Source organism: Alteromonas mediterranea DE (assembly GCF_000020585.3).
GTDB lineage: Bacteria > Pseudomonadota > Gammaproteobacteria > Enterobacterales > Alteromonadaceae > Alteromonas > Alteromonas mediterranea.
Window position 1 is genome coordinate 2,015,685 of the sequence record NC_011138.3, and the last position, 115,343, is coordinate 2,131,027.

At 44.4% G+C, this 115,343-nt stretch carries 105 protein-coding genes, 1 tRNA gene and 5 pseudogenes (2 of these 111 cut by a window edge); 60 read left to right on the top strand and 51 right to left on the bottom strand.

Going from position 1 to position 115,343, the window contains the following annotated elements; genetic code table 11:
- A protein-coding gene (locus MADE_RS08980; RefSeq protein ID WP_012518857.1) for an IS110 family RNA-guided transposase crosses the window boundary here: on the top strand, positions 1–821 show its 3' portion. Its footprint begins 217 nt before the window's first position; 821 of the gene's 1,038 nt are visible here — the last part of the coding sequence; the start codon falls outside the window, past its left edge; the stop codon is at positions 819–821.
- Between the two features lie 362 nt (positions 822–1,183).
- Here MADE_RS08980 and MADE_RS08985 read toward each other — a convergent pair whose 3' ends face one another.
- The 3 genes from MADE_RS08985 to MADE_RS09000 form a co-directional block, all read right to left on the bottom strand.
- On the bottom strand, positions 1,184–3,445 hold the full coding sequence (locus tag MADE_RS08985; RefSeq protein WP_023559663.1) for a molybdopterin cofactor-binding domain-containing protein: 2,262 nt from the start codon (positions 3,443–3,445) through the stop codon (positions 1,184–1,186).
- Positions 3,442–3,948, bottom strand: a complete 507-nt coding sequence (locus tag MADE_RS08990; RefSeq protein ID WP_015067090.1) for a (2Fe-2S)-binding protein — start codon at positions 3,946–3,948, stop codon at positions 3,442–3,444. Before MADE_RS08990 ends, MADE_RS08985 begins: the two co-directional genes overlap by 4 nt.
- Before the next feature lie 364 nt (positions 3,949–4,312).
- Positions 4,313–4,528, bottom strand: coding sequence for a PGPGW domain-containing protein (locus MADE_RS09000; RefSeq protein WP_015067092.1), 216 nt, complete (start codon positions 4,526–4,528; stop codon positions 4,313–4,315).
- A 157-nt stretch (positions 4,529–4,685) separates the two neighbouring features.
- Between MADE_RS09000 and MADE_RS20580 the strand changes: the two genes are divergently transcribed.
- Together MADE_RS20580 and MADE_RS09005 are read left to right on the top strand one after the other, a co-directional pair.
- Positions 4,686–4,826, top strand: a complete 141-nt coding sequence (locus MADE_RS20580) for a hypothetical protein (protein ID WP_023559664.1) — start codon at positions 4,686–4,688, stop codon at positions 4,824–4,826.
- Between the two features lie 20 nt (positions 4,827–4,846).
- A complete protein-coding gene (locus tag MADE_RS09005; RefSeq protein WP_015067093.1) occupies positions 4,847–5,263 on the top strand; it encodes a DUF4826 family protein in 417 nt (138 codons plus the stop codon).
- A 16-nt stretch (positions 5,264–5,279) separates the two neighbouring features.
- On the opposite strand, the gene MADE_RS09010 is transcribed toward MADE_RS09005, so the two are convergent.
- From MADE_RS09010 to MADE_RS09040, 7 genes are all read right to left on the bottom strand, one after another.
- Positions 5,280–5,738 carry a GNAT family N-acetyltransferase gene (locus MADE_RS09010; protein ID WP_020743472.1) on the bottom strand — a complete coding sequence of 153 codons (459 nt, stop codon included), beginning with the start codon at positions 5,736–5,738 and terminating at the stop codon, positions 5,280–5,282.
- Positions 5,739–5,747: 9 nt separating this feature from the next.
- The gene (locus MADE_RS09015; RefSeq protein ID WP_020743473.1) at positions 5,748–6,914 is read right to left on the bottom strand and encodes a cupin domain-containing protein; all 1,167 of its coding nucleotides are present in this window, start codon (positions 6,912–6,914) and stop codon (positions 5,748–5,750) included.
- 172 nt (positions 6,915–7,086) lie between these two features.
- Positions 7,087–7,782, bottom strand: a complete 696-nt coding sequence (locus MADE_RS09020; protein WP_023559665.1) for an adenylate/guanylate cyclase domain-containing protein — start codon at positions 7,780–7,782, stop codon at positions 7,087–7,089.
- A gap of 99 nt (positions 7,783–7,881) precedes the next feature.
- Positions 7,882–9,249 carry an adenylosuccinate lyase gene (gene purB / locus MADE_RS09025; RefSeq protein WP_015067097.1) on the bottom strand — a complete coding sequence of 456 codons (1,368 nt, stop codon included), beginning with the start codon at positions 9,247–9,249 and terminating at the stop codon, positions 7,882–7,884.
- Between the two features lie 13 nt (positions 9,250–9,262).
- Positions 9,263–9,889 carry a high frequency lysogenization protein HflD gene (gene hflD, locus MADE_RS09030; RefSeq protein ID WP_015067098.1) on the bottom strand — a complete coding sequence of 209 codons (627 nt, stop codon included), beginning with the start codon at positions 9,887–9,889 and terminating at the stop codon, positions 9,263–9,265.
- Positions 9,889–11,016 carry a tRNA 2-thiouridine(34) synthase MnmA gene (gene mnmA, locus MADE_RS09035; protein ID WP_015067099.1) on the bottom strand — a complete coding sequence of 376 codons (1,128 nt, stop codon included), beginning with the start codon at positions 11,014–11,016 and terminating at the stop codon, positions 9,889–9,891. The genes hflD and mnmA overlap by 1 nt, the downstream gene beginning before the upstream one ends.
- 385 nt (positions 11,017–11,401) lie before the next feature.
- The gene (locus MADE_RS09040) at positions 11,402–11,944 is read right to left on the bottom strand and encodes an rRNA large subunit pseudouridine synthase E (protein ID WP_023559666.1); all 543 of its coding nucleotides are present in this window, start codon (positions 11,942–11,944) and stop codon (positions 11,402–11,404) included.
- Between the two features lie 511 nt (positions 11,945–12,455).
- Between MADE_RS09040 and MADE_RS09045 the strand changes: the two genes are divergently transcribed.
- Positions 12,456–14,675 carry an NADP-dependent isocitrate dehydrogenase gene (locus MADE_RS09045; RefSeq protein WP_023559668.1) on the top strand — a complete coding sequence of 740 codons (2,220 nt, stop codon included), beginning with the start codon at positions 12,456–12,458 and terminating at the stop codon, positions 14,673–14,675.
- A 536-nt stretch (positions 14,676–15,211) separates the two neighbouring features.
- Here MADE_RS09045 and cspD read toward each other — a convergent pair.
- Positions 15,212–15,430 carry a cold shock domain-containing protein CspD gene (gene cspD / locus MADE_RS09050; RefSeq protein WP_014949330.1) on the bottom strand — a complete coding sequence of 73 codons (219 nt, stop codon included), beginning with the start codon at positions 15,428–15,430 and terminating at the stop codon, positions 15,212–15,214.
- A 241-nt stretch (positions 15,431–15,671) separates the two neighbouring features.
- On the opposite strand from cspD, the gene clpS reads away from it, so the two are divergent.
- Together clpS and clpA are read left to right on the top strand one after the other, a co-directional pair.
- Entirely contained in the window at positions 15,672–15,992 is a 321-nt protein-coding gene (gene clpS, locus MADE_RS09055; RefSeq protein ID WP_014949331.1) for an ATP-dependent Clp protease adapter ClpS, read from the top strand.
- Between the two features lie 24 nt (positions 15,993–16,016).
- Positions 16,017–18,293, top strand: a pseudogene (clpA, locus tag MADE_RS09060) (ATP-dependent Clp protease ATP-binding subunit ClpA).
- 180 nt (positions 18,294–18,473) lie between these two features.
- Here the strand turns inward: clpA and infA are convergent.
- The 4 genes from infA to trxB all read right to left on the bottom strand — a co-directional run bounded on the left by infA (position 18,474) and on the right by trxB (position 21,244).
- Positions 18,474–18,692 carry a translation initiation factor IF-1 gene (infA, locus tag MADE_RS09065; protein ID WP_008844395.1) on the bottom strand — a complete coding sequence of 73 codons (219 nt, stop codon included), beginning with the start codon at positions 18,690–18,692 and terminating at the stop codon, positions 18,474–18,476.
- Positions 18,693–18,767: 75 nt separating this feature from the next.
- A complete protein-coding gene (locus MADE_RS09070) occupies positions 18,768–19,490 on the bottom strand; it encodes an arginyltransferase (RefSeq protein ID WP_023559669.1) in 723 nt (240 codons plus the stop codon).
- Positions 19,487–20,233: a leucyl/phenylalanyl-tRNA--protein transferase gene (gene aat, locus MADE_RS09075; RefSeq protein ID WP_012519572.1), complete on the bottom strand. Its 747-nt coding sequence runs from the start codon at positions 20,231–20,233 to the stop codon at positions 19,487–19,489. The genes MADE_RS09070 and aat overlap by 4 nt, the downstream gene beginning before the upstream one ends.
- Before the next feature lie 45 nt (positions 20,234–20,278).
- Positions 20,279–21,244, bottom strand: a complete 966-nt coding sequence (gene trxB, locus MADE_RS09080) for a thioredoxin-disulfide reductase (RefSeq protein WP_020743481.1) — start codon at positions 21,242–21,244, stop codon at positions 20,279–20,281.
- 578 nt (positions 21,245–21,822) lie between these two features.
- On the opposite strand from trxB, the gene yfbV reads away from it, so the two are divergent.
- A complete protein-coding gene (gene yfbV / locus MADE_RS09085; protein WP_020743482.1) occupies positions 21,823–22,272 on the top strand; it encodes a terminus macrodomain insulation protein YfbV in 450 nt (149 codons plus the stop codon).
- Positions 22,273–22,331: 59 nt separating this feature from the next.
- Here the strand turns inward: yfbV and MADE_RS09090 are convergent, their stop codons facing one another.
- The 3 genes from MADE_RS09090 to MADE_RS09100 all read right to left on the bottom strand — a co-directional run bounded on the left by MADE_RS09090 (position 22,332) and on the right by MADE_RS09100 (position 25,118).
- Positions 22,332–22,787, bottom strand: coding sequence for a SprT family zinc-dependent metalloprotease (locus MADE_RS09090; RefSeq protein ID WP_023559671.1), 456 nt, complete (start codon positions 22,785–22,787; stop codon positions 22,332–22,334).
- 77 nt (positions 22,788–22,864) lie between these two features.
- On the bottom strand, positions 22,865–24,730 hold the full coding sequence (gene sppA / locus MADE_RS09095) for a signal peptide peptidase SppA (RefSeq protein WP_023559672.1): 1,866 nt from the start codon (positions 24,728–24,730) through the stop codon (positions 22,865–22,867).
- Between the two features lie 202 nt (positions 24,731–24,932).
- On the bottom strand, positions 24,933–25,118 hold the full coding sequence (locus MADE_RS09100) for a hypothetical protein (protein WP_015067109.1): 186 nt from the start codon (positions 25,116–25,118) through the stop codon (positions 24,933–24,935).
- A 42-nt stretch (positions 25,119–25,160) separates the two neighbouring features.
- Between MADE_RS09100 and MADE_RS09105 the strand changes: the two genes are divergently transcribed.
- Positions 25,161–25,775: an HvfX family Cu-binding RiPP maturation protein gene (locus MADE_RS09105; protein WP_020743484.1), complete on the top strand. Its 615-nt coding sequence runs from the start codon at positions 25,161–25,163 to the stop codon at positions 25,773–25,775.
- 179 nt (positions 25,776–25,954) lie between these two features.
- A complete protein-coding gene (locus tag MADE_RS09110) occupies positions 25,955–26,506 on the top strand; it encodes an NAD(P)H nitroreductase (protein WP_015067111.1) in 552 nt (183 codons plus the stop codon).
- 91 nt (positions 26,507–26,597) lie between these two features.
- Here MADE_RS09110 and MADE_RS09115 read toward each other — a convergent pair whose 3' ends face one another.
- From MADE_RS09115 to MADE_RS09190, 16 genes are all read right to left on the bottom strand, one after another.
- The gene (locus MADE_RS09115; RefSeq protein WP_020744731.1) at positions 26,598–27,437 is read right to left on the bottom strand and encodes a DUF2797 domain-containing protein; all 840 of its coding nucleotides are present in this window, start codon (positions 27,435–27,437) and stop codon (positions 26,598–26,600) included.
- Positions 27,438–27,507: 70 nt separating this feature from the next.
- On the bottom strand, positions 27,508–28,515 hold the full coding sequence (gene ansA / locus MADE_RS09120; protein ID WP_023559673.1) for an asparaginase: 1,008 nt from the start codon (positions 28,513–28,515) through the stop codon (positions 27,508–27,510).
- A 297-nt stretch (positions 28,516–28,812) separates the two neighbouring features.
- Positions 28,813–29,775 carry a lipoyl synthase gene (gene lipA, locus MADE_RS09125; protein WP_015067114.1) on the bottom strand — a complete coding sequence of 321 codons (963 nt, stop codon included), beginning with the start codon at positions 29,773–29,775 and terminating at the stop codon, positions 28,813–28,815.
- The gene (gene lipB, locus MADE_RS09130) at positions 29,768–30,352 is read right to left on the bottom strand and encodes a lipoyl(octanoyl) transferase LipB (protein ID WP_408607843.1); all 585 of its coding nucleotides are present in this window, start codon (positions 30,350–30,352) and stop codon (positions 29,768–29,770) included. The genes lipA and lipB overlap by 8 nt, the downstream gene beginning before the upstream one ends.
- 87 nt (positions 30,353–30,439) lie before the next feature.
- Complete coding sequence (ybeD, locus tag MADE_RS09135; RefSeq protein WP_015067116.1) at positions 30,440–30,703, bottom strand: DUF493 family protein YbeD; 264 nt, start codon at positions 30,701–30,703, stop codon at positions 30,440–30,442.
- A gap of 119 nt (positions 30,704–30,822) precedes the next feature.
- On the bottom strand, positions 30,823–32,007 hold the full coding sequence (locus tag MADE_RS09140; protein ID WP_015067117.1) for a D-alanyl-D-alanine carboxypeptidase family protein: 1,185 nt from the start codon (positions 32,005–32,007) through the stop codon (positions 30,823–30,825).
- A 459-nt stretch (positions 32,008–32,466) separates the two neighbouring features.
- Complete coding sequence (locus tag MADE_RS09145; RefSeq protein WP_023559674.1) at positions 32,467–33,435, bottom strand: septal ring lytic transglycosylase RlpA family protein; 969 nt, start codon at positions 33,433–33,435, stop codon at positions 32,467–32,469.
- A 5-nt stretch (positions 33,436–33,440) separates the two neighbouring features.
- The gene (rodA, locus tag MADE_RS09150) at positions 33,441–34,556 is read right to left on the bottom strand and encodes a rod shape-determining protein RodA (protein WP_023559675.1); all 1,116 of its coding nucleotides are present in this window, start codon (positions 34,554–34,556) and stop codon (positions 33,441–33,443) included.
- Entirely contained in the window at positions 34,556–36,469 is a 1,914-nt protein-coding gene (gene mrdA, locus MADE_RS09155) for a penicillin-binding protein 2 (RefSeq protein ID WP_023559676.1), read from the bottom strand. Before mrdA ends, rodA begins: the two co-directional genes overlap by 1 nt.
- Before the next feature lie 30 nt (positions 36,470–36,499).
- The gene (rlmH, locus tag MADE_RS09160) at positions 36,500–36,970 is read right to left on the bottom strand and encodes a 23S rRNA (pseudouridine(1915)-N(3))-methyltransferase RlmH (RefSeq protein ID WP_015067121.1); all 471 of its coding nucleotides are present in this window, start codon (positions 36,968–36,970) and stop codon (positions 36,500–36,502) included.
- 115 nt (positions 36,971–37,085) lie between these two features.
- Entirely contained in the window at positions 37,086–37,403 is a 318-nt protein-coding gene (gene rsfS, locus MADE_RS09165) for a ribosome silencing factor (protein WP_015067122.1), read from the bottom strand.
- Between the two features lie 17 nt (positions 37,404–37,420).
- On the bottom strand, positions 37,421–38,113 hold the full coding sequence (nadD, locus tag MADE_RS09170) for a nicotinate (nicotinamide) nucleotide adenylyltransferase (RefSeq protein WP_023559677.1): 693 nt from the start codon (positions 38,111–38,113) through the stop codon (positions 37,421–37,423).
- Between the two features lie 13 nt (positions 38,114–38,126).
- Positions 38,127–39,152 carry a DNA polymerase III subunit delta gene (holA, locus tag MADE_RS09175; RefSeq protein ID WP_023559678.1) on the bottom strand — a complete coding sequence of 342 codons (1,026 nt, stop codon included), beginning with the start codon at positions 39,150–39,152 and terminating at the stop codon, positions 38,127–38,129.
- Positions 39,153–39,162: 10 nt separating this feature from the next.
- Entirely contained in the window at positions 39,163–39,678 is a 516-nt protein-coding gene (locus MADE_RS09180) for an LPS-assembly lipoprotein LptE (protein WP_015067125.1), read from the bottom strand.
- Positions 39,679–39,691: 13 nt separating this feature from the next.
- The gene (leuS, locus tag MADE_RS09185; RefSeq protein WP_023559679.1) at positions 39,692–42,295 is read right to left on the bottom strand and encodes a leucine--tRNA ligase; all 2,604 of its coding nucleotides are present in this window, start codon (positions 42,293–42,295) and stop codon (positions 39,692–39,694) included.
- A gap of 319 nt (positions 42,296–42,614) precedes the next feature.
- A complete protein-coding gene (locus MADE_RS09190; protein ID WP_023559680.1) occupies positions 42,615–43,250 on the bottom strand; it encodes an SRPBCC family protein in 636 nt (211 codons plus the stop codon).
- A gap of 285 nt (positions 43,251–43,535) precedes the next feature.
- Here MADE_RS09190 and MADE_RS09195 point away from each other — a divergent pair, with 285 nt between their 5' ends.
- The 3 genes from MADE_RS09195 to MADE_RS09205 all read left to right on the top strand — a co-directional run bounded on the left by MADE_RS09195 (position 43,536) and on the right by MADE_RS09205 (position 47,807).
- Complete coding sequence (locus MADE_RS09195; protein WP_023559681.1) at positions 43,536–45,932, top strand: Lon protease family protein; 2,397 nt, start codon at positions 43,536–43,538, stop codon at positions 45,930–45,932.
- Positions 45,933–46,089: 157 nt separating this feature from the next.
- A complete protein-coding gene (locus tag MADE_RS09200; RefSeq protein ID WP_041912763.1) occupies positions 46,090–46,896 on the top strand; it encodes an alpha/beta fold hydrolase in 807 nt (268 codons plus the stop codon).
- Positions 46,893–47,807 carry a GGDEF domain-containing protein gene (locus MADE_RS09205; protein ID WP_023559683.1) on the top strand — a complete coding sequence of 305 codons (915 nt, stop codon included), beginning with the start codon at positions 46,893–46,895 and terminating at the stop codon, positions 47,805–47,807. Before MADE_RS09200 ends, MADE_RS09205 begins: the two co-directional genes overlap by 4 nt.
- 110 nt (positions 47,808–47,917) lie before the next feature.
- Here MADE_RS09205 and MADE_RS09210 read toward each other — a convergent pair whose 3' ends face one another.
- Together MADE_RS09210 and yhbY are read right to left on the bottom strand one after the other, a co-directional pair.
- Positions 47,918–48,694: a 3-hydroxyacyl-CoA dehydrogenase gene (locus MADE_RS09210; RefSeq protein ID WP_023559684.1), complete on the bottom strand. Its 777-nt coding sequence runs from the start codon at positions 48,692–48,694 to the stop codon at positions 47,918–47,920.
- A gap of 101 nt (positions 48,695–48,795) precedes the next feature.
- Positions 48,796–49,089 (bottom strand): ribosome assembly RNA-binding protein YhbY, encoded by a 294-nt coding sequence (gene yhbY, locus MADE_RS09215; RefSeq protein WP_015067133.1) that lies wholly within the window; start codon positions 49,087–49,089, stop codon positions 48,796–48,798.
- A 95-nt stretch (positions 49,090–49,184) separates the two neighbouring features.
- On the opposite strand from yhbY, the pseudogene rlmE reads away from it, so the two are divergent.
- The 9 genes and pseudogenes from rlmE (at position 49,185) to MADE_RS20210 (ending at position 58,519) form a co-directional block, all read left to right on the top strand.
- A pseudogene (gene rlmE / locus MADE_RS09220) lies at positions 49,185–49,803 on the top strand (23S rRNA (uridine(2552)-2'-O)-methyltransferase RlmE).
- 101 nt (positions 49,804–49,904) lie between these two features.
- On the top strand, positions 49,905–51,851 hold the full coding sequence (ftsH, locus tag MADE_RS09225) for an ATP-dependent zinc metalloprotease FtsH (RefSeq protein WP_015067135.1): 1,947 nt from the start codon (positions 49,905–49,907) through the stop codon (positions 51,849–51,851).
- A gap of 184 nt (positions 51,852–52,035) precedes the next feature.
- Positions 52,036–52,861: pseudogene (gene folP / locus MADE_RS09230) on the top strand (dihydropteroate synthase).
- Positions 52,862–52,870: 9 nt separating this feature from the next.
- Positions 52,871–54,214, top strand: coding sequence for a phosphoglucosamine mutase (glmM, locus tag MADE_RS09235; protein ID WP_023559685.1), 1,344 nt, complete (start codon positions 52,871–52,873; stop codon positions 54,212–54,214).
- Positions 54,215–54,310: 96 nt separating this feature from the next.
- Positions 54,311–55,054 (top strand): triose-phosphate isomerase, encoded by a 744-nt coding sequence (gene tpiA / locus MADE_RS09240; protein ID WP_023559686.1) that lies wholly within the window; start codon positions 54,311–54,313, stop codon positions 55,052–55,054.
- A 10-nt stretch (positions 55,055–55,064) separates the two neighbouring features.
- The gene (secG, locus tag MADE_RS09245; RefSeq protein ID WP_020743503.1) at positions 55,065–55,511 is read left to right on the top strand and encodes a preprotein translocase subunit SecG; all 447 of its coding nucleotides are present in this window, start codon (positions 55,065–55,067) and stop codon (positions 55,509–55,511) included.
- A 9-nt stretch (positions 55,512–55,520) separates the two neighbouring features.
- Positions 55,521–55,606 (top strand) — tRNA-Leu (locus MADE_RS09250).
- A gap of 265 nt (positions 55,607–55,871) precedes the next feature.
- Positions 55,872–58,166, top strand: a complete 2,295-nt coding sequence (locus tag MADE_RS09255) for a bifunctional diguanylate cyclase/phosphodiesterase (protein ID WP_023559687.1) — start codon at positions 55,872–55,874, stop codon at positions 58,164–58,166.
- A 194-nt stretch (positions 58,167–58,360) separates the two neighbouring features.
- Positions 58,361–58,519: a YqaE/Pmp3 family membrane protein gene (locus tag MADE_RS20210; RefSeq protein ID WP_015067141.1), complete on the top strand. Its 159-nt coding sequence runs from the start codon at positions 58,361–58,363 to the stop codon at positions 58,517–58,519.
- Positions 58,520–58,675: 156 nt separating this feature from the next.
- Here MADE_RS20210 and MADE_RS09265 read toward each other — a convergent pair whose 3' ends face one another.
- The 3 genes from MADE_RS09265 to MADE_RS09275 all read right to left on the bottom strand — a co-directional run bounded on the left by MADE_RS09265 (position 58,676) and on the right by MADE_RS09275 (position 62,321).
- Complete coding sequence (locus tag MADE_RS09265; protein WP_015067142.1) at positions 58,676–59,131, bottom strand: hemerythrin domain-containing protein; 456 nt, start codon at positions 59,129–59,131, stop codon at positions 58,676–58,678.
- A 210-nt stretch (positions 59,132–59,341) separates the two neighbouring features.
- Positions 59,342–60,685: an NADP-specific glutamate dehydrogenase gene (gdhA, locus tag MADE_RS09270; protein ID WP_023559688.1), complete on the bottom strand. Its 1,344-nt coding sequence runs from the start codon at positions 60,683–60,685 to the stop codon at positions 59,342–59,344.
- Between the two features lie 7 nt (positions 60,686–60,692).
- On the bottom strand, positions 60,693–62,321 hold the full coding sequence (locus MADE_RS09275; RefSeq protein WP_023559689.1) for a diacylglycerol kinase family protein: 1,629 nt from the start codon (positions 62,319–62,321) through the stop codon (positions 60,693–60,695).
- 151 nt (positions 62,322–62,472) lie between these two features.
- On the opposite strand from MADE_RS09275, the gene MADE_RS09280 reads away from it, so the two are divergent.
- Positions 62,473–63,003, top strand: a complete 531-nt coding sequence (locus tag MADE_RS09280) for a DUF2878 domain-containing protein (RefSeq protein WP_023559690.1) — start codon at positions 62,473–62,475, stop codon at positions 63,001–63,003.
- A 20-nt stretch (positions 63,004–63,023) separates the two neighbouring features.
- A complete protein-coding gene (locus MADE_RS09285) occupies positions 63,024–63,728 on the top strand; it encodes an SDR family NAD(P)-dependent oxidoreductase (RefSeq protein ID WP_023559691.1) in 705 nt (234 codons plus the stop codon).
- A gap of 112 nt (positions 63,729–63,840) precedes the next feature.
- Here the strand turns inward: MADE_RS09285 and MADE_RS09290 are convergent, their stop codons facing one another.
- Positions 63,841–64,671 (bottom strand): HAD family hydrolase, encoded by an 831-nt coding sequence (locus MADE_RS09290; protein ID WP_023559692.1) that lies wholly within the window; start codon positions 64,669–64,671, stop codon positions 63,841–63,843.
- Between the two features lie 223 nt (positions 64,672–64,894).
- Positions 64,895–65,452, bottom strand: a complete 558-nt coding sequence (locus MADE_RS09295; RefSeq protein WP_023559693.1) for a hypothetical protein — start codon at positions 65,450–65,452, stop codon at positions 64,895–64,897.
- A 532-nt stretch (positions 65,453–65,984) separates the two neighbouring features.
- On the opposite strand from MADE_RS09295, the gene MADE_RS09300 reads away from it, so the two are divergent.
- The 5 genes from MADE_RS09300 (at position 65,985) to MADE_RS09320 (ending at position 72,441) form a co-directional block, all read left to right on the top strand.
- The gene (locus MADE_RS09300; RefSeq protein WP_023559694.1) at positions 65,985–67,037 is read left to right on the top strand and encodes a DNA topoisomerase IB; all 1,053 of its coding nucleotides are present in this window, start codon (positions 65,985–65,987) and stop codon (positions 67,035–67,037) included.
- Between the two features lie 441 nt (positions 67,038–67,478).
- Entirely contained in the window at positions 67,479–68,993 is a 1,515-nt protein-coding gene (putP, locus tag MADE_RS09305; protein ID WP_041912765.1) for a sodium/proline symporter PutP, read from the top strand.
- A 16-nt stretch (positions 68,994–69,009) separates the two neighbouring features.
- Positions 69,010–70,119: a glutamate 5-kinase gene (gene proB, locus MADE_RS09310; protein WP_023559696.1), complete on the top strand. Its 1,110-nt coding sequence runs from the start codon at positions 69,010–69,012 to the stop codon at positions 70,117–70,119.
- The gene (locus MADE_RS09315; protein ID WP_020743512.1) at positions 70,116–71,363 is read left to right on the top strand and encodes a glutamate-5-semialdehyde dehydrogenase; all 1,248 of its coding nucleotides are present in this window, start codon (positions 70,116–70,118) and stop codon (positions 71,361–71,363) included. The genes proB and MADE_RS09315 overlap by 4 nt, the downstream gene beginning before the upstream one ends.
- Positions 71,364–71,493: 130 nt before the next feature.
- The gene (locus MADE_RS09320; RefSeq protein WP_012518308.1) at positions 71,494–72,441 is read left to right on the top strand and encodes a mechanosensitive ion channel family protein; all 948 of its coding nucleotides are present in this window, start codon (positions 71,494–71,496) and stop codon (positions 72,439–72,441) included.
- Positions 72,442–72,487: 46 nt separating this feature from the next.
- Here MADE_RS09320 and MADE_RS09325 read toward each other — a convergent pair whose 3' ends face one another.
- On the bottom strand, positions 72,488–73,042 hold the full coding sequence (locus tag MADE_RS09325) for an HNH endonuclease (protein WP_012518309.1): 555 nt from the start codon (positions 73,040–73,042) through the stop codon (positions 72,488–72,490).
- A gap of 394 nt (positions 73,043–73,436) precedes the next feature.
- On the opposite strand from MADE_RS09325, the pseudogene pnp reads away from it, so the two are divergent.
- The 8 genes and pseudogenes from pnp to MADE_RS09370 all read left to right on the top strand — a co-directional run bounded on the left by pnp (position 73,437) and on the right by MADE_RS09370 (position 80,471).
- Positions 73,437–75,546, top strand: a pseudogene (pnp, locus tag MADE_RS09330) (polyribonucleotide nucleotidyltransferase).
- A 175-nt stretch (positions 75,547–75,721) separates the two neighbouring features.
- Positions 75,722–76,015 (top strand): DUF1244 domain-containing protein, encoded by a 294-nt coding sequence (locus tag MADE_RS09335; protein ID WP_012518312.1) that lies wholly within the window; start codon positions 75,722–75,724, stop codon positions 76,013–76,015.
- Between the two features lie 769 nt (positions 76,016–76,784).
- On the top strand, positions 76,785–77,744 hold the full coding sequence (locus tag MADE_RS09345) for a hypothetical protein (RefSeq protein ID WP_023559697.1): 960 nt from the start codon (positions 76,785–76,787) through the stop codon (positions 77,742–77,744).
- A gap of 61 nt (positions 77,745–77,805) precedes the next feature.
- Complete coding sequence (locus tag MADE_RS20585) at positions 77,806–78,003, top strand: RHS repeat-associated core domain-containing protein (protein ID WP_020743518.1); 198 nt, start codon at positions 77,806–77,808, stop codon at positions 78,001–78,003.
- 349 nt (positions 78,004–78,352) lie between these two features.
- Complete coding sequence (locus tag MADE_RS20860) at positions 78,353–78,631, top strand: hypothetical protein (protein WP_012518315.1); 279 nt, start codon at positions 78,353–78,355, stop codon at positions 78,629–78,631.
- A gap of 80 nt (positions 78,632–78,711) precedes the next feature.
- Positions 78,712–79,314: a class I SAM-dependent DNA methyltransferase gene (locus MADE_RS09360; protein ID WP_012518316.1), complete on the top strand. Its 603-nt coding sequence runs from the start codon at positions 78,712–78,714 to the stop codon at positions 79,312–79,314.
- A 131-nt stretch (positions 79,315–79,445) separates the two neighbouring features.
- Complete coding sequence (locus MADE_RS09365) at positions 79,446–79,652, top strand: hypothetical protein (RefSeq protein WP_012518317.1); 207 nt, start codon at positions 79,446–79,448, stop codon at positions 79,650–79,652.
- 153 nt (positions 79,653–79,805) lie between these two features.
- Positions 79,806–80,471, top strand: a complete 666-nt coding sequence (locus MADE_RS09370; protein ID WP_012518318.1) for an AbiV family abortive infection protein — start codon at positions 79,806–79,808, stop codon at positions 80,469–80,471.
- Positions 80,472–80,728: 257 nt separating this feature from the next.
- Here the strand turns inward: MADE_RS09370 and MADE_RS09375 are convergent, their stop codons facing one another.
- Positions 80,729–81,766, bottom strand: coding sequence for an IS110 family RNA-guided transposase (locus MADE_RS09375; protein WP_012517136.1), 1,038 nt, complete (start codon positions 81,764–81,766; stop codon positions 80,729–80,731).
- Positions 81,767–81,946: 180 nt separating this feature from the next.
- Here MADE_RS09375 and MADE_RS09380 point away from each other — a divergent pair, with 180 nt between their 5' ends.
- The 3 genes from MADE_RS09380 to MADE_RS09390 all read left to right on the top strand — a co-directional run bounded on the left by MADE_RS09380 (position 81,947) and on the right by MADE_RS09390 (position 83,944).
- A complete protein-coding gene (locus MADE_RS09380) occupies positions 81,947–82,309 on the top strand; it encodes a hypothetical protein (RefSeq protein WP_012518319.1) in 363 nt (120 codons plus the stop codon).
- Positions 82,310–82,435: 126 nt separating this feature from the next.
- Positions 82,436–83,536, top strand: a complete 1,101-nt coding sequence (locus tag MADE_RS09385) for a serine hydrolase domain-containing protein (protein ID WP_012518320.1) — start codon at positions 82,436–82,438, stop codon at positions 83,534–83,536.
- Positions 83,537–83,563: 27 nt separating this feature from the next.
- Positions 83,564–83,944: a VOC family protein gene (locus tag MADE_RS09390; RefSeq protein ID WP_012518321.1), complete on the top strand. Its 381-nt coding sequence runs from the start codon at positions 83,564–83,566 to the stop codon at positions 83,942–83,944.
- Positions 83,945–84,545: 601 nt separating this feature from the next.
- Here MADE_RS09390 and MADE_RS09395 read toward each other — a convergent pair.
- The 3 genes from MADE_RS09395 to MADE_RS20450 form a co-directional block, all read right to left on the bottom strand.
- Complete coding sequence (locus MADE_RS09395; RefSeq protein ID WP_012518322.1) at positions 84,546–84,863, bottom strand: CcdB family protein; 318 nt, start codon at positions 84,861–84,863, stop codon at positions 84,546–84,548.
- Complete coding sequence (locus MADE_RS09400; protein ID WP_012518323.1) at positions 84,863–85,108, bottom strand: type II toxin-antitoxin system CcdA family antitoxin; 246 nt, start codon at positions 85,106–85,108, stop codon at positions 84,863–84,865. Before MADE_RS09400 ends, MADE_RS09395 begins: the two co-directional genes overlap by 1 nt.
- A gap of 141 nt (positions 85,109–85,249) precedes the next feature.
- Positions 85,250–86,032: a transposase gene (locus MADE_RS20450; RefSeq protein ID WP_232363113.1), complete on the bottom strand. Its 783-nt coding sequence runs from the start codon at positions 86,030–86,032 to the stop codon at positions 85,250–85,252.
- A gap of 197 nt (positions 86,033–86,229) precedes the next feature.
- On the opposite strand from MADE_RS20450, the gene MADE_RS20225 reads away from it, so the two are divergent.
- From MADE_RS20225 to MADE_RS09460, 9 genes are all read left to right on the top strand, one after another.
- Positions 86,230–87,761 (top strand): IS3 family transposase gene (locus tag MADE_RS20225; RefSeq protein WP_414631214.1). Its coding sequence is split into 2 segments (ribosomal slippage): positions 86,230–86,692 and positions 86,692–87,761, totalling 1,533 coding nucleotides; the frame shifts between segments, so codons are not numbered across the junction.
- A gap of 347 nt (positions 87,762–88,108) precedes the next feature.
- Positions 88,109–89,640 (top strand): IS3 family transposase gene (locus tag MADE_RS20230; protein ID WP_414631214.1). Its coding sequence is split into 2 segments (ribosomal slippage): positions 88,109–88,571 and positions 88,571–89,640, totalling 1,533 coding nucleotides; the frame shifts between segments, so codons are not numbered across the junction.
- Positions 89,641–89,676: 36 nt separating this feature from the next.
- Complete coding sequence (locus MADE_RS09430) at positions 89,677–89,895, top strand: hypothetical protein (RefSeq protein ID WP_012518325.1); 219 nt, start codon at positions 89,677–89,679, stop codon at positions 89,893–89,895.
- Between the two features lie 33 nt (positions 89,896–89,928).
- Positions 89,929–90,333: an MAPEG family protein gene (locus MADE_RS09435; RefSeq protein ID WP_023559699.1), complete on the top strand. Its 405-nt coding sequence runs from the start codon at positions 89,929–89,931 to the stop codon at positions 90,331–90,333.
- A 102-nt stretch (positions 90,334–90,435) separates the two neighbouring features.
- Positions 90,436–90,666 (top strand): hypothetical protein, encoded by a 231-nt coding sequence (locus tag MADE_RS09440; protein WP_012518327.1) that lies wholly within the window; start codon positions 90,436–90,438, stop codon positions 90,664–90,666.
- A 14-nt stretch (positions 90,667–90,680) separates the two neighbouring features.
- A complete protein-coding gene (locus MADE_RS09445; RefSeq protein ID WP_012518328.1) occupies positions 90,681–90,932 on the top strand; it encodes a hypothetical protein in 252 nt (83 codons plus the stop codon).
- 45 nt (positions 90,933–90,977) lie between these two features.
- Positions 90,978–91,514 (top strand): hypothetical protein, encoded by a 537-nt coding sequence (locus MADE_RS09450; RefSeq protein ID WP_012518329.1) that lies wholly within the window; start codon positions 90,978–90,980, stop codon positions 91,512–91,514.
- A gap of 60 nt (positions 91,515–91,574) precedes the next feature.
- Entirely contained in the window at positions 91,575–91,880 is a 306-nt protein-coding gene (locus MADE_RS09455; RefSeq protein ID WP_041912766.1) for a DUF2118 domain-containing protein, read from the top strand.
- A gap of 368 nt (positions 91,881–92,248) precedes the next feature.
- Complete coding sequence (locus MADE_RS09460) at positions 92,249–92,560, top strand: hypothetical protein (protein ID WP_012518332.1); 312 nt, start codon at positions 92,249–92,251, stop codon at positions 92,558–92,560.
- A 129-nt stretch (positions 92,561–92,689) separates the two neighbouring features.
- Here the strand turns inward: MADE_RS09460 and cdd are convergent, their stop codons facing one another.
- Positions 92,690–93,097, bottom strand: a complete 408-nt coding sequence (cdd, locus tag MADE_RS09465; RefSeq protein WP_012518333.1) for a cytidine deaminase — start codon at positions 93,095–93,097, stop codon at positions 92,690–92,692.
- Positions 93,098–93,232: 135 nt separating this feature from the next.
- Between cdd and nlpI the strand changes: the two genes are divergently transcribed.
- Entirely contained in the window at positions 93,233–94,135 is a 903-nt protein-coding gene (gene nlpI, locus MADE_RS09470) for a lipoprotein NlpI (protein WP_012518334.1), read from the top strand.
- 12 nt (positions 94,136–94,147) lie between these two features.
- Positions 94,148–95,737 carry an SEL1-like repeat protein gene (locus MADE_RS09475; RefSeq protein WP_012518335.1) on the top strand — a complete coding sequence of 530 codons (1,590 nt, stop codon included), beginning with the start codon at positions 94,148–94,150 and terminating at the stop codon, positions 95,735–95,737.
- A gap of 86 nt (positions 95,738–95,823) precedes the next feature.
- Here the strand turns inward: MADE_RS09475 and cysZ are convergent, their stop codons facing one another.
- The gene (gene cysZ, locus MADE_RS09480; protein ID WP_012518336.1) at positions 95,824–96,561 is read right to left on the bottom strand and encodes a sulfate transporter CysZ; all 738 of its coding nucleotides are present in this window, start codon (positions 96,559–96,561) and stop codon (positions 95,824–95,826) included.
- Positions 96,562–96,791: 230 nt separating this feature from the next.
- Here cysZ and MADE_RS09485 point away from each other — a divergent pair, with 230 nt between their 5' ends.
- From MADE_RS09485 to ligA, 3 genes and pseudogenes are all read left to right on the top strand, one after another.
- Positions 96,792–100,379 (top strand): chromosome segregation protein SMC, encoded by a 3,588-nt coding sequence (locus MADE_RS09485; protein WP_012518337.1) that lies wholly within the window; start codon positions 96,792–96,794, stop codon positions 100,377–100,379.
- 20 nt (positions 100,380–100,399) lie between these two features.
- Positions 100,400–101,998: a cell division protein ZipA gene (gene zipA, locus MADE_RS09490; protein WP_012518338.1), complete on the top strand. Its 1,599-nt coding sequence runs from the start codon at positions 100,400–100,402 to the stop codon at positions 101,996–101,998.
- A gap of 244 nt (positions 101,999–102,242) precedes the next feature.
- Positions 102,243–104,278: pseudogene (gene ligA / locus MADE_RS09495) on the top strand (NAD-dependent DNA ligase LigA).
- A gap of 169 nt (positions 104,279–104,447) precedes the next feature.
- On the opposite strand, the gene MADE_RS09500 reads toward ligA, so the two are convergent.
- Positions 104,448–104,972 carry a DUF2062 domain-containing protein gene (locus MADE_RS09500; protein WP_012518341.1) on the bottom strand — a complete coding sequence of 175 codons (525 nt, stop codon included), beginning with the start codon at positions 104,970–104,972 and terminating at the stop codon, positions 104,448–104,450.
- 109 nt (positions 104,973–105,081) lie between these two features.
- Between MADE_RS09500 and MADE_RS09505 the strand changes: the two genes are divergently transcribed.
- From MADE_RS09505 to MADE_RS09530, 6 genes are all read left to right on the top strand, one after another.
- Positions 105,082–107,784 (top strand): DNA internalization-related competence protein ComEC/Rec2, encoded by a 2,703-nt coding sequence (locus MADE_RS09505; protein WP_023559701.1) that lies wholly within the window; start codon positions 105,082–105,084, stop codon positions 107,782–107,784.
- A 252-nt stretch (positions 107,785–108,036) separates the two neighbouring features.
- A complete protein-coding gene (gene msbA, locus MADE_RS09510) occupies positions 108,037–109,785 on the top strand; it encodes a lipid A export permease/ATP-binding protein MsbA (protein WP_015067198.1) in 1,749 nt (582 codons plus the stop codon).
- Positions 109,782–110,831, top strand: coding sequence for a tetraacyldisaccharide 4'-kinase (lpxK, locus tag MADE_RS09515; protein ID WP_012518346.1), 1,050 nt, complete (start codon positions 109,782–109,784; stop codon positions 110,829–110,831). Before msbA ends, lpxK begins: the two co-directional genes overlap by 4 nt.
- Positions 110,821–111,015 (top strand): Trm112 family protein, encoded by a 195-nt coding sequence (locus tag MADE_RS09520; protein WP_012518347.1) that lies wholly within the window; start codon positions 110,821–110,823, stop codon positions 111,013–111,015. Before lpxK ends, MADE_RS09520 begins: the two co-directional genes overlap by 11 nt.
- 53 nt (positions 111,016–111,068) lie before the next feature.
- Positions 111,069–111,815, top strand: coding sequence for a 3-deoxy-manno-octulosonate cytidylyltransferase (gene kdsB / locus MADE_RS09525; RefSeq protein ID WP_012518348.1), 747 nt, complete (start codon positions 111,069–111,071; stop codon positions 111,813–111,815).
- A gap of 147 nt (positions 111,816–111,962) precedes the next feature.
- Positions 111,963–112,622, top strand: a complete 660-nt coding sequence (locus tag MADE_RS09530) for an SDR family oxidoreductase (RefSeq protein WP_012518349.1) — start codon at positions 111,963–111,965, stop codon at positions 112,620–112,622.
- 147 nt (positions 112,623–112,769) lie between these two features.
- On the opposite strand, the gene rimO is transcribed toward MADE_RS09530, so the two are convergent.
- On the bottom strand, positions 112,770–114,227 hold the full coding sequence (gene rimO / locus MADE_RS09535) for a 30S ribosomal protein S12 methylthiotransferase RimO (protein ID WP_012518350.1): 1,458 nt from the start codon (positions 114,225–114,227) through the stop codon (positions 112,770–112,772).
- A 389-nt stretch (positions 114,228–114,616) separates the two neighbouring features.
- On the opposite strand from rimO, the gene MADE_RS09540 reads away from it, so the two are divergent.
- Positions 114,617–115,087: a DUF2919 family protein gene (locus MADE_RS09540; protein WP_012518351.1), complete on the top strand. Its 471-nt coding sequence runs from the start codon at positions 114,617–114,619 to the stop codon at positions 115,085–115,087.
- A 37-nt stretch (positions 115,088–115,124) separates the two neighbouring features.
- Here the strand turns inward: MADE_RS09540 and MADE_RS09545 are convergent, their stop codons facing one another.
- On the bottom strand, positions 115,125–115,343 hold the 3' portion of the coding sequence (locus MADE_RS09545) for a hypothetical protein (RefSeq protein WP_012518352.1). It continues 195 nt past the right edge of the window; 219 of the gene's 414 nt are visible here — the last part of the coding sequence; its start codon lies off the right edge, out of view; its stop codon occupies positions 115,125–115,127.

Below are 115,343 nucleotides of genomic sequence, written 5' to 3' on the forward strand. Positions count from 1 at the left end.
TTTCAGCAAAATTGGTTGCTAGTGTTAGGCAAAATCAGAAAACAGATAAAAACGACGCCTTAGCGGTTGCGCAAGCTGCTCAACTCACCGATGTTTCGTTTATTAACGGCAAATCAAAAGAGCAGCAAGAGCTACAAACCTTGGTTCGTCTGCGAGAGTTGGCCGTTAAGCATAAAGTCGCAATGCAGCAACAAATTAAATCTTTATTGCTAGAGTTTAATATCCGAATCTCGCCTAGTCAGGGAGGGTTAAGTGGCGTTGTTGAAGGCGTACTGGAAGATGCTGAAAATGGCTTTTCCATGGTTTTTAGGCAAGCTCTCAGTACTAGCTGGCAACAACTCCAGCGTGGTATTGAGTCGATAAAGCAGTACGATTTATATTTAGAAAAAGCAGCAAACGGCCACGAAATATGTAAATCGCTACAGGCCCTAGAAGGTGTAGGTCCGTTAAACGCTGTGAATCTTTATATGGCACTGGGCTGTGGAGAGATGGGGCAATTTGAAAAAGGTCGCGATGCATCTGCCTGTATTGGTTTAACGCCTATTCAACATTCGTCGGGCGGTAAAGTAAAATTGGGCTCGGTGGGCAAGTACGTTAAAAATAATATGCTACGAAGTTGCTTAGTTAGCGGTGCAATGTCAGCAGTTAATCAGGCGATGAGACGACCAGCAAAAACCAAAAAAGAGATGTGGATCCAGCAGATGGTTGAACGCAGAGGTAAGCGCTGTACAGCGGTCGCGCTAGCAAATAAAACAGTAAGAACGGCATTCGCGATGCTTACAAATGGCACAGAATACAAAGCAGAACTACTCGCTGCTTAATAGAGGTTTTGCCCAACAACAAAAATGCTCAAAAAAGATGAAAATCAGCTTGTTTAGTCAGTGCTTCGCTCAGAGCTTCGAGCTCGTTATCGAGATTTGACAACAAGTTCGCGTAAATATCATAGAGCCTGGGATAGCTTCCCTATTAGAGCTCGTACATAAGCACGCATTTATTCTTTAACTGGCTAATACTGTTGTTGACAAAGGGGGAGTCCACATAAGCGGAGCCAAGGCACAATAGCAAGGGAAAATTAGCTATTAAACGTAGGCAGTTATAAAAAAGGGTAATCACTTCAGTGATTACCCTTTTTTCTGTCTGCATCAATACCGAAATAAATTTTATTTGCGGTAATGGTAAGTTTCTAAGCTTTAAGTTGGTCACCTATAGGTACCTGTCGAATACGCTTACCGCAAGCAGCGAAAATGGCATTACATAGCGCAGGCGCGTATACCGGCGTTGCCGGTTCACCCACACCTGCTGGAGGTGCGTCGCTTTCAATTACCTCAACTTCTACCTCTAGCGGCGAGTCGCTCATTCGCGGCACACGGTAGTTATGGAAGTTACTTTGCTGTACGCGGCCTTTATCAAACGTGATACCGTCGCTAATGGCCGTGGTGATACCAAATACAGAACCACCCTGGGTTTGGTTTTTAACGGTATCAGTATTTACTACCGTTCCTGCATCAATAGCCACCCAAGATTTGATCACGTTTAAGTCGCCTTTGTCAGAGACTTCTACTTCCACCACTGTGGCAACATAAGTTAGAAAGCTTCGGTGCGCTGCAATGCCTAAACCTCGTCCTTTTGGCATTTCCCGGCCCCAGTCAGCCATGTCAGACACTTTCTCTATCACGTTTTTGAGGCGAGACGTATCAAGTGGGTATACCGATTTGTCGCCCCAGTAATTGTTGTACTCGGCTTTTTGCTCGGTAACATCTAAAATTCTGTCAGGACCGATAACTTCCAGTAAGTAATCTTTTGTATCTTTCCCCGCTTTGTACGCTGCTTCATTGATAAATGATTGCACTGCAAAAGCGTGAAAGATGTTCGATACCGAGCGCATCCAACCAATTCGCGCTTTAGCCGGTGCTTCACCACGCTCTAACTTCATGTTTGGTGTCAGGATTGGGTTATCAGTAAAGCCCAAATCTAACTCAAAACTGAAGGGGGCGTTGGCACCTTCTTGAAAGGTCGAAGCAATAGGCGAGAACGCGGTTCTATGCAGGTACGCGTCAATCTTACCGTTTTCGTCAAGCGCCGCTTCAACGTGTTGGGCTGATACCGCGTGGTAAAAACCGTGCTGAATATCGTCTTCACGGGTCCACTGTACGCGAATTGGTTTGCCCGTTTTCATTGAAAGGTAAGCGGCTTCAGCGGAAAAGTCAGGCTTAGATTTACGGCCAAATGCCCCGCCTAGCATGGTCACGTGAACATTGATTTTCTCTTTGTCCATGCCAACCATAGCGCCAACGGTTTCCATATCAGCTTGTGGATTTTGTGTTGCAGCCCATATATCTACGCGATCTTTGTAATACATTGCCGTTGCACATGGTGGCTCCATAGGGGCCTGTGCAAGATGTGGAACGTAATAATCGGCAATGAGCTTGTCGCTGGCGTTTTCTAAAACGCTTAGCGCATCGCCTTTCTCCCTAACAAGGGTTTGCGGTGCGTTTACTGTACTAAGCAACTGCGCTTTAAAACTTTCTGAGTTATAGTCGCCGTTAGCACCGTCATCCCATTCTACATCAAGGGCTTTTCGCCCCTGCCAAGCGGCCCACGTATTGTTAGCAATAATGGCAATACCGCCTTTGGGTTGAAATTGCGGTGCGCCTTTAGGTGCAGGAATTTCGATGATATCTACAACACCGGAAACCGCTTTTGCTTTACTGACATCAAAGCTTTTCACTTTACCGCCCACCACTGGAGGACGCTCGATAATAGCAACCAGTGCCTTGGGCTCACGCACATCGGCGGCAAATGTTGCCTTACCGGTTACAATGTCCTGAAGGTCAATATGCGCCATGCCTGTATTGATGTAACGCCATTCTTTTCTTTCTTTAAGCTGAAGCTTGTCTGCTTCTGGCGGCGTAATGGTTAATGCGTCGTCGATAAGGTCTTTATAAGCGATAGACTTGCCAGAGTTATGGCTAACCATGTGTTGTTCGGCAACACAGCTACTAGGCTCAACCCCCCAACGCTTGGCTGCGGCGTGTTGCATCATGTAGCGTACGCTTGCGCCCATCTCGCGAAGGCGCTGCATGTTGAAACGAATGCTGCGTGAACCGTCTGTGTTTTGGTCGCCGTATTTAGGGTCGCCCTTACCCTGAATAACAATCACTTTATCCCATGCCGCTTCCATTTCATCCGCAACAATTTGCGCAATAGCGGTGCGGATCTGCTGGCCCATTTCACTGCGGTGGCAGGTTACTTCAACCATGCCGTCAGGGCGCAGTGCAATGAATAAGTTTGCGCGCTTTGCATTTTCTGCTGGCTTAGCCAAAACGCCAGCCATAGCACGTGGCGCACTGCCCATAAAATATGTGCCTAACACCAAGGCACCTGCGGCAGCGGTAGACTTCAAGAAACTGCGGCGGTTCATGTCGAAGTATCTATTTTCGCTCATGCTTCTTCTCCCTCGGTTGCTGGGTCGAAGTAATTCACACCAGCGGTGGCGCTGATGGATTTAGAAGCAGACTTTATTGCTTTGTGAATACGAGGGTAGGTGCCACACCGGCAAATGTTGCCTGACATGTTCTGTACAATCTCTTCGTCGCTAGGCGTTGGGTTCGTTGAGAGTAAGCTAGCTGCCTGCATAATCTGTCCACATTGACAAAAACCGCACTGAGGCACTTTATGTTCAACCCAGGCTTTTTGAACCGGATGGTCGCCGTTTTCGCTTAAGCCTTCAATCGTAGTGATCTTTTTACCCTGAACCGCCGAAACCGGCAGAACACAGGAGCGTTGCGCCATACCATCAATATGAACGGTACATGCGCCGCATTGCGCCATACCACAGCCAAATTTAGGCCCTGTAAGATTTAATTCATCACGAAGGTACCACAACACTGGGGTTGAAGGATCACCTGCAAATTCGTGTTTGTTACCATTTACGGTAAACGTGATCATGGTCTTGTCTCCATAGGTAAACGATAGATATACGCTAGCCCAATATTAATAGGGCCTCTCACCCAAGCGGCATACTGTGCAATAAGCGCATTACACGTGTTATATCTATACGGTTCCGTTGCCTGATAATGCGAACTATCCAAGACGCTGCGCATACTAGGATATTTGCCACTGTTTTTATTATTAAAGGCTTCGCTATTTATAATTAAGATTACGTTAACACGCATTATACGAATACGCATATACATAAGTTTAACTGCTAGCAGGCTGCGACTAAATGGTGTCAGAGGTTATGGAAAAATGCGAAAGAAGCAGCCCGTTGAATAGGGGTAAGACTGGTTTACGAAAAGTAAGAGATTCGAATTTAACGAAGTCTTCTCATTAGCAAGAAGCGATCGATTTTTCGCGCCCCCGTGGTCATGGTTTTTTGACTGTATTTTAGCCAGCCTCTAGCGCGGGGCCAGTCATAGCTTAACAGCATTAGCCCACCGACAACGAGTAAGATTGAGCCAGGAAGAAGCGTTAGAACGATCCCGCCAATAAACAAGATAGCCCCTAATGTAAGTCTAACTATTCGCATGAAAGTGAACGCTCGTTCTTAAATGCAAGAACAACAGTGTGAGTGAAATTGGCGTATTTGCCAATAAAATAATTGTAAATGTTTGTATGGTGCCGTTGTTACATCACGTTGCGTACAGCAGCGCAGTGAGCTATTGATGAATAAGTAGCCACTTGATATGAAAAGCGAAGATAACCGCTTAATTACGGTGGATCGCTACCCAGAAATAAAGTACAAAGAAAGACATGCAAGGGCATTAGAAGCTTGCGTAATGCCTATGAGAAAAAGCGCTTCGCATATTTGTGCAGGCGATTTATAACGATAAGAAAGAGAGCAGTTATGGCAGAACAACAAGAAAACCAACCAGTCAGCGAAGAACAGCGCGCAGAATGGGTAAGAGAACAGTTTCAGAAAGCCAATAAGTTTCTCGCAGAAAATGGCGTACTGTTTGACTCAGTCACAACAGAAGAAAGTCGCTATTTAATGCCTTACCTTGCGGTGTGGAAGATAAGAGCAATGGACGGCAAACAATACTGGGTAATTAGCGGAGATTTACCTACCGATTACACGTCAGTCGACAATGCTGCAGATGCGAAAGATGTGCTGCGTCATTTCGCTATGCATTGGCAGTTAAAAGCTGAGAATTTGATTAATGCAGAAGGGGCAGACGATAGTCAAAAAGCGTTTGGCGCATTACTCATTAACCGCGCTGAAAGCTTGTTCGCTATGCAAAATACACCCGATTTGTGGGCTTAATAACGTTTTACTCGCCTTAATGCAATTGGGTTACGTCTGGCAGAGGGAATCGCTCTGCCGGGCATTTTAAACGCTGTCGAGGCACCCCAGCATCCATAAATACCTGACCATCAGGAATAAAACCAAGAGACTTGTGGTAAGAGACACTTTCTAAGTTACACACTACCTTGATAATGGGAAGGTTGTTTTGCTTTGCAGCTTTCAACAACGCTTTAAATAGCACGCGGTATACGTGTAAAGTTCGGTAAGAGCGCTTAACGGCTATGCGGCCAAGTTCCCCTTTTGTTGTTAGGCGCCCGGTAGCGATGGGGTCGTTATTAGCATCAACAATTAACACGTGACACGCTGAACTGTCGTGTTCATCGAATTCACTGGCCTGGGGAACGCGCCATTCCAAAACGAATACGTGTTCCCTTAGTGCTTTTAGTCGATGTTTATCCTTCTCCCAATCGACGTTCTTTACGGTAAACGTCATACGTGACTGTTATCCCTCGAACCATTCCCAGTAACCATTATTGATAAGTGTAGTTAAGGTTTCTAAAAATGTAAAAGACGGTGCATCCTGACAACATGTTGCGTTCAAAATTGACCCTGATGCCAGCACTTCAAACCATTCTTGGTCATTTTTAGCGAAAGTAAATTGGCTACCGTTTACATAGAGCGCACGAGGTAGGCCTCGCTTACCGTCGCAAAGTAACGCTCTAACCCCAGGGGCAGGTGCAAAGCTCATACCCGCGGCTAGGTCGTTTGAAACCTGCTCTAGGTTAACTTCGTTATCTAACGGGTACTCTGGAATACCTTGTTCGCTCATCGCTTCTAATAGAGCAAGGGTAAAATCTTCACCGTTAATTGCGTCAATGAGCTGTTGTTTGAGGGCTGCGATATCGCTTGTGCTCACCAACGCCGGGTTATTTTGGTGTGTACGCCCAATATCAGTAAAACGATAGTTGTGCGCGCCTTTATCTAGCATCATCGCTAAACTCTCTGCTAGCTGAAGGTTGTCCGGAGCGCGATAGCCTACTGAGTAGGTCAAACTATCTTCCACTGTTTCGCCGTCGTGAGGCCAACCTGGCGGCACGTAGATCACATCGCCGGGTTCGACTACAACGTCAATAACTGGGGTAAAACGTTCAATCTGTCGAAGTTTAGGGTGAGGAAAGACCTCTTTATAATCACCAGGTTGACCGACACGCCAACGACGCTTTCCTTTTCCCTGAACAAGAAATACATCGTACTGGTCGATGTGGGCACCAACCCCAGCGCCGTTCGTTGCAAAGCTCACCATTAAATCGTCTAAACGCCAGTGAGGAACGAATGAAAAGGGCGATAAAATGGGCGCAACATCTGGCACGTACTTGTCTACACCTTGAACCAACAGTGTCCACTTGCCCTGACAGGCATGGTCAAAGTCAGTAATGGGCCCTTGTTCAACATGCCAGTTTCCCTGTACGTTGCTGATCACTCTTGCATCCACCTCAGATTCCTGTGCGAGCCCGGCAAGGTCGTTTTCATCGATAGGGTCGTCAAAATCTGTGAAAAATTGCTTAATAACCACCGGCTTTTGCTGCCAATAGTGCTTAAGGAAAGTATCGGCATCAAACCCTTTTCCGGTTTGTGCATCAATAAAGTACGAAGTGTCGTTGGTGCGCATGGCGTCTCATTATTTTAGTGTCAGTGTACAGTTTAACGCGAAAAGCGCTAAACATTGCTATTGCCGGCATTATCAAATATTGGTGAACGTATTACCACCTTACACCTTAAAACGGCGCGTATGGTGTGAAAAAATTACGCGCGAGGTCTGGTGTGAAAAATCGTGCGATTGATTAACAAATATGCGCAAGAATACCTTCGGCTTTAGTTTTTAAGTACTTTGGGTAAAGCAATAGGTGGTTGCCATGGAGTAGCGGCCTATTGTGTTCAGGACTTATTAATAATGAGCCGCTTCTATCACACATTGCAATTGTGTTTGGCGCCGTAAACTGCTCTAACATGGCTGCACGGTTAACGGTCGCTCCCCAAATATCGAAATTTCCAAAGCGGCGAGATGATCGCCCTGCAATGACGGAACCTGTCGCTATACCTACACGTAAATAACATGAAGAAGATACCAAAAGTGGATGGCTATTCACTTCGTCTCTGGCTTTACACGCAAAGTGAAATGCCGCGGAAACAGCATCGCGAACAGACCGGCAAAGTGATTCTTTGAGTGAAGCGCGCTGATGAATATTCGTGTTAAAGCTGCTAGGAAGAATGTGCTTCGGATGAGCCGAAAACCCAACGGCGATATATTGATCGCCATTAGTTTTTAGTGGGGTTAATTGATGTAGGCGGGCAAACTCGTCGAACTTTTCAAATAGGCCTTCAATAACTCCCATACATGTCATATCGCCATAGTCAGCGGCGAACTGCTGAAAGCCAGAAAGATCGGCAAAAATCACAACCGTATTTTCTACACGCTGTTTGGTAACCCAATTGTTTGTGGGTGGTAACGGTATATCGATAGGTTTGTGCAACGCCATTCGCTCGCCCTGTATTGTTCGATTGGGTATTTTATTTACTGGCATAAAAAAACGCGGTGTTTTACGACCGCGTTTTAGTGTAATGGAAAAGCGTTATGCTTATAACTGATCTACAAGCCTGATTGCATCGCCAATATAGGTCGCCGGAGACAGTGCTTTAAGCTCTGTTTTCGCGGCCTCAGGCATGTCTAGGTTGTCGATAAACTCAGCAATAACGTCTGCATTAACTTTCTTACCGCGGGTAAGCTCTTTAAGCTTCTCATACGGCTTTTCTATGCCGTAACGACGCATTACTGTTTGAATGGGCTCGGCCAGTAGTTCCCAGTTGTTATCGAGTTCGTTAAGCAAGCTTTGCTCGTTAACTTCTAGTTTGCTGATGCCTTTAAGGGTTGCTTGGTAAGCAATTACCGCATAGCCCACACCCACACCTAGATTACGAAGCACTGTGGAATCAGTCAGGTCGCGCTGCCAGCGTGAAATGGGAAGCTTGGCGGCAAGATGGTCAAAGATTGCGTTCGCTAAACCTAAGTTACCTTCTGAGTTTTCAAAGTCGATAGGGTTAACTTTATGCGGCATGGTAGAAGAACCAATTTCACCCGCTACGGTTTTTTGCTTAAAGTGACCCAGTGCAATGTAGCCCCAAACATCACGATCGAAATCGATAAGAATGGTGTTAAAACGAGCGATAGCATCGAACATTTCTGCGATGTAGTCGTGTGGTTCAATTTGCGTAGTAAACGGGTTCCAGGTCAGGCCTAGTGATGTAACGAAGCTTTCTGATACGCCGTGCCAATCAACGTCTTTATACGCTGACAGGTGCGCGTTGTAATTACCCACCGCGCCGTTGATTTTACCAAGCAGCTCAACCTTTGCGATTTGGCTGCGCTGGCGTTTTAAGCGAATGGCTACGTTTGCCATTTCTTTACCCATAGTGGTGGGCGAAGCAGGCTGACCGTGGGTACGTGCCATCATTGGTACGTTTTGATAGCGCTTAGCAAGTTCTACAAGCGCATCAATAAGCTTATCACAGTAAGGAAGAATAACGGTCTCGCGAGCTTCGCGGAGCATTAAACCGTGAGAAAGGTTGTTAATGTCTTCAGACGTGCAAGCAAAGTGGATGAACTCGTTTACCGCTGAAAGCTCACTGTTGTCGGCGACTTTCTCTTTAAGGAAGTATTCAACCGCTTTTACATCGTGGTTGGTAGTGCGCTCAATTTCCTTGATGCGCATAGCATCTTCAACACTAAATTCAGCCACAATGTTGTCAAGTAGTGCATTTGACTTGTCGCTAAAGGCAGGAACTTCTTTAATTTGTGGGTGAGTAGATAGCATTTGTAACCAACGTACTTCTACTTCCACACGGTATTTTAATAAGCCGTATTCACTGAAAATACTGCGTAATTCTACGCTTTTGCCAGCATATCGACCATCGACAGGGGAAATTGCAGTTAACTGACTCAGTTCCACCTTAAGCTCCTCACTAGTTTATTAATCGTAGTGCTTTTACAGCACTGTTAAGAATGTGTTTGCGTTTAAATAATATGTTTCTTCGTTTGCCGCCCATTTGACGCCACATTACAGCAGCGCGTACGCCAGCAAGAAGAAGTGCTCGTACTTTATGCTGTGTAGCGGGTTGGCCTAGATAATCTGGATTGCCTGCCACCTGAATACGGGGGGCTAGTGGGCTGATAATATCGCTGTAAATACTCGCAAGAGAGGCAACAATTTGCGGGTTTTGAAAGTCGACATGGGCAAGCTGGCGCTGGACGTGTGAAATGCGCTCACCCAGTTCATTCATGGCCTTTGGTTTTCGCGCTAATTTACGCTCTAACCCTAGAATACTGGCAATGTAGCGGGTTAGCTCGGTATCTTTGGTGGCTTGTTTATCTGACAGTTGTGCAGCAAGCGTCGTATATCCGGTTTTTAGGTTATTAAGCTGGCCGAAAACCTGCTGGGGAGTATCGGGGTCGGTAACCAATATACTCGACAAGCTTGCTTCTAGTGCTTCGTTATCGGCTGAGCCTCGTCGTGCAAGCTGCTGAACAAGTGCAGCTGCTTGACACACCCCGGCGAGGGCAAGGTTATTTTCTATATCGGTATCTAACATCAGCGAATATAACTCTCAATAATACCGCCACCAAGGCATACTTCATCAATATAAAATACCGCAGATTGCCCCGGCGTTACCGCCTTTTGTGGCTCATCAAACATCACTTCAATGGTGTCGTCTTGAGTCGGCGTTATTGTACAAGGGATATCGGCCTGACGATAACGGGTTTTAACTACAGCGCGCATAGGCTCTGTAATCGTTTTTCTATCTACCCAGTGCAGCTGTTTTGCTACCAAGCCTTTAGAGTAAAGGCGAGGGTGGTCGGCACCTTGGCCCACAATAAGCACGTTGCGAGCAACATCTTTATCAACTACATACCAAGGGTCGTCACCGTATTTCGCCAAACCACCAATGTGTAGCCCTTTACGCTGACCTAGTGTGTGGTACATCAAGCCTTCGTGCTGGCCAATTTCTTCACCCTCTGCGGTTTCAATAACCCCAGGTTGAGCGGGAAGGTACCGCGCTAGAAAATCTTTAAACTTGCGCTCGCCGATAAAACAAATCCCTGTAGAGTCTTTCTTATCATGGGTGATAAGACCTTGCTCTTCAGCAATTTTGCGAACTAATGGCTTTTCGATATCGCCAACCGGGAAAAGGGTTTTAGCAACGTGCTCTTCGCCAAGCGTGTAAAGAAAATAACTTTGGTCTTTGTTGTTATCTAAACCGCGAAGCATCTGCCATTTGCCGTCTACCTCTCTGCGGCGCACGTAGTGACCGGTAGCAATGTAGTCAGCGCCAAGGTCTTCGGCTGCAAATTCTAGAAACGCTTTAAACTTGATTTCTTTGTTACACATGATGTCTGGGTTTGGCGTACGGCCGGCTTTGTATTCCTCTAAGAAATACTCAAACACGTTATCCCAGTATTCAGCAGCAAAATTAATAGTGTGTAGCTCAATACCTAGTTTATCAGCTACCGCCTGCGCATCTTTTAAATCTTCCGCTGCAGCGCAGTATTCATCGTTGTCATCCTCTTCCCAGTTTTTCATGAAAAGGCCTTCAACCTGGTAACCCTGTTGTTGAAGCAGGTAGGCTGAAACAGAAGAATCGACTCCGCCGGACATGCCGACGATTACTTTTTTGCTGGCGTTAGATTCAATATCACTCACTATGGATTGCACACTCATTTGATTAATAAAAAAGAAGCCTTATTTGCTAATGGGGTCATGCATTAACATACTTATGAATTTGCCAATACAGTTACTTATTTGGTGGGCTATTCCACCAAGCTGCTATGTGAGCTTTAACGTAAGTTACCAAGAACAAATAGGCCTGTTTTCGAGGTCGCGGATTTTATCAGATTCCGATCGGTAATTCACACTTAATCCTTATCTGATTAAGTAATTAAATTTGTACGTGGACATGCTTGGTTCTTAACGCATAAATGTTTCTATGCGTAAATAAGCACCACAAGGTACAGCTATGCCTATCGGTTGATATATTTCCAGCTTCTCGGTGCCACATTAGTGTGGTCGACAAAAGTGAATTCAAGTATTGGGCTAGGTTTAGTCATCAAAAACTCACGTACTTGCCATTTTCAATGCCATCTATGGTCCAGTTGCCAACTCTATACCTAATAAGGCGAAGGGTAGGGAAACCTACGTGCGCTGTCATACGTCTTACTTGTCTGTTTCTGCCTTCTGTAATGGTAATCGACACCCAGCTAGTTGGAATAGATTGTCTGAAACGCACAGGCGGGTTTCTTGGCCATACGTCAGGCTCCTTCATCGCTTTTACTTTAGCTGGGCGAGTCATGCCGTCTTTTAATTCAACACCATCGCGTAGCGCCTGCATGGCTTTTTCGTCCATTACACCTTCAACCTGTACCCAATAGGTTTTGCTGGTCTTGGCTTTGGGGTTTGCCAGTTTGTGTTGAAGCTTACCATCATTAGTGAGTACTAAGAGGCCTTCAGAATCTCGGTCTAGGCGACCTGCAGCGTAAACATCGGGAATATCAATATAATCTTTTAGCGTCTCTCTACCGTCCGCGTCGGTAAATTGAGAAAGAACTTGAAAGGGCTTATTAAACAGCACCACTTTGGCGTTTGAAGACATGTTACTTCCGCTTGTTGATTGTCGAGATTTCGGTGGGGATTTTACTTCAAATCAAATTAACGCGCTTGAGAAAATTCAGCACAAATAGACGTTTCTGCACAGTAGTTTGTCGATAAATTCGGTGATCTTATGTGCTAAGACAATGGTATGACTTGTAACTCAAACTTTCGACCCTATACTAATGGTCGCTCCCATTTTTATAAGAGAGCGCATCTGCATAATTATTGGACAGTTTTAGCAGTGACAAGCGGGCTTGCTTGTACATCAGACCTTGCCGCTTTGCGTAACTATTAAGTTAAGCGTATGGCAACGAGGGGCTTATTGCTAACATAGGGAATTGAATAATATGCAGGGAAGAAAACAGCAAGTGACCTAATGCTTAATAAAAGCAAAAGGTGGAAAACATCAAATACGTATCGCATTGACTGTGGGCGCAATACAAATATTGCGGGTTAGTGCGACCTAATGGACTAAAGACGACAGTACCCTGTCGAGAAAATTGAGGTATATAATGACCAAGTCTAAGATCATCTACACGAAGACTGATGAAGCGCCAATGCTGGCGACTTACTCACTTCTTCCAATTATCCAGAAGTTTGCTGCGGCTGCAGATATCGACGTTGAGCTAAGCGATATTTCACTTGCTGCACGTGTTTTGGCAAATTTCCCTGAGTATCTTTCTGAAGAACAAAAAGTGCCAGACGCGCTAGCTGAACTGGGTGAGATGACCCAAGACCCGAACGCTAACATCATCAAGCTTCCAAACATCAGTGCCTCAATTCCACAGCTTCGTGCAACTATCAAAGAATTAAACGCAAAAGGCTTTAATGTACCAGCGTTCCCTGATTCACCAAAAACTGCTGAAGAAGAAGACATTCGCGAACGTTACGGTAAGGTGCTAGGTAGTGCAGTAAACCCTGTATTACGTGAAGGTAACTCAGATCGCCGTGCCCCAACTGCAGTTAAAAATTATGCACGCAAGCACCCGCATTCAATGGGTGAGTGGTCTCAAGCATCACGTTCTCACGTAGCCCACATGCGCGGTGGCGATTTCTACTCTGGTGAGAAATCAATGACGGTTGAGAAAGACGGTCACGTAAGTATCGAATTTACGGGTAAAGATGGTAGTAAGAAAACCCTTAAACCGCGTGTGGACTTGCTAGCTGGCGAAGTTATCGACGGCATGTTTATGAGCAAGAAAGCGCTGTGTGAATTCTTCGAAGAGCAAATTGAAGATGCGAAAAACACGGGCGTTCTTTTCTCACTACACGTAAAAGCGACCATGATGAAGGTGTCTCACCCAATCGTATTCGGTCACTGTGTAAAAGTATTTTACAAAGATCTATTCAACAAATGGGGTGACCTGTTTGAAGAGCTAGGTGTTAACCCTAACAACGGTCTTGGTAGCGTTTACGACAAAATTGCAAGTCTACCAGAAAGCCAGCGCTCAGAAATTCAAAAAGATATCAACGCATGTTATGCCGACCGCCCTCCAATGGCGATGGTGAACTCTGACAAAGGTATCTCGAACCTTCACGTGCCAAGTGATGTAATCGTTGATGCTTCTATGCCAGCCATGATTCGTAACTCTGGTCAAATGTGGGGACCAGATGGAAAGGCGCACGACACGAAAGCGGTGATTCCAGAAAGTACTTATGCAACCATTTACCAGGAAGTTATCAACTTCTGTAAAACGCATGGTGCATTCGACCCGACAACGATGGGTACAGTGCCTAACGTTGGTCTAATGGCGCAAAAAGCAGAAGAGTACGGTTCACACGACAAAACGTTTGAACTAGAAGCAGACGGTACTGTGTCGATTATTGACCAAGACGGCAATGTTCTTATTTCTCACGATGTTGAAGAAGGTGATATCTGGCGTATGTGTCAGGTGAAAGACGCACCTATTCAAGATTGGGTTAAGCTAGCGGTGACTCGTTCACGTCAATCGGGTATGCCTGCAGTATTCTGGCTAGATGACGAGCGTGCTCACGATGCGCAACTTATCAAGAAAGTTGAAAAGTACCTTCAAGACCATGATACGAACGGTTTAGACATTCAAATTATGTCTCCTGTACGCGCTATTCGCTACAGCATGGAACGTGCGCTTCGCGGTTTAGACACTATTTCAGTAACAGGTAACGTACTTCGTGATTACCTAACTGACCTATTCCCAATTCTCGAGCTTGGTACTAGTGCAAAAATGCTATCAATTGTTCCATTGATGGCGGGCGGCGGTCTTTACGAAACTGGTGCGGGTGGTAGTGCGCCTAACCACGTTCAGCAGGTTGTTGAAGAATGTCACTTGCGCTCGGACTCGCTAGGTGAATTTCTGGCACTAGCGGTATCGCTAGAAGATGTTGCTATCAAGCACAGTAACACCAAAGCAAAAGTTATTGCTACAGCCCTTGATAAAGCGACGGAGAAGTTGCTTAACAATGGTAAGTCTCCGCTACGTAAAGCGGGCCAGCTAGACAACCGTGGTAGCCATGTTTACCTGGGTCTATACTGGGCTGAAGAAGTAGCGAACCAAACTGAAGATGCAGATCTTGCAGCGCAGTTTAAGCCAGTTTATGAAGAGCTATCAGCGAAAATTGATGATATCTTGGCTGAGATTGATGCGACTCAAGGCAGTGCACAAGAAATTGGCGGTTACTACTACCCAGACGAAGATAAGCTTTTTGCAACGATGTCTCCAAGTAAGACACTTAAAACTATTCTTGGCGCTTAATTACAATTTTCTCAGTTGATCGTATGACGTCTTAACGTTCAACTGTGATGACGTAATAAGTAGCGTTATATGAACATTAAAAAGCCCGTTCACTGAAGTGAGCGGGCTTTTTTTTAACCTTCAAAGGCACGTTAACGTGCTTACGTGTTTAGCATACAAATGGTAAAACTTGGCGTTGCTTACATGTATCGAAAAGGGAAGGCTATTTTTTAAAGGAATTGTTTTTAAGAAGTTGATTTTAAAGGAGTTGTTTTTAAAGGGCTGGGTTTAAGGAATTGGGCTTGAGTGCTTGTACTAAGCAGGGTATTACTTTGAAGGTATCGTTTGGGTAAGCGTGCAGATAACGTAGCGCGCCGCTAATTACTCAAATGCTAACGCAAAAATTGAAAAACGTGCTCACATAGAAGTTAACACAAAAGCTCAGATAATAATCGACACAATTATCCACACAGGCGCGAATGTACGCCTTTGCGTTTTATAAATGGCATAAAAAGCAAAAGCCTGACGGCAAGGTCAGGCTTTATAAATTCTTTTTACTAACGCTCTGGTTCTTCTTTGAAGCCAATGTTCTCAGCGTGTAGCCCTTTAGGGCCTTGCTGTACTTCGAACGTCACTTCTTGTCCCGCTTTTAGCGAACGGTAGCCTTCCATTTGAATCGTAGAGTAATGCGCGAAAATATCTTCGCCGCCGTCCTCAGGAACGATAAATCCAAAACCCTTTGCGTTGTTAAACCATTTAACTTTGCCAACCGCCATACTTCGACTTCCTCTTAATCCTTGAACTCACGAGTATATGCCCCCATTATAGATCCGGAGACAGGGTGGAAAGAGTATTGAATGTAACTAATATGAAGTTATAAATAGTTATCACTGTGCAATACCCAACACCACAATACAAAATGTAGATTTTTTAACCATATTATGTCAAGGGATAATGTGAATAAATTTATCCAAAAGTTTGTACACATATATCCCAGATAACCACTATTATTAAGTTATGAGTAAAGACAACGCTATTAGTATCGAAAAGGAAAAACAAAAAGACGCGCAGCGACAAAAGCCGCAGCCGCCTCCCATGTATAAAGTGTTGTTGAACAATGACGACTACACGCCAATGGATTTTGTCATTGAAGTACTCATGCAGTTTTTCAATATGGACGCTGAGAAAGCCAACCAACTTATGCTAACCGTTCATTATCAAGGAAAAGCCGTGTGTGGCATTTTTACTGCTGAGATAGCAGAGACAAAAGTGATGCAGGTTAATCAGTACGCACGCAAGCATCAACACCCGTTGATGTGCACGATGGAGCAAGCATAAGGTTTTTTGTAGAGGGCGAGCGATATGTTAAATAAAGAATTAGAACAAACGTTGAATGACGCGTTTGTATTTGCCAGAGAGCACCGTCATGAGTTTATGACGGTTGAGCACTTGTTGTTGGCATTGCTTGATAACTCAGCTGCTCGCGATGCGCTCAAGGCATGTGGTGCCGATATAGAGGCAATTAAAAGCGAATTATTGTCTTTCGTGAAAGATACCACACCACTCATTTTAGACGACCAGTTGAACGAGCGGGAAACCCAGCCTACGTTAGGTTTTCAACGTGTGTTACAACGGGCGGTCTTCCACGTACAGTCGTCGGGTAAAGACGAAGTAACGGGCGCAAATGTGTTGGTTGCAATCTTCAGTGAGCAAGAGTCTCAGGCGGTATATATCCTCAAAAAAGCGGATGTTACCCGGTTAGACGTAGTGAACTTTATTAGTCATGGCGTGAGTAAAGCCGATGACGATGATCCAGTTAACCCGGAAACTGCAGAAGAGAGCGAGTCGGGAGAAGAGGGCGGTTCGGCGTTAAGTAAGTACGCGACTGACCTGAACAAACATGCCAAAGATGGAAAAATTGACCCACTCATTGGCCGCGATTCTGAAGTAGAGCGAACTATTCAAATCCTATGCCGTCGTCGTAAGAACAACCCGTTACTTGTGGGTGAGGCCGGCGTGGGTAAAACCGCTATTGCCGAAGGGTTAGCTTATCGCATCGGAACGTAGACGTGCCTTATGTTATTGCGGAAAGTCCTGTGCATTCACTGGACTTAGGTGGGCTGCTGGCGGGGACTAAGTACCGCGGTGACTTCGAAAAGCGTTTAAAATCGATTATAAAAGAATTAGGCAAAGACAAGCACGCGATTTTATTTATTGATGAAATCCCCACTATTATTGGCGCAGGTGCTGCATCTGGCGGTGTAATGGACGCGTCTAACTTGCTTAAGCCTAAGCTTTCTAGCGGTGAACTTCGCTGTATAGGGTCTACCACATATCAAGAATACCAAGGTATTTTCGAAAAAGACCGTGCGCTGGCCCGTCGCTTCCAAAAAGTTCATATCACAGAACCGAGTGTAAGCGATACGACCAAGATATTGCTTGGGCTCAAGAGTCGCTATGAAGAGCACCACAACGTGCGCTTTACGCAAAAAGCGATTCAGGCGGCAGTTGAACTGTCGGCCCAAATACATTAATGAGCGTCACCTTCCAGATAAGGCCATTGACGTGATGGACGAAGCCGGTGCAAGTCAACGCTTGCTACCGCCTTCAAAACGCAAAAAGACTATCAATGTAGGAGACATAGAGCAAATCATTGCAAAAATGGCGCGTATTCCTGAGAAGTCTGTGTCAGCCTCTGACAAAGAAGTGCTTAAGAACCTAGGTCGCAACCTTAAAATGGTTGTTTTTGGCCAAGACAAAGCGATAGAGACGCTTAACGACGCTATTTTGCTGTCGCGTTCAGGCCTAGGGGCCGAAGCCAAACCAATTGGTAGTTTCTTGTTTGCTGGCCCTACGGGTGTCGGTAAAACTGAAGTAACTCAGCAACTGGCGAAGATTATGGGCGTTGAATTAGTGCGCTTCGACATGTCTGAATACATGGAACGTCATGCGGTAAGCCGCTTAATTGGTGCTCCTCCTGGTTATGTGGGCTTCGACCAAGGCGGTTTATTAACAGACGCGGTGATTAAAAACCCATACTCTGTGGTGCTTCTAGATGAAATTGAGAAGGCGCATAGCGACATCTACAATATTCTTCTTCAAGTGATGGATCATGGTACGTTAACTGATAACAACGGCCGCAAAGTGGACTTTAGAAATGTTGTACTTGTAATGACCACCAACGCTGGTGTGCAGGAAACGGTGCGCAAGTCTATTGGCTTTAAGCAGCAAGACCACAGCCATGATGCATTGTCGGAAATTAATAAGGTATTTACCCCTGAATTCAGAAACCGTTTAGATGGCATTATTTGGTTTAATCATCTGGACCCTGAAATCATCTTGCAAGTGGTAGATAAGTTTATCATTGAGCTTCAAGCGCAGCTTGACGTGAAAGGTGTTTCACTTGAGGTAACCAGTGATGCTCGTGCTTACATGGCCGACAAGGGTTATGACAAAGCGATGGGGGCACGACCAATGGCACGTGTCATCAAAGACGATCTGAAGAAAGAGTTGGCTAATGAGCTGTTATTTGGTGAGTTGTCTAAAGGCGGCAATGTGAAAGTAGACTGTGTAGAAGATAAATTAACCTTCGAATACACAGGTGTAGGCGCCACGTCTGAAGAAGCTGAGCCTAGTTAGCGATAGCTTTAGAAAAGTACCCGAAGGATGGCGGTAGGTCGTCTTCGGAGTGCTTTGGCGTTTATCTACAATAGCGAAGCATTGTAAGTAAATGCGAAACAGCATTGATGAGTCAGCAACAGATATGAAAAAGCCCGATTATATCGGGCTTTTTTTATGCGTTACCGCTTAAATGGCTCATTATCTTGCGCGATAAATGATTCGACCTTTAGTCAAATCGTATGGAGTCATCTCAACGGTGACCTTATCGCCAGTAAGAATACGGATATAGTTCTTGCGCATTTTACCAGAGATGTGTGCAGTCACTACGTGACCGTTTTCTAGTTCAACGCGGAACATAGTGTTAGGTAGTGTGTCTAACACAGTACCTTCCATTTCAATACAATCTTCTTTTGCCATGTAAAGCAGTTACCTCAGTAATTCAAAATTTTTGCCGCGCAGACCTTACCCAATCTTGGGTACGGTGTAAAGCAATTAAGTGTGTATTTTACTACTTTTACTAAATAGATGCCATTCATTGTCACTAAACTGCTGTAACGGCAGGAATTTATGCTTGTAAGACATTTTTTGACAACCATCAACGTAATATCCCAAATACACGTAGCGGTGACCTAAACGCTTAGCCTGTTCAATCTGCATCAAAATCATCCATGTGCCTAAAGACGCTGGACTATAGTCAGGGTCAAAAAATGTATACAGCGCCGAAAGCGCGCTCATGTTTTTATTGGCATCAATAATATCAGTGACAGCCACAGCAATAAGTTTTTCGCCGTGGTAGGCCTCAAGATAATGGGTAGTCATCCATTCGCTTTGTACGAAGTTATCGAACTGGGTTTTCGACGGGGGGTACATGCTGCCATCAGCATGACGCTCAGTAATATAGCGCTCGTACAGCGGATAGTAATCGTCACGGGTTTTATCGACTAGCCTGACGCTAAAGTTCTGATTACTTTTTAGCAGACGCTTTTGACTGCGAGAGGGGGTAAACTCGTAAACGGGGATCCTTACCGATTTGCACGCTTTACAGGCAGGGCAGTGAGGGCGATATATTTGTTCACCACTGCGTCTGAACCCTACTTGAATAAGCTGCGAATAATGCCACTGCTGAGAATTGTTATTTTCAGCATAAACTAACAGTTGCTCCTGCTGTTCAGGCAAATAGCTACATGAAAACGATTGGGTTATACCAAACTTCACGGTGTAATCACTCTTGGCTTCCAACGGGCTAGGTAGTCTTCGTGAAGCCTACCGTCATCTGTTAAAGTGTGGTTGTTGTTTTCCAATTTTTCAATAAAGTCTTCCCTTGAGAGGGTTTTAGCACCTAATGAAGAAAGGTGGTCAGTGGGCAATTGGCAATCGATAAACGCCATATCGTAAGCTTTCATATGCTCAACTAGCGCCAGCATAGCTAGCTTTGACGTGTTACTTTCACGGTGAAACATAGACTCACCGCAATAGACTTTACCAATACCAACGCCGTATAGGCCACCTACTAACTCGTCGTCATGCCATACCTCAACAGAGTGGACAAGACCTAAACCATTAAGCTGCTTGTATGCGGCTATCATATCTTCAGTTATCCAAGTCTCATCTGAAAAATCACCCGTGTTCGGGTTCTTGCGAGGTATTGCGGAGCAAGCGTTTATAACGCGGTCAAATGCGTGATTTATCGTTACCGTGTATTTCTGTTTGCGAGCCAATTTTTTAAGGCTTTTTGACGGAACAAATTCGTTAAGCTCGATGATTGCCCGAGGGTTTGGTGACCACCAAAGGAGCGGTTCATCATCACTAAACCACGGAAATATGCCTTGGGAGTATGCGGAAAATAAGCGAGCAGGGCTTAAATCGCCGCCGAAGGCAAGTAAACCGTTTGGGTCTTCTAATGCGGTATCAACAGGCGGGAAGGGCGCGCCTTCTTCAATATAATGTAACGCTATCATAAGTAAAAAAGCCCCACAGTAACGTAGGGCTTTCAAATAAGGTACTTAACCTTGTTCTGGCATAATACCGTCAAGGTATTTTTCAGCATCAAGGGCGGCCATGCAGCCTGTGCCCGCTGAAGTGATTGCCTGACGGTAGATGTGGTCGCTTACGTCACCCGCTGCGAATACACCTTCAACGCTGGTTTGTGTCGCGTTACCATTCGTACCGCTGTTCACTGTAATGTAGCCATCTTTCATTTCAAGCTGACCATCAAAAATATCGGTATTTGGTTTGTGACCGATAGCAATGAACAGACCCATTACGTCAAGCTCTTCGGTTGCATCACCTTCGGTTTCCTTGATACGTATCTTGGTAACGCCCATTTCGTCGCCTAGCACTTCATCAAGGGTACGATTTAGGTGTAACACAACATTACCGTTCTCTGCTTTTTCACGAAGACGTTGCTCAAGTATTTTTTCACTTCTGAAGCTGTCTCTTCTATGAATAACGTGAACTTCAGAGGCAATATTAGAAAGGTAAAGCGCTTCTTCAACGGCCGTGTTACCGCCGCCAACAACCGCTACTTTTTGATTGCGGTAGAAGAAACCATCACATGTTGCACACGCTGATACGCCTTTACCCATAAACGCTTGCTCTGACTCTAAGCCCAGGTATTTCGCAGAGGCACCTGTTGCAATAATTAGTGCATCGCAAGTGTAGGTGCCGCTATCGCCGTAAAGGGTATAAGGGCGCTTAGTCAGATCTGTTTTGTTGATATGATCAAAAATAATCTCGGTATCAAACTTTTCCGCGTGCTTTTGCATACGAACCATGAGATCTGGGCCAGTAAGACCTTCAGGGTCGCCAGGCCAGTTTTCTACTTCTGTTGTGGTAGTAAGCTGTCCGCCTTGTTGAATACCAGTTAAAAGTACAGGTTCAAGGTTAGCGCGTGCAGCATAAACCGCCGCTGAGTAACCTGCTGGGCCAGAACCCAAGATAAGTAGACGGACGTGTCTGCTTTCTGCCATTTTCCTCTCCAAATATTTCGCCCGAATCGGGCTACTTATACAAATTCTCTTAGAAAGCTAGGTAGGGGCGAAAATTATTAAATCAAGCACAACACCTAGTTACTTTTTATTATGGTTGTTAGCCAGCGGGAAATTGCAGTGAACTATCACATCAAAAGTTTAAAGGCCGTGATAAGAACGTAGTACTGCACATCGCTAGGACTCTAATGCGTATGATGCCCGTAAGCTGAGAAAATGTCACTTAAAGATAGCCAATGCTTATACCATTTAATTATTAAATGAATGAGATAACGCTTGAATCCAAGGCGCTAGCGCCCATATATATTGGGAAATAAGCCACTCAAAAAGGGGTAAACCTTGGTTATTTTTTCTCAGGCTTTTCTATCTTCCATGACGTTAAATTGAGGCAACTAAACTAAAGATGCGACCAAATTTGCTGCTACATCGTATATACTTGACGTAGTATGAAGGCTTAGCGTAACCAAATGCCAATGTATATGAGCAATCAGCTATACGGTGCAGCAAGTTAATATGAAAACGCTAGAGTTGGTCAAATAGTTAGATGAAAGAGGTGGGCCATGTCTCAATCAGTAGTGACAATGTTGAAAAACGGTCAGCAGTACATGAAGACGTGGCCTGTTAGAAAAGAGCTTTACGCTTTTTTCCCAGAGTGCCGTGTGGTTGCTGCAACCAAATTTGCGATTAAGACCATGCCTCCGGTTGCTATGGTTTCCTGTGCGCTTTTATTTCAGAATTTAGGCGCTGACTATTTACCCCAGACCATCGCTATAGGTGCATTTTTTCTAAGTTTACCCATGCAAGGGTTACTTTGGCTTGGTCATCGTTCAGATCAATACCTTCCGCCGCAGCTAAAAAGTTGGTATCAAGAGATTCACGCTAAAATGCGCGCCCAAGGGGTGAATATTGCTAGTGCTAAGGCTAAACCAAAATACAAAGAGCTAGCGCAACTTCTCAAGACAGCGTTTGACGATTTAGACAGCGTATTTACTAAACACTGGTTTAATTAGTCGAAAGCACGTAATGGCAAAGCAATATTAATAGCCTTGTGTTTCCAAATTTACCCCAATTAGGCTGCTCTAAGCAAGGAGCTGCATTTCTTACACTTATACTGGGCACCTTTTAAAATATTATTATGCCTGCGCGTACTTAACGCATAAGTGTCACAATCACATTTATAGCTAAAAGAGCGGCTTACGCGCTTTACATCAAACTGATGCGTTGCACTTGGGGAGCAGTCAAACACCCCCCGCATCACCGATTGCCATTCTTTCCCGTGGGGTTGAACCCTTGCGAACAATATCCATACTAGTAGGTGACTCACTTCGTGTGGCACCACCTCCCGTATAAATACCTCGCTATTTTCTTTGTATAAAATAGGGTGGAAGTTAAGGCGGTTTTGTTGCAAAAATGCGGTACCCGCGTTTTTACCGGAACGTCTGAATGTAATGGCGGGGCGTTCGAAAGAACGAGAAAAATAGTGCTCCGCTTTATCATAGCAACGAAAAACAGCGTCGGTAATCACACGACGCTGTTCTTGGGTTAAGTCATTTGAAGCGATCTTACTGCCTCTTTGTTAAGAAAGTTTTTCTTGCTTGCCCGTTATTCAACGTCGCAGGGTAAGCAAAGAACATAAGTGCCTTTCGGATCGTTAAGTTGGTTTACCAAGTTAAACTCTTTCAGTACACGCTTAAACTCGTTAACCAGTGCAGTATCTGCATTCGCAAACTGCCATTTGCCGACAAATGTCATTGCTTGTCCAAAAAATTCTTTCCAGAATATTTCCTGAGCGGTTAATGTACGCTTTACGTAAAACGTATCGTAATTTTCTAGTTCAGCCATTTCGGCTGCAGCAACAACCGCATCGTCAAGGGTACCTAATTCATCAACTAGCCCCAAGTTAATCGCATCGTCACCAATCCACACGCGACCTTGCGCTACATTGTCTACTTCATCAATTGGCATATCTCGTGCGTTAGAGACAAGCGACAGAAAGTTACCATAGGTGTTTTCCACATTGCGCTGAAGAATCTGACCAAACTCTGGTGCTAACGGGCGAACCGTTGAAAAACCAGCAAGCTCAGTGGATGCGACGCCATCGCTATGAATGCCTAAATAATCCAGTGAATTTTCGTAGGTCATAAACATGCCAAATACACCGATAGAGCCCGTTATTGTGCTCGGGCTTGCGATAATTTTATCTGCGCTTGCCGCAATCCAATAACCACCAGACGCCGCGTAAGTGCTCATTGATGCAATAACCGGCTTGCCCGCCTGTTGAAGCTGGAGTACTTCTTGACGGATAACCTCAGATGCAAATGCACTACCGCCAGGAGAGTCTATCTGTAGTACCACTGCTTTTACGTTGTCATTTAATCGCGCTTTTCTTAACAGACGTGCAGTGCTGTCGCCGCCTATAGTGCCAGCTTTTTGATCGCCGTCTAAAATCGTTCCTTTGGCAACAACAATAGCGACTTTATCCATATCAGATTCAATGGCCGGCATGGGCGGATTAATCACCTTAAGGTAGGTATTAAATGACGTTAAATTCACGCCGAGTTTATTGTCGTCTTCGCCCACTATGTCGATAAGTTCAAGCCTGACTTCTTCTCGTGTTTTTAACGCATCTACCCAATTGTTTTGCAGGGCATATTGAGCAAAGTCGCCGCCGGCGGCTTCAAACTTAGCCAAAAGCTCTTCAAGGGTTTCATCAAAATTAGCTTCATCAATGCCGCGGGCTGCTGAAACGTCAGCCTTGTATTGAGCCCAATAGCCATCTAACCACTGCTTTTCTGCTTCTTTGGCTTCCTGTGACATGTCGTTGCGCATGAGTGGCTCAACCGCTGATTTATAGGTGCCCACACGGAAAATATGTGTGGTAACCTTCAGCTTTTCCAGCATGTCTTTAAAGTACATTCCGAAGCGACCATACCCTTCAAACATCAACCCTCCCATTGGGTTTAGATAAATGTTGTCAGCATGGGCTGCTAAGTAATACTGGTCCTGTGAGAAGTAATCGCCAATAGCGTATACCGGCTTTTCCGATTCTTTAAACCCGTCAATAGCTTTCGCTACGGCGCGAAGTTTATCTAAACCACCGCCTGTAAAGCCTTGCAAATCTAACACCAGAGCTTTAATACGACGGTCTTTTTGGGCGTTCTCTAGCACTTTTACCACGTCGCGAACAAGTACTTCTGGGTTTTCAGGTTCACTGCCTAGCGATTCCTGTAAAAACTGCTCGAAGGGATCAACACTTTCTTTTTCAATGACCAACTTGCCGTTAAGCGTTAGAAAAAGTGCACTGCCTTTATTTACCGTTAGTTGCTCGTTGTCCTGACCAGCTATAGCAACAATCAATCCAACAAAAATAACAATGAAAATAAGATTAAAGAAAAGTTTGCGGGTGAAGTTAAGCACCGTCCACAAGCCAATAAACAAGGATTTGGTCCAATTTCCTTTGGCTGCCATTTGATCACTACCTTTTTTGAATTAACTAATCAGAGCAAGACCAGTCAGGGGTATCTTGCTCAATATACTGCATTACATTATGTTACCTAAAACGTATAAGATCGCGAACTTAATTGTAATTTTTTGTGTGCAGCCATTCGATTTACCTTAATCAATAGGGACAATTAGCCACCAGAACAATAATTTCGCTATTAAACTGCCGTTAACGCGTTTTAGTGTCTTCCTCTAGCCACCTTTTAATAAGATGCGCTATACGCGTGTGATCGTCTTCACTCATACTCATTAAAAACTTGCCGTTGCGCTCCTTGTACCGGGCTTTTTGCTGGCCTTTTTGCATTATTCGTGAGAACGGTGAAGGCGCATTCTTGTGCGATGAAATTTTTTTCATACTGCTCCGTTCTTATTCTGAAATATTGAAAAAGGCAAAACGATGATAAAAATTTACCAACAGTTTGTAGCACGACTACAGTTAGCCAACGGCATTCCGCTATTTTTGTTACGCTTATATTTAGCACCGGTAATGATACAAGCTGGTTGGAATAAAGCATCTAGTTTTGACAGCATAGTAGACTGGTTTGGAAATGAGGATTACGGTTTAGGCTTGCCTATACCATTTGTAATGGCATTTTTGGCCACCGCCGCTGAACTGGTTGGGGGTGTACTGTTATTATTTGGGGCATTAACTCGCCTAGTCAGTATCCCGTTAATGATCACTATGGTCGTTGCTATGGTTAGTGTACATGCTGATAATGGCTGGTTGGCTATTGCTGACGCGTCTTCTTGGCTTGCTGACGGTACTATCGTGCTTAATGAAAGTGTTATGGCTGCGCCCGAAAAACTATCGGCTGCGAAATCACTATTACAAAACCATGGCCATTACGAATGGTTAACGTCAAGCGGCAACTTTGTGGTGCTGAATAACGGTATTGAATTTGCTGCGACGTATTTCGTTATGCTATTGGTTCTGTTTGTATATGGCGGAGGACGGTTTTTAAGCGTCGATTATTACTTTAAACAATTTTTTGCGCCTAAAATGCCTTCATAGTACAAGCAATACAGCGCTTGATTAACGCGCTAAAAGACCGGATATTTCTGGTCTTTTTTGTTTATGGACCGTAGGATCTAGCATACAACCAACCATACCGCTTTTACGGGTATGCTTTTAGGTAACTAGAGACTTTTAACGCTCTAGATTACGCACGAATTTGATATGTAGGGACGTAGATGGACGCTTTAACATTGTTACTTAACAGAAGTTCTCAGCCGCGTTTAGAAGCGCCAGCACCAAGTGGTGATGCACTTGAAAATATTATGCAGGCTGCTCTGCGCGCACCTGATCATGCGTGTCTAACACCATGGCGTTTTATTGTATGTACGGGAAAGGGGTTAGATAAGCTAGGTGCATTGTATGAAAAGTCGGCTATCGAAAACGGTAAGCCACAAAAAGACATAGAAAGGGCAGTGCAGCTTCCGCATCGCGCGCCCATGGTCGTTGTTGCAATTGCAAAGCATATTGAACATGAAAAAGTGCCAAGAGTTGAGCAAATCGCTTCGGCCAGCTGTGGCGTTATGGCCATGCAAATGGCGGCAGTTGCGCAGGGCTTTAACGGTATGTGGCGCACAGGCAATTATGCGCAATGCGAAACGGTAAGGAATGGTTTAGGTCTTAGCGAAGACGATGAGCTGGTTGGATTCTTGTATCTTGGCACGCCGGCCTTCGAACCTGCGCCTAAGCCGCAGAGAAATAGTGGCGACTATTTCGAATTTTGGCAGTAAATTGGCGCGTTCGTGGGTTGCTAAACGCTAAAAGGTCTACAAGCGTTTACGTAAAAGCAAATGCGAGTAGACCTTTAGACGTCACATAATTCTAATATGTGACGTCTACGTTATAGCCTGCGAACTTTCTGATATTGATAACGCGGTCGCCATCTAACATCCAATATTGGCCTTTAATACCTGTTAGTACGCCAGAAAACGACGGTGTCTTATCTAAGTTTAACGACTTAATTTTCACCGGGTAGTCTTCTACAGGGTAATGAATATCGTGAATAGGCGTACTCACTTCCGACACCGCTTGCAGTCCTTTTTCTTGTTTCAACGCCGCTAGGTCGTTTTCAATCTTTTCCATTAGCTCCGTTTTGACTTGCTCAAGGTCCACCTCTTCTGGTTTCCCCTTTAGCATAGTGCGCCAGTTTGTTTTATCGGCAATGTGGTCTTTACACAAGGTTTCAACTTGCCCACTTGTTAGTCTATCTGGCACGCGTAACATAACGGTTGCCTGGGTAGCGCCTTGATCCATCCATCGCGTCGACACGCCATCAGTTACCATTCGGGTAATTCCAACTTTCACCGTACCGGTATTAGCAAGATAAACAAAATGGTCGCTGAAGCAGTGTTCTTCTCCCCACTCGGGTTCTCTACATGTACCTTCGTGATAGTGGCATTTCTCAGGCTTGATAATACAACTGTCGCACTGCGCCAAGGAAATTAAGCAAGGGTAGCAATAACCTTGGTTAAAACTTTTCTTGGTTTTACGATTACAGTGCACACAGTTAATGTCACCCGAGAAGGTTACTGTTACTTCTTTACCTATTAGGCTGTTAATATCTAAAAACTCGTCACCGATAGGGAGTGTATAGCGTACTGTATTGTCTTCATCGGCAGCGGTGCGCATTTTTCGCAGCATACCTGAATATGTTGTTGTCACTTTTAAAACCTTATTTTTAAAACGTTGTCGTTTTATTGCCTGCTAACGCAAACGTTGCAGGTGTTTTATGTTAATCGCTTAACTCGCCGTGCAAGTTTTGTGTAAGCAGTTGACTGATTTTTTCAAACGCAAGCCCTTTGCTTAACAAGTAATGTAATTTAGCGAGGGCGGCCTCTGGCGTCATATCACTACCCGATAATACGCCAACTTCTTGTAGGCCGTGCCCGGTCGCATAGCCGCCCATGTTTACGCGCCCGCGCATGCATTGCGTACAGTTTAAAACAGGGATTTCACGGGCTTTCGCGTATTTAAGTTGCGCGATAAGTTCAGGGTTTTGCGGCGCATTGCCTACACCATAACTTAGCAATATTAGTGCGTTAACGGGTTGCTGAAGCGTGTTTTTAATTACCTCAGGGGCAATACCTGGGTATAAGCTTACCATGCCAATAGGCTGGGCCTTTACGCTAGATACCGTTAAGGTATTGTTAGGTGTTTCTGCCAAGGTACCTGCTTTAATGCGAATATTGATCCCCGCTTCAAGTAACGGAGGGAAGTTAGGGGAATCAAAAGCACTAAATCCGTCGGCATCAACTTTTCGGCTGCGATTACCTCGAAGCAAACGGTTATTAAAAAACAGTCCTACTTCTGCAATCGGGTAGTTTGCCGCCACAAATAAGGCATTTAACAGGTTTACCTGACCATCTGAACGCAGTTCTGCTAACGGAATTTGTGAACCGGTAACAATCACAGGCTTCGTTAAGTCTTCTAACATAAAACTTAGCGCTGAAGCCGTGTATGCCATGGTATCTGTACCGTGCAAAATAATGAAGCCATCATACTTATCGTAGTTATCGGCAATGTCATCGGCGATACGCTGCCAATCTGACGGATCCATATCTGAGGAATCGATTAAATTATCATATTCATGCAAGGTAAAAAGGGGCATTTCAGAGCGGTGAAACTCAGGCATCTTTTTTAGTGTTTCAGTTAAGAAGCCAGCAGCGGGTACGTAACCTTGTTTAGAGGGTTTCATACCAATGGTGCCGCCTGTATAGGCAATGTAAATATGTTTGCGCATGAAATGACCTCACCCCTGTTTTTTGGGGGGCGTTTAAGGAGTTAAGCTACAATTCGCGCATTCTAACAATACCTACGGGTTTGTCACCCGTAATTATTTAGCAAGCAAAGGGCATAGCAAGAATTGCTGCTTATAAATATAACGGCTAGCGAATTCTACTGCCGATGTCGTTTTATAAGTGCACGATAAAACGTTAAAAGGCGGAAAATGAGCACAAAAAAAGCGATGAAATCATCGCTTTTTAAAATCTGCAGTGCGTATTGGTTACGTATTTCAATTAATGAAATGGCGTTGACATTATTTAACTTCTTTACCTGCCGCCTGTTGGTCAGCATGGTAACTTGAACGAACCATGGGGCCGCACGCTGCATGAGTAAAGCCAATCTCTTTGGCGTAATCGCCTAGCGCATCAAACTCTTTAGGGTGCACATAGCGTTTTACTGGGTAGTGGTGGCGGCTAGGCTGAAGGTACTGACCGAGTGTCAGCATATCAACATCATGAGCGCGCAGATCATCAAGTACCCCTTGAATCTCTTCGTTCTCTTCACCCATGCCCATCATTAAGCCCGACTTTGTCATTACGTCAGGATGTTGCGCTTTAAACTTCTTAAGCAAGTCTAATGACCACTGGTAATTTGCACCTGGACGACATTCTCGGTATAGGCGAGGAATGGTCTCAAGGTTGTGGTTAAACACATCAGGTACGCCGTTTTTGAAAATCTCCAACGCTCGGTCCATACGGCCACGGAAGTCTGGCACTAATACTTCAATGGTTGTCGTTGGGCTGTGTTCGCGAATAGCATTAATGCAATCTACGAAGTGCTGGGCTCCACCGTCGCGAAGATCATCGCGGTCAACAGACGTAATAACCACGTAGCGCAAGTTCATTTCTGCAATCGTTTTAGCGAGCTTCTCTGGCTCCTCTGCACTTGGAGGCAAAGGCTTACCGTGAGCTACGTCACAGAAAGGACAACGGCGGGTACAAATATCACCTAATATCATAAAGGTGGCGGTACCGTGGTTGAAACACTCGGCTAGGTTAGGGCAACTTGCTTCTTCACATACCGAGTGAAGATTATTTTTGCGAAGTGTTTTCTTGATGTGATCAATTTTCTCGGTAGTACGAGGCAATTTGATTTTTATCCACTCCGGCTTGCGCAGCATTTCTTCCTTTTCTGTAGGAATAATGGTGACGGGAATATGTTTTACTTTTTCATCATCACGGAGTTTTACCCCCGCTTGAGGTCGTGCGTTACTCATCAAAACCTTCTTTATATATTGGCTGTGCAATGGAAAGCGCTTCTAGCAACAAATGCGTTAATTCATTACCAGCGGTTTCAAGCGTATTTGGGCCGTTAAGGCGCGCGGTATCTATCATTTCCATACCGGCATAACCACATGGGTTAATACGCTGAAACGGTGATAGGTCCATACTAACATTTAAAGCCAACCCGTGAAACGAGCAGCCATTACGTATTCTTAAACCAAGAGAGCACACTTTCTTTTCGTCCACGTACACGCCAGGCGCGTCGGGCTTTGGATAGGCTTTTACACCGTACTTTGCGAGAAGTCCGACCACAGATTCTTCCATCGCTGTAACGAGGTGACGAACGCCAAGTTTTCTTCGCTTGATATTAAGCAATAAATAAATGACTTGTTGGCCCGGGCCGTGATAGGTGACTTGGCCGCCACGGTCTACTTGCACAACGGGAATATCGCCGGGCATAAGGATATGCTCAGCTTTCCCCGCTTGTCCTTGGGTAAAAACAGCGTCATGCTCGACTAGCCAAATCTCGTCTTGGGTGTGCTGGTCACGCTCATCGGTAAAGCGTTTCATTGCCTCGAAAACAGGCTCATATGGCTGACGGCCTAGTTGGCGTACTACAACACCATTCGCTTCAGGCTGAATCGGCTGGTCACTCACTTATAGTACAACCCTAACAAGCTCAAGTTTGGCTAATTCTGTGTAGATGGTTTCCATATGCTCTTTACTGGTTACACGTACACTTATTGAAACCGAGTGGTAAGTACCTTTACTACTTGGTTTAACTGCCGGGGAATAATCGCCAGGCGCGTGCTGTTGAAGACAGCTTACTACCTGTTCTGGTAGGTCTTCGTGTGCTACGCCCATTACTTTAAATGTTTGGTTTGTTGGAAAATCTAGTAGTTCGTCGAAACGGGTATCCATGCGATATCCTTGGTACTTAAAATATCATATAAAAAAACGGCCAGATTGTAACAAATCTGGCCGCTTCACAACTAGCTTTTTAATCACTCGCTTTTTAAAGCGTAGTCATCTATTTGCTTTTACTCGTCGTCAAAGCCTAGCTGAAGCATAATGTAGTCTTTGGCGCGGTTGAAGAAGCTACCTTCTTTTACTTCTTGAAGGGTTACCAGTGGGTAACTTGCCACGTCTTCACCTTCTAGCTGTAGGTATAGCTTACCGACTACTTGACCTTTAGCTAGCGGGGCTTCCAGTTTGTCGTCTAACTCAAAGTTAGCTTCCAAATTCGCCGCTTGACCGCGAGGAATAGTAATGGGGGTAGATTGATTAATTCCAAGGTCTACCGTTTCTCTATCACCCATGTAAATGCGGTGGGCGACAAAACTGTGTCCCGCTTGATAAGGGGTAAGCGTTTCGTAAAAGCGGAAGCCGTATTTAAGTAGTTTTTTGTTTTCTACTTTACGTGCACGTTCGCTATCAGTACCCATTACCACAGAAATTAGGCGCATGCCGCCTTGCTCAGCAGATGTAATTAGGCTGTAGCCTGCATCTGAGGTGTGGCCCGTCTTGATACCGTCAACATTTAAGCTTTTATCCCACAGTAAGCTATTGCGGTTGTACTGTTTAATACCGTTGTAGGTAAATTCTTTTTCACTGTAAATTTTATACATTTCAGGTGTCTCGGCAATAAGTGCACGAGAAAGAATAGCCATGTCACGAGGGGTGGTGTAGTGGTCAGGATCATGTAATCCGTGAGCATTTACCCAATGAGAGGCTGTCATACCCAACGAGGCGCTGTGAGCGTTCATCATGCTTGCAAATGCAGATTCCGAACCTGCAACATGTTCAGCCATAGCAACGCAGGCATCGTTACCTGATTGCACTACAATGCCGCGCAGTAGGTCGCTAACGGAAACTTGCGTGCCCACTTCAATAAACATTTTTGAAGAATCTGGGAATTTCTTAGCCCATGCATTTTCAGAAATGGTAACTTCATCATCTAGGCTAATATTGCCCGCTTGAAGTTCTTTACCAATCACATAAATGGTCATGATCTTTGTTAAACTTGCTGGTGCAAGCTGCATATCTGCGTTTTTCGACGCGATGACGTGACCTGTTTCATAGTCGGTAAGTAAGAAACCTTCTGCAGCGACTGATGGAGCAGGCGGAGTGACTACAGCAGCACTGGCTGTATGTAACAATGTCCCTAACACCAAAAAGGCAAATGAAAGTAATGACGGTTTAGCGCGTTGAATTATTCTGAGCATGGTTCTAATTTCTTTGACCGTTATATCCGTGTGAGTTAAAGCTTACCTTATTAACGCGAAGACCGCGAAACAAGACTACCCATTTTTAGCTTTAGTTCAGTTCGAAACTGAATCCTGTCTTTGCAGCCTCATTGTATCGCAGAGGCAACGTGAGATCTTAACGAAAGGCTGCTTATAAGACTAGGTTTTATCAAAAAGTTTACGTCTTAGTAGGTCTAAGGCGAAGAAACCGTGATATTGCCTGTTGAATGACACAATGCTGACACATTCTCGGTGGATTTATGGGCGATGGGGCGTTACGGGTTATGCATCAGCAAAGTAGAAAAGCCCATCTTTGCTCTTTTTTTTACGATAGGCATAGACAGTAAAAGTAGGGTAAATAAAAAGGGCGCTAACACAACAGGTGGATATAAAAGCGGGTCCATATTGCGGTATAGGGTTTGCGTTTTAGAGCCTAGGTTATAAAGTCTGTGTTATAGCATACGCGTTAGGGTAGCCATTTTGTTTTAATTGCTGAAGTACTTCGGCCACAACCGCTTCATCGTGAATCGGGCCAAGTTGAAGTTTATAGATGTTATTATCAACGGGTAGGTGGGCAGGTATTTGGTATAGCGCTGATAGTACGTTAGATATAGATTTTGCCTTTGCTGCGTTAGACAATGCGGCAACTTGAATGTAAATAGCGTCTTTTAATAAGCCATCGCCTTTCTCTGGCGCCGCTTCTTCCTGTGCATTATTTGACGGGGATGCACTGGCTACCTGCGTTGAAGGTTCAACAGCAATACCGAGGTATTCGTCATAAGATACCGTGGGGCCATTACCTACAGTGACATTATTTTGTTCGTCGAAATGGATAACTTCGAGTTTAACTTTCGCTGTGCCTTTACTGTGATAACCTAGTTTAACTGCCGCAGCATAAGATAAGTCTATAATTCGGTTTTCGTGAAATGGCCCTCGGTCATTCACGCGAACAATGGCTTGTTTATTATTCTCTAAATTGGTTACGCGAACGTAAGACGGCAGGGGCAGGGTTTTGTGCGCCGCGCTCATAGCGAACATATTATAGGTTTCACCATTTGACGTTAGATGGCCATGGAATTTTTGCCCATACCAACTTGCAAAACCGACTTCTTCGTAGCCCTTGCCATTTTGCATTGGCGTATAATGTTTTCCGAGCACCTTGTAGGGCCGACTGTTAAACATTCTATAAGCTTCGTACTTAGGAACAGCGTCTAGCGTTTCCGGCGTTTTTGCAACGTACTTTGGCGCAGAGTCTTGGTGCTGGGTGTAGCGTCCAGATTGTTTTGGTGCACTTTGGCAGCCTACCAAAAACGCACCGACAACAAATATAGCCAAATAACGATAGCATCGCTTGTTTACGCGATTTACATTGTGTATCTCAAGTACCGAAATAAGATGTCGCAACATACGGGTTATCTAGACATTAAACGTTTTTGAGTGGCGATTGCCATAAGAATGCCAAATCCCGCCATCAAAGTCACCATGGATGTGCCGCCAAAGCTGACTAAAGGCAAGGGGACGCCAACAACGGGAAGTAACCCCGATACCATGCCCATGTTTACAAACACATAGACAAAAAAGGTGAGGGTGATACTGCCACCAAGCAGCTTAGCGTATGCGTCTTGCGCGCGGCTAGAAATAATAAGGCCCCTTAATATAATAAATATATAAATCGCCATTAAACACATCACCCCAGTGAGGCCAAATTCTTCACTGAACACAGAGAAGATAAAGTCGGTATGGCGCTCGGGCAAGAATTCTAACTGAGACTGAGTACCTTGCAGCCAACCTTTGCCATCTACCCCGCCTGAACCTATGGCAATCTTCGATTGAATGATGTGATAGCCTGACCCTAAGGGATCGCTCTCTGGGTTGAGGAACGTAAGTACGCGTTGCTTTTGATAATCTTTCATAAGAAAGAACCACATGACAGGTGCAAAAGCGCCGATTAACGCGCCCACTAGAGAGATTAAACGCCAGCTCATTCCCGCCAGAAATATGGCAAAGATGCCCGAGCTTGCAATGAGAAGTGACGTGCCTAAGTCAGGCTGTTTTGCTATAAGAATGGTTGGCACCACCACTAAAGCAAACCCAACAACGATATGTGTGGTACGGGGGGGCAGCGTAAACTTACTGATATACCAAGCCACCATCATAGGTACTGCAAGCTTCATTAACTCGGAGGGCTGAAAGCGAATAAAGCCTAGATCTAGCCAGCGCTGAGCACCTTTCCCCATATCGCCGAAAAGCAACACGGCGATAAGCATGAGGAGCCCACCGACAAAAGCGTAAGGCGATAGAAACCGGTAGAACCCAAGAGGCAGTTGCGCTAAGCCGAACATAACAATGAAACTAAATCCAAGTCGAATGAACTGACGCTCCATTTGCCCCATATCTTGACCAGAAGCCGAAAACAACGTGACCAGTCCCACTGCGCTTAGTACGAGTAGGCCAATTAACAACCAGCCGTCGATATGAATTCGCTGCAATAAACTAATTTTGTTAGGGTTTATGGTGGTTCGTTTCACTAATTCGCCCCTAACTTATTGGTATTGTTTGATTGTGCTGTATTGACGGTGTCGAACACCCGATCTTTGAAGTAAAAGTCCATAATTTGACGGGCTACGGGCGCAGCATTTTTACTTCCGCCTCCCACGTTCTCTAGCACTACTGTTACCGAAATTTCCGGGTCATCGAAAGGTGCAAAGCCAACATACATGGCGTTATCGCGAAGGCGCTCATCTATTTTGCTGGCATCATACTTTTCATTTTGTCCTACAGTAAACAGCTGAGCCGTTCCTGTTTTACCCGCTGAATCGTAAGGAGTATCGGCAAAGGCATGCCTAGCGCCGCCTTCTTCACCGCTAACAACATCGCGCATCGCGTTCAATACAACATCTAAGTTGTCGCGATTTTTAATTTCGATAGGACGTAACGATTTAAGGGGAATGAGGTCTACCGAGCTATCCGTTTTCATATAGCCGCGAATAATTTGCGGAATGTAGCGTTCCCCCGCGTTTATCAGCGTATTCACTGAGGTATTGAGCTGCACAGGAGTGGTGGTCCAATAGCTTTGACCAATGCCTACCGGAATGGTATCGCCTATATACCAAGGCTGATTAAATCGAGCGCGCTTCCAGCCACGGCTAGGCATATTGGCATCAGATTCTTCATATAAGTCGATGCCGGTAAAATCACCGAACCCAAATTTATACATGGCGTCGCTTATTTTATCGATACCCAGTTTATAGGCTAACTCGTAATAATAGGTATCGCAGGACACCTCTATCGCTTTAGAAACATCAACTTTGCCATGACCCCAGCGACGCCAATCACGCCACACGTGTGATACGTTTGGCAGTTTATAACGGCCCGTATCAGTAATGGTGTAGTCTTTCGTGATCACACCTTCTTCTAAGCCTACTAAGCCTAGGTGGGGCTTAATCGTCGACGCTGGCGGGTATTGCCCCTGGGTCGCTCGATTAATAAGCGGGCGGTCGGGAGAATTTAACAGTGCTGAATAGTTCTTACTGCTAATGCCGTGAACAAACAAGTTGGGGTCGTAACTGGGGTTTGAATAAAGTGCCAGCACTCCACCGGTTTTCACGTCGGTAACAACAATTGCTCCACGCATGCCATCGATAATGCGCTGGGCTTCTAGCTGAAGTTTTAGATCTAAATTAAGTACGATGTCTTTGCCTGGCGTTGGCGGTTCAACACTAAGAACGCGAATAATTCGGCCTTGATTGTTGACCTCCACCTGTTGGTAACCAACCTTTCCGTGCAGGAGTTCTTCATGATATTTTTCAATACCCAACTTACCAATGTCATGCGTAGCCGCATAGTTATCTTCTTGGCCCGCCTCAACAAGCTTTTGTAAGTCTCGTTTATTAATTCGGGCAACGTAACCAAGGGCATGCGTAAGGGTTTCTTTGTAGGGGTAATGACGGGCCAGACGAGCCTCAATTTGTACGCCGGGAAACTTATGTTTGCTGGCGGAAAATAGCGCAACTTCCTCTTCGCTAAGCTGTGTACGAAGTGCTACCGGTTTAAATCGGCGGGTACCTTTAAGCGTTGACTGAAAGCGTTCAAGTTCATCGTTAGTAATACCCATCAGTTCAGTCAGTTCCAGAAGGGTGGCATCAATATCATCGACCTGTTCCGGAATGACTTCCAAACTAAAAACGGGGCGATTTTCTGCTAAAAGCACACCGTTACGATCGTAGATAAGCCCGCGGTTGGGCGCTATCGGCAGCACTTTAATTCGGTTACCGTTAGAACGGGTCTGATAATCTTCAAACTGAGTAACCTGCAAAGAATAAAGGTTGTTTAGCACAATGCCCAACATGGCTATAACAATGATAAAAGCAATCGTCGCCCGACGAGCGAACAAGTTCGCTTCGGCTGAATGGTCGCGTATCGCTTGACGTTTTCGGTGCATTGACTTCCTTTGCATTAGCGTAAAGCCGCCTTACTCACGATGATAAGGGTGATTCTGCGTTACCGACCACGCGCGGTAGAGGCTTTCGGTAAGAATAATTCTCACCAGAGGGTGGGGTAACGTAAGCGCTGACAATGACCATTTTTGTTCAGAGGCGGCAATACAGTCTGGGGCTAATCCTTCAGGACCGCCGATAAGTAAGCTCACGTCGCGCCCATCCATTTTCCAGTTATCCAACTGCTTGGCTAGGGTTGGCGTGTCCCAAGGTTTGCCCGTTACTTCTAAAGTAACAATGCGGTTTCCTTTAGGAATAGCAGCAAGCATCTGCTCGCCTTCTTTTTCTAAAATACGTTTTATATCGGCGTTTTTTCCGCGCTTTCCGGCAGCAATCTCGGTAAATGAAACGGGCATGTCGCTGGGGAAGCGGCGAATGAATTCGTCAACGCCTGTATTCACCCAGTTTGGCATTTTCGTACCAACCGCAACAATTTGTATACGCACTTTCGACCCTTACCGCAGGTTGTAATAGTTATAGTGGCTATGAAGACCGTACTTTAGCCAGCACGGCCATCCATAAGGCAAGATTGCTTTAAGTTTTAATCGCGTTGTGTAGTGATTACGACCAAAGCTTTTCTAGCTGATAGAAATCACGGGTTTCGTCTTGCATAACATGCAAAATAACATCGCCAAAGTCTACCAGCACCCATTCACCAGATTCCTTGCCTTCAACGCTTCCAGGCGCATGGCCCGCGTTTTTCGCTTCTACCATTACGTTTTCAGCAATAGAAGATACATGACGCTTAGAGTTACCCGAGCAAATGATCATGGTATCTGTAATACTTGATTTGCCGCGAACGTCTAGTTCAATGACATCACGGGCTTTCATATCGTCGATTTTGTCTTTAACAAACTGTTTGAGCTGTTGACTCTCCAAGAGTTTTCCTCACTTACTTAACTTTTATATAACTGATGTTCGTTTATGTACTCAAGTACCGCATTTTCCAACCACAATTCAGCGGGCGAACCCTCTAGTACGTGACCTTTATCAGCTGAAGTAGTACTAGCGAGTACTTCACGAATCTCAGTAGATGAAACATTATAAAGCGGTGTGTTGGTTAACACTACTCTACCTGCAGGTTCTGTGTGAATCACGTTTTTGTCGTCGCTCACATGAGTATCTAACCAGGCTTGTATTGCGCAAGGAGGCGAGAATTCTTCATCGTCTCTACGCATAACCACTAAGTGACAATAATCGAGTAGGTGCTCCCACTCGTACCATTTATCCAGATTATACAGCGAATCTGCACCAATGAAAAAACAGATTGTGTCATCACTGTTTTCTTTTAATGCGCGCAGTGTTTTTACTGTATAAGACGGCGACGGCAACGTAAGTTCAATTAGCTCTGGAATAAGTCTGTCATTGGTTTGTGCGCAAAGCTCAATCATTCTCACGCGATGGGTTTCTGACACGCCGACTGCCTTATGTGGAGCTAATTTGCAGGGCATAAGGTGAACTTCGTGTACGCCTAATTCATCAGCAGCGCTAAGCGCCGCTTCAATATGCCCCTTATGTGGAGGGTTAAAGGTTCCCCCTAAAATGGCTTTAACTGTTGGGCGTGTTGTAAACGTGGGAGGTAAACTCACTACGTGACGTCCTTTATGCTTGTAATAGCGGTGTTTCGCGTAAATCGAACCCCATGAACATCATACAAAGGTGACACATTTCAACATAAGGGCGAGCGATTACGTTTTGCTTAAAGGCATGATCTGATTGGGTAAGGGCGTGTTGAATATCTTCTAATTGAGCGAAGCTAAGGCGACTTAACGCACTCTGGTAGTAACCCTGACGGTTACGCCAAATTCCAAACTTTTGCCACTGAATGGGACCGCTTTGCTCAGCAAGCTTTAACTTCCAAAGTTGCTCCCATTCTCGAATTAATGCCCAAATAATAATATTCGGCTCTAAGCCTTCACTTTCCAGCCGGTAAAGCATCTTAATACAGCGGATGCTATCCCCGCTTAGCATGACATCGACCAGCTGAAACACGTTAAAACGTGACTGGTCTACCATAGCCTGCTCTATTTGCGCTTCTGAAATAGATTGCTGGGGGTAGAGTAGGGCTAGTTTATCAATTTCCTGTTTAGCGGCCAGCATGTTGCCTTCACAAAAATCGGCAATCATTTTAACCCCAGCAGCGGACACAGATAATTGGTGGGCTTTGAGTTGTTGATTTAACCAAGCGCTAAGCTGTTTCCCTTCTAATGGATAGCAAAGCACAGAGGCGCCAATGTCATCTAAAACTTTAAACCACTTTCCGCGCTGTACATCTTTGCCGATTTTGGGGCCGTGAACCAATAACAAGATATCGGGGCTTAGCGACGCTGCGACTTCTTGCAGCATTTTACTGCCCTCAGTACCCGGCTTACCGGTAGGTAACTCAAGTTCAATAAACTGCTGGCTAGAAAACAGCGACATGCTTTGCGTGGCTTCAATCAACTGGTTCCAATTAAAACCTGTTTCAGCCACCAAGACCGTGCGTTCTTCAAAACCATTGGCCTTTGCTTTAGCACGTATTTGCTCAATGACATCAAACTTTTGTTGAGGTTCGTCACCAAACACAAGATAGCATGGGCGCAATGCCTTCGTGATATCTTGACTAAATTGGTTTGGGTATATTTGCATGGACGAAGCGCTATTTATCGGCGCTGACAGGCGCAGCGACAGCTTGACTAGAAAGGCGTCTAATCATGATGTCGGCGGCTTCATCGCGCATTTCGCTTAACATTAATTCGAGTTCACGAGATTTGGCCAACACTTGGTCTGGATCATCTTGATAGTCGCGGACCACTTCAAACTGCGCCATTACCGCTTCTTTGTCGGGAAACTGCACGCGATAGCGAACAACGTAAATAAGCTCGTATTCTGCGACTTGACCTGAAGGATAAACAGATAACAGTTGACGTTCTAGTTTTTCAGGAAGTAAATAAATGCTCACGCTTTGTGCAGAAACCGTGTCTATACTGCTTAAGCCGTAAACATTTAAGCGTTTATCGAGCGCACGCGCAAGGGGCGCGTGTGCTCGAGCACTTTCAATGGCAACTGTATTAATGTTGTCCGGTAGACTAGGGCTACTTCGTAAATGGAAACCACAGCCTGTTACCAGAACCGTAACCAATACAGCGACTGCGAATTGTAAGTGCTTTTTCATAGTATAAGCAGACCTAGTTAGCTACGATATTTACAAGCTTACCAGGTACAACAATTACCTTACGAATGGTTTTACCTTCGATAAATTGCTGTACGTTTGGCTGCTCTTTTGCTGACGCTTCAATTGCCTCTTTGCTCGCGTCTGCGGTAATGGTCATCTTAGCGCGAACCTTACCGTTAACCTGAACAATGATAAGCTTTTCGTCTTCAACCAATGCCGCTTTATCTGCCTGTGGCCATGGCGCTGAATCGATATCTTCACTGTGACCTAGTACTTTCCAAAGCTCGTGAGCGATGTGCGGGGTAATAGGGTTAAGTAGCAACAAGATTGACTCACAGGCTTCGCGCATAATAGCGATGTCCTGGGCGCTTTCTTGCGGCGCCTTTTGAAGGTGATTTAGTAGTTCCATTACCGCAGCAACGGCCGTGTTGAAGGTTTGACGACGGCCTAAGTCATCAGACACTTTTTCAATTGTCTTGTGTACTTCACGGCGAAGTGCCTGTTGGTCTTTCGAAAGTGACTTAACGTCGATGGCTTCTGGCGTACCTTTTTCCACATGCTCAGTAACAAGCTTCCAGATACGACGTAAGAAACGGTTTGCACCTTCAACGCCAGAATCAACCCATTCAAGAGTTTGCTCTGGTGGCGCTGCGAACATAGTAAATAGACGTACTGTATCGGCACCGTACAGGTCGATAACTTCCTGCGGGTCGATACCGTTATTCTTAGACTTAGACATTTTGGTCATGCCGCCATGAATAACTTCTTCGCCATCGGCGGTAAGCCACGCTTTAACAATACGGCCTTTGTCGTCTTTCTCTGTGCTTACTTCAGTAGGCGAGAACCAAGTTTTCTTACCAGCTTTGTCTTCACGGTAGTAAGAATCAGCCAAAACCATACCCTGACACAACAGGCGCTTAAACGGCTCATCAGAGTTTACTAGGCCTTCATCACGAAGCAGCTTGTGGAAGAAACGTGAGTAAAGCAGGTGCAAGATAGCATGCTCAATACCACCAATATATTGATCTACCGGTAGCCAATAGTTGGCAGACGTTGGGTCAAGCATAGCATCGTTGTTTGTGGCACTTGCGTAGCGCGCGTAGTACCACGACGACTCCATAAAGGTATCGAAGGTATCAGTTTCACGCAGCGCAGCTTCGCCGTTATATGTGGTCTTTGCCCACTCAGGGTCAGCTTTAATTGGCGACGTTACACCATTCATTTCTACGTCTTCTGGTAGCACAACAGGTAGCTGGTCTGCCGGAACAGGTACCGACTCGCCATTTTCCAAATTTAGCATTGGAATAGGCGCGCCCCAGTAACGTTGACGGCTTACACCCCAGTCGCGTAAGCGATAGTTAACCTTACGCTTACCGCAGCCTTTGCCCTCAAGTTCATCGGCAATACCGTTAAATGCAGCATCAAACTCAAGACCATTGAATTTATCCGAATTGATCAAGCTGCCTTTCTCGGTATACGCAGAGGCAGAAAGGTCGCACTTATCTTCATCACCGGCATTTGGTGCAATAACTTGCGTAATTGGCAGGTCGTACTTTGTTGCAAACTCCCAGTCGCGCTGGTCGTGACCCGGTACGGCCATAACTGCGCCTGAACCGTAATCCATCAATACGAAGTTAGCCACCCAGATTGGAAGCTTTTCACCCGTTAGTGGGTGGATAACCTCAAAACCTGTGGCAAAGCCTTTCTTCTCCATCGTAGCTAATTCAGCTTCAGCAACTTTGGTGTTTTTGCATTCCTCGATAAATGCCGCTAAATCTGGATTAGACTGTGCTGCAAATTCCGCTAATGGGTGCTGCGCTGCCACTGCAACGTAGGTAACCCCGTAGAAAGTATCCGGACGGGTGGTATATACCGTTAAATCGGCAATGTCGTTAACCGCTGACGCTAGGTCAAACGTAATTTCCACGCCTTCAGAGCGGCCTATCCAGTTTGCCTGCATAGCGCGTACTTGGTCTGGCCACTCTTCAAGCTGTTCTAAATCTTGTAAAAGCTCTTCGGCGTAGTCAGTAATTTTAATAAACCACTGTGGAATTTCTTTTTGTTCAACAAGGGCACCTGAACGCCATCCGCGACCGTCAATTACCTGTTCGTTAGCCAGAACGGTTTGATCTACAGGGTCCCAGTTCACAGTAGAGTTTTTCTTGTACACTAGGCCTTTTTCATAAAGGCGAGTGAAGAACCATTGTTCCCAGCGGTAGTAATCAGATTTACATGTTGTTACTTCGCGATCCCAGTCGTAACCAAAACCCAACGAGCGAAGCTGGTTTTTCATGTAATCGATGTTGGAGTATGTCCATTTCGCCGGTGCGGTATTGTTGTTAATTGCTGCATTTTCCGCCGGTAGACCAAAAGCATCCCAACCCATAGGCTGCAATACATTTTTACCCTGCATGCGCTGGAAACGGCTGATCACGTCACCAATGGTGTAGTTGCGCACGTGACCCATGTGAAGTCGGCCACTAGGGTAGGGGAACATAGACAGGCAGTAGAATTTTTCTTTTTCTACGTCGTCGTTTGCTTTAAAAGATTGGTTCTCTTCCCAGTATTGCTGAACGCGTTGTTCAATGTCTTTCGGATTGTACTGATTATCGGCCATGAAACTTAGGCTTCCGCATTAAAAGTTAAAACGTTTATGGGGCGGCATAAGGCGAACGATTTACAAGAGAATTTGTAACCTCTCCTGCATTATTGCCATTTAACCGCACGTGGGATATTCCCACTTTACATACATATAGCCCAATAGAATAACCCAGCGCTAAGCCATGCCTCAATAGCTTAACACTGAACTAGGCAATATTTATTTCTGCTTGCATGAAAAGTGAGCATTAATGAAACAGTTTGAGCTAGATAACAATGATGAACTGCCTAAACTCTCGCGTAAAATATACATAGTGACCTATATTAGGTCATCTCTATTATCGCTTGGCATTGTCTTTTGCCATGTCGTTAAGCTGTCTGTCACTAAAAGCGGTTAATGCATTTAGCTGCTGTGCCTGCACTTTGTCGACGACCTTAACCAAATTGGCTGCGTCCTCGCTAGATGCTCTTTGACCGCTGAAGTGAATATTGCCAGACGCGTGGTAGGTAAGGGTCACTTTCGTTTTTGGTGAGAATTTGCGCTTTGTTTCTTCGTTCGATGAAGCGCTTTCTTCCATAGTACTGAATTCCCAAGTGAGCGCACCTGATATGCCCATTTCTTGAAGGGGTCCTAATCCGCCTGTCATTACCACTTTTTTGTTAGGCTCCACATAGCTTATTTGCATGTGTGCCGCACTTGCTGTTTGTGTAACTTCGCAAAAGCAACCACCGGCTTGTTCATCAATACTAAGCGTACCCTTCCACCAAGTATGATCTTTTGGCCACCACTTATCCACCTGTTGAATAAAGTGAGAATACACTGCCTCGATAGGTGCAGCACTTTCACTTGTGTTAGTAATAGAAAATCCCGAATTGTCCGCATAGTTTACTTTAGCGAGGCAAGATGGAGAAAATATAACGCCCAGTACACTCGAAAAGAGCATGGCTTTGCTAGCTTTCGTTATTGTCGTCATTGTTCTAACCTTTGTTTTTTATTATTCGTGTCGGCTTCTTGGTAAATAAATTTTCACTTTGTAACGCACTTACCGCCATTAAAAAGCTACACCTTGTTTCCTCATGTATCAATGTGAACAGAAGCCTTTGTGCCTGCCCAATATGTCTTAATCTATTCATTAAGACGCTAAGATGGTTGTTTGTTGTTCAATTAACAACGTAAAGCTGCCTTATTAGAGTTAACCGTTTGACACTACTGTTAATTAGGGTTTCACTTAAGTAAAGAAACGAAAAATAGAACAGACATGTCTGTAGACACTAATTTATATGCGTTAGATGTAGATGCGCTTTCACCTACCATCAATCGCCGAGCGATTAACAGTGCTTTAAAAGATGATGAAGCGCTAAATGCGACCTTTATTGGGCAAGAGCGTGCGCGCGAAGCACTCACATTCGGGTTAGGCATTAGCACCAGAGGTTACAACCTTTACGTGATGGGTGAACCTGCCACAGGCCGTTTTACGCTGGTAAAAGATTACATTGAACGCCAAGTTGCACAGCTTCCCGCACCCGACGATTGGTGTTATATCAATAATTTCGACGATGAACGCCAACCCGTAGCGCTAAAATTTCCGCCAAGTGGCGGCAAGGCATTTCAAAAAGATATGGCTGCACTTATCGATGATGTCTTGGACTCACTGCCTATCGCATTTGATAACCCTGGTTATCAGCGCCGCCGTGCCTCTATCTCTAGAGAGTTTGAGCAAAAGTACGATGCTGCTATTGATGCTGTAGAGCGTTATGCTCAAGCCAACGACGTTGCGCTTTATGAAGAGGGTGGTTCAATTACCTTTTCACCCATTATTAACGGCAAGCCTATCAGAGATACTGATTTTGCATCGCTCACTGACGATCAGCGAGAGGGCTTTTACACGCTAATTGACGATTTAGAAAACAGACTGAGTGAAAGTTTGTTGAGTTTACCTACGTGGAAACGCGAAAACTCAGAACGTCTGCGTGAGCTTGACAAAAAGACCGCAGAGCACGTAATTAAGCCGCTTATTAAGGTGTTTGAACACAAATACGCCTCTGAGCTTGGGGTAATGAAATACCTCAAACAGCTTAAAAACGCTTTGGTTAGTGCTATTTTGGTTATACACGGCGAAGAGCAAAAAGAAGAGAAGAGTGACGACTTTGATAAAAAAGTATTTTTAGAAGAGCAGTTTCTTCCCAATGTATTGGTTTCGAATAAATTAGACGATGCGGCACCTGTTATATACGAGCCAAACCCTACCTACCAGAACTTATTCGGTAAAATAGAGTACACAAATATCCACGGCAGTGTATTTACCAATTACCGAATGATACAGCCTGGTGCACTGCACCGCGCAAATGGTGGCTATCTTTTGTTGGATGTCGACCAAGTCATTGAACAGCCTTTTGTGTGGGATACCCTGAAACTTGCCATTAAGTCCCAGCGCTTGCGCATGGACTTACCCCAGCAAGACGTGGGAATGGTTAACAACATCACGCTTAATCCTCAGCCTATCGATTTAAACGTAAAAATTGTTTTGCTTGGTTCTCGCGACCTTTACTACACGCTACAAGATTACGATGACGAGTTTGACGAATTGTTCCGAGTGCTCGTAGATTTTGACTTGGAAATACCCGTTACGCGACAGGCACTTTTCGATTTTGTAGGCAAAGTACGTGCCCATCTCATTCACCTGGGGCTTAAAGGTATAACGGCTAATGCTATGTGCAGGCTAGTAGAGTATTCGCTACGAATGGCCGAGCACAAAGAGAAACTTTCTGCGCATTTTGCCGAAGTCATTGAACTGGTTAATGAAGCCTATTACTTCTGTCAAAAATCGAATGCCGACACCCTAGAGCTTGATCATTTGAAGACGGCGTTAAGTGCGAAAAAGCGCCGTACCGGCCGCGTTAGTCAAACGCTACTAAACGATATTAAAGAAGGGCATGTACTTATTGCCACTGAAGGTAAAGCGGTAGGTAAGGTAAACGGGCTTACGGTTTTGGATATCGGTGACACGGCGTTTGGTACACCTGCGCGCATTACATCTACCGTGTTTGCTGGGGCAAGTGGTGTAGTTGATATCGAGCGTGAAGTAGAGCTTGGACAGCCTATTCACTCTAAGGGCGTCATGCTCCTTAACGGATATTTAGGTAATAAATATGCTCAGCATTTCCCGTTAACGCTATCTGCAAACATTGCGTTAGAACAGTCATACGGGCATATCGACGGCGACAGTGCATCCCTTGGGGAACTGGTTGCGCTTATCTCAGCGCTTACTAAAATCCCATGTTTACAAACTTTGGCCATAACGGGTTCAATAAACCAGTATGGTGAAGTGCAAGCCGTAGGCGGCGTAAACGAGAAGATCGAAGGCTTTTTCGATTTGTGTCAGCACCGCGGGCTTACCGGTACACAGGGGGTAATTATTCCTAAATCGAATGCCATCAACTTGGTATTAGACACCACCGTTATCGATGCAGTGAAAAAAGGGCTATTCCATATTTACACCGTTGAAACCGTAGACGACGCGTTAACCATTTTGATGGAACAAGAGGCGGGTAAAATTAGCAGTAAAGGCCGCTACCCCAAAAACTCTATTAACTACCATGCAGTAAATCGACTATACAACATTGCGCTTATTGTAAATGGTGGAGATGGAGAGTAGACGAAAAGCTAATCTTTTTTGTGAAATAATAATGGCAATTTGGTGTAAAAGATAAGTAATAAAAAATATATTAGGCAACATTGGCATTCATAACATTATTATCCGCATCAATGTTAGAAATAGTCGTGCTGCCGTTTAAAAAATAAGAAGGTAAACCATGCAACCGAATTGCAGTGTAGTGACGAGGAATAACGTCACCATCCATGGTTCAGGAAGTAACGTAATAATGTTAGCTCACGGTTTCGGCTGTGATCAGCAGATGTGGTGCCACCTGTTACCCTACCTTGTAGAAAAGTACAAAGTAGTGTTATTTGACTATGTAGGATGCGGCGCTTCTGATTATTCAGCCTACGATACTAATCGCTATGCGACACTCGATGGATACGCTCAGGACGTCCTAGATATTTGCGAGGCGTTAAACCTTAAGGATGTAATCTTCGTCGGGCACTCGGTTAGCATTATGATTGGCATGCGCGCGGCTATCCAATTACCTCACATTTTTTCTAAGCTTGTCATGGTATGTCCGTCTCCCTGCTTTCTAAATCTCCCCCCTGACTACATGGGAGGCTTCGACAAAGCAGATTTAGAAGAACTATTAAACCTTATGGACAAGAACTATGTGGGGTGGGCAAATTATTTAGCGCCCTTGGTCATGGGGCAAGACAATAGCGCAGACTTAATTCAAGAACTTGAAACAAGTTTCTGCTCTACGGACCCTAAGTTCGCCAAGCCGTTTGCCAAAACTACGTTTTTTTCTGACGACAGAGCACAGCTTGCAAAGCTCATGCTTCCTACACTTATTTTACAAAGCAAGCACGATAATTTAGCGTCAACAAATGTGGGGGAATACATGAATAACGCTATTCCGGACGCTAAAATGCATATCGTTGATGCCTATGGACATTGTTTACACATGACTAACCCGGCTACTGTGTTTACCTTATTCGAGGATTTCGCAGCTTGAAAGAAGCAGTAGAGGAAGACTTCCCCTGTTTGTTACTTAAATCGGATTTAGAAACGACAGAAATAAAATGGTTTAATCCCTATGCCAAGTCGTTTCTTGGGGTAGAGTGGACTTCTGAGAAGAAAATAATCGACCTCGTCTCTAAGGCAAGTTCGATATTTTACGAAAGTTATATAAAACCTATACTCCTAGCCAATGGTGAATATTTAGAAGTTCAAATCACCTTGTTATCGGGCTCGGGCCAAAGAGTGCCCGCTGTGGCCAATATCACGGTTTCAGGTCACATACTGTACTGGGCGATATACGTTGCAAAAGAACGAGATAAGCTTTATCAGGAGTTGATAGAAGCAAAAGATCAACTTGAAAAGAAGACCGAAGAGCTTACGGCTGTAAGCCGTCGAGATACATTGACGCCTTTACTTAATCGTCGCGCGGCAAATGACGATGTGCTAAAAATGATATCTCAATCGCGTCGCGCCTTTGTCCCCCTATCTTTTCTGCTTTTGGACATCGACTTTTTTAAAAAGATTAACGACGCCTTTGGGCATGAAGAAGGCGATAGAATACTTATAAAGTTATCACACGTGTTGCTGGAGCAAGTGCGCGAGACAGATGTTGTGGCAAGGTGGGGCGGTGAAGAGTTTTTAATGGTGCTTTTTAACACGGATATAAAAGACATAAAGCCCTTTAGCGAACGGCTGCACAATGCCATAAGCGAAATTAGTTTACCCAGCGGTAAGCCTTTAACGGCAAGTATTGGTGGTACTGTGTTAGAAAAAGGTGACCTTGAACAACCAAATCTGATTGCCCAGCAATTGCTAAAAGCGGATAAGGCACTTTATGAAGTAAAAGCCAATCAAAGAGCCCATACTCGAATTTATGATAGTGTTCACGGTATTGTTAAGATTTAAATAATGCCAATTATCACTAGGTATTGATTGGCGTTATTGGTATTAATTACCCTAGGCGTTTAATATTCAACGAGGCGTTGTCGGTTGCCTCGTTGACTAACTTTCTTTGGCTATTTAGGCGGCATGCGCAGCCCGCCATCTAAGCGGATTGTCTCACCATTTAGATAGCTGTTGTTTGCCATATGAATAACTAATTTCGCAAATTCTTCAGGTAGGCCAAGGCGCTTAGGAAACTGCACGTTGGCAGAAAGGGCATCCTGCACTTTTTCAGGCATAGCAAGCAGCATTGGCGTACCCATTACCCCCGGCGCGATAGTGTTAACTCGAATGCCCAGTGGTGCTAAATCTCGAGCCATTGGCAGGGTAAGACCAATAATACCGCCTTTACTTGCTGCATAGGCTGTTTGGCCTATTTGACCTTCGTAACCCGCTACTGAAGCAGTATTAACAATAAGGCCCCGTTCGCCTTCATCGTTAATAGGTGCTTGTTTTGCCATGGCCGCAGCCACCAAGCGAGATACATTAAAGCTGCCAACTAAATTGATATCGATAGTTTTTTGGAAATCACCAAGTGGTGCAGGGTTGCCTTCTTTATCAAGTAAGCGCTTTGCGGGAGCAATACCTGCGCAGTTGACCACTAAAGAGATAGCGCCGAATTTGTGCGTTGTAGCGTCAATAGCGTCTTGAACAGAAGCTTCATCGCGCACATCCACTTTGGTGAAAAGGGTATTGTCACTACCTAGTTCTTCAACGCGTGTTGCGCCAAGTTCCTCGTTTAAATCGAAAAGGCTTACGTTGGCACCTGCTTCACGAAGCGCAATAGCAGTAGCGTGACCAAGACCTGAACAACCGCCTGTGACTATAGCGGTGAGATTTTTTAGCGTCATAGATTTCCTTTAAACCCGTTTTATCACTATTATTAATGTGATGTTAACGAGAAGTAAGAAGAAAAACTACGGTGCCGAGAAGATCGGCACCATTAAAACGCTTATTTTGGCAACTGAATTTTACAGTCTTCGCTTTGACGGTAGATAATAAGTGTGTGACCAATTACCTGAAGCTTTACAGCGTTGGTTTCACGAACAATGGCGTCCATGATAAGCGCTTTTTCTTCACGGTCATCGGTAGGCACCTTAACTTTAATTAATTCGTGGTGGTTAAGAGCGTTGTCAATTTCTGCAACCACCCCTTCGGTTAGGCCGTTGCCGCCTAGCTGCACAACAGGTTTTAGCGGGTGTGCAAGGCCTTTTAGAAATTGTTTCTGTTTATTTGAAAGTTTCATGTATTAATATTTCTTACAATTAATCTGTTAGTTTAAGCTTGAAATAACGTATTCTAACGCCATCTTCTCTACAATCCTAATTACATTGTGATGGAATGACAAAAAAGAAACACTCCGCCAGCAGTAAGCGCTGGCTTCAAGAACACGTTAACGACCATTATGTGCAAAAAGCAAATAAGGAAGGTTGGCGATCGCGAGCTATCTACAAACTGGAAGAAATCCAGAAAAAAGATAAGCTTATAAAGCCCGGAATGACACTTGTAGACCTTGGGGCTGCGCCTGGGGGCTGGTCACAGCTAGCCGCACAGCTCGTTGGTGAAAATGGTCAAGTTATCGCGTGCGATATTTTGCCTATGGATCCCATTGTAGGCGTCGACTTTTTACAAGGTGATTTTCGAGAAGATGCAGTTCTCGACGCACTATTGAACAGAATTGGCGGGAACACCGTAGATATAGTGTTGTCTGATATGGACCGACTGCAGTAATGCTCGTGACATCTCGCTCTATGTATCTTGTGAACTAGCGCTGGATATGTGTCACCAAGTATTAAAGCCCGGTGGTTCATTTGTTATTAAGGTGTTCCAAGGTGAAGGCTTTGTAGAGTTTATGAACGCACTCAAACAATCTTTCACCACCATTAAGACGCGTAAGCGTGACTCGTCCAGATCACGTTCTCGTGAGGTGTATTTGGTGGCTTGTGGCTATAAAGTGTAGTACGCTTTGGGTTAAGCGGTTTTCGTTGCGAGTTGTGTCGCTTATTCAATAATCAACTTGTTGAATATGCAAGCAATTCGGGTTTATAGAGGTTAGTAGCATTGAGCGATATGGCAAAAAATTTAATCTTATGGTTAGTCATCGCCGTTGTTTTAATGTCGGTTTTTCAGAGCTTTTCACCGAGTGAATCGTCTCGTTCACAAACCGACTACACAACGTTTTTGAGAGAAGCAGAACAGGGAAATATTCGTGAAGTTCGCATTAATAATGATGGCGAAATTCGCGGTACAAAGCGTTCAGGCGAAACTTTCCAAACTTTCGTACCTTACTTCGATGACAAGTTAGTATCTGACTTGGTTAAAAACGACGTAAGAGTTTACGGTGAACCACCAGAAGAACAGTCTCTTTTGACGTCTATCTTTATTTCATGGTTCCCCATGTTGTTGCTTATTGGTGTGTGGATATTCTTCATGCGTCAAATGCAAGGTGGCGGTGGCCGTGGCGCTATGTCGTTCGGTAAGAGTAAAGCGCGCTTGCTTGGTGAAGACCAAATTAAGACGACATTTGCTGACGTGGCTGGTTGTGATGAAGCAAAAGAAGATGTTTCTGAGCTGGTTGATTTCCTACGCGACCCATCTAAGTTCCAAAAGCTTGGCGGTAAAATTCCGAAAGGCGTTTTGATGGTAGGTCCTCCTGGTACAGGTAAGACATTACTTGCTAAAGCAATTGCTGGTGAAGCAAAAGTACCATTTTTCACTATCTCAGGTTCTGACTTCGTTGAAATGTTCGTGGGTGTTGGTGCATCTCGTGTGCGCGATATGTTCGAACAAGCTAAAAAAGCAGCACCATGCATTATCTTCATTGATGAGATTGATGCCGTAGGTCGACAACGTGGTGCAGGCTTAGGCGGTGGTCACGATGAGCGTGAGCAGACGCTAAACCAAATGCTTGTTGAAATGGATGGTTTTGAAGGTCACGAGGGTATTATCGTTATTGCGGCAACTAACCGTCCTGACGTACTTGACCCTGCGTTGCTTCGTCCTGGTCGTTTTGACCGTCAAGTGGTTGTAGGTTTACCAGACATCCGCGGTCGTGAGCAGATTCTAAAAGTACATGTACGTAAAGTACCGGTGGCCGACAATGTTGACCCGTCGGTAATTGCCCGCGGTACGCCAGGCTTTTCAGGTGCCGACTTGGCAAACCTAGTAAACGAAGCTGCATTGTTCGCTGCACGCGGTAACAAGCGCCTTGTTTCTATGGAAGAGTTTGAGAAAGCGAAAGACAAAATCATGATGGGCTCTGAACGTAAGTCTATGGTGATGTCTGAGCCTGAAAAAGAGATGACAGCGTACCACGAAGCGGGTCACGCCATCGTTGGTCGCTTAGTGCCAGAGCACGACCCGGTTTACAAAGTGTCAATTATTCCGCGCGGTCGCGCGCTGGGTGTGACTATGTACTTGCCTGAGCAAGACCGTGTGAGTCACTCTAAACAGCACTTAGAAAGCATGATTTCTAGCTTGTTTGGTGGGCGTATTGCTGAAGCCGTTATTTATGGTGACGACAAAGTAACCACGGGGGCGTCGAACGATATCGAGCGCGCAACTGAAATAGCACGTAAGATGGTTACCCAGTGGGGCTTGTCGAGCAAAATGGGCCCAATGCTATACGCTGAAGACGAAGGCGAAGTGTTCCTAGGCAAGTCTATGTCTAAGGCTACTAATATGTCTGACGACACGGCGCGTGCGATTGATGCGGAAATTAAGTCATTAATCGACCGTAACTACGAACGTGCTCAGAAGATCCTTGAAGACAACATTGATATCTTACATTCAATGAAAGACGCACTTATGAAGTACGAAACCATTGATGCTAAGCAAATTGATGACCTAATGAATCGAACTGATGTTCGTCCTCCTGCGGATTGGGATGACAGTAAACCATCGGGTGGCGACAAGCCAAGTGGCGGAGCGCCGGTTCGCGAAGGTGAAATCAAGAATGACGGTGTTGATAAGCCTTCAGTGGGCAAGCCGGGTGACATTCCTAGCTAAGCGCAAACGTTAATATAAAAAAACGCCAGTTCTACTGGCGTTTTTTATTAGAGCGTACTGATTTTCATCGGCACATATTTCACACTCACGTATTATAATTCGCAGGTGCCAACTCTGCGATGTGCCGCTTAAAATTAGTTCGCTTTTCAATTCCATTTTATAAAAACGATAACGCAGGTAAATCATGCAGTTTGGAAATCATTTTATTGGTTTATCACAGCCACAGGTGATGGGTATTTTAAACGTCACGCCTGACTCTTTTTCTGACGGCGGTAAGCACGCTGATGTAAAACAAGCCTTGGAACACGCGCTTCGCATGATTGATGAAGGGGCTAGGTTTATCGACATTGGCGGCGAATCTACACGTCCCGGTGCGCCCGAGGTTTCGCTGCAAGAAGAGCTAGACAGAACCATTCCGGTAATAGAGGCGGTCGCAAAAAATGCACAGTGCGTAATCTCTATCGACACCAGTAAAGCTGAGGTTATGCGCGAGGCGGTGAAAGCAGGCGCAGGGCTTATCAACGACGTTCGTGCGTTACAAGAGCCCGGCGCATTAATCGCGGCAAGCGAAACGGGTGTTCCTGTATGTTTAATGCACATGCAAGGACAGCCTCGCACTATGCAAAATCATCCAACTTATCAAGACGTGGTAGAAGACGTCACTCAGTTTTTGCTTGAACGGGCAGAGGTGTGTGAGAAAGCGGGTATCGCTAAAGAGCAAATTTTGTTTGACCCGGGGTATGGGTTTGGTAAATCGTTAGAGCATAATTATGCATTGGTTAAGCATTTACCTAAGTTGATGGACCTCGGTTATCCAGTGCTTGTTGGTATGTCTAGAAAGTCAATGATTGGTAATTTGCTTAATAGAAAAGTGGATGAGCGCTTGGCGGGAAGCATAAGCCTCGCTACAATTGTTGCCCAAATGGGCGCACAGATTATTCGGGTACACGACGTAAAAAGAAACTGCAGATGCAGTTAATATCGTGAACATGCTGAATAAAATCGAATAAGGAATAATAATGACGCAGCGCAAATATTTCGGTACCGACGGCATTCGCGGCAAGGTTGGTGAAAGTAATATCAACCCAGAGTTTGTAACAAAGCTTGGATGGGCGGCCGGTAAGGTATTAGCTGGACGTGGTACGAATAAGGTTCTTATAGGTAAAGACACCCGCATTTCAGGCTATATGCTTGAATCTTCATTAGAAGCAGGGCTGTCTGCCGCAGGTATTAATATTGGCCTTTTAGGGCCAATGCCAACGCCAGCCATTGCGTACTTAACAAAAACATTTCGCTCTGAAGCGGGCATTGTTATCAGCGCATCGCATAACCCTTTTTATGATAATGGTATTAAGTTTTTCTCTGCCCAAGGGTTTAAACTTGATGATGATATCGAACTTGCCATTGAAGCTATGCTTGAGCAACCGATGACCTGTGTGGCGTCTGATAAGCTAGGTAAGGCTACGCGAATTAATGATGCTGCTGGTCGTTATATCGAATTTTGTAAAGGCACATTTCCCTCTGAGCTGTCACTGACAGGTTTAAAAATCGTCGTTGACTGCGCACATGGGGCTACCTATCACATTGCACCTAATGTATTACGAGAGCTGGGCGCTACGGTTATTGAACTTGGCACAACACCCGATGGTTTAAACATCAACGACGGTGTTGGTGCAACGTCGATGAAAGCGATTGTTGAAAAGGTAAAAGAGAGCGGTGCTGACCTAGGTTTTGCTTTAGACGGTGATGGCGATCGCATTATGATGGTAGACCACCTTGGTAACGTTTTAGACGGAGACCAAATTGTCTACATTATTGCACGAGACGCACTTAAAAATGGTAAAATGCAAGGCGGCGTTGTGGGTACGCTTATGAGCAACCTAGGCCTTGAAAACGCGCTATCTAAATTAGGCGTGCCTTTTGCCAGAAGTAATGTTGGCGACCGTTACGTTATGGAACTCTTACAGCAAAAAGGTTGGTCTATTGGGGGCGAAAATTCAGGTCATGTCCTTAACCTGAATATGAGTTCTACGGGTGACGGTATCGTGGCTGGATTGCAAGTTTTAGCAGCAATGCTTCGCTCGCATATGGACTTGCACGATTTAGCGAGCGGTTTCGACATGTACCCTCAAACGCTAGTCAATGTGCGTTACACAAATCAAGACATAGACTACCTCGCTCATGCTGATGTTCAAAATGCTAAACAAGAAGCCGAATTAGCACTGGGTAAAACGGGTAGGGTATTACTACGTAAAAGTGGTACTGAACCCCTCATTCGTGTGATGGTGGAATCAAATGATGAAGCCCAATCTCACAAATGGGCAGAGCATATTGCTGAAACTGTTCGTAATCTCGCCAATTAGTTGGCGTAGCTGGAAATTTTGCTTTTTGTGCTTGTATATTCTTAATTAAATAGTTAATATCACGCCCGCTTTAAAGACAGGGCTAAGGTCTGCGTTGTGAGTGAAAATCTAAGAAAGCCATTCGTGGCTGGTAATTGGAAAATGAACGGAAATTTGGCACTTGTTGCTGAATTTAATCAAAAGTTAGCGGATGTAAACGCGAGTGCGGAAGTAGTGGTTTGCGCTCCTTCTTTGTTCTTACACGCATTTGATAAAGATTCGTTTTCAGTGGGTACTCAAAACGTTAGTCATTTAGATAACGGTGCTCATACCGGTGAGTTGTCGGTTGATATGCTCAAAGAAGCGGGTTGTAAATACGCTATAGTAGGGCACTCTGAACGACGAGAAGATCAAGGCGAGTCGAGCGAGCTTGTCGCATTAAAAGCTAAAAAATGCGTGGCTGCAGGTGTTACCCCCATTATTTGTGTGGGTGAGTCTCTTGAAATAAGAGAAGCTGACAACGTAGAGTCTTTTGTCGGTGAACAGCTTGACGCTCTTATTAATGCAATGTCTGTGGAAGAGCTAAGCAAAACAGTTATAGCTTACGAGCCAATTTGGGCAATAGGCACGGGTAAGACTGCCAGCCCAGAACAAGCGCAAGAAGTACACGAATTTATACGCGGTTACTTTTTTAAAGTAGATTCGCAATTGGCCCAAGGCCTTCGTATTGTATACGGTGGTAGTGTGAAGCCAGATAATGCTAAAACCCTATTTGCACAAAATGATGTAGATGGTGGGTTAATTGGCGGAGCCAGCTTAAAAGCTGAAGATTTTATTTCAATTTGCCAAGCGGCAAACTGACGAGGTATTTATGATTTACGAAGTGCTATTAGTAGCATACCTAATTGTGGCGCTTTTGCTTATTGGATTTGTTTTAATCCAGCAAGGTAAGGGTGCAGATATGGGCGCTTCATTTGGCTCAGGCGGTTCAAACACAGTGTTTGGCTCATCGGGTTCTGGAAACTTCATGACGCGCACAACGGCAATTTTAGCGGGTCTTTTCTTTTTTATCAGCCTATCGCTAGGCGCTATGACGGCTAACCGTGAAAGTGCTGAAGACGAGTGGGACAATCTAGAAATACCAGCGGCTGTTGAGCAGCAAGTAGAACGACCTGCAGACCAAGACGTACCTGTTATCGAAGGTGCAGCACAGAGCGACGTTCCTGTTGTTGATGGTGCAGCGCAAGGTGACGTACCAGCGGTTGAAGATGACGCGACAGACGTGCCAGCGTCTGACGATACTGAAGGTTCAAACTAAAGTAAATTTGCGGAAGTGGTGGAATTGGTAGACACGCCATCTTGAGGGGGTGGTGAGCATAGCTCGTGCGGGTTCAAGTCCCGCTTTCCGCACCAACTTTGAAGAGAGGCCAGCATGCATGCTGGCCTTTTTTTCTTTAAATGTCCCGTCCTGAAATACGTTGACATAAAGAGGACTTCTTTATGACGACATCAAATATTACCAAGGCTAAGCCCAGCGCTCTTAATTGTAACAAAGCGTTAAATTCCAAAATTAACAGGATGTTATGCCTGTTACTATCTTTGTTATTCAGCTATTCTTCTGTAACTAGCCGTTCTGGCATTCCACAAAATTGAAATATTCACACGACGGGGCACTGTAGTGCAAAAGACACTTAGTCAGAGTTTATTCCAAACCTTATTTATAGGAGTTGTAATAGCATCACTTCTGATAATTGGCGCTGTCTGGCGCTCTGCTAATACACTTGTGGTTAAAAATATCGAACACGATATCCAGTTAGCAGAAAAGGTCTTTGATAAAGTTGTTTCTGACAGGCAAACCGTAATTAAAAGTGTGTCAAAAGTGCTTTCTCGTTCATTTGATTTCAGACGGGCCGTGGGAACAGGTAGCATTCCCTCAATTGAAGCCGCCTTTACCAGTTATGCAGACAGGCTAAATACCGACATTATTGCACTAGTCAGTTTAGACCATCAGGTTGTTGCTTCACACACCGAGCTTTTCAAAGAAGGGCAAAATGTTCAAAGTAGCTTAGCCTTAGTTGCCAAGGGTAAAGATAGCGGTTTATTTGTCGTAGATAATAAATTAGTTCAGCTTAATCTCATTCGTGTAGAAATCCCTACACTTAGATACTACATGCTTATCGGTATTGAATTCGACAGTGTATTGCTACAAGAACTGAAAGAACTCGTCGATGCAGAAATCATAATATCGCAGCTCGATTCAAATCGTATACTTAAAACCACATTAAAGGAACACGAGGCTAAGCGAGTCCTTGCATCACAACGAGATCCTTCTTGGGTCGATGTAACGTTCAAAAATCAACTTACTTACGTAACGCGCCAAGTCTATTTAGGAAGCGAAGAAACCTTACCGGTTAAGATTACTCTAGCCGTTGATACCACTTCCTCTTTTGAGGCCTTTACCGGCGTGCAGCTCACTATCTTCGCCTTCTCTATTTTAGCGATATTGATTGCACTTGGTTTGTCACTATTGCTTGCACGAAGCGTGAGTCAGCCGGTATCTACATTAGTAAAAGCGGTTAATAAGGTGGCCTCGGGTAAATATGGTGCCACACTAAAAACCCCCTCAAAGCTTAAAGAAATTACCGAACTCGCCAATGCAGTAGACAGCATGCAGGCCAGTATTAAGAGCCGAGAAAAGCACATTCGCTATCAGGCTGAACACGATGTATTAACAGGGCTTTTTAACCGTAACTATGTGGAAGGCTATTTTGAGTCTGAGTTAGGAAGTGGGCACTCTGTTCAGGTTGTGGCAATCACGGTTATTGGTTTTAGAACCATTAACGATCTTTATGGCTATTCTAATGGTGATAACACATTAAAAGCCCTTGCTGAAAGGTTACAGCGTTGGCCCGGTACTTCAGCCCGTCTAGCTGGCGGAGAAATTCTTTACATTACACACGACGCACTCAATGATGATCAGCTTGAAACCCTCAAGCACATTTTAGAGCAGCCGGTAGAAAGTAATTTAATCGCTATTCCGGTAAAGGTAGCTATGGCTGTAATTGATTGCCCTAAAGATGCCTCGTCTTCTGAAGAATTGTTTAGAAAAATGAATATCGTGACAGACGAAGCGATACACAGCGACAGTTGGTGTGTTCGTTACAAAGCCGATCTGGAAGATAAATACACCAGAAGGCTGTCTATTACTACTGAGTTAAAGCGCGCGTTAATCAGTCAGCAAAATGAATTATCTATGGTTTATCAGCCTAAAATTGATTTACAAACCATGAAAGTATGCAGTATGGAAGCGCTCATTCGTTGGAACAACAGCGTACTTGGGTTTGTTCCTCCCGATGAGTTTATTACCATTGCTGAACAAGCAGGTTTGATAGAGCAGGTTACATCATGGGTGATGAAGCAAACCATTTCTGACTTGGCTTACTTCAGAGAAAAGGGCTATGGCTTTACGGTAGCCATGAATTTATCTACCCAGGATATTCAAAATAAGGTGCTGTTAACTAAACTTGTCTCGCTACTTACCGAAGAGGGCTTGTCGCCTGAAGCCCTTGAGCTTGAGATAACCGAAAGCGATCTGGTGGCAGACGCATCACTTGCGATTGAGAACTTAAACGAGTTAACCGCCCGTGGTTTTCATTTTGCCATCGATGACTTTGGTACGGGTTACTCTTCACTGGCTTATTTGAAAAACTTGCCAGTAAAAACCATTAAAATAGACAAGAGTTTTATACTGTCGCTTGCCAGTGATGAAAACGACCAGCAAATTGTCCGCACGGTTCTTAGCTTAGCTAATGTCTTTAACTTGAAAGTAGTTGCCGAAGGTGTAGAAGATGCCGCATCGTTAGACATTCTTAAAGAATGGGGATGTGACATAGTACAAGGCTACTACATCAGCCGCCCATTGAGTTGCGCTGACTTAGAAAGTTGGCTTCAAAATACGCCTTTCGGAGAATAGCTATTTTATTAATTAAATTTTATTGTTCTAAACGAAGACTCAATATTTATTGTCGTTAAAAGAAGCGACATGGCATTGTAAATGCAACAAACAATAATGAAGCGTGTATAACGCTCTGCGGGCTCATTCTTCTCTAAACTGTGAGTATTTTGCCCATTGAGTTGTGAAATTAATTCAAAAACAAGGAATTTATTATGGACATCATTCGTATACTACTATCGATTTTACTACCACCGCTGGGCGTGTTTCTTCAAGTTGGGCTAGGCGCTCATTTCTGGATTAATATTCTGCTAACCATCCTGGGCTACTTTCCAGGGGTTATCCACGCCATTTACATTATCGCTAAAAAGTAGCGCTTACTGGCGTAAGAAGAGGGGCGTTAATCTCGCGCCTTTTCTATCAAACGTGGTACAAAGTGAAAAATTAAAAAAGCCAGCTATAAAAGCTGGCTTTTGTTTTTGGTTGCCGTAAAACGATAGCCTCACTTTAGACAGTGAGGCTATCTAGTACTAGGCTGTAACTTTTTCTTCGTCTAGCTCTTTTTTCATTTCTTCGCGATAGGCGTTAGCAAGCTTGGTTTTCTGACTATCGTTTAGTACATTCCCCGCCACTTGAAAGAACTCTTGTTCCTCATCCGCGAGGTGATGTTCAACTTTTTCTTGTAACGTTTTTAAATGACGTAGCCAAGCGGGCGAGCTCATATCAGTTTCGTCGAGTTTACCTAGCAGTTCATCAATTTCATGATGTTCTGCAATGCCATGACGAGTTAAGTCGACAGTAGCATCCTTTTCTAGCAGATGGGTATAAAAATGTCGCTCTTCAGCGATAGCATGACTCTCTAGCTGAGTTTTAAGTGCTTCATAGTACTCGCGACGTGCCGCAGTGTTGCCGCTTGTTTCGGCGAGAATCTTAAGCAGCAAACGTTGCTTTTCATGGTCTTGGCGCAGTGCTTCAAATATTTTCATGGAAGATCCCTCAAATGGTTAAATACTTACTAACCAATGCGATTTTTGTTCCATGCTTTCCGCTATTCTTTGTAATTGATTTAAAACGCTTTTTAATTTTAATGCTGTTGAATAATGCCTAGGCATTAAACAACAGCGCAAGATTTACATAGCGCGTTACCAATATATTCTCAACGGTTTATATTCCGAACCATTTGTTCATAGCGAGACTTAAACACCTTGCGCTAGCATGGCATCGGCGAGCCGCCTGAAAGCCGCAATATTCGCCCCCTTCATATAATCGACATAGCCATCTTCACGCTTACCTTCGATTACACAGCGTTCGTGAATACTGTTCATAATCGAGCAAAGCTGTTCGTCTAACGCGCTGGCGTCACGCTGATTGAACATAGCATTTTGACCCATTTCTAAGCCTGAAAGTGCAACGCCTCCAGCATTAGATGCCTTGCCCGGTACGTAGGTTATTTTGGCGTCAAAAAACTGTTTTTGCGCGTCGGTAGTGCAAGGCATATTGGCACCTTCTAATACCATTTTACATCCGTTGTTAAGCAGTGCGTTGGCATCTTCTTCTTGCAGTTCGTTTTGCGTGGCACAGGGGAGCGCTATGTCGCATTTAAGGTGCCAAGGTTTTTTATCCGCTACCCACGCCCCCATATTTTGTTCAGCCATGTCATAGAGTATGTTTTCACTTGAAGCATGATTTTCAATTGCCCACCTCAGGTTTTTATCACTTAATCCGCTCTCACTATGTAAAAGCCCTCGGCTGTTAGATAGTGAAATTACCTTAGCGCCTTTTTCAACGGCTTTTAAGGCGGCATGAAGGGCGACATTTCCGGCTCCAGATACTGTCACTGTTTTGCCCTTAAGGTCGGTCTTTTTATACTGGCACACCGCATTTAAAAAGTAGATGAGGCCAAAACCTGTTGCTTCGGTTCGAACATAGCTACCACCAAACTCTAAGCCTTTGCCGGTGAGTACGCCTTCAAACTTATTATTTAACCTGCGGTATTCACCATATAAATACCCGATTTCTCTTGCCCCCACATTAATGTCGCCTGCGGGTACATCGGTATTTGCGCCTATATGTCGTTGCAACTCACGCATAAATGCTTGGCAAAACAACATGATGTCACGATCTGAACGCCCCTTAGGGTTAAAATCTGAGCCGCCTTTTCCTCCACCCATTGGCAGCCCGGTCAATGCATTTTTAAAGCACTGTTCAAACGCTAGGAATTTAAGCACGGATAAATTTACGGTAGGGTGAAAGCGTAGACCGCCTTTATATGGCCCCATCGCTGAGTTGTGTTGTACACGCCACCCCTGATTTACTTCAATGTTACCTTCGCTATTCATCCACGAGACAGTAAAGTTAATAATTCGCTCCGCAAGGCAGAGGCGTCTAACAATATCAAACGCTTTGTAGTGCGCATTGGCATTGTATATAGGAACAATATCTTGAAGTACTTCGTGAGTGGCTTGAAGGTATTCAGTTTCGCCAGAAAATTTATCGTTAAGAAACGTGGTTATTTCATCCAAATTACTTTGTTCTGCCATGGACTACTTAATCCTTATTGCTAAAATTTGTCAGCACTGTAAGACTGCGAGGAACGGTTTTTATTGTAAGTGAGTTCCCTTCATAAATTTCGCCGTCTACGGCATAGGCTGTCGGTTTATCAAACGTTAAAGTGATAGTTGCTGCGCGTTCATGACGTATAGAATCTGATTGTTTTTTTGCATCAGCAGGGCTTAACACAAGCTCTGCTAGCGACAAAAATTGTTTGTCGGATGTGGTTTGTGGCTCAAGCCATGTTAAGTCTAACTTGCCATCTGTAATATTAGGTTGCTCTGCACCTTGGGCGAGTGCTGTAGTCATCGGCGCTGCATTAGCAATAACAAAGCTTGGAGTTTCAAAATTCTCGGCTTCGCGACCTTCTATTTCAACGCTAAAAGTCATGTTTTCGTTGTTGGATATGGCGTTCCATAAACCTTTTAAATAGGCGAATTGCCCACCCATATCTTTTTCTTCACGGTCGGCAGATGAAATCATTTTTTCTTCAAAGCCTACCGCTGCTACCAACAGCATTACACGGTCGTTGCATGTGGCGGTATCAATGTTAAGCGTATTCCCTTCGATGATGATGTCGCAAGCGGTACTAACAGGCATTACTTTACTGATATAGCCGTGCAATACCTGGCTTAACGCATTCGCAGTACCAAAAGGGATGATGCCCATGGTAACGTTTGTATTAACTAGCGCCGATGCCACCTCGGTTAAGGTACCGTCTCCACCACACGCTATTACAATGTCAACGCCGTCATCTCTTGCCGCCTCTGCTAGGGCTTTTCCGTCAACGTCCGGTGTGGTTTCTTTTACGGTAACTTCAAACTTTTCGTTAAGCCGAGACAATACATCTTCTTTATACTGCGCCCATTTTCCACCACCTGATACGGGGTTAACGATAAGCGTTAGTTTCTTCTGAAGTGACAACAACCCGCCGTCTCTTACTTTTTGAAGTGATGCCAATTGGCGTTTATTCAACCTTGCTGTTTGACGGATTTGATTTATTTGTGAAAGTGCTTGCTCTACGGTCAAGTCTGGATTCTTCGCAAGCAAATAGGCGGCGACGACTAATACAGAGCGGCCACGACCAAGCGCACAATGAACAACCACATTTTTGTTTGCCGATATTTGTTGGTTTAGCCAGTTAATGGCCAATACTAACTGTTCAGGTGTGGGGCTTGTGTGATCCAGCACGGGAACATTTAAATAGCGATAATCTTCTTGGTAGGCCGTCCAGTCAAGGCCATCAAATTCAGCTGTCACATCTAAAATAGCGTCGATATTATTTTTGTTAAGCAAAGGAACGTGTTTGCTTGACATTCGACAGCCCAAAAACAAATTGGGCTCGATTTTTTGAAGCGGCGGTACTTTATCTGTTCGGCGCGCATACGCATTGTAAAGCCCAGTACCTAACAGAAAAGGAATGAAAACCCAGCGAATATAAAATGGAATAGAGCCGTCTTCGCGTTTACGAAAGAGGCTAGGGTAGTTCAGCAAGTAGGCGCTACTTACTGCTATTAGTGAAAAAGCAACCCATCCAAACAGCAATTTCAATACGATTATCGGTAAGATAAACGTTAATACTAAGGCTGCAATTGCACCTAGTACGTAATACTTCACCATTTTCACGTTAGACACATCCTTTGTAATTGGAAAAAGTAAATAGCCTATGCATCTATACTTGTCCAACTGTGTTTTCGTTTACTTTTTAAGGTAATAGGTTTGAACTAACACGTTCTGGCTAACGTATGCTTTGATAATGAAAATATGAGTGTTTTAAATGAAAGATAGTGCAGTAGTTAAAGTTGTAAACTTCGCCTGGTTTCAGGGGGTTTGGTGGCTCGTTATTCTATTTCAGAACCAAGCCGTGATACCTGTTTTGGGCTTGATTGCGCTTTGGCTCTTTTTGTCTTCAAAACGCATTGAAGATATTAAGCTAATGAGCGCGGTATTTGTGTTAGGCACGCTAGTTGACGCACTACTCACTTACAGTGGTCTTTTCATTTTCAACGAGACAGAGGCGCTGCTTTCTTTTTGGCCCATTCCTATTTGGCTGAGTTTGCTTTGGGTTGCGTTTGCCGGCACCGTATATCACAGTTTGACCGTGTTCAAAGGCCGCCCTGTTCTTGCTTCCATCGCAGGCGCTGTATTTGCTCCACTCAGCTACATTGCCGGCGCTAAATTTGGCGCCGTTGAGCTTGGTGCGAGCATACTGTTTTCTTATATTTTCATCGCCCTAGTGTGGAGCGTGGTGTTCCCACTTTGTTTTTATCTATCCAATCGTTTTGAGGCAAAACTGTCTCAAGCGTGAAAGCAAGGAGTGTATTGGCAATGACGAAGAACGTTTTAGTTACCGGTGGCAATCGCGGAATAGGTTTGGAAATAGTAAAGGGAATGCTCTCGAAAGGCTACAAAGTGCTAATGGGGTGTAGAGACGAAGAATCAGGTCTTGAAGCGAAAAAAGATACCGTTGGCGGAGACCTTCATATTATAGAAATGCCCTTAGACAACGAAACGGCTATTGTAGACGCCCTTGTGCGTGCCGAGGCCGTGTATGGCCCCATAGATATTTTAATCAATAACGCTGGGGTGTTAGATGATACACCCTGGGATGAGGTTAACGCAGAGACGCTTGCCAAGTCTATGCAAGTTAATGTGAATGCGCCGCTTACCCTTATTCAGCAAACCCTTCCCCAAATGATCGACCGTGGGTTTGGTAGAATTATTAACGTGAGTTCAAGCTACGGTAGTTTTGCTGAAGGGTTAAAGGGGCCACTTAGCTATGCGTTGTCGAAAGCCGCGCTGAACGCGTTAACAGTGAAGATGGCAGCAGTGGTAGACGAAGCATCCGATAGCGGCTCGCTCAATGTCAAAGTTAATAGTATGACACCAGGTTGGGTACACACCAGAATGGGTGGCAGCGATGCGCCTAAGACACCTAAGGAAGGGGCTGACACTGCTATTTGGTTAGCGACCATCGAGGAGGGCGGCCCGCACGGTCAATTTCTAAAAGACCGAGAGCCTATCGACTGGTAATTATTCATGCTAGTGGCCCAGTTAGAGAATCTCGACTGGGCCGGTATAACGATAGTTGCGTAGCGTGTTCGTTACTTTACGCCTAAGCGGTGCTTTTACGTTCTATCACTACCTAGAGTGAAAAACGCTCTCTTAAAAAGCGAGCTATGCCGTCTTCATCGTGGTGGCCAATAACGGATGTTGCTGCGTCTTTGATATAAGGTTTAGCATTCGATGGGGCGTAGGCTTCATCCGCAAGTTCAAACATACTTAAGTCGTTGTCACTATCTCCAAAGCAAATCACATTGCTGGCGCCAAGCTGGTTTCTCAAAAGCTCAACGGCACTGCCTTTACTCGCTAACTTGTGGTGCACATCCATCCAACGGTACTCGTCACCCTCTATTGCTGGGCCAGAGTAGGCGATAAGTTCATCATGCATGTTTAATTGTTGATACATATCGTATACAAGCGCTGCATCTCCAATCATGCTGATATTGGTTATATGCGCGGTTGCCGGAAGTGATTCAATAGTGTCAAGTTTCGCCTTAGTTCTAGAAAAATATTTTTCAATTAAATCGCGCTCTACTTGGTATTTAGGTGTCGAATGATAAATCACATGCTCGTGATTAGGGCTGTCCATATTCACCGTATTGATAAATGGCGTAATATTGTTTTTGACCGCATGCTCAATAATAAGGTTAACTTCACTAGGCGCTAAAAGGTTTTCTAACGTAAGGGCATTGCCCGACGGGTCCCAAATTGCGACACCATTATTGTAAATATGAGGCAGCAAAAAAGACTGCCCCTCCAATACGAACTGAGCAGAATGCATAGTGCGCCCTGTCGCGACGGTAAAGGCGATATCTTTTTCACCGAGTAGTGCTAAGGTCTCTTTGGTAAACGATGAGATTTGAGAGGACTTGTTCAATAATGTCCCGTCTAAATCAAAAAATATTAAATCCATACAATTGATGCCCAGTTTCTACAACAGTAATAATAAGGTTTTGAATAACGCGAAAGGCAATATACGCCAATGGTTCGTATATTGCCTCTTAAGATGATTGCTAAGTAGCGTACACTATACCCAACATCTAACACCTAACATCTATCATCCAATACATGATAAGCATGGCTTAGCATACTCGCTCCTTTGCTTTACCAAGGTGAAGCGTGGCTGACAAACCCGACTAGCGAATAGACTCGACAACATTATCTGAATGTTGCTTAAGTAGCTTAGTGACTTGCGAAGCCGATTGCGTTTTCTTTAAGTTAATAACAAGTGCAACCTTACCATATCTAACCGCATGACGAACTGTCTGTATTACCTCATTTCTGTCAGGGCGCAGTCCAATCAAACCTGCCACAAACAAACCGATGAATAAGCCTGGGCTTATTAGTGCGATATAGGTAAACAGCGGGTTTTGCTGCGTTAGAGCAGGGCCAAACTGCGTAAGCAGAAACGCAGCAATTAGCCCGACAACTAAGCCTACAGCACCAAGCAGTAAATGAGACGACCACATACTCTTACCGATAGATGCACTGTTGCGCTCAAGCTTTTCACTCATTTTTGCATCGCCCGGTTCCACCACTTCAATTTGAGAGGTTTCCACTGATGTTTCATCTTGTACAATATTGATAACTTCGTTCACTTTTTGTTTAGAAGTGAACACCGCTGCTACTTGTAGTTCATCGTTAGAAACAACGCTGGCTCTGAAATTTTCATTGTCTGAATTTTGAATACTCATTATTGAATCCTTACTTCAATTTAAACCGTGTGCCTAGCAAACCCTGGTTTCAACGTCTCTTCGCTAAACGTTTCATAGTGGTAAAAAGACTTACGTTACACGGTAACAGCTAAAAGTTTTCTCTAATGCATCTATCTATACAAGTTACATTCCTATGAACGTATTGTACGCTTTATACTTTAGTTTAAATTTTTCGTTTTCATCTTTTAACAGGCTGTTTTATAAAGGCTTTAATCGCATTGTTAAAAGAAGTTAAAGAAGGTTTTCAGGTAGAAATTAAGGTGGGAAGCACAGAGATTTACCCACTAAGTCGAGTGGAAGCTAACGCTAGCATTACCTTATTGAGATAATTTTACACGGGCAGTGAAAAAACGTTACAGCGTATTTAGCGAGTAATAATCAAAAGCAGGCGCACTGTTAAAAGATGATGTGATCAATTCTTCTGTATAACTTGTAATTTGTATTCACAATCATACGGTTCATAAAACCATAAACCTGTATTAATACGGAACGCGCTAAAAGGGAGAATGCTTTGAAGAAACGGATAAAAGGCTATTGTAATGTGCATGAAGATGATAGCCACCTATCAATTAAGCGCATAGCGTGCGGAAATAAACGTTTTTACTATCGGTACACCAGTGGTAAGAAGGTTACCGGTCAACGTGTGATAAGCCGCATAAAGAAACTAGTTATCCCACCGAATTGGCGAGATACCTTTATCAGCCGCGACAGTAAGGCGAGTGTTCAGGCGATTGGATACGATGAAAAAGGCCGTAAGCAATACATTTATCATGAGAAGTGGCATGAGCAACAGCAGGTACAAAAGTTTGAGCGGTTGATTGCTTTTGGCAATGCCCTTCCAGCGTTTCGAGAGCATTGCATTTCTCTCATTTCTCAATCTTCCTGGACGCTAGAGCGCGCATGCGCGCTTGTTTGTCTTTTATTAGACTACACCGGCGCTAGGGTAGGGAATACGCAATACAGTAAAGAGAACAGCACCTATGGGCTTACGACGCTGCGACGCAAACACGTTCAGGCGCAGTGCGACGACAGTGTAGAACTTGCGTACATAGGAAAACATGGGAAACCGCGAACCCTGAAAGTGAATGACCCAGAATTGGCGTCTTTAATATGTGATTGCGCACAACAACAAGGTTATTGCTTATTTCGCTATCAAGATCACCGTAAACAATGGCACGATGTAACGAGCGAAGATGTGAACGCGTTTATACATGAGGAGCTGAGCGAACAATTTAGTTGTAAGGACTTTAGGACTTGGGCGTCGAGCCGTTTTGCCCTAACGGTGATGCCCGACGTATATGAACGTGTAGCAAGTTCAAAAACTAAAAAGTGGGAAAGCACATTAAGTAAAACCGTATCAGCTGAACTAGGCAATACGCCAGCGGTTTGCAGAAAATATTATATTCACCCGAAACTATTTGCTATTAAAAACCAGGGGGAAGCTTTCGAAAACACGCTAAATCGTGTGCGATCGCTGGCTGGCGAAGATTGTACACAGATTGCGCACTTACTGCCTGTAGAAAAGCTTCTTTTGGATGTTATTTCTACTAAGAGCAATGAGTGATGGGTTTACCCTAAAAATGTTTTAGCTGGAAGTAAACTAGGGTGATTTATAACCATTTCGTGCAAAGTTAAAATGTTTCATGCCTTGTGCTGGCTTTGTAATATCTTGAATATTATGGCTTATTTAATTTTCAAAAAACGAAATGTTATGTGAAACATTGTTGGCACAGAAAAGCCTATGAATGTGTTTTAAATCAAGTTGTATAAAAATTAAACTTGAAATATTTTTTCAAATCCTTATATTGTTTGAACTCTAATGATTATTGCTCGATTTAATTTTGCGTTTAGAAATTTCTAAAACGGTTTTTTACTAAAGCGTTTTTGAAAGGCGCCTTTGTTACTTACACAGGCAAACGCACTAATTTCATTTAAAGGTCTTTAGCGACCTCTCGCAATAATCAATATAGAGTTTTCGAGAGCAATAGAGGAAATAACCCACGTTATGCCAATGGAAAGTTACCTGTCACTAGCAGTATATTTTATCGCAATGCTAGGGATAGGGTTGTTTGCTTACCGACAATCTACCAGTGATATTTCTGGTTACATCTTAGGAGGGCGACAAGTAAGCCCTCAAGTTACCGCGCTATCAGCGGGTGCATCTGACATGTCAGGTTGGATGTTAATGGGCCTTCCTGGCGCAATGTATTTAACCGGTTTCGATGCCGTATACATTGCAATAGGGTTAGTAGCGGGTGCATTAGCCAATTATCTTTTAGTCGCGCCTAAACTTCGTGTTTATACCGAAGTAGCTGACGACTCGTTAACCGTGCCTGAGTTTTTTGCAAAACGCTTTAATACGCCCAATGCGAGCTTACGCATTGTGTCTGCGGTAATTATTGTACTGTTTTTTACATTGTACACGTCAGCAGGACTTGTAGCGGGCGGGAAGCTTTTTGAAAGTGCATTTTCAGTAGACTATCAACTTGGCTTGTTTATCACGCTGGGTGTGGTGGTGTCTTACACATTGCTAGGCGGTTTCCTAGCGGTAAGTCTTACTGACTTCGTACAAGGCTGTATCATGTTCGTTGCACTGGTACTGGTGCCAATCGTTGCTTTTACTGAATTCGATAGTGTTTCGCAGATGACAAGTGCAGCTTATCAATCTGTACCGGATTTTTCAGCGTCTCTTGAAACACTGACCATCGTAGGTTTGTTATCAAGTTTAGGGTGGGGCTTAGGTTATTTCGGTCAGCCACACATTATTGTTCGCTTTATGGCTATTCGTTCTGTTAACGCTATTAGCACTGCGCGCAACATTGGCATGTCGTGGATGACAGTGACAATCATAGGCGCTTTAGCGACCGGGTTTGTCGGTATTGCTTATGCCAATCAGTTTGGCTTAGCGGTAGACGACCCTGAAACAATTTTTATTATTTTTTCTCAATTGCTGTTTCATCCACTTATTAGTGGTTTTTTGATGGCCGCTATTTTGGCAGCGATTATGAGTACAATTTCGTCACAGTTACTTGTTAGTGCGAGTTCATTGACGGAAGACATTTATCGCGTATTGGTGAATAAAAAATCACCACAAAAAACACTTAGCGAAAAGCAAACGGTAACAATCGGGCGTTATGGTGTAGCGGGGGTTGCAGTTGTTGCGCTACTGCTAGCTATGGACGCGTCAAATACAATTTTATCTTTAGTAAGTAACGCTTGGGCCGGTTTTGGTGCTGCATTTGGTCCATTAGTCCTGTTTTGTCTGTATAAAAAGGACCTAACAGCGAAAGCGGCCATGGCAGGTATGGTGAGCGGTGCGGTAACCGTGCTGTTTTGGATTTATGCCCCGGTTTTAGCTGACGGTAAAACGTTAAGCAGCGTTATTTATGAAATTATTCCAGGGTTTGCGGTAAGTACGTTAACACTTTATGGGGTAAGCTGTTTCGGCGAGAACCCATCGAAAAACGTACAGGCAACGTTTGCGCAAGCCAGTGAAGAATTAGCGAATCAACAATCTTAAGGTTAAAAAGTTTATTATGAGTCATCCTAATTGGAAACGCGTAGTCATCAAAGTAGGTAGTGCATTAATATCGCCCAACCAGCAAGGTTGTAGCAGTCACTATTTGCTGAGTATTGCACAGTTTATCGTGCGATGCAGAGCCAACGGCACACAGGTAGTATTGGTGTCTTCTGGCTCAGTCGCAGCTGGCGCGCATTTGTTTCCAGAGCAAGAAAAATCTGATATTGCGGTTAAAAAGGCAATGGCAGCAGCAGGCCAAACCGAAATGATTGCCACATGGGACAGACTGTTTGACTTCCCTTCGGCACAGATGCTTCTAACTCACGCCGACTTGCGCGACAGAGAGCGGTACGTGAGTATTCGTGAAACGATATTTAGCTTATTGGATAACAATATTCTACCTATCGTGAACGAGAACGACACGGTCACTACCGATAAATTGAAAGTAGGTGACAACGATAACTTGTCAGCCATGGTAGCGTCGGCAGCTGAAGCAGACGCACTGATTATCTGTTCAGACATCGATGGGTTGTACGATAAGAACCCCCACGAACATGACGACGCAAAAATGCTCAAGTCGGTTGATACCATCGACCAAAGCATTTATGACATGGCTGGTGGTGCGGTTAAAGGCGGTGTTGGCACCGGCGGTATGCGCACAAAAATTGAAGCGGCGGAGAAAGCTGTTTCGCATGGTATAGATACATATATTATTAACGGCTTTACTGAGCTGTCGTTTAATATGCTGCTAGCAGGTGAAAACCCAGGCACGCATTTCAAACCTCACGCTAAGCCAATGCAAGAGAATGTGCATTGGATGCGTCATACGTCAAACGCGCAAGGCGAGGTTATAGTAGAGGGAGATTTCGATGACTCTCTACACAGCGACGCAGAGCAACTAACAAGTAGCGAAATTATAGACGTGAAAGGTGAGTTCTCGGTTGGCGACACCATATTGGTACGTAAAGAAGACGGCACTAAATTGGTAAAAGCGAAATCGAACTACAGTAGCTGTTTATTGAATTTCATTGCGAATCAGGAAAACGACGAATTTGCCCACGAGTTTGAAGAAAAAACGGGGCCAATTATTTCTGATCAGCACATAGCAAATCTGGAGAAAGAATGAGTATTATTACAGAGTTAGCACAACAGGCGAAAAAAGCTGCACGTACACTGGCGATTTTAAGTGAGAGCCAGAAAAACGCGGTGTTAACTGATATGGCCGCGGCTATTCGTGAAAATAAAAGCAAAATAATTGAAGTAAACGAAAAAGAAGTAGCGCGAGCGAAAGACAACAATTTAGACGCTGCAATGATCGACCGCTTAATTCTTAATGAAGAGCGTATCGAATCTATGGCAGAAGGGATTGAAGTTATTGTAGAGCTTGACGATCCGGTAGGTAAAGAGCGCGTTATCGGTACACGTCCAAACGGTATCGAAATCAAAAAGATGCGTATTCCTCTTGGCGTTGTGTGCATGATTTACGAAGCACGACCTAATGTTACTGCCGATGCAGGTGCGCTGTGCTTCAAATCGGGTAATGCAGTTATATTACGTGGTGGTAAAGAAGCGCTTGATACCAGCTTAGCCATTGCTGAGTTAATGCAAGACGTACTCGAAAAGCACAACTTGCCGAAAGCTTTGGTAACAGTGGTTCCAAATCCAGATCGTGCGCTTATGCAAGAGTTGATGGAGCAGCGTGATTACATCGACGTAATTATCCCTCGTGGTGGTGAAGGTCTTATTAATTACGTTACTGATAACGCAAAAGTACCAGTAATTCAGCACTTTAAAGGCGTGTGTCATCTATACGTGGATAAAGACGCTGATTTAGAAAAGGCGTTAGCCATTCTTCTAAACGGTAAAACACAGCGTACTGGTGTGTGTAATGCTCTAGAAGGTTTAGTCGTTCACCAAGCGGTAGCGGGTGATTTCTTACCTAAAGTGGCCGATGCCTTCAAAGAAAAAGGCGTGAAGGTTCACGTTAACCAAAAAGGTAGCCAATATTTCGATGGCGCTGACGTAATTGCAGAAGACGCATACGGTGAAGAGTACCTAGGTTTAGAAATCGCAATTCGCGTTGTTGATGACTTCGAAGGGGCAGTAGACCATATTGCTCAGTTCGGTAGTAACCACACCGAAGTTATCATTACCGAAGATGCCGAGAAAGGTAAGCTGTTCCAGCGCGCGGTAGACGCGAGTGTGGTAATGGTAAACGCTTCTTCTCGTTTCTCTGACGGTAGCCAGCTTGGTTTAGGTGCGGAAATTGGTATCGCTACAACCAAACTGCATGCTTACGGCCCAATGGGCTTAGAGTCACTGACTTCAGAGAAGTACCTTGTGAACGGTGAAGGACAAATTCGTGACTAAATGACCGCAGTTATAACTGGTCGGCATTGTGCCACGAGTTTACATGCTTCATAATAAAAAGCGCTGACATTCGTCGGCGCTTTTTTTCGCCTATTCAAATATTTACCCTCGGAGCATTAACGGAGCTTACATGGAGATTGTGATAGACCCAACGCAGCTGTGGGAACAACTTATCGCCTTTGCGAATGAGTACAAACTGCTGACATCTCTGGTGCTTTTAATTGTGCTGCACTTTACTAAAAAGGGTGTATTGCTGCTTATTAGGCGCATAAGCTCCCAGCGGGGAGAAGACCGTCGAAACCAAATAAACATTTTAGAGCAGCTAGGGAATGCGTTTATCATCATAGTGTTAATGATGGTGTGGAGCTCTGAAATTCAGACCCTGGCAATTTCTATTGCAGCCTTCATGGTTGCAATTGTGCTTGCTACCCGCGAGTTTATTCAGTGCTTCATGGGTTTCATTTATTACCTTGGCGCTCGGCCCTTTAGAGTAGGGGACTGGATCCAAATGAATAATATTATTGGTGAAGTGGTGGAAATGGACTGGGCTAAAACGGCGTTGTTAGAAGTTGATCCCGAGACCTTCAACTACACAGGAAAGCACGTGTATGTGCCTAATAGCCAGCTCGTAACCCAAACCGTACGCAACCTTAACTTTATGCGTCGTTATCGTCTGCACTCTTTTGAAATAGTGAATGAGCCTACAGTCAATGCCTATAGCTTGTTACCGGCGTTTCACGCTCGCGCACAAGCTCATTGCGAATACTTTCGCGACGTAGCAGAGCGCTATAAAGGCCTGATTGAACGTCATTTAGAACAAGAGTTTATTCGTATTGACCCAGAAGTGGAAATCAAAACGAACGAACTAGCCAAAGTAGTGGTAAAGGTGAGTTTGTTTTGCCCAACTGCGGAAGCTCATGAACTTGAACACAAGATGTGTTCAGATTGGCTAAGCCTGTGGTTTAGAGCGCAAAAGGAAGAACAAGCGATGTTAATGCAACAACAAAGCGAATTTACACCACATTTCCCCGTCTGCGACGACAACAGACGACAAACGACGTCAAGTACAGGCTTATAAAAACGCATTTGAGGGCGGTCGGTTGATCAACTCCGGCCGCTGCCTGTTATTCGTGGCACGTCCAATTTCGTTGATGAGAAAAGTGCCCTTCTAAAAATGCCATTTGGTCGGCTAATATGCGCCTGTTCATCAAATAGAAACGCTCGTAAACGTTAGGTCTAAATGGCACGGCTAAAAGCGGCATATTGGCCTCTTCAGGCGTTTTAGCCCCTTTGGCATGGTTACAGCGCTGGCAAGCGGTAGCTACATTTGTCCACACGTCTTTCCCGCCGCGAGAGCGGGGGATAATATGGTCGCGAGTTAGCTGTTTGGGCGTGAATGTTTGGCCACAGTACATACATAGATAACTGTCACGGCGGAACAAATACCGATTAGTGAGCGCCACTTTACCCGACAGGTCAGTAACTTTTCCATCACAGGCAATTATGCTTGAAAGGGTTAGTTGACTTTGCAACCCTTGGTGATTCCACCCCCCTTTAAGCGTTATCCCATCACTACCTAGTTCAAACAACACCTTATCTTGACTGTAAAGCTTTGCGGCTTGTTCAACATCTATCCACTCTAGGGGCATGCCTGCTTTGTTAAGTCGAAGTACCAACATGGTTATCTCCTTTAGCACACTTGAGGCTGGTGACCATTAATCTAGTGCAAGGGTCAACAAGCCTTAATATTAGACGTTCTTATTGTGATAAATACGCTTACTGTAACCTTTATGTAAGATGACATGTGCGTTCTTGTTTAGCTTACGTTTTCTTCTAGCATACGCTGTTTTATGTCAGTATGATGAAAATATAGTCAATATTTGAAATTTCACAGATATTTCATATAGTCATGGTGCTATAGGTGGTAGCGGTAAATTACCGAGTTGATTACAAAATAATGCGACAAATTCCACGTGGGGCTGCATTTGGGAATGGCATTAACGCCACTTCAAAGTTATACTATGCGCCGCGTTTAAAAGCGATAAAATAAAGATTGAAATTAAAGGACAAATAGTGACTCCTATTACTAAATCATTTCAGTATGGACAGCATACTGTAACTCTAGAGACGGGTGTAATTGCTCGTCAGGCGACAGCTGCGGTTCTTGCGAGCATGGACGACACGTCTGTACTGGTAACAGTAGTTGGTAAAAAAGAAGCCAAGCCAGATCAAGACTTCTTCCCTCTAACAGTTAACTACCAAGAAAAAGCATACGCTGCGGGTAAAATCCCAGGTGGTTTCTTCAAGCGTGAAGGTCGTCCATCTGAAGGCGAAACATTGACTGCGCGTCTTATCGACCGCCCAATTCGCCCATTATTCCCAGAAGGCTTCAAAAACGAAGTACAAGTTGTTGTTACTGTAATGTCTGCTAACCCAGATATCCCTACAGACATCATCTCTATGATTGGTACTTCTGCAGCCCTCGCTATCTCTGGTATTCCATTCAACGGCCCAATTGGTGCGGCACGTGTTGGTTTCAGCAACGGCGAATACATTCTAAATACACGCGCAGAAGAGCAAGCTGAAAGCGAGCTTGACCTTGTTGTTGCGGGTACTGAAGGTGCAGTACTTATGGTTGAATCAGAAGCTGACGTGCTTTCTGAAGAAACTATGCTAGGTGCGGTAATGTTCGGTCACGAGCAACTTCAAACCGTGGTTAGCGCGGTTAACGAATTTGCTGCTGAAGTTGGCACTGAGAAGTGGGACTGGGCACCAGAAGCAGAAAACACTGCGCTTAAAGATAAAGTTAAAGCACTAGCTGAAGCTGAAATGACAGCGGCTTACCAGATTTCTGACAAGTTAGAGCGTAAAGACGGCGTAACGGCAGTAACTGAGAAAGCACTTGAAGCTATCCTTGCTGAAGACGAAGAACAAGACAAGAAAGAAGTACTAGATCTTCTTCACGATCTTGAATCTGACGTTGTACGTTCACGCATCCTTTCTGGCGCGCACGTATCGACGGTCGTGAGCTGCAATGATTCGTGCACTAGACGTAGCAACAGGTATTCTTCCTCGTACTCACGGCTCTGCACTATTTACTCGTGGTGAGACTCAGGCAATTGTGGCTGCTACTCTAGGTACAGAGCGTGACGCACAGATGATTGACGAGCTTCAAGGTAAGCGCGACAGCCGTTTCATGCTTCACTACAACTTCCCTCCATACTGTGTTGGTGAAACCGGTATGATTGGTTCGCCTAAGCGTCGTGAAATTGGTCACGGTCGTCTAGCGAAGCGTGGTATTCAAGCAGTAATGCCAAGTGAAGAAGAATTCCCGTACGTAGTACGTGTGGTTTCTGAAATCACAGAATCAAACGGTTCATCTTCAATGGCGTCGGTATGTGGTACTTCACTAGCGCTTATGGATGCGGGTGTTCCAATTAAAGCGTCTGTTGCGGGTATCGCAATGGGCCTAGTTAAGAGTGACGACAACTTTGTTGTACTTTCAGACATCCTTGGTGACGAAGATCACCTTGGCGACATGGACTTTAAAGTAGCGGGTACTACCGACGGTATTACTGCACTTCAAATGGACATTAAGATTGAAGGTATTACTAAAGAAATCATGCAAATTGCGCTTAAACAAGCAAAAGAAGCACGTTTGCACATTCTTAACGTAATGGACGAAGCAATTGGCGGTCACCGTGAAGAGCTAAGTGAATTTGCTCCACGCATTTACACAATGAAGATTGACCAAGACAAGATTCGTGACGTTATCGGTAAAGGCGGCGCAATGATCCGTCAAATTACTGAAGAGTCTGACACTAACATCGAGATTGAAGACGACGGTACTATCAAAATTTTCGCTACAGAGCGTGCGAAAGCAGACATCGCTATTGGCAAGATTGAGCAAGTAACGGCTGAAATTGAAGTTGGTAAGACTTACAACGGTAAGATTACACGTATTGTAGACTTCGGTGCGTTCGTAGAAGTACTTCCAGGTAAAGAAGGTCTTGTTCACATTTCACAAATCGCTCACGAGCGTGTGAACAAGGTTACTGACTACCTTAAAGAAGGTGAAATGGTTGACGTTAAGGTTATGGAAATCGACCGCCAAAACCGTGTACGTTTAAGCATTAAAGAGCTTCTAGAAAAGCCTGCGCCTAAGTCTGACGACGCAGAGTAATATCAATTAGGTTTAAACCTAGTTAGTTATGTTTAAGTAAAAAGGGAGCTTGGCTCCCTTTTTTCGTTTTAGGTTTTAAAAGTAATAACGGGTTGGGTTTTACCCGCCAACCCATACATTTTAGCCACACATTCAAACCATAACGAAAAGCGCTTTTTTTTAGAGGTATTTGATAATGGATAAGCAAACGCAAACCGAAGTAGAAGCAGCGGTATTCCGCCGCTTAGTAGAACACCTAGACGCGAATAAAGACGTTCAGAACATCGACCTGATGATTTTGGCGGATTTCTGCCGTAACTGTTTGGCCAAATGGTATTCAGCAGCTGCAAGCGAGCAGGGCGCTGATATCGACTACGAAGCCGCACGTGAAGTGGTATACAAAATGCCGTATTCTGAGTGGAAAGAGAAGCACCAGCTTCCTGCTACTGATGAGCAGTTGGAGAAATTAGCTGCTAGGCAGGGGAAGTAAGAGTTGTAATTTGTATATGAAGCCAGCGAAAGCTGGCTTTTTTGTGCTTGGCTTGTGTGAAATACACCAAATGCACCTGCATGTCGATTTGGTGTTTTTAATAAATGAGCGAAAAACGACGTTAAGCTTTTTTCTTTATTTCTCTGTTGGTTGTGGTTAAAGTAGTTTTAAATACAAGGAGAAATTGTCCCAAAGTGATGTGGAAAAGCATGTCGGTTCGGGGATGAGTAAGCTGTTATAAGGCTAGAAGGATGTTCAGACACATACTAATCTGTAGTTTCCAGTCTTCTCTATTTGTCACATTAAGTTTGACTATTTTAAGCTTGCCATATGGCAGTGCCGCCTTCATCTTTGGAGCTTTAGCATTTCCCATTGCATTTGTTATGGGCTCAATATTAGCTTATCCACTCATAAAGCTATGGCTTAAAAACGCTTGGTCAAGTAAGTTTAGTTTTCTAGTATTTTTATGTATTGGATTCATTCTTGGTTGCGCAACACCAATCGTATTGTTTAGCAAAAACTTGGCATCAATAGACATTCAATCATTTTTGTTTTTAAGTATTTATGGTGGGCTAGGTGTGGTCGGTTCTTTGTGGTCTTGGCATTATGTTCGTAGAAACATCGCCTTATAACAAAACGCTCAAGCCACTCCCTTCGGTCGCTGGGACGCATACACGCAGGGCGGCTTCGCCATTATGCCCCACATGCCTGCGCCCCTTATTTAAAAGTTATGTGAAAAGTAACCATCAAGAATGGAAAAATAATTAGAATGCCTAAAGATATGGACGACTTCTTAGATTTCATACTTAATGAATTGGGTGAGGGCACTTGGGTTCCGCTTTATAAGAACCTAAATAAAGAAGATAAATCTGAGGATGGCTCGCTATACTCCTGCTTAGTTTCACCAGGTAATACCCAAAAAGCAATGGAAGGCTATGGGTGGGATTTGCTTCCTGGTAGTGGAGGCCCGTCAATAGTATCGAGTGGCAAAGATAATATCTGGTATGAGCCAAATAGTTCCGAATATCTACCGCTTGTTATCTATAGAGATTTTCATGGCACAAGAAAGCCGTACAGAGAAATATTACAAGAATTAGTATTATACCTCGAGCTTTACCATGACACGGTTAATCATAAATATGTTGTTTATGATGACAATGGAACTGAAATTCAGGTTGTAAGGTATTCAGATGATGAAATTCTTATAAGAAAATCATTCTTGAAAGCATTTATGTCTGCTAGGCAAATGAACCTGTTGTTATTTTTTGAGAATTCGCGCCACAAAGTTACAAGTGAACGGTTGCCGGATGAGCATGTGAATGATCCTTTCGTTTCATACACTAGGTTTTGGGATAGCTCGTACGTAGAGGGCTATAGCACTTTCACTAGAGTGCTAGGAAAAAAACTTTTTTATTGCTCTCCAAGAAAAGAAGAGTACTACAGCCCATTCGATGTAGAGAAGAGCTATGAATCATTCATTATCGAAGGTGATGCTCATGATCATCATCTCCACTCCTGTGATCCTTCTTTGTTAGCCGACTATTTCGGAAAAAATAAAGGTGCGCCTCATTATTTAACTCCGGTTTACTTCGATAAAGCAGTGCTTCAAAAGTATTTTGGGTCTTCATCAGAGTATGAGGTACAAGATAGTGCAATCCATAAGCATGGGTATTGGAGATTGCGCTTTGACAATAACTCGCCGGGACACGTGTTTTGTTTTAGGAGGTAATCTTGGCCGAGATATACCTCACTCCGAGCAGATTTACAATACTAAACAAGACAGGCATGTTTTGGTAACAGGTACTAATAGCAATGGAGCAATAGCCTGGCGAGAGCGTTATACGCCCTTTGGTATTACGCTTGATAATGAGTCTGCAAATGATGATCAAGCAGGCTATACGGGTTATATTGAAGCCAGTAATACTGGCTTAGTTTATATGCAGGCACGATACTATGATCCAGTTATAGGGCGGTTTTATTCTGACTAAACAAGACAGGCATATTTCAGTTCGAATACACGCCTTTTCGTCACGAGCAAACAGTCTAAAATGAAACAAGGAAGTCAGATGAAGAAATTACTATCCATAGCCATATAATATATTCTTTTGAATGGGGGCAGCCAACAGACTTACGCAGACTAATCGCAAATTTGTGTTTATACAACAGACCAAGATGCGAAAGAATGCAGTAACGGAGAGCTCGCATATTTTAGGCTCCAAACGTACTAAACAAGACAGTCATTATTACGTTTGCAAATGAGGGTATGTGTTTTTTTGTTTGTCTTAGTTTCTACTTTTATTGATATTTAAAAAAGATGCGCTTTATGGCCTGGGTTAAATGACGAATAACCGAAGAACAACAATTATCAGGCTTTTTCTGCTAGTCAGTACTATTATTTCTCTGTTTTTCGTTCCTTGGATATTGGTTAAAGCTTGGATTTTACCTTTACCTCAAACGGTGCAAGTGACTAAACAAGACAGGCATATCTCTTTTCTGGGCTTGCGTGAAATACACCAAAAGCACCTGATCGCCGATTTGGTGTTTTTAATAAATGAGCTAAAAACGACATTACGGATTTTTCTTTATTTCTCTGTTGGTTATGGTTTAGAGTTGTAAGAAGAAAAAAGGAGAAGTGCCCCAAAATGGTGTGGATTAGCATGACGGTTTGGGGACGAGTAAACTGTTAGGCACTAAATATGAATCCCATACAGCAAGCATCCAATTACGATAAGATTGCAGAGCATTGGAATAGCGATCGCTTCAATAGAGAAAATGGTATTTCTCAGCATAAGAGAGCGCTTAACTTTGCCCCGAAGACGGGAAAAGCTATTGATGTAGGTTGCGGTAGCAGCGGACGTATAATCGATTTATTATTAAAGTATGGATATGATGTTGAGGGGCTGGACCTTTCAGCCGAGATGCTAAGGCTTGCTAAAATAAGGCATCCTAAAGTCATATTCCATCATGCAGATATTTGCAACTGGGTTCCAAGTAACAAATTTGCGTTCATATCGGCGTGGGATAGTATTTGGCATGTGCCCCTAGAAAACCAAGAAAGTGTAATTAGTAAACTCCTTGAGCATCTGGAAGTGGATGGCGTAATAATTTTTACAAGTGGGGCGGTTGATGAAAAAGGTGATGGTAGCAATCCATTTTTAGGTCAAGACTTATATCATGCAGCTCTTGGCATTCCAGCACTTTTAAAGTTATTGGAAAGTCACAATTGCGTATGTCGGCACTTGGAAAATGATGACTTTCCAAACAAACATTTATACGTGGTCGCACAAAAACGTGCCTAACAAAACGCTGTTGGCACTCCCTTCGGTCGTTGGGACGCTAACACGGGGCCGCTTCGCGATTATAGCCCCATGTTAGCGCCCCAAAGCTTAGCGTTAGAGCTTACGGGATTACTTTAACAAAGGAGAATTAAATGGCAGTTTATAGCCAAGAGGCCACAGAATTAATGTCAAAGTATAGGGAAGCGGACGAAGCAGAATCCGTTGCTATTAAAGCGCTTGACGAATACATGAAAGCTGGAGGCGGTGAACTAATACGAGACTTGTCTGAGAAAATGGAAAGTGCACACGCAAAGAAACTGTCAATTTATAACGAGATGCAAAAATACAGGCTCGACTAACTGGTTGTTTTCAAAGCAGCTCTAACAAAACGCTGTTGGCACTCCCTCCGGTCGCTGGGACGCTAACACGTGGGCTGACTCACTTCGTTCGGATTATAGCCCCATGTTAGCGCCCCAAAGCTTAGCGTTATAACCCTTTCATGTGAGGTACCTGTGTCTAAAGGATTAGGACAATGGAAAAATACACTCCAACCTGCTCAAATTGCAGACGGGATGAATGCAGCCAATGACAATGCTCGTCGGTTAGCCGAAGATGCCGAAGTATTATTTAATCTAAATCGATTTCCTTCTGCGTTGTCCTTGGCAATCTTATCAATAGAAGAGTCTGGTAAAATAAGTATTTTGCGTGAATTAGCTTTAGCTCAAAATGGCAATCAAGTTAAAGAGTCATGGAAGGCTTACCGTTCTCATACAAAAAAGAATGTTATGTGGTTATTTCCTCACTTAGCGTCAAGCGGTGCAAATAAACTCGAAGAGTTTAAATCATTATTTTGGGAAAAAGCTGAACATCCGTTGCTCTTAGATAACCTTAAACAAATAGGCTTCTACACAGATTGTCTTGGCAAAGCTCATTGGTCAATTCCTGTAGAAGTCGTTGATAAAGAAAATACAGAAAACATACTCAATATTGCAAAGTTAATGTGCAAGGAAACTACCTATTCTACAAAGGAAATAGAGCTTTGGGTAAAACACATTAAACCTGTATGGAGAGGCCCCATGGATGCCATGAAAATAGCTTTGAATAACTGGTTTAACGAAATGGTAAAAGAAGGCATCATCTCTGAAGGACAGTATAGCTTCAAAGATTTCGTCGATTAAACAGCGGGTTATAACAAACGCATTAACACTCGCTGCGCTTATGTGGACTCCCCATAGTCAACAACTATTTTTACCGTTCAAGATGTAATGCGTGCTTATGTACGAGCTCATAATGGGAAGCTATCCCGGCTCTATGATATTTACGCGAACTTGATGCCACATCTCGCTGGCGGGCTTTTATGCCCTGAGCGCAGCACTGGCTTACCAAGCTGATTTTTATCTTGTATGGCGCATTTAGTTGTTAACTTAAAACTAAACTAAGCAGATAATAGCTCTGCTTTGTAATCAGTTCCGTTGCGTAGCAACGAAAATGCTGTTCTAACTGTTTTGTTGGCCAGCGCTACAGCTGCACAACGTTTACCTCTCCGCTCTACTAGCCCTTTAATCCATTCATCTTTCTTCGTTCGCGAATCACGTTTAACCGCCTGGTTTATTGCTGACATCGCACCTGCGACCAAGTTAGCGCGCAATGACGAGTTCCGTATATTTTTACCTATAGACCCCAAACGCACTTTACCACCTGAAGAATGTTGTATTGGCGTTAAACCGATACACGCAGCAGCGTCTCGGGCTTTTTTGAAAACGCCTAACTCACAACAACCTAGCGCTATGTACAGGTTAACCGCATTTGTCGGGCCAACACCTTCTATCTTCATGAGATTTTTGCAAGCTTCTGATGCTCTGCTGGCTCTAGCTACACTCTTTTCGTAGTGTTTTACGAGCTCTATACTCTTGAGATATTGATGCCATGCCGTGTGTAATGCCTCTCTGAATATCGCGCTAAATCCATTTTCTGCATCTTCCAATATCGACTGTATTGCACTGTTCAAACCCGCATCTGTTGGTGACAACTTAATGTTGAACTCTAAAAGTAACGAACAGAGTTGATTCCCGTAAGCAACTTTATGCTTTACTGATAGTTGATGCATACGGACAAGTGATTGAAGCTCCTGCTGCTCCTTAGACTTCCCGCTAATAAAATTCACGTTACTAAGTTGTGATGCCTGTAAAACCGCTTCAGCATCGTTCTTATCAGTCTTTTGGTTTTGACGAATATTCGATACAAGCTTAGCTGATATTAAACGGGCATCATGCCCGTATTCACGCGCACATTGATACCAATAATTTGACGTCGCACACGCTTCAAAAACAACTGTCATTGGTTTTTGAGTGGCTAGCCAATTAGAAAAAGCAGTGGGCGTCATCGGCATATTACGAACTATCTTATTCGATTTGGCGACACAAACCTGGATCTCTTTTTTTGCTAAATCTACACCAGTGAGCATATTATACATAGATGGACTCCTATCTAACCTTTGTGTGTGACAACGTAAATGTTAGACCAACCTATTAGGTTGGGGAGTCCAATTATCTCGCTGGGGACAAAAATACGTAGGCTCCCTGCGCTTCGCTTGGTATTGTAGCCTACGTATTTTTGCCCGTTATGCGGGCGTTAGGTGCTAAAAGGAAAAATTATGAAATCATGGAATGAATTAACTAATCTACAACGCGCAGTTATCGGTATCGCAATGATTGTTGCGGCGGCAGTTTTGCCAGAGATAGCCTTCTTAGTTCAATTAGGTGGTATGGAAGTCGCATTTGCTCTCGTTTTTGCTAGCCTAGCTCCCATCATTTCTTGGTTCTCAACAAAATACCAAGCAATTAAAGAATGTTTACAAACCTCAATAGTGGCTTTTAGGCATAGTGCATCTGCTAAACCTTCCGTTTTCTTCGTACAAGCTTCTTTTTGTGCAGCCGCACTTCTATTTACAAGTTCGGGCTTATTGGCTTTTTACTTTTTTATGCCTAGTATGCTGCTAAATGGGGTCTTGGCGTGAGCGCACCTAACAAGCCAATAAACGCACTCACTTCGTTCGCTGGGACGCATACACGCGGGGCGGCTTCGCCATTATGCCCCACATGTCTGCGCCCGTTATTGGAAAGTTAGGTAACTTATAAATACTATGAATCGTCTAGCCATTTTTATATTTGCTTTAGCACTTTCAAGTTGTAGTGCGGGTTCTGACCATCGTAATGTATCTTCACTTATTCAGTCAGATAAAGCCTCAATGGCTAGTTTGGCTTATGAACTTCAGCACGAACATAATGCCGGGACTTTTGATGGGCTTGTTCTGGTTGCTCAAAAGGACGTTGTTTTATTCAAGAGTGCCTATGGCTATGCTGACAGGGAAGATTCTGTAAGAAATAGCTCTGCAGCAATCATTGATATGGGGTCAATTGCAAAAACATTTACCGCAGCGGCCGTGCTACAACTTGCCCAGAAAGAAAAACTACAGCTTTCTGACAAGATTGGAGATTTTTATCCAACGGCCCCTGATGAAATAAAGCCTATAACAATTGCGCAGCTTTTAGGGCATTCAAGCGGATTGGATAATTTCCATAATGAGTCTGACTTTGAGTTGATGGATAAAGCTCAGGCTGAACGCAGAATCTTAGAAATGCCGTTAATTGCAAAGCCGGGTGAGAAAATCGCATATTCCAACGCGGCTTATACGTTGTTGGCGGCTATCGTCGAGAAAGTGAGCGATAAACCTTTTCAAGATTACGTCCACGATAATTTATTGACCCCGTTAAACTTGAAGAGCACCGGTTTCTACCAAGATCAACGAGTATCATTAAATAACCTAGCTCGTGGCTACGGAGGAGATGACCAAGGCCGTACCACTTTTGAAAAAGGCTTAACCTGGGCGCTAATTGGTGCTGGTGGTATGGTTACGTCAATTGATGATTTAGCTATTTGGTCTGCTGCACTTAAAAACGGAGCCATGTTCCCCGCAGGGGCGTCAAACTTAGCTTTTTCTAAAGCAAATGCACGGTGGTTGCTGGGGAGTTTAGCGCAGGTCGAAATTAGTGGTGAATCCATCATTCAGATGGGAGGCAGCACTGACTATGGCTACACCGCTCTGATTCAGTTTGTTCCACTAAACAAGACAGGCATGTTTGCGGTACTTTGGGTTGGGGAGTCCAATTATCTCACTGGGACGCTAACACATGGGCTGCGTCACTTCGTTCCTAATTTTAGCCCATGTATTCTCGCCCCTTAGTGGGGGGTTAGCCACTTGGAGGTTTAAATGGAAATGAACCAAGTCACTCTTCCAGTAAAAAATATGGAAGAAGCCGTAAAGTTTTATCTGGTTCTTGGTTTTATTCAAATCGTAGATACACCGCACTATGCGAGGTTTTCCTGCCCTAAAGGTAACTCGACTTTTTCTCTTTCTCTGGAATTAGAAGAGTTTAAAAATGGTGCTATCATCTACTTCGAGACCGAAAAACTAGATATGCTCGCAGAATCATTAGTTGCAAAGGGAGTTATTTTCGAGCAACTACCTACAGAACAGCGGTATTTATGGAAAGAGGCTGTGTTAAAAGACCCTTCAGGCAACAAAATTAAACTGTTCTGGGCTGGCGAGAACCGCTTGTCGCCGCCGTGGAAAGTCGAAAAACGTGGCTAACAAAGCGCTAAACTCGCTCCCTTCGATAGATTAAACAAGACAGTCATCTTTTTTACAACTGACAATACTAAACAAGACAGGCATGTTTGTGTAGAGATGTCTATATTTTGTGCCTGTCTTGCAAGCTATAAAGCTACCCGAGTAATCGCATCGCACTTTGTCGGCCTTGAACCCGTTGCTGGTGTTGATTGTGTGCGTATTGCTCTAGGTGAATCACTTTGCCGGCGGCGTGCTTAAAGCAGGTTTCAAACTGCGTGGTTAATGTTATCCAATGTTCTTGTTCAATATTGAGGCGCTCTAAAATAGAGGATAGGTTATGCTCAACCTTGCCACGCTTGTTTGGGCAGACTAAACAAGACAGGCACGTTTATGTCCATTGCACGCGTGTCTGCGCCCCCATATCTTAGAGTTACGCACAGGACTAAATATGAATCCCATACAGCAAGCATCTAATTACGATAAGACTAAATAAGACAGGCATCTTTTTTCAGCGTTTGGGAGTATTTATACGAATCGGTACTAAACAAGGCAGGCTCATTTGTTCACTTCTCTAGGCACTTTGCGTCGTCATGCCCACCTGTCAGAGTCTCTTATAGAAAGGCTATATTCCAGTAATAGCAAAGTCTATTGCGTCTATTAACAATTCTCTGGATTGCGCTAAAGAACCGATGCAGTCCTTGAGCACATCGTCGGGTATGGAACTCAGTTGTTGAGTCAGGAATAAGTATGTCTCGCCTTCAAATTCTATCTCCGGCGTAAGGTTTTTCATATAAAGACTATTTTTAGTCTTATTCTTTGTCAGCGGTACAACTAGCCTTGTTGCTAATTGGTCAATTACAGAGTTCTGAACATCTACAAGAAAAGGGTAAGCTTTATTTGTTTTTGAGCTTGGGTTTCTGTAAACATCAAACTGTGCCATTAGAAGTTCCTGTACTCATCACCTATACAGCCGTTCTCAGCAATGAACTCGTTGTACGCAGCTATGGCAGCTTTGTTTTCTTTTTTCCAGCTTTCTTCTTCAACACTTTTCAACTTGTCTTTAAGTGCCTGTTCTAAGGTTGCAGACAGGTTAACTTTCAAGTCTCTAGCTTTTTGCAATAAGTCACTGTTTAAGCTCAAATTAGTCGCTTTTTTTGGGGCATGGATATCATATAAGTCTTGCATGCTATCACTCCAAATTGTTCTAGATATCAAGTATACGCATAGGGATGCGCATTGCAAAAAATTAGGTTCTTAACAAACCCGGAATTGTTATGTAGAGATGTATACATAAGTGCCTGTGTTTCTCTCTATTAAACTGCAAAGTTAACCGAGTAATCGCATCGCACTGTGTCGGCCTTGAACCCGTTGCTGGTGTTGATTGTGTGCGTATTGCTCTAGTTGAATCACTTTGCCGGCGGCGTGCTTAAAGCAGGTTTCAAACTGCGTGGTTAATGTTATCCAATGTTCTTGTTCAATATTGAGGCGCTCTAAAATAGAGGGTAGGTTATGCTCAACCTTGCCACGCTTGTTTGGGTGAATATATCGGCTGGTTATATCTACAAGCTGTAAGTAGTCTGGAAGAGTAAAAGGTAAACCGTGTGGCATCTCTAGTCTTGGGTTGCCTGCAAAAGGCATAAGTCGTTTAGGTGTTTTGCCGACCCTAGCTGCGTTAATTCGGTATTTAATACTGGTATGGTCTGATGTTTCAGGTGTTTTGGCCATCTTTGCTCGTACTGGGTTTAAATCAACATAAGCCATACAGGCGGCAAGGGCTGACTCATCCAATAGCGCTTGAGATTTAAACCGTCCTTCCCAAAAATGGCCCGTGCAGTCGTCTTCTTTATTAGCTGCCCTAGCAATATATTCATTCAGTGCACGCATAAACCAGCTGATATCAAATAGCCTTTTACGCCATACTTCAGCCGTTAACTCCACCGCTTTAATTTGAATTTCATGTAAATCTTTACGTGAATCTGGTGACATGTAGCGCTGCGAGAGTAATGTGCCTTTGTATAGTTTATGCCAACGTTGAATCACATTTTCAGTACTCAGTGCGTCTGCTTTCTCTTTGTCTACGTGTAATACCAGATGCGTATGATTACTCATTACCGCATAAGCACATACATCAATGGCGAACACCTCACTTAAAACATGAATACGGTCTTCTACCCATTGGCGACGATGTTCAAAACTTCTACCGTTTTCCTCGCCACATAAAAAGGCACGACGAACACCCCCTGTGTCAGGATAGTTGTCGCCTCAGTTTTTCATAGTATTAGACAGGGTGCGGAAGTTAGGCATGAGTGAGACATTATCCAGAAGAACATAAAAAGGCAGTGGTTAGTAAGTTGATTGAAAGCGGTTTATCATTACGCCAGTTTGCGCAAAGAGAAGGTATTAGCCTGTCTACGTTGTATGGTTGGCGGGACAAGTATACAGAGGCCGATTTCAGTTTGACTAAAAGTAATACGCCAGAGAATTGGACCGCAGAGCAGAAGTTTTCTGCGGTGATAGAGACTGCTGCCATGTCGGAAGTTGAGGTAAGTGAATACTGCCGGAAAAAGGGCCTTTTCCCGGAGCAAATCCAGCAATGGAAACATAGCTGTATCTCCGGTAATCAATCCGAGGCGGATAAGCGTAAACAGCAGGCCCAGGAACGTAAAGCGGATAAGAAACGCATTAAAGAGCTGGAAAGAGAGTTAAAACGCAAAGACGCAGCGTTAGCCGAAACTGCTGCGCTTCTGGTGCTTAGAAAAAAGTTAAATGCCTACTGGGGGGAAGACGAGGACAACTAACCACGTTCTCAGATAGGCAATACTATATTTCACTGATTGATGAAGCCGTTAGTGCGGGGGCCAGAAAGCACAAAGCCTGTGGCATCATCGGCTTATCCCTGCGCACGTTACAACGATGGCGGGACGCGGATGGAATTTGTGCAGATAAGCGCCCGGAGGCGAGCAGGCCGACGCCTGCAAATAAGCTAACTGAGATAGAACAACAAGCCATTTTGGATATCTGCAATGAAGAGCGGTTTGCCAGTCTGCCGCCCAGTCAGATTGTGCCCATGTTGGCCGATGAGGGAGTTTATCTGGGTTCGGAATCCAGCTTTTACCGTATATTGAAAGCCAATAATCAGCTTAGCCACAGAGGCAAAGCAAAACCCAAAGGTACACAGGCAAAACCTGATGGATTTACGGCTACGGGACCCTGTGAAGTGTGGACCTGGGATATATCGTACTGCCCCTCTACGGTCATTGGTCGGTTCTTTTATCTGTACATGATAATGGATATTTTTAGCCGTAAAGTTGTGGGATGGGAAGTGTATGATTGCGAGTCTGGTGATCATGCCGCTAACCTCTTGGAACGCACGCTATGGTCTGAGAAATGCGTGAATGACGAGATAATCTTACATTCTGATAATGGCAGTCCGATGAAGAGCCTGACCATGCAAGCTAAGATGATTGAAATGGGCGTTATCGGCTCACGTAGCCGTCCCGGTGTCAGTAATGACAACCCTTACTCAGAATCTCTGTTCCGCACAGTCAAATACTGCCATAGATGGCCGAGTGAAGGCTTTAAGTCGCTGGAGGAAGCGCGAGCCTGGGTGCGAGATTTTGTCCGCTGGTATAACACCGAACATCGCCATAGCCGCATAAGATTCGTTACCCCAGAGCAGCGACACAAAGGTGAAGACCAACAGATACTGGCAAAGCGCACTGAGTTATATGCCGAGGCAAAAGTGAGAAATCCAAGTCGTTGGTCTGGTGAAACCAGAAACTGGGATAAGATCGGAAGCGTAGAGCTAAATCCGGAGAATAAAAAAGAAGCAGCTTAACAGCTCAGGCGACAACTACCTTGAAAAACGCCGATATCGGTTCTCTTTCTCGCCATGGCAGCTCGTTCCTTCAATAAAGTGATGAAGTTGAGCTTACCAATTGATTTAGTGAGAAAAAGAAGAAGATTTCGGGATTCCGAACAGTGATTTCGGAAAAACGTCATTTTTGATCGAATAACGCCGAAATAAGCGATCGGATTAGACCGAAATCACTGATCGGATTGAACCGAAATGGGTGATCGGAATGGGCCGGAACATGCAAAAGGCATGTTGTTAACCCCCTGTGTCAGGATAGTTGTCGCCTCAGTTTTTCATAGTATTAGACAGGGTGCGGAAGTTAGGCATGAGTGAGACATTATCCAGAAGAACATAAAAAGGCAGTGGTTAGTAAGTTGATTGAAAGCGGTTTATCATTACGCCAGTTTGCGCAAAGAGAAGGTATTAGCCTGTCTACGTTGTATGGTTGGCGGGACAAGTATACAGAGGCCGATTTCAGTTTGACTAAAAGTAATACGCCAGAGAATTGGACCGCAGAGCAGAAGTTTTCTGCGGTGATAGAGACTGCTGCCATGTCGGAAGTTGAGGTAAGTGAATACTGCCGGAAAAAGGGCCTTTTCCCGGAGCAAATCCAGCAATGGAAACATAGCTGTATCTCCGGTAATCAATCCGAGGCGGATAAGCGTAAACAGCAGGCCCAGGAACGTAAAGCGGATAAGAAACGCATTAAAGAGCTGGAAAGAGAGTTAAAACGCAAAGACGCAGCGTTAGCCGAAACTGCTGCGCTTCTGGTGCTTAGAAAAAAGTTAAATGCCTACTGGGGGGAAGACGAGGACAACTAACCACGTTCTCAGATAGGCAATACTATATTTCACTGATTGATGAAGCCGTTAGTGCGGGGGCCAGAAAGCACAAAGCCTGTGGCATCATCGGCTTATCCCTGCGCACGTTACAACGATGGCGGGACGCGGATGGAATTTGTGCAGATAAGCGCCCGGAGGCGAGCAGGCCGACGCCTGCAAATAAGCTAACTGAGATAGAACAACAAGCCATTTTGGATATCTGCAATGAAGAGCGGTTTGCCAGTCTGCCGCCCAGTCAGATTGTGCCCATGTTGGCCGATGAGGGAGTTTATCTGGGTTCGGAATCCAGCTTTTACCGTATATTGAAAGCCAATAATCAGCTTAGCCACAGAGGCAAAGCAAAACCCAAAGGTACACAGGCAAAACCTGATGGATTTACGGCTACGGGACCCTGTGAAGTGTGGACCTGGGATATATCGTACTGCCCCTCTACGGTCATTGGTCGGTTCTTTTATCTGTACATGATAATGGATATTTTTAGCCGTAAAGTTGTGGGATGGGAAGTGTATGATTGCGAGTCTGGTGATCATGCCGCTAACCTCTTGGAACGCACGCTATGGTCTGAGAAATGCGTGAATGACGAGATAATCTTACATTCTGATAATGGCAGTCCGATGAAGAGCCTGACCATGCAAGCTAAGATGATTGAAATGGGCGTTATCGGCTCACGTAGCCGTCCCGGTGTCAGTAATGACAACCCTTACTCAGAATCTCTGTTCCGCACAGTCAAATACTGCCATAGATGGCCGAGTGAAGGCTTTAAGTCGCTGGAGGAAGCGCGAGCCTGGGTGCGAGATTTTGTCCGCTGGTATAACACCGAACATCGCCATAGCCGCATAAGATTCGTTACCCCAGAGCAGCGACACAAAGGTGAAGACCAACAGATACTGGCAAAGCGCACTGAGTTATATGCCGAGGCAAAAGTGAGAAATCCAAGTCGTTGGTCTGGTGAAACCAGAAACTGGGATAAGATCGGAAGCGTAGAGCTAAATCCGGAGAATAAAAAAGAAGCAGCTTAACAGCTCAGGCGACAACTACCTTGAAAAACGCCGTTAATGTCTACAGATACTAGCTATATTGTTGACGGTAAGCAGATTGATAAAACCAATGGTGAAGCTTTCCTTTCTGCTTTAGATGCAACAGGTTTTAAAAAACTAATAGTGATTGAAAGAGATATCAAGGAGCTTTTAAGGTTGCGAGAACAATTAAAAGCTAAGGGATACTCACTTTACTACATAGACAGTGAACGGCGTGTTAAAGCAGTTTCTTTATAGAATTATAGAACATACCGGTACTATGCAGCAGTTATGACCACACTTCTCACTCCCGTGTTCTTTCACATTGTTTGGTGTGCCCTGCTTTATGCGTTATTAACCGTAGCTCGCGCACCGGCTGTGTGGGGAGTAGGGCAAAGCAAAAACGGCTCAAATCCTTTTCACACTATTCAGCTTAAAATCAGCGCAAACCTAAGCAACCAATTTGAATGGCCGATATTTTTTCACATTGCCTGCGTGTTGCTTATCGCAACGGATGAAGCAATAGATGGTATGCAAATCTACTTGGCTTGGGTGTTTGTGATTGGCAGAGTGCTGCACAGTATTGTTCAAATATTTACAGATAACATCAGGTTGCGTGGTATGGTGTTTACCGTCAATTTTATTGCAGTGTTGGCTATGTGGACCTTGATTTTTATTGGTGAAATTGGCTTATAGTCCCGCCGTTAGACGAACGAGAATACCGAGTAAAGGGCGTCGTTAGCGACAAAATTAAAAGACAGCCACTATTCAACAAAAGCAACAAAGAGCATTAAAGTTATGGAAGACGTTTTAGAACCTCTGGGCCGGTTTTTACTTCGAATACTCAATTGGATAGTCGTAGAGGCTATCATTGAATTTGTTTTAAAAGGTACAGGTCATGTGGTACTTAAGCTTTTAACCTTTGGCAATTATCCGCGAACGGGAAGAGATGAAGGGAGGACCATAGCTGTTGGTTTTGTTAGCTTAATAGTTGTTTTTGTTTGCCTTGTACTAATTGCTGAATATTAAAAAAGGATATCTACATGAACATGGAAAAGTGGGCCCAAATACGAGAGAAGGGCAAGCAGCGTTTCGTTTTAGTAAACGGTGTTTTAGGGTGGGGCGTCACTACAGCAATCTTTTGGGCCGTGTTAATGGAGTTTATTGAGCCATCGGAAAATATTTGGGTACGCCCAATCATTGCTTTGATCATCTTTCCCATTGCAGGCATCGCTTTTGGCCACTTAATGTGGAACAAATCTGAGAAAACTTACGAAAAAGAAAAAGCTTTGTAAGTCTGACAATGAATATTTTGCTGTTTCCTCAAAGAGTAGCCGTTAGTGTTAAGTATTAAAAAAATAATCATCGTTTCTTTCACATTGTTTGTAGCAGGTTGCGCTAATATCCCTATTTCGACGATGCTTGAGTTTCGTTCTTTTGATGAGGCCAAATTCGTCCAACTCGCCCCTAATCATTTGCTTACCAAAATTCACTTAGACAAACCCGCGGAAATAAAACCTGACAAAACCTGGCTTACTTTGGGCGTCAGTTCAGCGCAAGAGGAAAGAAGTTTTAAGTACAATCTTGAAGTTATATCTGAAAAAACACTACCAGCAGAGTCAGGTTGGTTAAGTGATATTCCCTCGCGAACCGAATATATACTTGGGCTTAGCCCCAAGGCGATAAAGGAATTCACTCAACTTCAAGAATTCATGAAATCTGCGTCACCCACAGGCTTTGATCTTCACGTAAGTACAGGGTTTAAAGAATCTGAGAGTGAATTGAACGCGGTTACTATGTCTATCTTCTTAAAGCTTTACGCAAACGAAGACTACTTTACTTTGTTCGACAGAGCGGCACTCGATATAGAACAATAGATATCGAATAATAGAGATACACATTAGTCTCGATAAAAGCAGATAGATAAGCTTGGTAAAGTGGCAAAAAACGCTATGTATTTTCTAAAGATGTTGCCAGAAAAGCCAAAGCCGCACCCCGAGCCAATTATCTACGAAACCATCAAATACCCTAAAAGCTCAAAAACCGGTTTTTTTAAGGCCTCAGTGGTGATAGGCGAGAAAGTGTCAACAGGGCAGGAGATAGGTACGGTCACCGACTATTTGGGTAATCTTGTTGAAACCCTCAAATCGCCTGTTGATGGCACGGTTATGATGGTTAATCAAATGCCGGCGATTAAAGACGATCAGTCTGTCATGGCTATTGGTGTAGAAAAATCTGAATAACATGGTTTATGAAGTAAATACGCTGGATGATCTAATTCGCCTACACAATCAAATAAGTGTTAAAGTTAAATCATAAAAATGTGATTAGGAAATGATATGGACTTTCTTTTTAACGTATTGATTTGGGTAGGCGTGGTTATCTTCGCCATTTTTATTATTGGCTTTATGGCAGCAGCGAAGCTAAATAAACGCCAAGATGAAAAAAATGATTAGCTTGTCTGCCAAGCTTGTTATAGAAGCTGCAATGCCAATGGTAGAAAAGCGATATTTGTTTTAATTTCCCTCAAACAATAGGGTGAATGAAAAACAAAAAATATTTTCACCCCTTTTATTAAGTTCCTCCGTTTAGTGAAAAAAGGGGGAACCATATGCAAACAACAATTCTACCAAGCGCTAATCCGCAACATCTGGTACAACACAGTGTATTGCCTTTTGCAAAAGCGCCTTTCCACAAACGGGCTATAAGCGCTGCCACTATTGCGCTTGCTGGTGGAGCGGTAACTGCCGGGCTATTCGTTTTAATGGCAGAGCTTATCAGGCAAGATAAGGTGAATATAAGCGAAGCGCCGCCTGTGTTTTTTGAGCCCATTATCTACAAGCCTAAGCTGAACGACGGTAAACTTGTTAGTCAACCAAGTAGCGCTAGGATTCGATGGTCAGGGAAGAATATTGTCTATTAAACAGTCTACTAAGCCGTTAATGTGCTGATATATAAGTGCGTCGTACAGATGTATAGAAACGCAAAAACGAGGCTGGCTGGTTTGGAAGCGGCCTGAGCCTCGTTAAATGCAGAATATGATTATTTAAAATTACTTGTCTAAATCGTGCGCCCTAAAGGCATTGGGAAGCAATTCGCCGATGGTGGTTTCAAACTTCTCTCCACTTTGACTAACCATGGTTACCGGGGTTTCATCTGGCGCGAACTCAGCGATTTTTTGTCTGCAACCGCCGCAGGGAAAACAAAATTCATTGTTAGGGCTGGCAATAACGATGTGTGTTATACGCTTCTGGCCTTGTGTAACCATATTGCCAATGGCGGTGGCCTCGGCGCACTGGCCTAACGGAAAAGCCGCACTTTCTACATTACAGCCCGCGAAGGTTTCTCCACTAGGCGTTAACACTGCTGCACCCACTTTAAAGTTAGAATAAGGAGAGTGAGAGTTTTTCTGTGCGTCAAAAGCAAGTTGTGATAGTTTTTCTATATTATTTTTCTTCATAGCTACCTGTGTTAACCGCCCATTACGCTTTACTTTTATCATCAAATGCGAGAAGGTTGGCGGCATTAGCGCCGCGACAAGCGTATACTTTATACTCAGGCGGTTTTTTCTTTTTTTATAGAATGCTTTTTTACCATGTGCAGAAACGTTAGTCTCATCTTTTTTTCTTTATTCGCTGCTATTTTAACCGGTTGCGCGCAAACACCTCCTGTTTCTGAAAGACCTCAAATGGGAAATCTACTTTTAGCAGAGCCTGCACCCGTTAATCCACGTTCTGAAATGGCCATTGTTCGCTACAACCAAGTGCTTACCAGCCCTGCGCTTTCCGACGAAGATAAAGCAGAATTGCACTTCCAGCGTGGCATGCTTTACGACAGCGTTGGCCTACCGGGTCTCGCTCAGTTCGATTACACCCAGGCCATCAACTTTAAGCCAGACTTGGCCGAAGCCTATAATTCTATGGGTATACACTACATTCAACAAAGTGACTTTATTCAAGCGTACGACGCGTTCGACTCAACCCTTGAAATTAACCCAGAATATGATTTTGCGTTCTTAAATCGCGGGATTGCGTTGTACTACGGGGGCCGTGCTGAGCTTGCAACTAACGACTTAAACCTTTTTTTTGAAAAAGATGATAGTGACCCGTTTCGTGCATTGTGGGCCTATTTCGCTCACCACGATGTGTCTGCGTTAGAAGGGCAGACTTACCTAGCTTCAATTCGACCAACGTTAGATAACGAGCATTGGGCCACGACATTAGTCGACTTGTTTCTAGGTACTGTTACCGAAAATGACGTACTGAATTCTCTGTTAGACGGCGTGAAAAGCCAAAAAGCACTCACAGACAGGCTATGTGAAGCGTATTTTTATCTGGGTAAGTTTCATATGCAACAAGGCAACAGTGGCGTGGCATCTAACTACTTTAAACTTGCGCTAAGCACCAACGTGTTTGATTACGTTGAACACCGATACGCTCGAATGGAGCTAAACCGCTTGCGCGATAGAGCATCGAGCGCGCCGGTAAGCGAAGAGTAATCGACCAAGGTTATGCGAGGCTTATTTTTAGCAGTGTTCGCACTGCTTATTGTTGCGGGCGACAGTGGACGTTACATTCCTCAGTTAATAGCAAACGCCCTGAGCGTGATCCAGCCGATAAACGATAGCGAAGGGCTAACACCTGCCAGCTCATCCAATAACGAAGCCCCAAGTGTATCAACCCCTTTAGCCACTCAGACTGATGAAGCACTAGCGCTACTTTGGCTTGCGGCCAAACAAGGCAGCAAAGACGCTCAGGCTACATTACTCCAGCAGTTTGAAGCAGCATATAATGCCAAATTTTCCTCAACTCGCGGCATCGAGCAAGCTACCGCTACGTATTACTTAGAAAAGTTGGTAAATCTTGAAAATGCAGATGCTGCCTGGCTGCTTTACCAAATACTTGGCGAAGAGGGAGCATCGCAGCGCTTTATGCGTTTGGCGGCGCTAGGTGATGTGGCCGAAGCCCAGCTTGCTTTTGCAATGTCTACTGAGTCGCCAGAAAAGCGCGAGAAGTGGCTGGTTCGAGCGGCGTCGCAGCAATACTTACCTGCGCAAGCTGCATTGGCAGACTGGTACTTGCTACACGGCCAACAACATTTGGCCAAGCCACTTCTAGCGGCCACAGCGACATTAGATATGCAAAGCGCGTTTAAATATGCGCGATTGTTGTGGGATGAAGGTGAACATCAACAAGCGAAAGAACATTTTACGTTTGCTGCTAAACAAGGGCATGCGCAGGCTGAAAAGGCGTTAGAAGCTGTGCAACTTTACACGCCGTACACTTTAGGTCAGTTGGCAAGTCAGCCCACACCGCCAACGTGGTTAGATAACCCTGACTGTCTCCAGCGTATACAGCCATTTGCCACTAGCTTAGCTACCATTATGCGTGCTCACAGCCTTTATAGCTCGTTCAAAGCGGATACACGGCTTCAAGCGCTTTCAATATGTTTAGCTAAGCCTATCTGGCTTCAAGCCGATGCCCTTAACTGCCACCCGAATTACCAAAATACGGGGGCTTTAGGATGCAATATTACTCCTTTATCGAACATTGCTAAAAAGCATAAATTTAGTCACGCTGTTGTGGTTTCAGAGCAGGGGAAAGCCAACGTTCAAAATGGTGTAATGTATTTAGATATTAGCGATGCCTATTCCGTGTTTGTCCATGAGTTGGCACACTTTGCCGGTTTTGCTGATGAATATCCTATTGGGCGCAGTATGGCGAATAAGCTTTGTGACGAGGATGGCATTAGCGATTTTATGCCACCGAACCTGATCGTTGACTCTGAGTATTGGTACGCACCTCATAAAACGGTAGAGGGTTGGTTAGCAATAGACCCTAATACGATCATTGCGCGGGCCAAAACCTGCTCGGTACTGGGGAAAAACAGCTATAAACCCAGTCGCAGAATAACTTTTATGGAGCATCACGATAGCGGTGTCATACCGCCTCTCTATCTAGTGTTGTGGCAGCAGCAATTAGAAAAAGAAAACGCACAGCGACCAATTTCTATGAATTTCTTCCAAGCATTTCATCGCAATGGCAATCAGAAAGAAGCGGCTCATTGGTTGGCGGAATATGAAACCTTTAACGGGCAGTAGCCGTAAATTTGTACCTAACAAAGCTCAAAATTACTCTGCACTTACCTAATACAGGTGAGTGCAGAGCGTTTCAGATACAACGCAGTCTACTTATTGAGCGTGTGTTTAAGTTCTCGAACCCACATAGACGTAGCACCGCAAATCGCAACCGGCATGATAATAAAGTTGACGACAGGAATAAGCGAAAAGACATTCACCATCATACCAAAAGTCAGTGCCTTACCTTTGTGTTCGCCTAGGTGCAATCGCATGCGAGTGAAGTCGACCTTATGATTGTCGTAAGGGTAGTCGCAATACTGTATAGCCATCATCCACGCATTGAACAAAAACCACAGCACTTGCCCAATGATGGGTAAAAAGATGAAAAGCAGAAGGAAACCGATTGCCCGGGGGATGTACCAAATAAGCTTAGTGAGTTCTCTGCCTACGGTACGGGGGATGTCCTTTATAAGCGACATGACACCTTCATCACCTAAATCTTGACCGGTAAGATGGCGCTCAACTTTTTCAGAGAGTACGCCGTTAAACGGCGCGGCAATCCAGTTCGCGAGTGTGCCGAAAATAAGCGCGAATATTAACAAAACACTTATAACCGCCAAAGGCCACAAAAAGAAGCTAATGGCTGTTTTAATCCAACCGAGCCACTCTGGGACAAGGTCGATGACATAGGCAATGCCCATTTCAATTTGACCAAACAGAAAATAAAAGGCCACTGAAAATAGCACTAGATTTATAGTAAGGGGCACAAATACGAAACGCTTTAGCCCTTTCGTTTTGATAAGCGAAAAGCCTTCAAAGAAATAATGTACACCACCTGAACTCATTAGGACTCCTTTTGCGTTTTAAGTATTTACATGCTCTATCATACGCTTACTAGGTTGCGTATGCCTAACTTGCCGAAATGGTAATTGTTACAAGCTGTTAGATTTGGTAGAGTCGATGAATAATAACAAAAGAATCTTCCGTGTGATTGTATCATTTCTAACCCATCAGCTTTTTCGGCAGGTTTTTGTGCGATATCGCCTGCCAGCTCTGTCTCTCAGAGGGTTGATGCGTGCGGCTTAAAAAGATAAAGCTAGCTGGGTTTAAGTCCTTCGTAGAGCCAACCACTATCCCATTTCCAGGTGAAATGACGGCGATTGTAGGTCCCAACGGCTGCGGTAAGTCCAATGTTATAGACGCGGTACGTTGGGTGCTTGGTGAAAGCTCTGCCAAGAACCTTCGTGGTGATGCCATGACAGACGTCATTTTTAACGGTTCTTCTTCGCGTAAACCGGTGGGTCAGTGTAGTGTTGAATTAGTTTTCGACAATAGTGCGGGGCGCATTGCGGGCGAATTCGCCAATTATAACGAGTTGTCGGTGAAGCGCCTCGTGACGCGAGATGCTACCTCTACCTACTTTTTAAATGGCACTAAGTGTCGAAGGCGGGATGTAACTGACTTATTTTTAGGTACAGGACTTGGGCCGCGCTCGTACGCCATTATAGAGCAAGGTATGATCTCGCGGCTCATTGAGTCTAAGCCTCAAGAGCTTCGAGTGTTTATTGAAGAGGCTGCGGGCATATCGAAGTACAAAGAGCGCCGGCGAGAAACCGAAAACCGTATTAGACACACCCAGGATAATCTTGAGCGCTTGAATGATGTGCGCGACGAGTTAGGTAAGCAGTTGGAAAAGCTACAACGCCAAGCTGCCGCCGCAACACGTTATAAAACGCTCCGTGCACAGGCAAGAGAATTAAAAGGTCAGCTTGCTGCTATTCGCTTTCTAAAGAACAGCGAACACATAGAGACCTTGCAAAAACAACAGCAAGCTTTGCAGGTCGAGGTTGATGATTTAACAGCTCGGCTTCAGGGCGATGAAGCAGGGCTAGTGTCATACAAGAATAAGCAAGGCGAAACCAAGCAGGCAATTGACGACTTGCAACAGCAGTTGTTTTCAACAAGCAATGCGATAACTCGGCTAGAACAAAATGCACTTCACGCTAAACAGCGCAAAGCCCAAGTTGAGCAAGAGTTATCTCGTATAAATGAACAGCATGAATTGCTAAATCACTCTATCGCCGAGGCGCAAAAAGCGCTAGCCGTGTCAAATGATGCGCTTGATACTATCGAGCCTGAAATAGCGTTAAAAGAAGCCGAACTTGAACAAGCAAAAGAGCGCTTCGAGGATGCCGAGCAAGCACTTAGAGAGTTTAATATAAAAGCTCGAGAGCAAGAGCAAACCTACAATCAGCTTCGCCAAAACGTGCAGCAATGCCACAGTCAGATTCAGTCAACGATGAGCATGCAGCTTCGCACCTCTCAGCGCATTAGTGAATTAAACGATGAACTAACCCAATTAGATGATGAGGACTACGCGTTTCAGATAGCGCTTGTTGTTGGGCAAAGCGAAGAAATTAGTGCTCAGATTGACGAAGATAGCGACAAAATCATCAGTATTAGCGAATTGGAAAACGAACAAGAAAGCCTTGTTCAAGCACAACAATCAAAACTTCGCACAGTACAAGGTGAACTGCAAACCGCCCAATCAACCAAGTCTGCCTTAGAAGCACTTCAACAAGATGCCATGAGCAGCGAAGATATTGTTTTAGAAGGTGTTGAAAAATTATGGCAGCAATTTAGTTCAGGGGCTGCACTGGCACCGTGCGTTGAGTCTATTTTACAGCACGTAAAAGACCCCGTTGTCGCTAAATCCCACGGTATTTATGACTTGCTATCGCAAATAGAAAGCGTACCAAGTGGTGTGAAAGTGTTTACTGGTGAAGCGTTTGTAACTAACGCCAAGCCCGGCACGCTAGCAGACGCACTGTTGCGTGAAGAAGGTGCGCCCACACCAAATCGTCGCGTTCCTGCTTTTTTCAACGATATTTACCTTTGTGACGATGACAATGAACTTATACAGCTTATTGGTAATTGTACGTTACATAAAGAGGGAGATCAGGCAGGGAAGGCTCATAATGGGCCCGGTGAACTGCGAGGTAAGGAAAGCCAGGGTCGAGATAATTCGCGCATTAATGGTTGCGCCAGCGTCATCTCGCCAACTGGCTTGTGGGCAAGCAGTCAATGGGTGGTAAGACCGGGTAAAGCAAATGACGGTGCACTGCAGCGCGCCAACAAAATTCAGGCATTGAGCGAATCAATATTGGTTAGCGAAAGCGTGCTCGATGAAGTAAACATGTCTCTAAACGCTGCCCAGCATGCGTTAACCGCTACAAAAGCGCAAAAACAGGCGTTACAAAGCGCCTTGAGCGAAGAAGAAAATCAGCTTACACAATTTAAAAACAAGTTATCGCTACTTGAAATGCAGCAAGCGCAGCAGTCCACACGCGCGGAAAAGCTCAATCAAGAACTGAGTAAGCAAAAGCAAATGCTAGCGAAAGAAGAAGAACAACTCTCCCAGCTATCTGAAAAATTAGAGCTTCAAGAAGCGCAGATTTTAGAGCATGAAGTTCATATTGATGAGGTCAACAGTAAGCGAGAGTCTAACGAGCGAAATACCACCGAGTTAAGAGCCCGAGTTGATAACTTAACATCACAAAATCATGAGCTTGCATTAAAGAAGCAACAGCTAGAGAATCATCAGAATTTATACAGCCAACAGGTGTCTCGGAACCTTCAACAGCGTGACGAATACATTGAAAACAAAGACAGGCTAACAAAGGAACTTGCTCAGCTAACGTCGCCTCAAGAAATACAGGAAGCCGAGCTTCAAACACTATTAGAAACTAAAGCAGAGTTAGAGCAATTAAAAGCCTCTAAGCAACGGGCTTTGGAAGATATCGAGCAATGGCTGCGAGAAGCAGAGAAGGGCCACCAGTCCCTTGGCAAGGATATTCAAGCCCGGCAGACCAATATTGATAAACTAGCTATAGATATTGAGGGCTACCGCGTTCGGGCAAATACCATACTCGAGCAGCTTGATGAAACCAAACAGTCTTTAAAAACGATTTTGGAAACCTTGCCAGACGAGGCGAATGAAACGGGATGGCAAGATGAACTTGAGAAAACCCAAGCAAGTTTGCAGCGTCTAGGGGCGGTTAACCTTGCGGCCGTTGAAGAATACGAAACCCAGTCTCAGCGGAAACAGCATTTAGATACACAGCATCAGGACTTAACAGACGCGCTAGAGACACTGCAAAGTGCCATAAGAAAAATTGACAAAGAAACGCGCACGCGATTCTCAAATACCTTCGAGCAAGTTAACGAAGATTTAAAAATGCTATTCCCTAAAGTCTTTGGGGGGGGGGCAGCGTACCTTGCACTTACCGACGATGATTTGTTAGAAACGGGGGTGACGATTATGGCTCGTCCTCCTGGCAAGAAAAATAGTACGATTCACCTCTTAAGCGGTGGAGAAAAAGCATTAACCGCTTTATCATTGGTGTTTGCTATTTTCAGATTGAATCCAGCACCATTTTGTCTGCTGGATGAAGTAGATGCACCATTGGATGATGCAAATGTAGGGCGCTTTTGTAATTTAGTGTCAGAAATGTCACAAACAGTGCAGTTTATTTATATCACCCACAATAAAATAGCGATGGAAATGGCCAGTCACCTTACCGGTGTAACCATGGCGGAACCTGGGGTTTCACGCATGGTAGCGGTAGATGTAGACGAGGCAGTAGCCTTCGCAGAAGCATAACAAAGGGCGAAAGAAATTAAATGGAAGATCAATTACGTCTATTTTTACTCCTTGGGGGCACGGTTTTCATTATTGCCGTGTTAGCACATGGTATTTGGAAAATTCGTAAGAACAGCAAGCCTTCAGAAAAAGCGCGTGTTGAGCCACGGCAGTGGAGCGACATGGACGATGCCAACGACGATGACGTTGAAAATGAATTAAATAACGAACAAGAAGGCTTCGACGAGTTAGGGGTAGGCGCTGTAAGAGTGGTTAGTCATGCTAAAAGCGCTTCCGACGAGCCGGCTACGCCTCGTGACAAGCGCGCTATAGAAGAGACTGATAATGTGTTTGACACTAAGGAAGACGATATTGCTGCTGCTCACCATATAAACGCTAATAGTCAAAACAGTGAAGTAGACACCTCGGGCTTATCTAAAGATAGTAGTAGTGATACCAATGAAGACCTCGATGCGCCAGAAGCGCAACCAGAAGAGCCAAAGCTTTACGGTTCAGTGGTCACCAATCCGAAACCGCATATGTCAGGGCAAGCTCGCGCCCATGAGACGCCTGCACAGAGCGGGTCTAAAAAGGCTGGAGATAATGGCTTCCCTGAACCACCGGGTTTTCTGCTTCGTGAAGGAGAGAGTGATGACGCTGCGGGTGAAGGGCATTCCGAGAATACACAGTCAGCGCACATACATGAAAGTGGTAGAACTGATTCGGTGCACTCTGGGGAAAGCGTGCATTCGGATAATGAACAAGCCGTTCCATCTGAAGCGCAAAACACTACTCGAGTAACGGCTGCCGATGAGCCGCCGCGTACAGAAACAAAACGCGCCGCGCAAAAATTCTACGTAGATCCCACGCTAGAAGAGGAAGAACACCAACCCCACGCTGAATCGAGTAGTCAGCGCGACGTTGCCGACTTTAGTTTAGACGCGCCGCAAGAGTCTTTTGTCTCAAACAACGAGCAAGAAGAAAGCAGACAGCCTAAGCGTTTTTCTCGTTCAAAGCGAAACAAACCAGGTATTAAAAAGCGAGAAGAGCCAAATTTTGGTGATGATCAAATGCGCATTGATTTTGACACCAGTGAGGCAAGTGCATCTGATTATGAACGTGAAAGCTTTAGCGCAGATCATGATGCAAGCCGTTCGCAAAATACTGAGCGATCAAGTGCTAAAGGCGAGGCGAATACACCTCAACCTGAACAGGAAGTGTTAGTGTTGAACGTAAGAACGCCAGAAGGTGAACCAATTTTAGGTGCCGCGCTACTGCCTATGTTGCTTACTCTTGGCTTCAAGTTTGGCGATCAGGATATATTCCATCGACACGTTAACTCTAACGGCAAAGGCCCGGTATTATTCAGCCTTGCTAACATGTTTAAGCCCGGTGTTTTTGATATCGACAACCTTGAGAATTTTGAAACACAAGGTATCTCACTGTTTATGATATTGCCCATAGAGGGTGACCCGCATCAAGTGTTTAACATGATGCACAATGCAGCGCGAAAACTGGCTGATGAATTCGGCGCTCAGGTTTTAGATGGGCGTAGAAGCGTATTAACCAAACAGGGCCTGCAGCAATATGTTGAGAAAATTCGCGAATTTGAACGCAAACGCATGATTGCGCGTAGCTAGCCACCATTAAGCAGCTAAACGCGTTTAGCCTTCTTTGGCTTTAATAGTTGGCAGCGTTGTTAAAAAGGACTTGGCTTATACCCAAGTCCTTTTCTGTTAATAAGCGAAGTTTGGACATGCTTATTAATGGGCATTTTGGCTGAGTACTTTAAAGCCACGTTCAGTATACAGTAACCATTGGTTTGTTGACCTTTGCTATACATTGTTAAACTTTTAATTATTTAAATGGCGTGACCACAATTCCATGTCTGACACTTTAGAACAAGCTCGAAAAAAAGTTGCCGAACTGCGCAACACCTTAAACGAATATAACTACCAGTATTATGTATTGGACGATCCCTCAATACCCGACGCGGTATACGATAGGGATATGCAGTCACTTATTGCGCTTGAAAAACAGTATCCTTCTTTACAAAGCCCTAATTCCCCAAGTCAAAAAGTGGGGGGGGAGGCATTATCGGCATTTGAGCAAGTCACCCACGACGTGCCTATGCTTTCGCTTGATAATGCTTTCGATGAGGAATCTCTTCTTGCTTTTGAAAAGCGTCTCAAGGATAGATTAAAAGACACATCAAGTTTGCATTTCAGTTGCGAGCCTAAGTTAGATGGCCTTGCCGTAAGTATCCTTTATGAGAATGGTGAACTTGTTCGTGCGGCCACACGAGGTGACGGTCAAGTCGGTGAGAATATTACGGCGAATGTACGCACTATTTCTAACGTGCCGTTATGTTGCGCGGAGACGCTCACCCCGATCGCGTAGAAGTTCGCGGTGAAGTATTCATGCCTCGCGAGGGCTTTGCCAAGTTAAACGAACATCAGAAAAACGCCGGTGGTAAGGTGTTTGCCAATCCACGGAATGCCGCAGCGGGAAGTTTACGTCAGCTTGATTCAAAAATAACCGCTAAACGCCCGTTGATGTTTTATGCATACTCGCTAGGCGTAGTACAACCTGATAACTTTACGCTACCTACCACCCATAGCGAACGTCTCTCACAATTAGGTAAATGGGGGCTGCCCTTGTGCCCCGATATTGATACAGCTGAAGGTGGGCGAGGCTGTCTCGATTACTATCATCATATATTAGAAAAGCGTGACAACTTACCTTACGACATAGACGGCGTTGTCTTTAAAGTAAACCGTATTGATTTACAGGCTGCGCTAGGGTTTGTAGCACGTGCGCCAAGGTGGGCAATTGCACAAAAGTTTCCTGCCCAAGAAGAAGTGACTAAACTGCTTGATGTAGAGTTTCAGGTTGGCCGTACCGGTGCAATTACCCCTGTCGCAAGGCTTGAGCCCGTTTTTGTAGGCGGTGTAACTGTGTCAAATGCGACCTTGCACAACCAAGATGAGATTACTCGTTTAGGCGTTAAAGTGGGTGACACTGTGGTTATCCGCCGTGCAGGTGATGTTATTCCGCAGGTGGTATCTGTGGTTGATACAAAACGTACAGGCAGCGAAACCGACATAGCTTTTCCCAGTCAGTGCCCTGTGTGCGGCTCACAAGTAGAAAAGCTTGAAGATGAGGCGGTTGCCCGTTGTACGGGTGGGTTAATCTGTGCAGCGCAGCGCAAACAAGCGCTTAAACATTTTGCTTCTCGAAAGGCATTTGATATTGACGGTTTAGGGGACAAATTGGTCGATCAGCTAGTTGATGCCGATTTAGTTCATAGCCCTGCTGACTTCTTTACTCTATCACTTGGTGATGTAGTTGGTTTAGAACGCATGGCTGAAAAATCAGCGAGTAAGTTGTTATCCTCTCTAGAGGCATCTAAACAAACTACCTTAGCGAAGTTTCTATACGCACTTGGTATTCGAGAAGTAGGGGAAGCGACAGCAGCTAATTTAGCGGCGCACTTTGAAACCCTCGATGCAATTCGCGACGCGTCGATAGAGGCGCTGGTTGAAGTACAGGATGTGGGCGAGATAGTAGCAACACATATATTTAACTTCTTTAATGAGTCACACAATACTGATGTGATTGATGCGTTGTTAAAAGAAGGCATTAACTGGCCTGCGATTGAAAAACCTGACGCGGATAACTTACCGCTTGAGGGTAAAACCTGTGTGATCACCGGAACGCTTAGCGAAATGGGCCGCTCGGATGCTAAAGCGCGCTTACAACTCTTAGGGGCTAAAGTGGCGGGTTCGGTAAGTAAAAATACCGATTTTCTGGTTGCTGGAGAAAAGGCAGGCTCTAAATTGACGAAGGCCCAAGAGTTAGACGTTGAGGTGTGGGATGAAGCCAAACTTATTGCTTTTCTCGCAGAAAATGAGAAATAACGTGTCTTAGCTAACACCGTGAATTAGATAACACCATGAATTAAAAAGCACCGTGAATCAAAAAACGCCACTTCAAAAGTGGCGTTTTTATTTTTACGAATGACATTAAAGAAAAAGCACTCGGTTACATTTAAAAAAGAGCATTCCGCACGCTTGTAACATATCGCCTTTAGGCTTGTTGGTTACGCAACTGACGACGTCTCTCCCACGCTTTTTTGACTTGGAAGCGCCATACCCAATTTAGCGAAAAGTAACCCGCTAAGCCGAAGACCACTGAGCAAATACCACAGCCGACAAGAAACGCTGGGCCTATGGTGTTTATGCTTTCAACCACCCATTGCCAACTAAATTGAAATTCAAAATGCTCAGGTTTGGTCCCAAGTACAGTAGTGCCGACCTTGTACGCCCCATAGAATATAGGAGGAATGGTGAAAGGGTTTGTTACCCAAACGGTGGCCACTGACAAAGGTAAATTAGCCCGAAAGGGAATGGCTAAACCGGCAGATAACCACATTTGAAACGGCACAGGCCAAAAAGCGAAAAATAAGCCAATACCAAAAGCACCAGATGCTGAACGACGGTTTAAATGCCACAAATTTGGTTCGTGCAGAACGCTACCAAATATCTTTAAAGCTTTGTTTTGCTTAATACTTTGGTGGTCTGGCAAAAAACGTCGAATAAATTTCTTAGGCATAAATATCAATGCATCTCGAAAATAAAATCAAAAATGACAAAACGTGGGTTATTGCAACGTGCTTTGTGCACATGTCACGTTCACTAATTGTCAATTGCTACGTGATAACATGGTCAATCGTATCACAATTTGGTTAAGCTGTTTTTGCGCTGGCGCAATAAGTGCGGTTTTTTGGTACCGACTTCCCAGCGCAAACACCATGGCAGTGATGATTGCCATAAACGTTGTAGCAAGCACCATCCCTATGCTTTATCGACGTAAAAGTCGTGCGTGCCAACTCACTGCTTTCGAAGCACTGCTGTGTTGGATTATAAGTGGTCTGCTTACAGGTGTACTATGGGTGGCGAGTGTAGGGCATTTTTACTACGCTTGGCAACTTCCCGAAGGGAAAATTCAACAAGATGTCACAATTTCAGGCCAAGTTGTGTCAGGAGGCTGTGTTTCTTCGAACACAGACGCGGTTCAAGCTCACTATCAATACTTTGTTACCATTGAATTACTTAACAATGAGCGCACCGCTGCGTTTTTAAATAGGGTTCCGTTTTCAGCGTTTTTTAGTCAATACACGAGTTTTAACGCGCGGCTCTCGCATACCGTATATTCAGGCGCGCAAAACCAAAAACCAAGCTACATCTACCCACAGGGAAAAGCGTCGATAAATCTGCGTTCGAATGACCAAGGTAACCGGCAGCACGATATAAAAACGGTTGCCGGTGAAAAGGGCAGGAATAACATTAAGGCGCTAAAAAAACCGGCTACCTGTTTGCACAATGGTGACAGGTTTACTGCGGTAGTTAAGCTTAAGCCCGCTTACGGCACGGCCAACCCGGTTGGGTTTAATAGGCAGCAACAATTCGCGAGTAAATTCATCCATGTTACCGGGTACATCAAATCATTAGATAATAAAAAAACACAGCATAGTCATAATGAGCGATTTGGTTTAGGGAAAACCCTCGTGGGTTTAGGCCTTGATTATCAAAGGTGGTGGCTTGCCCTATTACTTGGCAATAAAACCGAATTAACTGATACCGACTGGGAGCAATTACAACGCACAGGAACTGGGCACTTGTTTAGCATTTCTGGCATGCACTTATCGATTATTGCTGGTGTTTGTCTGCTGATCATTAACCCCATAGTGCTTACCCTAGCAATGGTCGCTAGCGCGTTAGGGAACATTCACGCAATCTTTAAATTGCGTGTTTTAAGCCTGTTTAGCCCGCCACAAAGGGCAGCCTTGCTAAACAATACAGGCAATGATAGCACGCGTATTGGGGGGCAAGTACTCATCGCACCGGTAAGGTTAATAGTATTATCCTGCACTGTCTTTGCGTGTTTGTTGTATGCAGGGTTAAGCGGTAACGCGCTTCCTGTGGTGCGGGCTTTCATATTACTAGCCTTAGGCTGCTTGTTATCTGTTTGCCAATTGGCATGGCGGCCGTTGAACATTGGTGTCGCTATGCTTGCCCTTAGTCTGTTGATATTTCCTTTATCCATGTTAAGCGCTAGCTTTTACCTTAGCGTTGGGGCAGTGGGGTGTATATGGTTTCTTATCACCGTTTTTGGGTTACAGCGTAATGCTTGGTATGTTGTTTTGATAAAACTTCAGCTGGCGCTTACCTTCATTATGATGCCGTTAACGCTCATTTGGTTCGGGAGCGCTAGCTTCATCGCCCTTGTCGCCAACTTAATTGCCCTTCCTCTTGTGACACTTATACTTCCCATAGGCCTCCTGTCGTTATTGGCGATTCACTTTTTTGACAACACTGTTGTGGCGTTCTTAGGATCGCTCATACTTAAACAAAGTGACTATTTGTTTGGCTACTTACTCGAATATTTAGCCTATTTAAGCAAGTATGAACTTAGCCTTGTATACGCGCCTATAGAAAGTGGCTCAGCGCTATGTTTTTTAACGGCTATTGTCGTGACTTTCTTGCCGCCGTGGCGCTACAAAAACGTTTGCGCTGTGTTACTGTCGCTGCCTCTAATTGTTGAAGTCTGTTGGTGGGTATCGCCAAATGATAGTGCCTGGACGTTGCATGTACTCGACGCAGGGCAAGCCACCGCGCTAATGGTGACTAAAGGCAATAGAGCCATAATTATCGATTCAGGTGCGAAGTACAACGGTAAGGCCGTTACCGCCACACATGCTATGCTGCCTTTGCTAGATAAGCTTCACATACGTCATATTGACCATATTATTCATACACACAGTGATAACGACCACGCAGGAGGCGCAGATACTTTTAATACTCATCCTAACGCGCAACACGCTAAATGGTACTCACCTACGCGTGGCTGCGAGCGCGGCAAAACCTTTAACTGGCAGGGTTTGCACGTCGCCTTTCTTTGGCCGCTTAAAGGAAATAAGCAAAATACGAACGCCACTTCTTGCGTAGTGAGAATAGCTAACATTGCAGGAAGTGTGCTTATACCAGGGGATATTGAGAAAGAGAGCGAATATGCGTTGATAACGCGTGAACTAGAGAGTCAAACTAAGGCATTGCACGCAGATGTGCTGGTTGCGCCGCACCACGGAAGTAAAACGTCTTCTACGAACGTTTTTATTGAACAGGTTTCGCCTTCGGCTGTTATTTTTACGCAGGGGTATGAAAACCGCTGGCAGTTTCCGGCTCCAGTGGTGTTCGCACGTTACCAAGAAAACGGCGTAGCAACTTATCTAAGCAGTTTTCATGGATATATCAGCGCTACCTTTAAAGATAAAGGGGTTACAGTTAACACCCAGCGCGGTAATTACAAACGCCGTTGGTATTTAAAGGGCAGACCGCCTCGTCATTTACCCTCGTTCCGCTAGCGTGTTCTAACGCAAACGTATGTTGAGCCGTAATTTTTGTACCGCCGCTCATCCTTAATTGAAACACTTACCAAAGAACAACATTGTGTTGGTTTTATCGTTAGCCTTTAAATAGCAAATGAGTGACCACACATTAATCACTTAGATGGCAGACTAATCAATTTTGCCGCTATATTAGTGAATTAGAGAGAGAACGAGTACAATATCCGTAACGCGTTTTAGTTAACGTTTCAAACAGGTTAAAAAAACTACATGCAACAAGCCGACAACTCGGATTTTCAAATAAAGCGCTTTTTGAATTATCTCAAAGCGTACAAAGTCCCGTTCGTATTTGCCATTATCGGAATGATTGGTTATTCCGCTGTTGATACCTTTGTATTCGCTCAGCTCCAGCCAATGATTGATGAATCGCTAGGCAAGAACGATCACGATTACCTTCGTTTAGCTGCTTACGCCATTGTGCCGCTGTTTTTGCTTCGCGGCACGTTTAATTTTATGGGCAGTTACACGCTTAGCTGGATTGGTGCGCAGGTTGTCATGCGCATGCGACAACAGCTGTTTGACAAATATATTCATTTACCTGTGTCTTTTCACGACAATCATTCCGTGGGTGGGTTAATTAGTAAGGTTACTTACGATACCGAGCAGGTAGCTAATGCGTCGGGCAAAGCATTGCTCACCCTTGTCCGAGAAGGCGCTCTTGTTATCGGTCTGCTTTGCGTAATGTTTTATTACTCATGGCAATTGTCGTTAATTTTTCTTTTAATTGGCCCTGTGGTTGCTGTTATTGTCTCTTTCGTTAGCAAGCGTTTTCGTGTTGTGAGCAAAAACATACAGCACTCTATGGGTAACCTTACCTCGTCGGTCGAGCAGGCGGTGAAAGGGCATAAGGTAGTGATCATGTTTGGCGGTCAGGAAATAGAGCAAAACCGTTTTAAACAGAAAAACAACCACAATCGACAGCAAACCATGAAGCTTTCCGTCACATCAATCCTTAGTGTGTCGTCTATTCAAGTTATTGCGTCGATAGCGCTGGCGGTAGTGTTATACATTGCCAGTACGCCGGGCATGCTCGAAAAATTAACCGCGGGTGTGTTTATCAATGTGGTGTTTTGTATGGTAATGCTGTTGAAACCATTAAAACAGCTCACCACCATTAACAATCAATTTCAAAAGGGCATGGCTGCCTGCGCCAGCATCTTCGAAATACTCGATGAAGCTGATGAAGAAGACAGTGGCCGCACAAAAATAGAGCGTGCAACCGGTAAGATAGAATTTGATGACGTTACCTTTTCATACCCCGGCAAGCATACGCCGGCACTATCTAATGTTAGCTTTACGGCAAACCCAGGACAATCGGTTGCACTGGTTGGGCGTTCAGGAAGCGGAAAATCAACAATTTCATCGCTGCTTACGCGTTTTTATGTGCCGCAAGAGGGGCAGATACGTTTAGACGACATGCCGCTTAACGACGTAGACTTAAAAGCATTGCGCGCTCAATTCGCCGTGGTATCGCAAAATGTCACGCTGTTTAACGATACCATTGCTAATAATATTGCGTACGGTGCACGCCAAAACGTATCTCGCAAAGAAATTGAAAATGCGGCTAGAATGGCCCACGTAGAAGAGTTTCTTGCAAATTTACCGGATGGGTTAGACACGGTGATTGGTGAAAATGGTCTAATGCTTTCCGGCGGTCAGCGCCAGCGTATTGCCATTGCAAGGGCTATTTTGGCAGAAGCGCCCATACTTATTTTAGATGAAGCAACCTCGGCGCTAGACACCGAGTCGGAACGCTTAATTCAAGATGCCTTGGAAAAGCTACAAAAGCGTTGTACTAGTATTGTGGTGGCACACCGGCTTTCAACCATCGAGAATGCAGACTGTATTATGGTAGTTGAGCAGGGGCGTATTATTGAAAAAGGTAAGCATGATGAATTGCTTGAAAAAGGCGGTCATTATGCGCAGCTCCACGCACTTCAATTTGGTGAGACTAAGTGAGCCAACCACAAAGTAAAACCCTGCACGACAATTGGTATTTTGGCCATGGATTAGTATGGCTGCTCGCACCTTTTGCTCTGCTATTTTACTTTGTTTCGGCAATTCGACGTTTACTGTTTAAAGTGGGTGTGAAAAAAGTTTTCAAAGCCGAAGTACCCGTTATTGTAGTGGGTAATATTTCGGTGGGGGGAAACGGCAAGACACCCGTTGTGTTAGCTTTAGCCGATTATTACCAAAGTCACGGCATAAAAGTAGGCATTCTTAGTCGAGGTTATGGCGCTAAATCAGCGGTTTACCCCCGACGAGTAAACGGCGACGACAATGCCGCAGAGGTGGGGGATGAGCCTAGACTACTGGCTATTAGAAGCCAGTGTGATGTGGTTATTGACCCAAATCGCGCTCGCGGCGCCGCCTATTTAACTGAAGAATTACAATGTGAATTGATTATTTGCGACGACGGACTGCAGCACTATGCATTGCATCGTGACATTGAGCTTGTTGTTATGGACGATAGGAAAGTAGGGAGCGGTTATTTGCTTCCTATGGGCCCTTTGCGAGAGGGGCAGTGGCGTTTAAGCACCGTGGATGCGTTAATTCACAATAGCCGCTCCATGCCGACGTTTGACCATGCCGTCGCCCCGCAATTTTTAATGACACTGGTACCTGGCGATTTTACATCGGTATCTAACCGAGCAAAAACTTGTACGGTTGAAGAAATAAGAAATCAGGTACCGTGTAGTGCGATTGCTGGAATTGGCTCTCCCCAACGCTTTTTTAATCAGCTAAGAGATATGCAAATAACGTTATCACATACGCAGCCTTTGGCCGATCATCACGCGATGACACCTTCTGATATTCCACAAGGTACAGTCTTGATGACCGAAAAAGATGCAGTAAAGGCGGCGTCATTCGCTCATGAAGCATGTTGGTTTTTACCCGTCAGCGCTCATCTCGCCCCAGACTTTTTTAATTTAATAGACGTAAAACTTGCAAAAGCGGGTTTAACGTTTAACAAAACGGACAGGAATAATAACAATGGCATTTGATAAAAAGCTTTTAGAAGTCTTGGCTTGCCCCGTATGCAAGGGAAAGTTAGTACTAAACGAAGATATGACGCAATTGGTATGTCGGTTTGACCGCTTAGCCTTTGATATTAAGGACGGCATACCTGTTCTTATTGAGAGTAAAGCAACCGCTTTATCTTTAGATGAAGTCGACGCTACACGTTAATTCAGTTTTGTCTTCAGCGTCAGTTAAAAGCTTTGATTAAGGGCTAGAAAGATATGTCATTCACCGTTGTTATTCCCGCACGTTTCGGTTCAAGCCGCTTTCCAGGTAAGCCATTAGCGCTTATTGATGGAAAGCCCATGATTCAACACGTAGTAGAACGGGCTAAAGAGGCGGGCGCGGAAAGCATAATAGTGGCAACAGACGATGAACGTATTCAAAACGTTGTCGAAGGGTTTGCCCAAGTATGCATGACGTCTGTGGATCACCAGTCGGGCACAGAGCGCATAGCAGAAGTTATTCAAACGCAGAATATCTCTGGTGATACCATTGTAGTGAACGTCCAAGGGGACGAGCCATTTATTCCCGCTGAAAATATAAAACAGGTTGCGACTAATTTAGCTAACGCGCCTCAATGTCAAATGGCCACGCTTTCCACTCCGATTGTGAGTGTCGCGGATGTATTCAACCCAAACATAGTGAAAGTGTTGGTGAATGAAAAAGGGGAGTCTATCTACTTTTCACGCTCGCCCATTCCATTTGAACGAGACTATATGATGGCGAACCCAAACAAAGCGAATACGGCCCTTTATAATCGTCATATTGGGATTTACGCGTATCGCGCCGACTATGTAAACCAGTACGTTAATTACGCGCCCAGTGCTTTAGAACAAATCGAGTCACTCGAGCAACTTCGGGCTATTTGGTACGGTGATAAAATTCATTGTGAGGTAGCCGTAGCGCCACCACCTGTTGGAATTGATACACCGGAAGATCTGGAACGCCTTTTAGAGACTATATAAAAACCAGATGGCTTTTGGAAAATGGTTCACCACGGCGTATTGTCGGTTAAAAGCCATAAAAGGCGTCATAAAAAAGCGCTAGAATCGAGCATGCCGAACAGGCAAGAAATCTAAATAACGCATATACACAGTAACAAGGGAGTCGTAATGAACGTAGTTATTACGGGCGGTAATCGCGGCATAGGGCTTGCGCTTACCAAGCAATTTAAAGCACGTGGCGCAAAAGTCTATGCTACGTGTCGCAATAGTTGTGATGAGTTGAACTCTGCAGGCGTTACTATTATCAAAGGCGTCGATGTCTCTCAACCTGAAATGCTGGCAGAAAAACTCGCACCCCTAATGGATGTGAAAATTGATTTGCTCATTAATAACGCTGGGGTTCTGGGCAAAGAAAGCCTAGATGACTGGGACCCAAACACCATAGATTATCAGTTCCGTGTTAATGCCATGGGGCCGCTTCTTGTTTCCCAGACTCTCTTACCGGTGATGGCAGACAACAGTAAAATTGCGATGATCACAAGTCGTATGGGATCGATGGCTGATAATGGCTCTGGTGGTTATTATGGCTATCGCATGTCTAAAGCTGCGTTGAATGCAGCCTCCGTATCTTTGGCAAACGATCTAAAGCCAAGAGGGATTGCTGTAGGTATTTTTCACCCTGGGTTCGTGCAAACTGAAATGGTTAATGGTGCAGGCGATATTGATGCTGATACGTGTGCCGAACGTTTGTCGCAGCGTATTGATGAGCTTAACGTGGATAATGCAGGGCGCTTTATCCATTCAAATGGTGACGAGCTACCTTGGTAGTTTTCACGTTGATGACCCAGTAACCGAGGTATAAAAACCGAGGTATCAGGTATAAAGAGTAGATAAAATAAAACCCTATCGTGAATACGCCATCGATAGGGTTTCTAGACTAGCTTTAGCTGTTAGGCTCTAGTGCAAAGTGTATGGCTACTCTGCGCCCTCCGTTGCATGCGCTTCTTCATCGTCTTGGTCTTCAGATAGTACAGCCCATACATCGTGTTCGTTAGCGTGAATGACTTCAGCCCATACACGATCGCCTGGTTTTACATCGTAAACCCCGTTTAAATGAACGAGGCCGTCCACTTCAGGTGCATCGGCATACGTTCGACCTACCGCACCTTCGGCGTCAACGCTATCAATAACCACTTGATACTCATTACCAATTCTGGCTTTTAATCGCGCAGCGCTTATTTCACCCTGTACTTCCATGAAGCGCGCAAGGCGTTCTTGTTTTATATCTTCTGGTACTGGGTCGGGTAGGTCATTTGCTCTTGCCCCTTCAACCGGTGAATAAGCGAATGCACCAACGCGATCAAGCTGGGCTTCCCGTAGAAAGTCTAAAAGTTCTTCAAACTCTTCTTCTGTTTCTCCTGGAAATCCAACGATAAACGTAGAGCGAATTACCAATGACGGGCATTGTTCACGCCATTTTTTAACGCGCTCTAGTACTCTTTCTGCACTACCTGGGCGCTTCATAAGTCTAAGAATGCGCTTATTGGCGTGCTGGAATGGAATATCAAGATAAGGCAGAATTTTACCATCATTCATCAGTGGAATGAGGTCATCAACATGGGGGTAAGGGTAAACGTAGTGGAGGCGTACCCAAATTCCCATTTCACCCAGTTGCTCGCAAAGCTGTTGCATGTGGGTCTTCACCGGCATGCCGTTCCAGAACCCTGTTCTGTGTTTTACATCTACACCGTACGCACTGGTATCTTGAGAGATAACCAATAGCTCTTTCACGCCCGCCTCTTTTAATCGTTTGGCTTCATCAAGCACGTTGCCAACAGGGCGGCTTACTAAATCTCCGCGCATTGAGGGGATAATGCAGAATGTGCAGCGGTGGTTGCAGCCTTCTGAAATTTTTAAATATGCGTAATGGCGGGGCGTTAGTTTCACACCGTGATCAGGAATAAGATCCGCAAACGGATTATGCTGAGGCTTCGGTAAATGCTCGTGTACTTGCTCTACTACCGTCTCGTATGCATGAGGGCCGGTAATAGCCAAGACATTTGGGTGTAGCTCTCGAATTTCGTCTTCTTTTACCCCTAAGCAACCCGTTACAATAACTTTGCCATTTTCTTTTAATGCTTCACCAATGGTATCTAACGATTCTTCAACTGCGGCGTCAATGAACCCACAAGTGTTGACGATAACGAGATCAGCATCGTTGTAGGTAGGCACTACGTCATAACCTTCGGTGCGAAGTTGAGTAAGAATACGTTCAGAATCAACCAAATTCTTAGGGCACCCTAAGCTGACAAAACCAATTCTGCTACCTACACCTTGTTGTGAAGATTGATTGTCACTCAGTACTTTGACCGGTGTTTCAAGCGTTGTGGTTTTGTTTGCGACTTTGTTTGGATCAAACGTTTCTACTGTCATCTAAAATATCACCCGAAAAATGACTGTGCTTAAAATGGCCGCGGATTATACAGGAAGTCATACCAATGCGCAGTAGTTTTAGGTTACAAATGCGCTTTTAGCTAGACAAAGTTCAGCAGGGGTACGACCAACGTTACCGCGTTAATTAAAGGCTAAGCGCTATATTTTAAAAAAGCCATTATTATTCATGAAAAAAGGTAACGCGGCGCGGTAGAGGCGCGGTCTGACATTTTGCGACCTTTTAAATAAAGGGCTATGAGAAGAAATACTAAAACCCTGCCTGTTTAAAATTTTGAAGTTATCCCCACTTTAATATCTTCCTGATACAAAACTTCAATAAAGAAGCGTATTAAGCGCTGTTCAAAAGTGGAAATGAAAAAAGTGAACCCATGTTAAAACTCCCACTTTCTTATTACGACGAATCTGGGCGCATCCTTCCTCCTCGTTGGCTGTATAGCGTATTTATTCTTTTATGCATCGATTGGCTAGCGTTTATCTTTTCCTTAGCGTCTCGAACACAAACCAGTGAGTTACTTGCGTTTTTCTACCCACAAAAAGAAAGTTTAGGTCTTGGGCTTTTGGCAAGCCTACCGGTTTTTCTGGCACTGGTGTTAGTCAGTCAGCGAGAGAGACTGTGGAAAAAAGGCTACCTCAACTGGCGCCGTTGGGTAATTCCGCTAGCACAAATTGGCGTGGTATTATTGCTGTGCGTACAACTCTATTATGCTATGCATCATCATTGGGGGTTTGAATACATTACCGGTGTTAAAATGGCATTCTATAGCATTGCGCTTTATGCCATATCAAAAAGCCGTCATTTGAAGTGGATGGTAGAAGATTGGAAAGCGCCTAACCCTTAAAAGTAAAGGCGCTTAACGAGATGAAAGGGGCTGACCCTTAGTGATGCGCTTTGTGGTTGGCAAGGGCCTGTTCATAATAAGCAAACACACTAATTTGACTATCATTAACCAGGCGCTCGTAACAGATTCCAGCAAGTGCATACGTATTCTCGCCCACTTTTAAAAATACTGAAGGCGCTTTAGGGTTAGATTGATCGTAAATCCACTCACCATCTAATTGCGCTTTCAAAATCTCACCTATATACGCGCCAAAAAT

Excerpts from the sequence above, each read along its gene's own strand:
- MADE_RS08985 (WP_023559663.1), bottom strand. The coding sequence starts at position 3,445 with ATGAGCGAAAATAGATACTTCGACATGAACCGCCGCAGTTTCTTGAAG.
- MADE_RS08990 (WP_015067090.1), bottom strand. The coding sequence starts at position 3,948 with ATGATCACGTTTACCGTAAATGGTAACAAACACGAATTTGCAGGTGAT.
- MADE_RS09000 (WP_015067092.1), bottom strand. The coding sequence starts at position 4,528 with ATGCGAATAGTTAGACTTACATTAGGGGCTATCTTGTTTATTGGCGGG.
- MADE_RS20580 (WP_023559664.1), top strand. The coding sequence starts at position 4,686 with ATGAAAAGCGAAGATAACCGCTTAATTACGGTGGATCGCTACCCAGAA.
- MADE_RS09005 (WP_015067093.1), top strand. The coding sequence starts at position 4,847 with ATGGCAGAACAACAAGAAAACCAACCAGTCAGCGAAGAACAGCGCGCA.
- MADE_RS09010 (WP_020743472.1), bottom strand. The coding sequence starts at position 5,738 with ATGACGTTTACCGTAAAGAACGTCGATTGGGAGAAGGATAAACATCGA.
- MADE_RS09015 (WP_020743473.1), bottom strand. The coding sequence starts at position 6,914 with ATGCGCACCAACGACACTTCGTACTTTATTGATGCACAAACCGGAAAA.
- MADE_RS09020 (WP_023559665.1), bottom strand. The coding sequence starts at position 7,782 with ATGGCGTTGCACAAACCTATCGATATACCGTTACCACCCACAAACAAT.
- hflD (WP_015067098.1), bottom strand. The coding sequence starts at position 9,889 with ATGTTAGATACCGATATAGAAAATAACCTTGCCCTCGCCGGGGTGTGT.
- mnmA (WP_015067099.1), bottom strand. The coding sequence starts at position 11,016 with ATGAGTGTGCAATCCATAGTGAGTGATATTGAATCTAACGCCAGCAAA.
- MADE_RS09040 (WP_023559666.1), bottom strand. The coding sequence starts at position 11,944 with ATGTCTTCAAACGCCAAAGTGGTGCTGTTTAATAAGCCCTTTCAAGTT.
- MADE_RS09045 (WP_023559668.1), top strand. The coding sequence starts at position 12,456 with ATGACCAAGTCTAAGATCATCTACACGAAGACTGATGAAGCGCCAATG.
- cspD (WP_014949330.1), bottom strand. The coding sequence starts at position 15,430 with ATGGCGGTTGGCAAAGTTAAATGGTTTAACAACGCAAAGGGTTTTGGA.
- clpS (WP_014949331.1), top strand. The coding sequence starts at position 15,672 with ATGAGTAAAGACAACGCTATTAGTATCGAAAAGGAAAAACAAAAAGAC.
- infA (WP_008844395.1), bottom strand. The coding sequence starts at position 18,692 with ATGGCAAAAGAAGATTGTATTGAAATGGAAGGTACTGTGTTAGACACA.
- aat (WP_012519572.1), bottom strand. The coding sequence starts at position 20,233 with ATGATAGCGTTACATTATATTGAAGAAGGCGCGCCCTTCCCGCCTGTT.
- trxB (WP_020743481.1), bottom strand. The coding sequence starts at position 21,244 with ATGGCAGAAAGCAGACACGTCCGTCTACTTATCTTGGGTTCTGGCCCA.
- yfbV (WP_020743482.1), top strand. The coding sequence starts at position 21,823 with ATGTCTCAATCAGTAGTGACAATGTTGAAAAACGGTCAGCAGTACATG.
- sppA (WP_023559672.1), bottom strand. The coding sequence starts at position 24,730 with ATGGCAGCCAAAGGAAATTGGACCAAATCCTTGTTTATTGGCTTGTGG.
- MADE_RS09100 (WP_015067109.1), bottom strand. The coding sequence starts at position 25,118 with ATGAAAAAAATTTCATCGCACAAGAATGCGCCTTCACCGTTCTCACGA.
- MADE_RS09105 (WP_020743484.1), top strand. The coding sequence starts at position 25,161 with ATGATAAAAATTTACCAACAGTTTGTAGCACGACTACAGTTAGCCAAC.
- MADE_RS09110 (WP_015067111.1), top strand. The coding sequence starts at position 25,955 with ATGGACGCTTTAACATTGTTACTTAACAGAAGTTCTCAGCCGCGTTTA.
- ansA (WP_023559673.1), bottom strand. The coding sequence starts at position 28,515 with ATGCGCAAACATATTTACATTGCCTATACAGGCGGCACCATTGGTATG.
- lipA (WP_015067114.1), bottom strand. The coding sequence starts at position 29,775 with ATGAGTAACGCACGACCTCAAGCGGGGGTAAAACTCCGTGATGATGAA.
- lipB (WP_408607843.1), bottom strand. The coding sequence starts at position 30,352 with ATGAAACGCTTTACCGATGAGCGTGACCAGCACACCCAAGACGAGATT.
- ybeD (WP_015067116.1), bottom strand. The coding sequence starts at position 30,703 with ATGGATACCCGTTTCGACGAACTACTAGATTTTCCAACAAACCAAACA.
- MADE_RS09140 (WP_015067117.1), bottom strand. The coding sequence starts at position 32,007 with ATGCTCAGAATAATTCAACGCGCTAAACCGTCATTACTTTCATTTGCC.
- MADE_RS09145 (WP_023559674.1), bottom strand. The coding sequence starts at position 33,435 with ATGTTGCGACATCTTATTTCGGTACTTGAGATACACAATGTAAATCGC.
- mrdA (WP_023559676.1), bottom strand. The coding sequence starts at position 36,469 with ATGCACCGAAAACGTCAAGCGATACGCGACCATTCAGCCGAAGCGAAC.
- holA (WP_023559678.1), bottom strand. The coding sequence starts at position 39,152 with ATGCAAATATACCCAAACCAATTTAGTCAAGATATCACGAAGGCATTG.
- MADE_RS09180 (WP_015067125.1), bottom strand. The coding sequence starts at position 39,678 with ATGAAAAAGCACTTACAATTCGCAGTCGCTGTATTGGTTACGGTTCTG.
- leuS (WP_023559679.1), bottom strand. The coding sequence starts at position 42,295 with ATGGCCGATAATCAGTACAATCCGAAAGACATTGAACAACGCGTTCAG.
- MADE_RS09190 (WP_023559680.1), bottom strand. The coding sequence starts at position 43,250 with ATGACGACAATAACGAAAGCTAGCAAAGCCATGCTCTTTTCGAGTGTA.
- MADE_RS09195 (WP_023559681.1), top strand. The coding sequence starts at position 43,536 with ATGTCTGTAGACACTAATTTATATGCGTTAGATGTAGATGCGCTTTCA.
- MADE_RS09200 (WP_041912763.1), top strand. The coding sequence starts at position 46,090 with ATGCAACCGAATTGCAGTGTAGTGACGAGGAATAACGTCACCATCCAT.
- MADE_RS09210 (WP_023559684.1), bottom strand. The coding sequence starts at position 48,694 with ATGACGCTAAAAAATCTCACCGCTATAGTCACAGGCGGTTGTTCAGGT.
- yhbY (WP_015067133.1), bottom strand. The coding sequence starts at position 49,089 with ATGAAACTTTCAAATAAACAGAAACAATTTCTAAAAGGCCTTGCACAC.
- glmM (WP_023559685.1), top strand. The coding sequence starts at position 52,871 with ATGACGCAGCGCAAATATTTCGGTACCGACGGCATTCGCGGCAAGGTT.
- secG (WP_020743503.1), top strand. The coding sequence starts at position 55,065 with ATGATTTACGAAGTGCTATTAGTAGCATACCTAATTGTGGCGCTTTTG.
- MADE_RS20210 (WP_015067141.1), top strand. The coding sequence starts at position 58,361 with ATGGACATCATTCGTATACTACTATCGATTTTACTACCACCGCTGGGC.
- MADE_RS09265 (WP_015067142.1), bottom strand. The coding sequence starts at position 59,131 with ATGAAAATATTTGAAGCACTGCGCCAAGACCATGAAAAGCAACGTTTG.
- gdhA (WP_023559688.1), bottom strand. The coding sequence starts at position 60,685 with ATGGCAGAACAAAGTAATTTGGATGAAATAACCACGTTTCTTAACGAT.
- MADE_RS09280 (WP_023559690.1), top strand. The coding sequence starts at position 62,473 with ATGAAAGATAGTGCAGTAGTTAAAGTTGTAAACTTCGCCTGGTTTCAG.
- MADE_RS09285 (WP_023559691.1), top strand. The coding sequence starts at position 63,024 with ATGACGAAGAACGTTTTAGTTACCGGTGGCAATCGCGGAATAGGTTTG.
- MADE_RS09290 (WP_023559692.1), bottom strand. The coding sequence starts at position 64,671 with ATGGATTTAATATTTTTTGATTTAGACGGGACATTATTGAACAAGTCC.
- MADE_RS09295 (WP_023559693.1), bottom strand. The coding sequence starts at position 65,452 with ATGAGTATTCAAAATTCAGACAATGAAAATTTCAGAGCCAGCGTTGTT.
- putP (WP_041912765.1), top strand. The coding sequence starts at position 67,479 with ATGCCAATGGAAAGTTACCTGTCACTAGCAGTATATTTTATCGCAATG.
- proB (WP_023559696.1), top strand. The coding sequence starts at position 69,010 with ATGAGTCATCCTAATTGGAAACGCGTAGTCATCAAAGTAGGTAGTGCA.
- MADE_RS09315 (WP_020743512.1), top strand. The coding sequence starts at position 70,116 with ATGAGTATTATTACAGAGTTAGCACAACAGGCGAAAAAAGCTGCACGT.
- MADE_RS09320 (WP_012518308.1), top strand. The coding sequence starts at position 71,494 with ATGGAGATTGTGATAGACCCAACGCAGCTGTGGGAACAACTTATCGCC.
- MADE_RS09325 (WP_012518309.1), bottom strand. The coding sequence starts at position 73,042 with ATGTTGGTACTTCGACTTAACAAAGCAGGCATGCCCCTAGAGTGGATA.
- MADE_RS09335 (WP_012518312.1), top strand. The coding sequence starts at position 75,722 with ATGGATAAGCAAACGCAAACCGAAGTAGAAGCAGCGGTATTCCGCCGC.
- MADE_RS09345 (WP_023559697.1), top strand. The coding sequence starts at position 76,785 with ATGCCTAAAGATATGGACGACTTCTTAGATTTCATACTTAATGAATTG.
- MADE_RS20860 (WP_012518315.1), top strand. The coding sequence starts at position 78,353 with ATGACGAATAACCGAAGAACAACAATTATCAGGCTTTTTCTGCTAGTC.
- MADE_RS09360 (WP_012518316.1), top strand. The coding sequence starts at position 78,712 with ATGAATCCCATACAGCAAGCATCCAATTACGATAAGATTGCAGAGCAT.
- MADE_RS09365 (WP_012518317.1), top strand. The coding sequence starts at position 79,446 with ATGGCAGTTTATAGCCAAGAGGCCACAGAATTAATGTCAAAGTATAGG.
- MADE_RS09375 (WP_012517136.1), bottom strand. The coding sequence starts at position 81,766 with ATGTATAATATGCTCACTGGTGTAGATTTAGCAAAAAAAGAGATCCAG.
- MADE_RS09380 (WP_012518319.1), top strand. The coding sequence starts at position 81,947 with ATGAAATCATGGAATGAATTAACTAATCTACAACGCGCAGTTATCGGT.
- MADE_RS09385 (WP_012518320.1), top strand. The coding sequence starts at position 82,436 with ATGAATCGTCTAGCCATTTTTATATTTGCTTTAGCACTTTCAAGTTGT.
- MADE_RS09390 (WP_012518321.1), top strand. The coding sequence starts at position 83,564 with ATGGAAATGAACCAAGTCACTCTTCCAGTAAAAAATATGGAAGAAGCC.
- MADE_RS09395 (WP_012518322.1), bottom strand. The coding sequence starts at position 84,863 with ATGGCACAGTTTGATGTTTACAGAAACCCAAGCTCAAAAACAAATAAA.
- MADE_RS09400 (WP_012518323.1), bottom strand. The coding sequence starts at position 85,108 with ATGCAAGACTTATATGATATCCATGCCCCAAAAAAAGCGACTAATTTG.
- MADE_RS20450 (WP_232363113.1), bottom strand. The coding sequence starts at position 86,032 with ATGAGTAATCATACGCATCTGGTATTACACGTAGACAAAGAGAAAGCA.
- MADE_RS09430 (WP_012518325.1), top strand. The coding sequence starts at position 89,677 with ATGTCTACAGATACTAGCTATATTGTTGACGGTAAGCAGATTGATAAA.
- MADE_RS09435 (WP_023559699.1), top strand. The coding sequence starts at position 89,929 with ATGACCACACTTCTCACTCCCGTGTTCTTTCACATTGTTTGGTGTGCC.
- MADE_RS09440 (WP_012518327.1), top strand. The coding sequence starts at position 90,436 with ATGGAAGACGTTTTAGAACCTCTGGGCCGGTTTTTACTTCGAATACTC.
- MADE_RS09445 (WP_012518328.1), top strand. The coding sequence starts at position 90,681 with ATGAACATGGAAAAGTGGGCCCAAATACGAGAGAAGGGCAAGCAGCGT.
- MADE_RS09460 (WP_012518332.1), top strand. The coding sequence starts at position 92,249 with ATGCAAACAACAATTCTACCAAGCGCTAATCCGCAACATCTGGTACAA.
- cdd (WP_012518333.1), bottom strand. The coding sequence starts at position 93,097 with ATGAAGAAAAATAATATAGAAAAACTATCACAACTTGCTTTTGACGCA.
- nlpI (WP_012518334.1), top strand. The coding sequence starts at position 93,233 with ATGTGCAGAAACGTTAGTCTCATCTTTTTTTCTTTATTCGCTGCTATT.
- MADE_RS09475 (WP_012518335.1), top strand. The coding sequence starts at position 94,148 with ATGCGAGGCTTATTTTTAGCAGTGTTCGCACTGCTTATTGTTGCGGGC.
- cysZ (WP_012518336.1), bottom strand. The coding sequence starts at position 96,561 with ATGAGTTCAGGTGGTGTACATTATTTCTTTGAAGGCTTTTCGCTTATC.
- zipA (WP_012518338.1), top strand. The coding sequence starts at position 100,400 with ATGGAAGATCAATTACGTCTATTTTTACTCCTTGGGGGCACGGTTTTC.
- MADE_RS09500 (WP_012518341.1), bottom strand. The coding sequence starts at position 104,972 with ATGCCTAAGAAATTTATTCGACGTTTTTTGCCAGACCACCAAAGTATT.
- MADE_RS09505 (WP_023559701.1), top strand. The coding sequence starts at position 105,082 with ATGGTCAATCGTATCACAATTTGGTTAAGCTGTTTTTGCGCTGGCGCA.
- msbA (WP_015067198.1), top strand. The coding sequence starts at position 108,037 with ATGCAACAAGCCGACAACTCGGATTTTCAAATAAAGCGCTTTTTGAAT.
- MADE_RS09520 (WP_012518347.1), top strand. The coding sequence starts at position 110,821 with ATGGCATTTGATAAAAAGCTTTTAGAAGTCTTGGCTTGCCCCGTATGC.
- kdsB (WP_012518348.1), top strand. The coding sequence starts at position 111,069 with ATGTCATTCACCGTTGTTATTCCCGCACGTTTCGGTTCAAGCCGCTTT.
- MADE_RS09530 (WP_012518349.1), top strand. The coding sequence starts at position 111,963 with ATGAACGTAGTTATTACGGGCGGTAATCGCGGCATAGGGCTTGCGCTT.
- rimO (WP_012518350.1), bottom strand. The coding sequence starts at position 114,227 with ATGACAGTAGAAACGTTTGATCCAAACAAAGTCGCAAACAAAACCACA.
- MADE_RS09540 (WP_012518351.1), top strand. The coding sequence starts at position 114,617 with ATGTTAAAACTCCCACTTTCTTATTACGACGAATCTGGGCGCATCCTT.